General features: G+C 71.6%; 109 protein-coding genes, 1 tRNA gene and 1 pseudogene (2 of these 111 only partly in view). 64 read left to right on the forward strand and 47 right to left on the reverse strand.

The annotated features are described in order from the left end of the window. The 6 genes from purH to CLV43_RS12240 form a co-directional block, all read left to right on the forward strand. Positions 1-141 carry the 3' end of a bifunctional phosphoribosylaminoimidazolecarboxamide formyltransferase/IMP cyclohydrolase gene (gene purH, locus CLV43_RS12220; RefSeq protein WP_106187211.1) on the forward strand. Its footprint begins 1,443 nt before the window's first position, so 141 of the gene's 1,584 nt are visible here — the last part of the coding sequence; its start codon lies off the left edge, out of view; its stop codon occupies positions 139-141. A gap of 266 nt (positions 142-407) precedes the next feature. Continuing rightward, positions 408-1,079 (forward strand): hypothetical protein, encoded by a 672-nt coding sequence (locus CLV43_RS12225; protein ID WP_106187212.1) that lies wholly within the window; start codon positions 408-410, stop codon positions 1,077-1,079. A 142-nt stretch (positions 1,080-1,221) separates the two neighbouring features. Next, entirely contained in the window at positions 1,222-2,787 is a 1,566-nt protein-coding gene (locus CLV43_RS12230) for a DNA polymerase Y family protein (protein WP_106187213.1), read from the forward strand. After that, a complete protein-coding gene (locus CLV43_RS47755; protein WP_170155813.1) occupies positions 2,787-2,948 on the forward strand; it encodes a hypothetical protein in 162 nt (53 codons plus the stop codon). Before CLV43_RS12230 ends, CLV43_RS47755 begins: the two co-directional genes overlap by 1 nt. Further along, positions 2,948-6,247: an error-prone DNA polymerase gene (locus CLV43_RS12235; RefSeq protein WP_106187214.1), complete on the forward strand. Its 3,300-nt coding sequence runs from the start codon at positions 2,948-2,950 to the stop codon at positions 6,245-6,247. The genes CLV43_RS47755 and CLV43_RS12235 overlap by 1 nt, the downstream gene beginning before the upstream one ends. A 110-nt stretch (positions 6,248-6,357) precedes the next feature. Next, a complete protein-coding gene (locus CLV43_RS12240; protein ID WP_106187215.1) occupies positions 6,358-6,726 on the forward strand; it encodes a hypothetical protein in 369 nt (122 codons plus the stop codon). Here CLV43_RS12240 and CLV43_RS12245 read toward each other — a convergent pair. Then, positions 6,716-7,120, reverse strand: coding sequence for a winged helix-turn-helix transcriptional regulator (locus tag CLV43_RS12245; RefSeq protein ID WP_106187216.1), 405 nt, complete (start codon positions 7,118-7,120; stop codon positions 6,716-6,718). The two genes, CLV43_RS12240 and CLV43_RS12245, sit on opposite strands and share 11 nt — an antisense overlap. A gap of 79 nt (positions 7,121-7,199) precedes the next feature. Here CLV43_RS12245 and CLV43_RS12250 point away from each other — a divergent pair, with 79 nt between their 5' ends. Then, a complete protein-coding gene (locus tag CLV43_RS12250; RefSeq protein ID WP_106187217.1) occupies positions 7,200-8,021 on the forward strand; it encodes an NmrA family NAD(P)-binding protein in 822 nt (273 codons plus the stop codon). Between the two features lie 57 nt (positions 8,022-8,078). Here the strand turns inward: CLV43_RS12250 and CLV43_RS12255 are convergent, their stop codons facing one another. From CLV43_RS12255 to CLV43_RS12265, 3 genes are all read right to left on the reverse strand, one after another. Continuing rightward, complete coding sequence (locus CLV43_RS12255) at positions 8,079-9,791, reverse strand: ABC transporter ATP-binding protein (RefSeq protein ID WP_106187218.1); 1,713 nt, start codon at positions 9,789-9,791, stop codon at positions 8,079-8,081. Then, positions 9,788-11,473: an ABC transporter transmembrane domain-containing protein gene (locus CLV43_RS12260; RefSeq protein WP_106187219.1), complete on the reverse strand. Its 1,686-nt coding sequence runs from the start codon at positions 11,471-11,473 to the stop codon at positions 9,788-9,790. Before CLV43_RS12260 ends, CLV43_RS12255 begins: the two co-directional genes overlap by 4 nt. A gap of 78 nt (positions 11,474-11,551) precedes the next feature. Continuing rightward, positions 11,552-12,661 (reverse strand): FAD-dependent monooxygenase, encoded by a 1,110-nt coding sequence (locus tag CLV43_RS12265; RefSeq protein WP_106187220.1) that lies wholly within the window; start codon positions 12,659-12,661, stop codon positions 11,552-11,554. 98 nt (positions 12,662-12,759) lie between these two features. On the opposite strand from CLV43_RS12265, the gene CLV43_RS12270 reads away from it, so the two are divergent. Next, a complete protein-coding gene (locus tag CLV43_RS12270; protein ID WP_106187221.1) occupies positions 12,760-13,665 on the forward strand; it encodes a TetR/AcrR family transcriptional regulator in 906 nt (301 codons plus the stop codon). Here the strand turns inward: CLV43_RS12270 and CLV43_RS12275 are convergent. From CLV43_RS12275 to CLV43_RS12290, 4 genes are read right to left on the reverse strand one after another with little or no spacing between them, the layout of a single operon-like run. Beyond that, positions 13,662-14,222 carry a dihydrofolate reductase family protein gene (locus tag CLV43_RS12275; RefSeq protein WP_106187222.1) on the reverse strand — a complete coding sequence of 187 codons (561 nt, stop codon included), beginning with the start codon at positions 14,220-14,222 and terminating at the stop codon, positions 13,662-13,664. The genes CLV43_RS12270 and CLV43_RS12275 overlap by 4 nt on opposite strands. 7 nt (positions 14,223-14,229) lie before the next feature. Next, a complete protein-coding gene (locus tag CLV43_RS12280) occupies positions 14,230-14,523 on the reverse strand; it encodes a DUF3017 domain-containing protein (RefSeq protein ID WP_106187223.1) in 294 nt (97 codons plus the stop codon). A gap of 19 nt (positions 14,524-14,542) precedes the next feature. Beyond that, positions 14,543-15,400, reverse strand: a complete 858-nt coding sequence (locus CLV43_RS12285) for a bifunctional methylenetetrahydrofolate dehydrogenase/methenyltetrahydrofolate cyclohydrolase (protein WP_211304334.1) — start codon at positions 15,398-15,400, stop codon at positions 14,543-14,545. A gap of 16 nt (positions 15,401-15,416) precedes the next feature. Then, the gene (locus CLV43_RS12290) at positions 15,417-16,640 is read right to left on the reverse strand and encodes an MFS transporter (RefSeq protein ID WP_245886338.1); all 1,224 of its coding nucleotides are present in this window, start codon (positions 16,638-16,640) and stop codon (positions 15,417-15,419) included. Positions 16,641-16,759: 119 nt separating this feature from the next. Between CLV43_RS12290 and CLV43_RS12295 the strand changes: the two genes are divergently transcribed. From CLV43_RS12295 to CLV43_RS50025, 6 genes are all read left to right on the forward strand, one after another. Next, positions 16,760-17,269, forward strand: coding sequence for a YbaB/EbfC family nucleoid-associated protein (locus CLV43_RS12295; RefSeq protein ID WP_106187225.1), 510 nt, complete (start codon positions 16,760-16,762; stop codon positions 17,267-17,269). Then, entirely contained in the window at positions 17,266-17,583 is a 318-nt protein-coding gene (locus CLV43_RS12300) for a WXG100 family type VII secretion target (RefSeq protein ID WP_106187226.1), read from the forward strand. The genes CLV43_RS12295 and CLV43_RS12300 overlap by 4 nt, the downstream gene beginning before the upstream one ends. 10 nt (positions 17,584-17,593) lie before the next feature. Further along, positions 17,594-24,181 (forward strand): WXG100-like domain-containing protein, encoded by a 6,588-nt coding sequence (locus CLV43_RS12310; RefSeq protein ID WP_170155814.1) that lies wholly within the window; start codon positions 17,594-17,596, stop codon positions 24,179-24,181. After that, positions 24,144-24,620: a hypothetical protein gene (locus tag CLV43_RS12315; protein WP_106187229.1), complete on the forward strand. Its 477-nt coding sequence runs from the start codon at positions 24,144-24,146 to the stop codon at positions 24,618-24,620. The genes CLV43_RS12310 and CLV43_RS12315 overlap by 38 nt, the downstream gene beginning before the upstream one ends. Continuing rightward, positions 24,617-26,161 carry a TNT domain-containing protein gene (locus tag CLV43_RS12320; protein ID WP_106187230.1) on the forward strand — a complete coding sequence of 515 codons (1,545 nt, stop codon included), beginning with the start codon at positions 24,617-24,619 and terminating at the stop codon, positions 26,159-26,161. The genes CLV43_RS12315 and CLV43_RS12320 overlap by 4 nt, the downstream gene beginning before the upstream one ends. Before the next feature lie 111 nt (positions 26,162-26,272). Next, entirely contained in the window at positions 26,273-29,632 is a 3,360-nt protein-coding gene (locus CLV43_RS50025; RefSeq protein ID WP_106187231.1) for a TNT domain-containing protein, read from the forward strand. Positions 29,633-30,012: 380 nt separating this feature from the next. Here CLV43_RS50025 and CLV43_RS12330 read toward each other — a convergent pair whose 3' ends face one another. Next, positions 30,013-30,624, reverse strand: a complete 612-nt coding sequence (locus CLV43_RS12330; RefSeq protein WP_245886342.1) for a pentapeptide repeat-containing protein — start codon at positions 30,622-30,624, stop codon at positions 30,013-30,015. Between the two features lie 194 nt (positions 30,625-30,818). Between CLV43_RS12330 and CLV43_RS12335 the strand changes: the two genes are divergently transcribed. After that, the gene (locus CLV43_RS12335) at positions 30,819-31,808 is read left to right on the forward strand and encodes a malate dehydrogenase (RefSeq protein ID WP_106187232.1); all 990 of its coding nucleotides are present in this window, start codon (positions 30,819-30,821) and stop codon (positions 31,806-31,808) included. Positions 31,809-31,851: 43 nt separating this feature from the next. Here the strand turns inward: CLV43_RS12335 and CLV43_RS12340 are convergent, their stop codons facing one another. Continuing rightward, entirely contained in the window at positions 31,852-32,433 is a 582-nt protein-coding gene (locus CLV43_RS12340) for a TetR family transcriptional regulator (RefSeq protein WP_211304335.1), read from the reverse strand. 62 nt (positions 32,434-32,495) lie between these two features. Between CLV43_RS12340 and CLV43_RS49215 the strand changes: the two genes are divergently transcribed. Together CLV43_RS49215 and CLV43_RS12350 are read left to right on the forward strand one after the other, a co-directional pair. Further along, positions 32,496-33,440: a hypothetical protein gene (locus CLV43_RS49215; RefSeq protein WP_106187563.1), complete on the forward strand. Its 945-nt coding sequence runs from the start codon at positions 32,496-32,498 to the stop codon at positions 33,438-33,440. A gap of 38 nt (positions 33,441-33,478) precedes the next feature. Further along, the gene (locus CLV43_RS12350; RefSeq protein ID WP_245886345.1) at positions 33,479-34,291 is read left to right on the forward strand and encodes an inositol monophosphatase family protein; all 813 of its coding nucleotides are present in this window, start codon (positions 33,479-33,481) and stop codon (positions 34,289-34,291) included. 44 nt (positions 34,292-34,335) lie between these two features. On the opposite strand, the gene CLV43_RS12355 is transcribed toward CLV43_RS12350, so the two are convergent. The 6 genes from CLV43_RS12355 to CLV43_RS12380 form a co-directional block, all read right to left on the reverse strand. Continuing rightward, positions 34,336-34,527 carry a DUF1918 domain-containing protein gene (locus tag CLV43_RS12355; RefSeq protein WP_106187233.1) on the reverse strand — a complete coding sequence of 64 codons (192 nt, stop codon included), beginning with the start codon at positions 34,525-34,527 and terminating at the stop codon, positions 34,336-34,338. Positions 34,528-34,599: 72 nt separating this feature from the next. Further along, the gene (locus CLV43_RS12360) at positions 34,600-34,998 is read right to left on the reverse strand and encodes a bacteriophage spanin2 family protein (RefSeq protein ID WP_106187234.1); all 399 of its coding nucleotides are present in this window, start codon (positions 34,996-34,998) and stop codon (positions 34,600-34,602) included. A gap of 19 nt (positions 34,999-35,017) precedes the next feature. Beyond that, positions 35,018-36,022, reverse strand: a complete 1,005-nt coding sequence (locus CLV43_RS12365; RefSeq protein ID WP_106187235.1) for an ABC transporter ATP-binding protein — start codon at positions 36,020-36,022, stop codon at positions 35,018-35,020. After that, positions 36,019-36,816: an ABC transporter permease gene (locus tag CLV43_RS12370; protein ID WP_106187236.1), complete on the reverse strand. Its 798-nt coding sequence runs from the start codon at positions 36,814-36,816 to the stop codon at positions 36,019-36,021. Before CLV43_RS12370 ends, CLV43_RS12365 begins: the two co-directional genes overlap by 4 nt. Then, a complete protein-coding gene (locus tag CLV43_RS12375; protein WP_106187237.1) occupies positions 36,809-37,531 on the reverse strand; it encodes an ABC transporter permease in 723 nt (240 codons plus the stop codon). The genes CLV43_RS12370 and CLV43_RS12375 overlap by 8 nt, the downstream gene beginning before the upstream one ends. Before the next feature lie 742 nt (positions 37,532-38,273). Then, entirely contained in the window at positions 38,274-38,582 is a 309-nt protein-coding gene (locus CLV43_RS12380) for an ArsR/SmtB family transcription factor (RefSeq protein WP_245886349.1), read from the reverse strand. An 85-nt stretch (positions 38,583-38,667) separates the two neighbouring features. On the opposite strand from CLV43_RS12380, the gene CLV43_RS12385 reads away from it, so the two are divergent. Then, the gene (locus tag CLV43_RS12385) at positions 38,668-39,834 is read left to right on the forward strand and encodes an MFS transporter (protein WP_106187239.1); all 1,167 of its coding nucleotides are present in this window, start codon (positions 38,668-38,670) and stop codon (positions 39,832-39,834) included. Here CLV43_RS12385 and CLV43_RS12390 read toward each other — a convergent pair. From CLV43_RS12390 to CLV43_RS12405, 4 genes are all read right to left on the reverse strand, one after another. Further along, a complete protein-coding gene (locus tag CLV43_RS12390; RefSeq protein WP_106187240.1) occupies positions 39,823-41,229 on the reverse strand; it encodes a serine/threonine-protein kinase in 1,407 nt (468 codons plus the stop codon). The two genes, CLV43_RS12385 and CLV43_RS12390, sit on opposite strands and share 12 nt — an antisense overlap. A 9-nt stretch (positions 41,230-41,238) precedes the next feature. Further along, positions 41,239-41,808, reverse strand: a complete 570-nt coding sequence (locus tag CLV43_RS12395) for an HhH-GPD-type base excision DNA repair protein (RefSeq protein WP_106187241.1) — start codon at positions 41,806-41,808, stop codon at positions 41,239-41,241. Between the two features lie 117 nt (positions 41,809-41,925). Further along, entirely contained in the window at positions 41,926-42,255 is a 330-nt protein-coding gene (locus tag CLV43_RS12400; RefSeq protein ID WP_146174746.1) for a DUF6188 family protein, read from the reverse strand. Positions 42,256-42,334: 79 nt separating this feature from the next. Further along, on the reverse strand, positions 42,335-42,754 hold the full coding sequence (locus CLV43_RS12405; protein WP_106187243.1) for a hypothetical protein: 420 nt from the start codon (positions 42,752-42,754) through the stop codon (positions 42,335-42,337). Between the two features lie 212 nt (positions 42,755-42,966). On the opposite strand from CLV43_RS12405, the gene CLV43_RS12410 reads away from it, so the two are divergent. Beyond that, positions 42,967-43,656, forward strand: coding sequence for a DUF2625 family protein (locus tag CLV43_RS12410; protein WP_170155815.1), 690 nt, complete (start codon positions 42,967-42,969; stop codon positions 43,654-43,656). Here CLV43_RS12410 and CLV43_RS12415 read toward each other — a convergent pair. Further along, positions 43,632-44,762, reverse strand: a complete 1,131-nt coding sequence (locus CLV43_RS12415; protein WP_245886350.1) for a J domain-containing protein — start codon at positions 44,760-44,762, stop codon at positions 43,632-43,634. The genes CLV43_RS12410 and CLV43_RS12415 overlap by 25 nt on opposite strands. A 167-nt stretch (positions 44,763-44,929) precedes the next feature. Between CLV43_RS12415 and CLV43_RS12420 the strand changes: the two genes are divergently transcribed. The 4 genes and pseudogenes from CLV43_RS12420 to CLV43_RS12435 all read left to right on the forward strand — a co-directional run bounded on the left by CLV43_RS12420 (position 44,930) and on the right by CLV43_RS12435 (position 46,220). After that, positions 44,930-45,003 (forward strand) — tRNA-Ala (locus CLV43_RS12420). Between the two features lie 3 nt (positions 45,004-45,006). Then, a pseudogene (locus CLV43_RS12425) lies at positions 45,007-45,080 on the forward strand. A 479-nt stretch (positions 45,081-45,559) separates the two neighbouring features. Next, a complete protein-coding gene (locus CLV43_RS12430) occupies positions 45,560-45,919 on the forward strand; it encodes an MmcQ/YjbR family DNA-binding protein (protein WP_106187245.1) in 360 nt (119 codons plus the stop codon). Positions 45,920-45,959: 40 nt separating this feature from the next. Next, positions 45,960-46,220 (forward strand): Prokaryotic metallothionein, encoded by a 261-nt coding sequence (locus tag CLV43_RS12435; RefSeq protein ID WP_106187246.1) that lies wholly within the window; start codon positions 45,960-45,962, stop codon positions 46,218-46,220. Here CLV43_RS12435 and CLV43_RS12440 read toward each other — a convergent pair. Both CLV43_RS12440 and CLV43_RS12445 read right to left on the reverse strand, forming a co-directional pair. Beyond that, positions 46,217-46,705: a hypothetical protein gene (locus CLV43_RS12440; protein WP_106187247.1), complete on the reverse strand. Its 489-nt coding sequence runs from the start codon at positions 46,703-46,705 to the stop codon at positions 46,217-46,219. The two genes, CLV43_RS12435 and CLV43_RS12440, sit on opposite strands and share 4 nt — an antisense overlap. A 94-nt stretch (positions 46,706-46,799) precedes the next feature. After that, positions 46,800-47,606 carry a metal-dependent hydrolase gene (locus CLV43_RS12445; protein WP_106187248.1) on the reverse strand — a complete coding sequence of 269 codons (807 nt, stop codon included), beginning with the start codon at positions 47,604-47,606 and terminating at the stop codon, positions 46,800-46,802. Between the two features lie 213 nt (positions 47,607-47,819). On the opposite strand from CLV43_RS12445, the gene CLV43_RS12450 reads away from it, so the two are divergent. The 10 genes from CLV43_RS12450 to trpS all read left to right on the forward strand — a co-directional run bounded on the left by CLV43_RS12450 (position 47,820) and on the right by trpS (position 56,368). After that, complete coding sequence (locus CLV43_RS12450; protein WP_106187249.1) at positions 47,820-49,043, forward strand: NADP-dependent isocitrate dehydrogenase; 1,224 nt, start codon at positions 47,820-47,822, stop codon at positions 49,041-49,043. A gap of 133 nt (positions 49,044-49,176) precedes the next feature. Then, complete coding sequence (locus CLV43_RS47080; protein WP_146174748.1) at positions 49,177-49,566, forward strand: hypothetical protein; 390 nt, start codon at positions 49,177-49,179, stop codon at positions 49,564-49,566. A gap of 26 nt (positions 49,567-49,592) precedes the next feature. Beyond that, positions 49,593-50,147: a hypothetical protein gene (locus CLV43_RS12455; RefSeq protein ID WP_106187250.1), complete on the forward strand. Its 555-nt coding sequence runs from the start codon at positions 49,593-49,595 to the stop codon at positions 50,145-50,147. A 353-nt stretch (positions 50,148-50,500) separates the two neighbouring features. After that, positions 50,501-50,818: an SH3 domain-containing protein gene (locus CLV43_RS12460; protein ID WP_106187251.1), complete on the forward strand. Its 318-nt coding sequence runs from the start codon at positions 50,501-50,503 to the stop codon at positions 50,816-50,818. 16 nt (positions 50,819-50,834) lie between these two features. Further along, on the forward strand, positions 50,835-51,050 hold the full coding sequence (locus CLV43_RS12465; protein WP_106187252.1) for a hypothetical protein: 216 nt from the start codon (positions 50,835-50,837) through the stop codon (positions 51,048-51,050). Between the two features lie 9 nt (positions 51,051-51,059). Continuing rightward, entirely contained in the window at positions 51,060-51,857 is a 798-nt protein-coding gene (locus CLV43_RS12470) for an exodeoxyribonuclease III (RefSeq protein ID WP_106187253.1), read from the forward strand. A gap of 23 nt (positions 51,858-51,880) precedes the next feature. Beyond that, positions 51,881-52,270, forward strand: coding sequence for a metallophosphoesterase family protein (locus CLV43_RS12475; RefSeq protein ID WP_211304336.1), 390 nt, complete (start codon positions 51,881-51,883; stop codon positions 52,268-52,270). A gap of 35 nt (positions 52,271-52,305) precedes the next feature. Further along, positions 52,306-54,885 carry a bifunctional FO biosynthesis protein CofGH gene (locus tag CLV43_RS12480; protein WP_106187566.1) on the forward strand — a complete coding sequence of 860 codons (2,580 nt, stop codon included), beginning with the start codon at positions 52,306-52,308 and terminating at the stop codon, positions 54,883-54,885. Positions 54,886-55,081: 196 nt separating this feature from the next. Then, positions 55,082-55,324 carry a hypothetical protein gene (locus tag CLV43_RS12485; RefSeq protein ID WP_106187254.1) on the forward strand — a complete coding sequence of 81 codons (243 nt, stop codon included), beginning with the start codon at positions 55,082-55,084 and terminating at the stop codon, positions 55,322-55,324. A gap of 21 nt (positions 55,325-55,345) precedes the next feature. Beyond that, on the forward strand, positions 55,346-56,368 hold the full coding sequence (gene trpS, locus CLV43_RS12490; RefSeq protein ID WP_106187255.1) for a tryptophan--tRNA ligase: 1,023 nt from the start codon (positions 55,346-55,348) through the stop codon (positions 56,366-56,368). A gap of 590 nt (positions 56,369-56,958) precedes the next feature. On the opposite strand, the gene CLV43_RS12495 is transcribed toward trpS, so the two are convergent. Then, the gene (locus tag CLV43_RS12495; RefSeq protein ID WP_245886357.1) at positions 56,959-57,318 is read right to left on the reverse strand and encodes a YybH family protein; all 360 of its coding nucleotides are present in this window, start codon (positions 57,316-57,318) and stop codon (positions 56,959-56,961) included. A gap of 71 nt (positions 57,319-57,389) precedes the next feature. On the opposite strand from CLV43_RS12495, the gene CLV43_RS12500 reads away from it, so the two are divergent. Beyond that, a complete protein-coding gene (locus tag CLV43_RS12500) occupies positions 57,390-58,265 on the forward strand; it encodes a LysR family transcriptional regulator (RefSeq protein WP_106187257.1) in 876 nt (291 codons plus the stop codon). A 45-nt stretch (positions 58,266-58,310) separates the two neighbouring features. Then, on the forward strand, positions 58,311-59,330 hold the full coding sequence (gene yhjD / locus CLV43_RS12505; protein WP_106187258.1) for an inner membrane protein YhjD: 1,020 nt from the start codon (positions 58,311-58,313) through the stop codon (positions 59,328-59,330). On the opposite strand, the gene CLV43_RS12510 is transcribed toward yhjD, so the two are convergent. Next, positions 59,299-59,646: a hypothetical protein gene (locus tag CLV43_RS12510; protein WP_106187259.1), complete on the reverse strand. Its 348-nt coding sequence runs from the start codon at positions 59,644-59,646 to the stop codon at positions 59,299-59,301. The genes yhjD and CLV43_RS12510 overlap by 32 nt on opposite strands. A 4-nt stretch (positions 59,647-59,650) precedes the next feature. Beyond that, positions 59,651-59,902, reverse strand: a complete 252-nt coding sequence (locus CLV43_RS12515; RefSeq protein WP_106187260.1) for an SCO4848 family membrane protein — start codon at positions 59,900-59,902, stop codon at positions 59,651-59,653. Positions 59,903-59,962: 60 nt separating this feature from the next. Here CLV43_RS12515 and CLV43_RS12520 point away from each other — a divergent pair, with 60 nt between their 5' ends. Then, entirely contained in the window at positions 59,963-61,282 is a 1,320-nt protein-coding gene (locus CLV43_RS12520; RefSeq protein WP_245886361.1) for a D-alanyl-D-alanine carboxypeptidase family protein, read from the forward strand. A 104-nt stretch (positions 61,283-61,386) separates the two neighbouring features. On the opposite strand, the gene CLV43_RS12525 is transcribed toward CLV43_RS12520, so the two are convergent. After that, entirely contained in the window at positions 61,387-63,012 is a 1,626-nt protein-coding gene (locus CLV43_RS12525; protein ID WP_170155816.1) for a discoidin domain-containing protein, read from the reverse strand. Between the two features lie 128 nt (positions 63,013-63,140). Here CLV43_RS12525 and CLV43_RS12530 point away from each other — a divergent pair, with 128 nt between their 5' ends. Then, on the forward strand, positions 63,141-64,196 hold the full coding sequence (locus tag CLV43_RS12530) for a helix-turn-helix transcriptional regulator (RefSeq protein WP_146174750.1): 1,056 nt from the start codon (positions 63,141-63,143) through the stop codon (positions 64,194-64,196). A 163-nt stretch (positions 64,197-64,359) separates the two neighbouring features. Here the strand turns inward: CLV43_RS12530 and CLV43_RS12535 are convergent, their stop codons facing one another. Genes CLV43_RS12535 through sdhC form a run of 4 tightly spaced genes read right to left on the reverse strand, consistent with a single transcriptional unit; the run spans position 64,360 to position 67,759 of the window. Next, positions 64,360-65,151, reverse strand: a complete 792-nt coding sequence (locus CLV43_RS12535; protein WP_106187263.1) for a succinate dehydrogenase iron-sulfur subunit — start codon at positions 65,149-65,151, stop codon at positions 64,360-64,362. Further along, positions 65,151-66,902 carry a succinate dehydrogenase flavoprotein subunit gene (gene sdhA / locus CLV43_RS12540; RefSeq protein ID WP_106187264.1) on the reverse strand — a complete coding sequence of 584 codons (1,752 nt, stop codon included), beginning with the start codon at positions 66,900-66,902 and terminating at the stop codon, positions 65,151-65,153. Before sdhA ends, CLV43_RS12535 begins: the two co-directional genes overlap by 1 nt. A gap of 21 nt (positions 66,903-66,923) precedes the next feature. Then, positions 66,924-67,337 (reverse strand): succinate dehydrogenase hydrophobic membrane anchor subunit, encoded by a 414-nt coding sequence (locus tag CLV43_RS12545; RefSeq protein WP_106187265.1) that lies wholly within the window; start codon positions 67,335-67,337, stop codon positions 66,924-66,926. Next, entirely contained in the window at positions 67,337-67,759 is a 423-nt protein-coding gene (sdhC, locus tag CLV43_RS12550) for a succinate dehydrogenase, cytochrome b556 subunit (protein WP_106187266.1), read from the reverse strand. The genes CLV43_RS12545 and sdhC overlap by 1 nt, the downstream gene beginning before the upstream one ends. A gap of 597 nt (positions 67,760-68,356) precedes the next feature. Here sdhC and CLV43_RS12555 point away from each other — a divergent pair. The 7 genes from CLV43_RS12555 (at position 68,357) to CLV43_RS12585 (ending at position 76,968) form a co-directional block, all read left to right on the forward strand. Continuing rightward, positions 68,357-69,502 (forward strand): BMP family lipoprotein, encoded by a 1,146-nt coding sequence (locus CLV43_RS12555; RefSeq protein ID WP_106187267.1) that lies wholly within the window; start codon positions 68,357-68,359, stop codon positions 69,500-69,502. A 77-nt stretch (positions 69,503-69,579) separates the two neighbouring features. Continuing rightward, positions 69,580-71,202, forward strand: a complete 1,623-nt coding sequence (locus tag CLV43_RS12560) for an ABC transporter ATP-binding protein (RefSeq protein WP_106187268.1) — start codon at positions 69,580-69,582, stop codon at positions 71,200-71,202. After that, a complete protein-coding gene (locus tag CLV43_RS12565) occupies positions 71,202-72,284 on the forward strand; it encodes an ABC transporter permease (RefSeq protein WP_106187269.1) in 1,083 nt (360 codons plus the stop codon). The genes CLV43_RS12560 and CLV43_RS12565 overlap by 1 nt, the downstream gene beginning before the upstream one ends. After that, positions 72,281-73,534 carry an ABC transporter permease gene (locus CLV43_RS12570; RefSeq protein WP_245886363.1) on the forward strand — a complete coding sequence of 418 codons (1,254 nt, stop codon included), beginning with the start codon at positions 72,281-72,283 and terminating at the stop codon, positions 73,532-73,534. The genes CLV43_RS12565 and CLV43_RS12570 overlap by 4 nt, the downstream gene beginning before the upstream one ends. Further along, positions 73,527-73,916, forward strand: coding sequence for a cytidine deaminase (locus CLV43_RS12575; RefSeq protein ID WP_106187270.1), 390 nt, complete (start codon positions 73,527-73,529; stop codon positions 73,914-73,916). The genes CLV43_RS12570 and CLV43_RS12575 overlap by 8 nt, the downstream gene beginning before the upstream one ends. Before the next feature lie 2 nt (positions 73,917-73,918). After that, positions 73,919-75,187 carry a thymidine phosphorylase gene (locus CLV43_RS12580; protein WP_106187271.1) on the forward strand — a complete coding sequence of 423 codons (1,269 nt, stop codon included), beginning with the start codon at positions 73,919-73,921 and terminating at the stop codon, positions 75,185-75,187. A gap of 11 nt (positions 75,188-75,198) precedes the next feature. Then, positions 75,199-76,968: a tetratricopeptide repeat protein gene (locus CLV43_RS12585; RefSeq protein WP_106187272.1), complete on the forward strand. Its 1,770-nt coding sequence runs from the start codon at positions 75,199-75,201 to the stop codon at positions 76,966-76,968. A gap of 524 nt (positions 76,969-77,492) precedes the next feature. Here the strand turns inward: CLV43_RS12585 and CLV43_RS12590 are convergent. Beyond that, complete coding sequence (locus CLV43_RS12590) at positions 77,493-78,686, reverse strand: hypothetical protein (protein WP_425445750.1); 1,194 nt, start codon at positions 78,684-78,686, stop codon at positions 77,493-77,495. Between the two features lie 414 nt (positions 78,687-79,100). Here CLV43_RS12590 and CLV43_RS12595 point away from each other — a divergent pair, with 414 nt between their 5' ends. Continuing rightward, positions 79,101-80,186, forward strand: coding sequence for an adenosine deaminase (locus CLV43_RS12595; RefSeq protein ID WP_106187274.1), 1,086 nt, complete (start codon positions 79,101-79,103; stop codon positions 80,184-80,186). A gap of 59 nt (positions 80,187-80,245) precedes the next feature. On the opposite strand, the gene CLV43_RS12600 is transcribed toward CLV43_RS12595, so the two are convergent. The 3 genes from CLV43_RS12600 to CLV43_RS12610 are packed head-to-tail and all read right to left on the reverse strand — an operon-like array spanning position 80,246 to position 82,537. Beyond that, on the reverse strand, positions 80,246-81,457 hold the full coding sequence (locus CLV43_RS12600; protein WP_106187275.1) for a primosomal protein: 1,212 nt from the start codon (positions 81,455-81,457) through the stop codon (positions 80,246-80,248). A gap of 56 nt (positions 81,458-81,513) precedes the next feature. Continuing rightward, positions 81,514-82,146, reverse strand: a complete 633-nt coding sequence (locus tag CLV43_RS12605; RefSeq protein WP_106187276.1) for a YbaB/EbfC family nucleoid-associated protein — start codon at positions 82,144-82,146, stop codon at positions 81,514-81,516. 25 nt (positions 82,147-82,171) lie between these two features. Further along, a complete protein-coding gene (locus CLV43_RS12610) occupies positions 82,172-82,537 on the reverse strand; it encodes a hypothetical protein (protein ID WP_245886365.1) in 366 nt (121 codons plus the stop codon). Between the two features lie 54 nt (positions 82,538-82,591). Between CLV43_RS12610 and CLV43_RS12615 the strand changes: the two genes are divergently transcribed. Continuing rightward, a complete protein-coding gene (locus CLV43_RS12615; protein ID WP_106187277.1) occupies positions 82,592-82,921 on the forward strand; it encodes a YnfA family protein in 330 nt (109 codons plus the stop codon). On the opposite strand, the gene CLV43_RS12620 is transcribed toward CLV43_RS12615, so the two are convergent. Together CLV43_RS12620 and CLV43_RS12625 are read right to left on the reverse strand one after the other, a co-directional pair. Next, positions 82,922-84,130 carry a C40 family peptidase gene (locus tag CLV43_RS12620; protein WP_245886368.1) on the reverse strand — a complete coding sequence of 403 codons (1,209 nt, stop codon included), beginning with the start codon at positions 84,128-84,130 and terminating at the stop codon, positions 82,922-82,924. A gap of 17 nt (positions 84,131-84,147) precedes the next feature. Next, the gene (locus CLV43_RS12625) at positions 84,148-84,474 is read right to left on the reverse strand and encodes a hypothetical protein (protein ID WP_245886372.1); all 327 of its coding nucleotides are present in this window, start codon (positions 84,472-84,474) and stop codon (positions 84,148-84,150) included. A gap of 240 nt (positions 84,475-84,714) precedes the next feature. On the opposite strand from CLV43_RS12625, the gene CLV43_RS12630 reads away from it, so the two are divergent. The 3 genes from CLV43_RS12630 to CLV43_RS12640 all read left to right on the forward strand — a co-directional run bounded on the left by CLV43_RS12630 (position 84,715) and on the right by CLV43_RS12640 (position 86,457). Further along, the gene (locus tag CLV43_RS12630; RefSeq protein ID WP_170155817.1) at positions 84,715-85,224 is read left to right on the forward strand and encodes an SMI1/KNR4 family protein; all 510 of its coding nucleotides are present in this window, start codon (positions 84,715-84,717) and stop codon (positions 85,222-85,224) included. Between the two features lie 64 nt (positions 85,225-85,288). Further along, positions 85,289-85,879 carry a Panacea domain-containing protein gene (locus CLV43_RS12635; RefSeq protein WP_106187280.1) on the forward strand — a complete coding sequence of 197 codons (591 nt, stop codon included), beginning with the start codon at positions 85,289-85,291 and terminating at the stop codon, positions 85,877-85,879. After that, positions 85,876-86,457: a Fic/DOC family protein gene (locus CLV43_RS12640; RefSeq protein WP_106187281.1), complete on the forward strand. Its 582-nt coding sequence runs from the start codon at positions 85,876-85,878 to the stop codon at positions 86,455-86,457. The genes CLV43_RS12635 and CLV43_RS12640 overlap by 4 nt, the downstream gene beginning before the upstream one ends. 555 nt (positions 86,458-87,012) lie before the next feature. Here CLV43_RS12640 and CLV43_RS12645 read toward each other — a convergent pair. The 5 genes from CLV43_RS12645 to CLV43_RS12665 all read right to left on the reverse strand — a co-directional run bounded on the left by CLV43_RS12645 (position 87,013) and on the right by CLV43_RS12665 (position 92,162). Next, complete coding sequence (locus CLV43_RS12645) at positions 87,013-87,906, reverse strand: aldehyde dehydrogenase family protein (RefSeq protein ID WP_106187282.1); 894 nt, start codon at positions 87,904-87,906, stop codon at positions 87,013-87,015. Further along, positions 87,899-89,335, reverse strand: a complete 1,437-nt coding sequence (locus CLV43_RS12650) for an aldehyde dehydrogenase family protein (protein ID WP_106187283.1) — start codon at positions 89,333-89,335, stop codon at positions 87,899-87,901. Before CLV43_RS12650 ends, CLV43_RS12645 begins: the two co-directional genes overlap by 8 nt. Positions 89,336-89,340: 5 nt before the next feature. Beyond that, a complete protein-coding gene (deoC, locus tag CLV43_RS12655) occupies positions 89,341-90,315 on the reverse strand; it encodes a deoxyribose-phosphate aldolase (RefSeq protein ID WP_106187284.1) in 975 nt (324 codons plus the stop codon). Positions 90,316-90,481: 166 nt separating this feature from the next. Beyond that, complete coding sequence (locus CLV43_RS12660; protein WP_170155818.1) at positions 90,482-91,123, reverse strand: DUF1707 SHOCT-like domain-containing protein; 642 nt, start codon at positions 91,121-91,123, stop codon at positions 90,482-90,484. Positions 91,124-91,163: 40 nt separating this feature from the next. Beyond that, on the reverse strand, positions 91,164-92,162 hold the full coding sequence (locus CLV43_RS12665; protein ID WP_106187285.1) for a Gfo/Idh/MocA family protein: 999 nt from the start codon (positions 92,160-92,162) through the stop codon (positions 91,164-91,166). Between the two features lie 83 nt (positions 92,163-92,245). On the opposite strand from CLV43_RS12665, the gene upp reads away from it, so the two are divergent. Further along, the gene (gene upp, locus CLV43_RS12670; protein WP_106187286.1) at positions 92,246-92,869 is read left to right on the forward strand and encodes a uracil phosphoribosyltransferase; all 624 of its coding nucleotides are present in this window, start codon (positions 92,246-92,248) and stop codon (positions 92,867-92,869) included. A 117-nt stretch (positions 92,870-92,986) separates the two neighbouring features. Further along, positions 92,987-94,291, forward strand: a complete 1,305-nt coding sequence (locus tag CLV43_RS12675) for a glycoside hydrolase family 18 protein (protein ID WP_106187287.1) — start codon at positions 92,987-92,989, stop codon at positions 94,289-94,291. 62 nt (positions 94,292-94,353) lie between these two features. Here CLV43_RS12675 and CLV43_RS12680 read toward each other — a convergent pair whose 3' ends face one another. Continuing rightward, entirely contained in the window at positions 94,354-94,950 is a 597-nt protein-coding gene (locus tag CLV43_RS12680; RefSeq protein WP_106187288.1) for a TetR/AcrR family transcriptional regulator, read from the reverse strand. Between the two features lie 117 nt (positions 94,951-95,067). Here CLV43_RS12680 and CLV43_RS12685 point away from each other — a divergent pair, with 117 nt between their 5' ends. From CLV43_RS12685 to CLV43_RS12715, 7 genes are all read left to right on the forward strand, one after another. Then, entirely contained in the window at positions 95,068-95,274 is a 207-nt protein-coding gene (locus CLV43_RS12685; protein ID WP_106187289.1) for a ribbon-helix-helix domain-containing protein, read from the forward strand. Positions 95,275-95,314: 40 nt separating this feature from the next. Beyond that, a complete protein-coding gene (locus tag CLV43_RS12690; protein WP_106187290.1) occupies positions 95,315-95,698 on the forward strand; it encodes a type II toxin-antitoxin system death-on-curing family toxin in 384 nt (127 codons plus the stop codon). A 46-nt stretch (positions 95,699-95,744) separates the two neighbouring features. Beyond that, positions 95,745-96,134 (forward strand): MerR family transcriptional regulator, encoded by a 390-nt coding sequence (locus tag CLV43_RS12695; RefSeq protein WP_106187291.1) that lies wholly within the window; start codon positions 95,745-95,747, stop codon positions 96,132-96,134. Positions 96,135-96,261: 127 nt separating this feature from the next. Continuing rightward, entirely contained in the window at positions 96,262-97,227 is a 966-nt protein-coding gene (locus tag CLV43_RS12700; protein WP_106187292.1) for an aldo/keto reductase, read from the forward strand. Positions 97,228-97,244: 17 nt separating this feature from the next. Next, positions 97,245-98,231, forward strand: a complete 987-nt coding sequence (locus CLV43_RS12705; RefSeq protein ID WP_170155819.1) for an aldo/keto reductase — start codon at positions 97,245-97,247, stop codon at positions 98,229-98,231. Next, positions 98,228-99,409, forward strand: a complete 1,182-nt coding sequence (locus tag CLV43_RS12710; protein WP_106187294.1) for an SGNH/GDSL hydrolase family protein — start codon at positions 98,228-98,230, stop codon at positions 99,407-99,409. Before CLV43_RS12705 ends, CLV43_RS12710 begins: the two co-directional genes overlap by 4 nt. A 493-nt stretch (positions 99,410-99,902) precedes the next feature. Next, positions 99,903-100,232: a hypothetical protein gene (locus tag CLV43_RS12715; RefSeq protein ID WP_106187295.1), complete on the forward strand. Its 330-nt coding sequence runs from the start codon at positions 99,903-99,905 to the stop codon at positions 100,230-100,232. A gap of 21 nt (positions 100,233-100,253) precedes the next feature. Here CLV43_RS12715 and CLV43_RS12720 read toward each other — a convergent pair whose 3' ends face one another. The 3 genes from CLV43_RS12720 to CLV43_RS12730 are packed head-to-tail and all read right to left on the reverse strand — an operon-like array spanning position 100,254 to position 104,402. Further along, a complete protein-coding gene (locus CLV43_RS12720) occupies positions 100,254-101,876 on the reverse strand; it encodes a phospho-sugar mutase (RefSeq protein ID WP_106187296.1) in 1,623 nt (540 codons plus the stop codon). Next, positions 101,873-102,688: a purine-nucleoside phosphorylase gene (locus CLV43_RS12725; RefSeq protein ID WP_106187297.1), complete on the reverse strand. Its 816-nt coding sequence runs from the start codon at positions 102,686-102,688 to the stop codon at positions 101,873-101,875. The genes CLV43_RS12720 and CLV43_RS12725 overlap by 4 nt, the downstream gene beginning before the upstream one ends. A 19-nt stretch (positions 102,689-102,707) precedes the next feature. Further along, positions 102,708-104,402 (reverse strand): serine/threonine-protein kinase, encoded by a 1,695-nt coding sequence (locus CLV43_RS12730; RefSeq protein ID WP_106187298.1) that lies wholly within the window; start codon positions 104,400-104,402, stop codon positions 102,708-102,710. A 131-nt stretch (positions 104,403-104,533) separates the two neighbouring features. Between CLV43_RS12730 and CLV43_RS12735 the strand changes: the two genes are divergently transcribed. From CLV43_RS12735 to CLV43_RS12760, 6 genes are all read left to right on the forward strand, one after another. Beyond that, positions 104,534-106,354 (forward strand): methylmalonyl-CoA mutase family protein, encoded by a 1,821-nt coding sequence (locus CLV43_RS12735; protein ID WP_245886373.1) that lies wholly within the window; start codon positions 104,534-104,536, stop codon positions 106,352-106,354. Further along, positions 106,354-108,525 carry a methylmalonyl-CoA mutase gene (scpA, locus tag CLV43_RS12740; RefSeq protein WP_425445744.1) on the forward strand — a complete coding sequence of 724 codons (2,172 nt, stop codon included), beginning with the start codon at positions 106,354-106,356 and terminating at the stop codon, positions 108,523-108,525. Before CLV43_RS12735 ends, scpA begins: the two co-directional genes overlap by 1 nt. Continuing rightward, the gene (gene meaB, locus CLV43_RS12745; protein WP_106187301.1) at positions 108,518-109,504 is read left to right on the forward strand and encodes a methylmalonyl Co-A mutase-associated GTPase MeaB; all 987 of its coding nucleotides are present in this window, start codon (positions 108,518-108,520) and stop codon (positions 109,502-109,504) included. The genes scpA and meaB overlap by 8 nt, the downstream gene beginning before the upstream one ends. A 264-nt stretch (positions 109,505-109,768) precedes the next feature. Further along, positions 109,769-110,065 (forward strand): hypothetical protein, encoded by a 297-nt coding sequence (locus CLV43_RS12750; RefSeq protein WP_106187302.1) that lies wholly within the window; start codon positions 109,769-109,771, stop codon positions 110,063-110,065. A gap of 181 nt (positions 110,066-110,246) precedes the next feature. After that, positions 110,247-111,443: a M20 family metallopeptidase gene (locus tag CLV43_RS12755; RefSeq protein ID WP_106187303.1), complete on the forward strand. Its 1,197-nt coding sequence runs from the start codon at positions 110,247-110,249 to the stop codon at positions 111,441-111,443. After that, positions 111,440-112,708, forward strand: a complete 1,269-nt coding sequence (locus CLV43_RS12760) for an amidohydrolase (protein WP_106187304.1) — start codon at positions 111,440-111,442, stop codon at positions 112,706-112,708. The genes CLV43_RS12755 and CLV43_RS12760 overlap by 4 nt, the downstream gene beginning before the upstream one ends. Before the next feature lie 568 nt (positions 112,709-113,276). On the opposite strand, the gene glpD is transcribed toward CLV43_RS12760, so the two are convergent. Continuing rightward, a protein-coding gene (gene glpD / locus CLV43_RS12765; protein WP_106187572.1) for a glycerol-3-phosphate dehydrogenase crosses the window boundary here: on the reverse strand, positions 113,277-113,571 show its 3' portion. It continues 1,403 nt past the right edge of the window; 295 of the gene's 1,698 nt are visible here — the last part of the coding sequence; the start codon falls outside the window, past its right edge — the gene reads right to left on this strand; its stop codon occupies positions 113,277-113,279.

Genomic DNA, 113,571 nt, shown 5'->3' on the forward strand with positions numbered 1-113,571 from the left:
GGCCTCCAGGTGCTGCTCGACGCCGGTGTGCGCGCGGTCGTGCAGCCCGGTGGCTCGGTGCGCGACGCCGAGGTCATCGCGGCCGCCGAGGCGGCGGGCGTGACGGTGTACCTCACGGGTACGCGGCACTTCGCCCACTAGTCATCTCCACTGAGGGCGGGCCACCGGAAGACCGGTGGCCCGCCCTTTTCCGTGCGCCCACGAGGACTTCCGCGGCGGACCTCCCGGTGTTCCGCGTCACCCGGTGGGTCGTCGGCCATTGACATCGGGCCGGTCGGTCGCGTTAGGATCATCTCGTCATTCGAACATCTGTTCGATGACCAAGCCGCCGACTTCCCACGGCGGTCCGTGTTCAGGGGTGCGCACGGACGGTGGGAGGAGGCTGGGTGTCCAGGTCGGCAACGGCGATGTCGGTCGCGCTCGGGGTAGACGCGACCGGCGGGCTGACCACCCCGGCCGGCGGTCTCACGGGACGGGTCCTGCCGGTTCGCGGGGAACTGGCGGACCTGCTCCCGTGGGGTGGTTTGAGGCGCGGCAGCACGGTGTCGGTCCGCGGGTCGACGTCGTTGCTGCTGGCGCTGCTCGCCACCGCGACCGCCGAGGGGTGCTGGGCCGCCGTCGTCGGCGTGCCGCACCTCGGGGTCCTCGCGGCGGCCGAGCTCGGGGTGGCCGTCCACCGGCTGGCGCTGGTGCCGCGGCCGGGGAGCGACCCGGCCGTGGTCGAGCGGACGGTCGCCGCGCTGCTGGACGGCATCGACCTGGTGTCCGTCGGGGTCCCGGTGTCACCGCACGTCGCCCGGCGGCTGTCGGCGCGCGCCCGGTCCCGCAAGGCGGTGCTGCTGCCCTTCGGCGAGTGGCCGGGGGCGGACGTGGAGCTGCGGACCGGGGAGGGGCGGTGGTCCGGGCTCGGTTCCGGGCACGGGCTGCTGGCCGAACGCGAGGTCGTGGTGCACGCGGGTGGTCGCGGGGCGGCTTCCCGGCCGCGCCGGGGCGCGGTGCTGCTGCCCGCCGCGGGCGGGGGCGTGGGTCCAGCCGCGGGTCGGCCTTCCGGGCGGCCGGTCTCGGTGGTGGCGGGATGAGCCGGCGCGGTGGGTCGCCCGTGGATACGTCGTGGTGCCGGCGCAATGTTGCCGTTCCATCTGGGCAGATTCCGAGCCGTCACCTGGTTGTCCGCGTGTGGTGTTCGTGTGCACAAGGGGAATCGCGCGGTGGCCCGACGGGGTGGGTGGCGTGCGGACGTTGACGGTGTGGTGCCAGGACTGGCCCGTGGTGGCGGCGGTGGCCGCCGCCGGGCTGCCGGTCGCCGTGCCCGCGGCGATCGTGGTGGGCAACGAGGTCGTGCACTGCTCGGCCACCGCGCGCGCCGAAGGGGTGCGCCGGGGGCAGCGGAAGCGGGCGGCGCAAGGACGTTGTCCGGAGCTGGTGCTGTTCGAGGACGACCCGGAACGGGACGCGCGGGTGTTCGAGCCCGTCGCCGCCGCCGTGGAGGAGCTGGCGCCGGGGATCGAGGTCGTGCGACCGGGACTGGTCGCCCTGCCCGCGCAGGGGCCGGTCGGCTTCTTCGGCGGGGCCGAGGCCGCGGCCGAGCGGCTGGTCGACCACGTGGCCGCGGTGGCCGGGGTCGAGGCGCAGGTGGGGGTCGCCGACGGGCTGTTCGCGGCGACGCTGGCCGCGCACCGCGGGGTGATCGTGCCCGCGGGACGGGTGGTGGACTTCCTGGCACCGCTGGGGATCGCGGAGCTCGACCAGCCCGCCGAACGGCTCGCCGGGCGCGCGGAGCTGGTGGACCTGTTGCGGCGGTTGGGGTTGCGCACGCTCGGGGCGTTCGCGGCCGTGCCGGAACGGGACGTTGCCTCGCGGTTCGGCGGTCAGGCGGTGCTGGCGCACCGGCTGGCGCGCGGTGTCGAGGAGCGGGCGCACGGGCGGCGGCGGGTGCCGGTCGAGCTGTCCGTGACGCAGGAGCTGGACCCGCCGGTGGACCGGGTCGACGCGGCCGCGTTCGTGGCCAAGGGGCTGGCCGAGCGGCTGCACGCCGGGCTGGTGGCACGGGGTCTCGCCTGCACGCGGCTGGGGATCAGGGCGACGACCGAGAACGGCGAGGAGTTGTCGCGGGTGTGGCGGTGCGCGGATCCGCTCACGCCGCAGGGGATCTCGGACCGGGTGCGGTGGCAGCTCGACGGGTGGCTGACGACCACGCGCCTCACGTCCGGCATCGGCGTGCTGCGGCTGGACCCGGAGGAGGTCGTCGACGCCGCCGCGTTGCAGCTGGGACTGCTGGAGCAGGACCTGGGGGACGGGGCCGACCGGGCCGCGCGGGCGCTGGTGCACGTCCAGGGGCTGCTGGGGCCGGAGGCGGTCGTGACGCCGGTGCTCGGTGGCGGGCGGGGGCCCGCCGACCGGGTCAGGTTCGTGCCCTGGGGCGACGAACGGGCGCCCGCGGCGGATCCGGGGCAGCCGTGGCCGGGGCGGCTGCCCGCGCCGTCACCGGCGACCGTGCTCGTCGAACCGGCGCGGGTCGTCGTGCTCGACGAGGACGGGGCGGACGTCGGCGTGACCGGTCGGTACGAGCTGACCGCCCCGCCGCGGCGGGTGCTGGTCGACGGCAGGCCGGCGGAGGTTCGGGGGTGGGCTGGACCGTGGCCCGTCGACGAGCGCTGGTGGGACGCGGGAGCGGCCAACCGGGCGGCACGGCTGCAGGTGCTGACCGTGGCCGGAGATGGTGCGGAGCAAGCGTTCCTGCTGGTTCGCGTGGGCGGCCGGTGGGCGGTGGAAGGGGTGTACGACTGATGTCCGATGACTACCAGGGGATCGTGGACTGGCTGCGCGAGATGGGCGAGATCGACCAGCCGGGCCAGCAGGAGGCGCCCGCCTACCTGGCGTGGTTCGGGTGGACGCCGCCACCGGTGCTGATCCCGTTGCCGAGGCGGGCTCCCGACGAGCTGTTCTGATGGGGTGGAACAACCCGCCGGTCCGCTGGTCGGACCTCGAACGCGCGCTGTCGGGCAAGCCGCACAAGGGGGACGGCGGTGACAGCCCGGCGTGGACGCACCACCGCGACCGGTACGCCGCGCCGCCCGAGCTCGGGCTGCGCGTCGACGAGCTGGGCTCCACCCAGACCCGCACGCCGTACGCGGAGCTGCACACCCACTCCAACTTCAGCTTCCTGGACGGCGCGAGCCACCCGGAGGAGCTGGTGGAGGCGGCGCACCAGCTCGGGCTGGACGCCGTCGCGCTGACCGACCACGACGGCATGTACGGGGTGGTGCGGTTCGCCGAGGCGGCCAAGGAGCTCGGCGTGCGCACGGTGTTCGGCACGGAGCTGAGCGTCGGGCTCTCCGCGCCGCAGAACGGGATCCCGGACCCGGAGGGCGAGCACCTGCTGCTGCTCGCCCTCCGCGAGGACGGCTACTACGGGCTGTGCCGGACGATCACCAACGGCCAGCTCGCCGAGGGCGCCGAGAAGGGGCGGCCGGTCTACCGCCTCGACCAGGTCGTGGAGGACACCCGCGAGCACTGCGTGGTGCTCACCGGCTGCCGCAAGGGCGCGGTGCGCCGGGCGCTGGAACGGGAAGGGCCCGCGGCCGCGTTCGCGCGGCTGCGCGAGCTCGTCGACCTGTACAGCGGGGAACGCGTGTTCGTGGAGCTGACCGACCACGGTTTTCCCGGTGACAGCACCAGGAACGACCTCCTCGCGGGGATGGCGGCCGACCTCGGCCTGCCCACGGTCGCCACCAACGCCGTGCACTACGCGTCCCAGTCGCGCGGGCGGCTCGCCGCGGCGATGGCCGCCGTGCGTGCCCGGCGCGGCCTCGACGAGATGGCGGGCTGGCTGCCGCCCGCCGCGGCCGCGTGCATGCGGTCCGGCGACGAGATGGCGCGCCGGTTCGCCCGCTACCCCGGCGCCGTGCACCGGGCCGCGCTGCTGGGCCTGCAGTGCGCCTTCGACCTGCGGCTGGTCGCGCCCAAGCTGCCGCCGTTCGACGTTCCCCCCGGCCACACCGAGATCACCTACCTGCGCGAGCTGACCCGCGCGGGCGCGGCCGAGCGGTACTTCTCGGTCGGCGAGAACCCCAAGGCGTTCCAGCAGATCGAGCACGAGCTGCGGGTCATCGAGGAGCTGGGCTTCCCCGGCTACTTCCTGGTGGTGCACGACATCGTGCGGTTCTGCCGCGACAACGGGATCCTCTGCCAGGGCCGGGGTTCGGCGGCTAACTCCGCGGTCTGCTTCGCGCTCGGCATCACCAACGTCGACGCGGTGCGCTTCGAGCTCCTGTTCGAGCGCTTCCTCGCCCCCGCCCGCGACGGGCCGCCGGACATCGACCTGGACATCGAGTCCGACCGCCGCGAGGAGGCCATCCAGTACGTCTACACCAAGTACGGCAGGCGGCACGCCGCCCAGGTGGCGAACGTGATCAGCTACCGGGCCAAGTCCGCGGTGCGCGACATGGCGCGGGCGCTCGGCTACTCGCCGGGCCAGCAGGACGCGTGGAGCAAGGAGATCGACCGCTGGGGGCCGCTGCGCGACACCGTGGCCGACAGCGGGATCCCGTTGCCCGTGCTGGAGCTGGCCGCGCAGCTGGAGAACTTCCCGCGCCACCTGGGGATCCACTCCGGCGGCATGGTGATCTGCGACCGCCCGGTCAGCGAGGTGTGCCCGGTCGAACGCGGCCGGATGGCCAACCGCACCGTGCTCCAGTGGGACAAGGACGACTGCGCGTCGATCAACCTGGTCAAGTTCGACCTGCTCGGCCTGGGCATGCTGTCCGCGCTGCACTACGTGATCGACCTGGTGCGCGAGCACCACGGCGTCGACGTCGACATGGGCACGATCGACCTGACCGACGCGAACGTCTACGAGATGCTGCAACGGGCGGACTCCGTCGGCGTGTTCCAGGTGGAGAGCCGCGCCCAGATGGCCACGCTGCCGCGGCTCAAGCCGCGCGAGTTCTACGACCTGGTCGTCGAGGTCGCGCTGATCCGCCCCGGCCCGATCCAGGGCGGCTCGGTGCACCCGTACATCAGGCGGCGCAACGGGATCGAGAAGTGGGAGCACGACCACCCCAGGCTCGCGAACGCGCTGGAGCGCACCTACGGCGTGCCGCTGTTCCAGGAGCAGCTGATGCAGATCGCCGTGGACGTCGCCGACTTCACCCCGGCCGAGGCGGACGAGCTGCGCCGGGCCATGGGCGCCAAGCGCTCCACCCACCGGATGGAACGCCTGCGCGACCGGTTCTACGCGGGCTGCGCGAACCACGGCATCGACGAGGACCTGGCGGGCCGGATCTACGCGAAGCTGTTGGCGTTCGCCAACTTCGGCTTCCCCGAGAGCCACGCGCTGAGCTTCGCGCACCTGGTGTTCGTCAGCGCCTGGTTCAAGCTCTACTACCCGGCCGCGTTCTGCGCCGCCCTGCTGCGCGCCCAGCCGATGGGGTTCTACTCGCCGCAGTCCCTGGTCGCCGACGCCCGCAGGCACGGCGTCCGGGTGTTCGGCCCGGACGTGAACGCGAGCCTCCCGCACGCCACCCTCGAGCTCTCCGACGGCGCGCAGGCCGTCCGCGTCGGGCTCGCCGCCGTGCGCACCATCGGCCGGCCCGTCGCCGAGGCGCTGGTGGCCGAACGCGAGCGCGGCGGCCCGTTCCGCGACCTCCAGGACGTCGGCGCCCGCCTCCGGCTGACCACCCCGCAGGTCGAGGCGCTGGCGACCGCGGGCGCGTTCGGCTGCTTCGGCGTGGCCCGCCGCGAAGCCCTGTGGGCGGCCGGAGCCGTGGCCGCGATGCGCCCGGACCGCCTGCCCGGCACGGTGGTCGGCACGACCGCGCCCGCGTTGCCCGGCATGGACGAGATCGAGCTCGCGGTGGCCGACGTGTGGGCCACCGGCCTGTCCCCGGACAGCTTCCCGACCCAGTTCATCCGCGACCGCCTCACCGCGCTCGGCGCGCTGCCGACCGCCAGCCTGGCGGAAGTCCATCCTGGCAGCCGGATCCTGGTCGGCGGCGCGGTCACCCACCGCCAGCGCCCCGCGACGGCGGGCGGTGTCACGTTCCTCAACATCGAGGACGAGACCGGCATGGTCAACGTCGTGTGCAGCACCGGGCTGTGGGCGCGCTACCGCCGCGTCGCCCAGTCCAGCCCCGCCCTGCTCGTGCGCGGCACGGTCGAGGTCGCCGAGGGGGTGGTCAGCGTCCTCGCGGACCGGTTGCAGCACCTGGACCTGCGCATCCCGTCCCGGTCCCGCGACTTCCGCTGAGCCACGGCGGTTGTCCGCCCACGGGGTGATCCACCGGTCATCCCCCGGACCGACGTCCGACGAGCGCGGCCGCTCGTAGGTTTCCGCCACCAACAAGGAAGGCGGAGGACATGAACAAGGTCATCGTCGGTGCGGTCGCGGGACTGGTGCTGGTGGGCGGGGTCGGCACCGCGGCCGCCGTCACCGGCGGCTTCGGGTTGTTCGGCAACGACTACGAGCTCCAGGCAGAGGTGAACGGCGCCGGCAAGGCGGGGCAGATCTCCATCACCTGGCCCGGCGACGCCACCCCCACCGTCGCCGACAAGGACTTCGCCCTGCCGTGGACCCAGACCAGGCGCAAGAAGTCGGGCACGGTCACCGTCGAGGCCACCGGTGTCGCCGAGGGCACGACGTGCCGGATCGTCGACAAGGGCGTCGAGGTCGCGAAGTCCACCGCCGCCAACGGGAAGGTCGCGTGCACCGCGGTCGTCAAGGAGTAGCACCGCCTTCGGCGTCCCACTTCGCCCGTGCCTCGCCGACCGCGTCGCGGTGGTCCCGCGACCAGTCGGCGAGCGCGCGGACGGCACCGGCGAGGCTCTCGCCCATCGGGGTCAGCCGGTACTCCACCTGCGGTGGGACGGTCGGGTGCGCGGTGCGCTCGACCATCCCGTCGCGGCACAGCCTGCGGGTCGTGACGGTCAGCATCCGCTGCGAGATGCCGGGGATCGCGCGCTCCAGCTCGCGGAACCGCCGCACGCCCTTCGCCAGCTCGACGAGCACCAGCACGCTCCACCTGTCGCCGATCCGGTCGAGCACCTCCCGGATCCCGCAGTCGTCGTCACCGCACGGACCCCCGTGGACCTGGGGGGTTACCCCGGTGTGCGCCACCGACATGTAAGTGCCTCCTTACGAGCGACGGCCGCGCCGGACACGCTGACCTGGTCCCAGAACAGAACCACAGCAGGGGTGTCCGATGATCCTGGTTACCGGTGCTTCCGGCGCGCTCGGCGGTCTCGTCCTCGACCGGCTCGCCGGTCACGACGTCGTGGCGGGCTCCCGCACCCCCGTCGGCGACACCGCGCGGCTGGTCGACTTCGACCGGCCCGAGACGCTCGCCACCGCGTTCGACGGCGTCGACGTCCTGGTGTTCGTCTCGGCCGGGTACGCCGACGACGACGTCGTGCTCGCCCGGCACGGCGCGGTGGTCGACGCGGCCACCGGGGCGGGTGTCCGGCACGTCGTCTACACCAGCCTGGTCGGGTCCGGTGACGGGCTCGGCATCGCGCTGGCGCACCGGTGGACCGAGGCCCGGCTGGCGGCCGCGCCGTTCGCGGTCACGGTGCTGCGCAACGGTTTGTACGCCGAGATCCCCGCCTCGCTCGCCGTGGCCGCCGCGGAGTCCGGTGTGCTCGAAGTGCCGTGGGGCGAAGGCAGGTTGTCCGTCGTGGCCCGCGAAGACCTCGCCGACGTGACGGCGAAGGTCGCGCTCAGCAGCGCGGACCACGTCGGGCGTTGCTACGAGCTGGAAGGTGTCACGGCGGTCGGCGGGCAGGACGTCGCCGACGCGCTGACCGGTGCGCTGGGCCGTCCCATCACCTACCGCCCGGCCCCGCTGGGCAGCCTGTGGCAGCTGCCCCAGCCGCCCTTCCAGGTCGCCCACACCGTGTCGCTGTGCTCCAACGTCAACGCGGGCAGGCTCGACCTCCGCCCCGGCGACCTGCCCGCCCTGCTGGACGCGCCGCCGCGCTCGGCTCTGGACCTGATCACCGCGGCCGCCCGTCCGCCCCTGGGGTGAGCGGGCGGTCATCCCGCCGGCTGACGCTCGACGAGCTTGCCGCGGCGCCGGAAACCCCTAGACGCCCTGCCAGGACCTCCACAGCGCCGCGTAGACCCCGTGCGCCGCGACCAGCTCGTCGTGGCTCGCCAGCTCGATGATCCGGCCGCCGTCGATCACCGCCACCCGGTCGGCGTCGTGCGCCGTCCGCAGCCGGTGCGCGATCGCGATCACCGTGCGCCCCGCCAGCACCGCCGCCATCGCCCGCTCCGCGTGCCGGGCCGTGGTGGGGTCCAGCAGGGCGGTCGCCTCGTCCAGCACCACGGTGTGCGGGTCCGCGAGCACCACCCGCGCCAACGCCAGCTGCTGCGCCTGCGCCGGGTCCAGCGACCGGTCGTCCACCTCGCGGTCCAGGTCGTCGGCCCACCGAGCGTCCACAGTGGACAGGGCGGCGCGCATGGCGTCGTCGTCGGCGTGCGGCGCGGCCATCGACAGGTTGTCCCGCACCGTGCCCAGGAACACGTGGTGCTCCTGGGTCACCAGCACCACCCGGCGGCGCAGCTCGTCGGGCGCCAGCTCGGCCACCGGCACGCCGCCTACCTCCACCCGGCCCAGCCGGGGCGCGTCGACACCGGCCAGCAGCCTGCCCAGCGTGGACTTCCCGGCACCGGACGGCCCCACGATCGCCAGCCGCTCACCGGTGCGCACGACCAGGTCGACGTCCACCAGCACGTCGTGGCCCTCGCGGTAGGCGTAGTGCACACCGGAGACGACCAGCCGGTCGTCGACGGGCACGTCGGTCCGGGTGGGACCGGGCACGACGGCCGCCCCGACCCCCTCGATCCGCGCCAGCGCCGCACCGCCGGTCTGCAGCTGGTCGGCCCACTGGAACAGCCGGTCGAACGGTTCGTGCAGCTGCCACATGTACAGCGTCGCGGAGATCACCGCCCCCAGGCTCACCACGTCGTGCGCGTGCAGCCACCCGCCTGCGAGCAGCATCGCGGTGACGGGCAGCGCGTGGGAGACGTCGAGGACGGGGAACCAGGCGTTGCGCAGCGCCAGCGTGCGGGTCTTGGTCGCGAAGCCGATGGTGATCCGCTCGTCGCCGCCGGTGATCCGCCGCCGTTGCAGGCCGAGCGCCTCCACGGTCCGCGCGCCCTGCGCCGTGGCGGCCAGGTGCTCGGCCTGCTCGGAGTTCGCCCGCGCCTCGGCCAGGTAGGCGTCGCGCGCCCGGCGCAGGTACCAGCGGGTGCTCAGCCACAGGACCGGCGAGGCCACCAGCCCGCACAGCCCGAGCAGCGGGTGCAGGACGAACACCGCGCCGAACAGGAAACCCGCCTGCAGCACCGAGATGAACACCTCGGGCAGGCCGTCGCGCAGCGTGGTGCCGACCGTCGACACGTCGGACGAGCTGCGGGTCATCAGGTCGCCGGTGCCCGCCCGTTCGACCACGGCCGTGGGCAGCGCCAGCGCGCGGTCGACGACCTGTTCGCGCAACGAGGACAGCGCCCGCTCGCCGAACCGGTGCCCGGCGTAGCGGGCGGACCGGATCAGCAGCAGCTGCGCCAGCCCGAACCCGACGATCCCCAGCGCGAGCGCGTCCACAGTGGACACCGGGGCGCCGTCGCGGACCTCGTTGACGATCCGGCCGAGCAGCCACGGCGCCCCGAGCCCGGCCGCGGCCGCCAGGCAGTTGAGCAGCACCGCGACCACGACCGCCCGGCCGTCCGCGCGGACCAGCCGCAGGGCGGCGCGCCGGGTCCCGGCCGCGTCGGCGACCGGCAGCCTCACCGGAACACCAGCCCGTGGTAGCCGGGGTCCGCCAGCAGCTCCGGATGGGTGCCGGTCGCCACGACCCGGCCGTCGACCAGGTAGGCCACCTCGTCGGCCTGGTCGAGCAGCAGCGGGGACGTGCTGGTCACCACGGTCGTCCGCCCGCGCCGGGCCGCGCGCACGCGGGCCGCGATGAGCGCCTCGGTGTGCGCGTCGACCGCCGAGGTCGGCTCGACCAGCAGCAGCACGTCGGGGTCGGCGAGCAGCGCGCGCACCAGCCGCAGCCGTTGCCGCTGGCCGCCGGACAATGTCCGCCCCTGCTCCTGCACCACGGACTCCAGCCCGTCCGGCACGGCGTCCGCCGCGGCCGCGGTGTGCACGGCGGCGGCGATGGCCTCGTCGTCGGGGTCCTCCCGGTTGGCCACGGCCTCCCGCAGCGCGCCCGCGAACAGGTGGGCGTCGTTGTCCGCCACCAGGATCCGGCGGCGCACCTCGTCGATCCCCATGGCGGTCAACGGCACCGATCCCCACGTGGTCGCCGAGTCCACGTACCGGCCGAGCCGGTCGACCACCTCGACGGCGTCGGCGGGCCTGGCGGCCGCGACGACGAGCATCCGCCCGGCGGGCACGACCAGCCCGGAGTCCGGGTCGTGCAGGTCGGCGGGGCCGGTCGGGCCGGGCGTGCGCGGACCGTCCTCGGTGACGTCGGGCTCCAGCACCAGCAGCCGCACCACCCGCCGGGCCGCGACCAGGCCGCGGCCGATGTCGGTGGCGCCCTCGATGAGGAAGTACACCGGCGTGATCAGCACCGCCACGTACCCGTACACGGCGATCATCCCGCCGACCGTGATCGAGCCGGTCGCGGCCATCCGCGCGGCCAGCCAGGTGACCGCCGCGAGGAACACCGACGGCAGCCCGACGCCCACCGCCTGGATCCAGCTCGTCACCGCCCCGACCCGGTACCCCTGCGCCTGCAACGCCCGCGACGCCGCGCGGTACCGCCCCGCGAACGCCTCCTTGCCGCCGATCCCGCACAGCACCCGCAGGCCGGACACGATGTCGCCCGCGCGGGCGGTGACCGCCGCCTGCTCGACGCGGTAGCCGGTCTCGGTGGCCTGCAACCGGTTCAGCAGCGGGACGAGCAGCCCCATCATCAGCGGCACGCCGACCAGCACCACGGCCGCCAGCGTCGGCGAGACCCCCAGCAGCAGCACGGCGACCGCGAAGAACCCGACCACCGAGCCGACACCCGGTCCGGTGGCCGTCATCACGCGCATGACGTGCGCGATGTCCGTGCCGCCGATGTTCACCACCTCGCCCGCCGACACCCGGCGCGGCAGCGCGGCCCCCAGCCGCACCGCCTGGCGGACCACCACCTGGATGGTCCGGTAGGCGGCGTCGATGCGGATGAACGACATCACCCGGTGCCGCAGCATGCCCAGGACCGCGTTCACCACGGCGATCCCCAGCAGCGCCGACGACCACCGGACCAGCGCGCCGGTGTCGCCCGCCCGCAGCCCGTCGTCGATGGCGCGGGAGATGACCAGCGGCGGCAACGTGAGCAGCACCATCCACGTGGTGCTGACCAGGACGCCGACCGCCACCCGGCCGCGTTGGGACACCACCAGCCACCACAGGAAGCGCGCCGGGCCGCGCGCGTCCGGTGTGCCGGGGTCGTCGTAGGGCAGGCGCGGGCGCATGCGTCCCAAGCTAGCGGGGCGACCACGACGGCCAGGGTCCGTTGCCCGGCGCGGACGATCGCCCGCGGCGAACGGCCGTCAGTAGACCGGCAGCACCAGCGCGCCCGCCGCGGCGGCGATGTCGTCGTGGCTCGGCCTGCCCTCGGGATCGGCCGACGCCAGCGCCTGGTTGCGCTCGACGTAGTCGCGGATGGTGCTCTCGCAGCGCGCGAACGCGGTCCGGTGATCGCCCCCGGCCGCCTTCAGCTCACCGGCCAGCACGTACGCGCCGACCAGCGCCGTGCTGGTGCCCTGCCCGGACAGCGGCGACCCGCAGTAGCCCGCGTCGCCGACCAGCGCCACCCGCCCGTGCGACCAGCGCTCCATCCGGACCTGGCTCATCGAGTCGAAGTAGAAGTCCGGCGCCTCCCACATGGCCTCGACCAGCCGCGGCGTCTCCCAGCCGTCACCGGCGAACGCGTCCGCGACCAGCTTCCGCTGCTGGTCGAGGTCGCGGTGGTCGTAGTCCAGCGGCGGCGACTCGAAGCCCAGCACCGCGCGCGCCTCGGTGTTGCGGCGCGCGCTGTACACACCCGCCATCCGGCCCTCGTTGCGGTGGAACACCTGCCAGTGGTCGAGACCGAGGTGGTTGGCCGTGCTGAACACCGACAGGTACACGCCGAGGTGGCGCAGGTAGCGGTCCTCCGGCCCGAACACCAGCGACCGCACGGTCGAGTGCAGCCCGTCCGCGCCGACCACCAGCTCGAACTCCCGCCGCGGCCCGCTCGCGAAGGTGACGTCCACCCGGTGCTCGTCCTGGTCCAGCGCGACGACCGAGTCGCCGAACACGGTCTCGACCGCGGTCCCGTTGCGCCGCAGGAAGATCGCGGTCAGGTCGTCGCGCAGCACCTCCACGTCGGGGCTGCCGGTGAGCCCGCCGGTGAGCGTCTCCTCCGTGGTGCGCACCAGTTCCACGCCGTCACCGTCCACGAACGACATCCCCCGCATGCCCGTCGCCGCCGCGCGGACCTCGGCCAGCAGACCCATCCGCTCCACCACCTCCAGCGCCACCCCGCGGACGTCGACCGCCTGCCCGCCGGGTCGTGGCGCGGGGGCGCGTTCCACGACCGTCGGTGTGTGGCCGTGCCGGTGCAGCCAGTACGCCAGTGCCGGGCCCGCCACGCCCGCGCCCGAGATCAGAACCTTCATCGCCAGCCCCGTCCTGTCGTCCAAGTACGATGTACACGGTGGCAGAACGCTTTCCCGCCAGGGGAAATCCGGGCTTCTGCACTAGTACAGGGGGAGCGATGCCCGAGGACCCGCCGTACCTCCGGATCGTGGCGGAGCTCAGGCGTCGCATCGAGTCCGGCGAGCTCACGCCGGGCGCGAGGGTGCCGTCGGTGCGCCGGGTCGCCGCCGAGTGGGACGTCGCACTGGCCACGGCCACCAAGGCGCTGGCCGTCCTCAGCCAGGAGGGCCTGGTCCGGGCGGTCCCCAGGGTCGGCACGGTCGTCGCCACCCCCGCGCCCGCCCGCAGGTCCGCCCCGCGCCGCGACCCGTCCGTGCACCTCACCCGCGACCTCGTGGTCCGCGCCGCCATCGACATCGCCGACGCCCAGGGCTTCGCCGCCCTGTCGATGCGCGCGGTCGCCGTCGAGCTGGGCGTGCCGACGATGTCCCTCTACCGGCACGTCCGCGGCCGCGCCGAGCTGGCGATGCTGATGGCGGACACCGTGTTCGGCGAGCACCGGCTGCCCGCCGTGCCCCCGCCGACGTGGCGCGCGCAGCTGGAGCTGAGCGCCCGCATGCAGTGGGCCGCCTACCGGCAGCACCCCTGGCTGCCCCGGCTGATCCCGATCACCAGGCCCCACCCCACGCGGAACCTGATGCCGTACGTGGAGTGGGCGCTGCGCGCGGTCGACGGCCACGGCCAGGACACGACCACCATGCTCCACGCGCACATCACGCTGTTCGGCTACGTGCGCGGCACGGCCGTCGACATCGAGACCGAGGCGCAGGCCGAGTTCGACACCGGCCTGTCAGCCGAGCAGTGGATGGACGCCAACGAGGCGGGCTTCAGCGCGGTCCTCGACTCCGGCTCGTTCCCGGTGTTCGCCCGCGTGTCGAGCGAGGAGTTCGCGTTCGACCTCGACGCCCTGTTCGAGTTCGGCCTCCAGCGCCTGCTCGACGGGTTCGCGGTGCTGTTCCGCTAGTCCCTGTCGAAGGCCGTCACGACCACGCCGCTCTTGAACACCCGCGGCGCCTCCGGCGTGAACCGGTGCGCCGGGAACTCGCCGTCGAACAGCGGGATCCCGCGGCCCAGGACGATCGGGTTGACCTTGAGCACCAGCCGGTCGATCTCCGGCAGCAGCGCGGCGGCGAGCTTCCCGCCGCCGCACAGCCAGATGCCCAGCCCGTCCTCGGCCTTCAGCTCGCGGACCTTGCCCAGCACGTCACCGGAGATCACCTCGACCTCCGCGGGCGTCCCCGTCGCGGTCGTCGACACCACGTACTGCCGCAGGTGCGGGTACGGGCTCGGCCCGCCGCCGGGCACCTCGTAGGTCGCCCGTCCCATCAGGACGGTGTCGAAGTTCCTGTTGGGAGGGTCGATGCCGAGCATCCGCCTGCCCGCACCGGGCAGCGTGTCCGGGTACTCCTCGAAGATCATCTCGATGTGGTCGCCCTCCACCGGGAAGACGTCGAACGTGCCGTCGGCGGCCGCGATGAAGCCGTCCAGCGACACCGCCACGTAGTAGGTCAGGTTCCGCATGTCCGCCCTACCTGCTGAAGGGGCCGCCGGTGATGGTCATCGCCACCACGATCACGGCCACGCCGAGTCCCGAGTAGAGCAGTGCGTCGACCCCGCGGCCGCGGATCGCGATCAGGCCCGCCTGCTCGTCGGTCACCAGCACCCGCAGCAGCGCCGCGAGCAGCAGCGCGATGCCGATCAGCACCACGCCCTGCCGCCAGTGGTACTGCACGATCCGCACGAGGCCCAGCAGGGTCACCCCGAGCACCAGCGCGAACGGCAGGTGCTGACCCGCCGTCGACCGCCAGCGCTGCTCCGGCATCAGTTCCACCGCTCCCGCCCTACGCCGTCTTGAGCGAGCGCTCGGCGGCTTCGACCGTGTTGGCCAGCAGCATCGCAATGGTCATGGGGCCCGCGCCACCCGGAATGGGGGCCAGGAACCCGGCGACCTCGGCCACGTCCGGGTGCACGTCGCCGACGAGGCCGGCCTCGGTGCGGGTGATGCCGACGTCGACCACGGCCGCGCCGGGCTTGACCATGTCGGCGGTGATGAGGCCGGGGCTGCCCGCGCCCGCGATCACGATGTCCGCGCGGCGCACCTCGGCGGCCAGGTCCTTCGTGCCGGTGTGGCACAGGGTGACGGTCGCGTTCTCGGTGCGGCGGGTCAGCAGCAGGCCGATCGGGCGGCCCACGGTCACGCCGCGGCCGACCACGGTCACGTTCGCGCCCGCGATCGGCACGTCGAAGCGGCGCAGCAGCTCCACGACACCGCGCGGGGTGGCGGGCAGGGGAGCGGTCTCGCCCAGCACGAGCTTGCCGAGGTTGGTCGGGTGCAGCCCGTCGCCGTCCTTGGCCGGGTCGACGCGCTCCAGGATGGCGTTGGCGTCGAGGTGCTTGGGCAGCGGCAGCTGCACGATGTAGGCGGTGCACGCCGGGTCCGCGTTCAGCTCGTCGATGACGGCCTCGAGCTCGGCCTGCGTGGTCCCGGCGGGCAGGTCGCGGCGGATCGACGTGATGCCGACCTTCGCGCACGCGGTGTGCTTCCCCTTCACGTAGGAGTGGGAGCCGGGGTCGTCGCCGACCAGCACGGTCGCCAGCCCCGGCGTCACCCCCTGCCCGACCAGCGCGGTGACCCGCTCGCGCAGGTCTTCGAAGATCGCGTCTCGGGTGGCCCTGCCATTGAGGATCGTCGCCGTCACGGGCCCCATCCTCGCATCACGTGCTGGTCTTGGGCTCGGCGACCTCGGCCGCGGCCGCGCGCACGCGGGTCGCCAGGACCGTGCCCACCAGCGCCACCGCCGTCGCCGACACGGCGGCCGCCGAGGGGCCGATGTGGTCGAGCAGCCACCCCGCCGTGGGCAGCGCCGCCGCCGCGCCCGCGGTGCTGGCCATCGACATCCAGCCGAACGCCTCCGCCTTGCGGCCGTCCGGGGCGAGGTCGCCGATCCGCGCGTTGTTCGCGGCGATCGCGGGGGCGATGGCCAGGCCGCCGAGCACCAGCACCGCGCCGATCAGCCACGGCGACGACGGGGTCGTCACGGGCGGCAGCACCGGGATCAGCGCGGCCATGCCGACCGTCAGCATGACCATCCGCAGCGGGAAGTTGGCCCGGCCGCGGAACCCGCCGACGACCAGCCCGCCCAGCACCGACCCGACACCCCACACGGCCGTCAGCACACCCGCCATCGCGGGCCGCCCGAGGTCGCGGGCCCAGGCGATGATCAGCATGTCCACGGTCACCAGCGGCATCACCACGCAGACCGCCGCGACCAGCGTGAGCACCAGGCCGCCGTCCTTGAGCAGCGACCGGCCGCTGTGCGGGCTCGTCATCGGCACCGGTTCGTCCAGCCCGGCCCGGCGCAGCGCGAGCAGGAACCCGAACGTGCCCGCCACGGCCAGCACCCCGCACACCCAGATCGCGGTGCGCGGGCTGGCGAACGCCACCAGCGACGCGGCCATCATCGGCCCGACGATGTACATGAACTCCTGCAGCGACGCCTCCACCGTGTACACGGCCTGCTGCACCGGTCCCGTCGCCAGCCGCGGGTAGCTCGCCCTGGTCAGCTGGGTCACCGGCGGCGTGCACAGGCCCGTGAGGAACGCGACGACCACGGCCACCGGCCACCCGCCCGCGGGCAGGACCGTCGGCAGCAGCCCGAGCAGCGCGATGCCCACCCCGTAGAGGCCGCCCGCCACCGCCAGCAGCCTGCTCGCGGGCGCCCGGTCCGCCGCCCGGCCGCGCACCGGGCCCGCCACGCCCAGCCCGAGCGTCAGCGCGCCACCGACCACACCGGCCAGCCCGTAGGACCCGGTCCACCCCGCCATCAGGAAGGACAGCGCCAGCGGCGTGCCCGTCATGTGCACCCGCCCCACCATCGACCAGATCAGCACGGAGACGAGGTGGGGGACTCCGGCCAGTTGGCGGTAGGGGCGCAGCACAGCCCTACTCTGCCGGGAGCACCCCCGAAGTGGTGCCGACTTTTTCTGGACACCGGCGGGAACCCGACGCCCTCCTTTAGCGTCAGGACCCAAAGACGACGTGAGCGAGGGGAACGGCTGTGACCGATCCGAGTGGACGCAGGGCGGAGCTGGAGGCGCGCAACGCCGCCATGCGCGAGCAGGTGGACTCGCTCATGTCCGAGCTGCACCGCAAGACGGCCGAGATGCGCGAGGCGCAGGCGAAGGCGGTGGCGATCACCGCGAGCGCCACCTCCCAGGACGGCAGCGTCACGGCGCGGGTGGACTCCTCCGGCGCGCTGACGTCGCTGGAGTTCTCGCCGAACGCCTTCGAGCGCTCGACGCCGGACAAGCTCGCGCGCGTGGCGACCGAGACGGTCATCGCGGCCATCGCGAAGTCCCGCACCGAGCTCAACGAGGTCCTCGCCGACGCCCAGCAGGGCTCCAGCATCGACCTGTCGGAGATGCTCCCCGGCGTCCCGTCGCTGGCGGACCTGATCCCACCGGTCCCACCGGTACCGCAGCCCGCGTCGCAGGCGCCGCGGCGTCCCGCGCGACCGGCGGATGACGACGAAGAGGGCGGCAGCGTCATGGACAGGGGTGGCTGGTGACCGGCGGCGGCTTCGAGGTAGACGTCCAGGGGCTCCGCCAGGGCGGGACCCAGTTCAGCTCCGCGGCGGACGCGCTCGACGGCGTGTTCCGCACGCTCGACTCGGCGCTCAGCGGCGAAGGCCAGTGCTGGGGCGGCGACGAGTCCGGCCAGACCTTCGCCAAGGACTACGTGCCGAACGCGAAGGCCACGGCGGACGCGTTCAAGAACCTGACCACGGCGCTCGGCGACATCCGCACGGGCATCGACCAGTCCGCCGACGCGTACGAGGGCTCCGACCAGGGCAACTCCGCGGGCATTTCCAAGACTTACTGAGGGGCACCGGGTGGGCATCGAAATCCCGAGCGAGGTCACCTGGCTCTTCCCGATCGTGGTCGGGCAGAGCTGGCCGGAGGGCGACGAGACCGCCCTGCGCCGGATGGCCGACGCGTACCGAGCGGCGGCCGAGGGCGTGCAGGGCGTCATCGACCAGGGCAACGGCGCGGCGAGCACCGTCGTCGGCAGCCAGGTCGGCGCCTCCGCGGAGGCGTTCAAGGAGTACTGGAAGAAGTTCTCCGACGGCGACGAGTCCTACCTGCCCAAGCTCAAGAAGATCTGCGAGCAGCTCGCGGAGAGCTGCGACGGCACCGCGCTCGAGGTCGAGTACACCAAGCTGTCGATCATCGCCTCGCTGATCGCGCTGGCCATCGAGATCGCCGCGCTGATCGCCGCCGCGTTCGCCACGTTCGGCACGGCGTCGGCGGGCATCCCGATCGCCCAGCAGGCCACCCGGCTCATCGTCCAGTTCACGTTCCGCCAGCTGATCATCGCGATCCTCAAGGAGGTCGCGATCTCGGTGGGCATCGACGCGGCCATCCAGGGCATCCAGATGCTCAGCGGCGAGCGCAAGGACTGGGACTGGGGCAAGACCGGCCAGGCGGCCGTCAGCGGCGCCGTGTCCGGGCTCGTCGGCGGTCTGTCCGGCGGCGTGAAGTTCACCGGTGGCGGCATGGCGGGCCAGGTCGCCGTCGGCGCCACCCGCGGCGCGGTCGAGGGCGCGGTCAGCTCCGTCGGCACGTCCGTGGCGATGGGCCAGGACATCAGCGCCAAGGACGTGCTGCTCGGCGCGACGTCCGGCGCGGTGTCCGGCGGCATCGGCGGAGCCAAGGAGGGCTTCACCGTCGAGGCGCCGCACGTGACCCCCGGCGGTCCCGGCGGCGGCCCGCCCGACCTCGGCCCCAACAACGGCGGCGGCCCGCCGGACCTCGGTCCCAACGGCAACGGCGCCGGTCCCGGCACTGGTCCGGGCAGCGCTCCTGGCAGTGGTCCCGGTGCTGGTCCCGGCAGTGGGCCCGGCAGTGGTCCGGCGCCCACGTCGCCCTCGGTGTCCCCGTCGACCGGCGGCTCGCCCGACGCCCCGACGCCGACCCGTCCGCACACCGACACCACGAACGCCGCGGCGGTCGCGGCACCTCCCGCCCCGACCCCGCACGTGCCCTCCACCAGCGGCGCGAGCCCCGACCGCGCCCCCGCGGGCGGCCCGGCCCCCACGATGGCGCCCACCGGTTTCTCCGGTGGCTCGGCACCCAGCGGCGGCGGCTCCCCGTCCTCGTCCGCGGGCGGCTCGACCCCGTCCACCGTCACCAGCAGGCTCGGCGCCCCGACCGCCCCGGCGGGCGGCTCGTCCAGCGCACCCAGCGGCGGCTCGCACAGCACCTCCGGCTCCAGCCCCGCCCACAGCACTTCCGGCAGCAGCACTTCCGGCGGCAGCTCACCCAGCGCCACCGGTGGCCCGACACCCGGCACGCACAGCACTCCGGGCGGCAGCACCCCCGGCTCCACGCCCGGTGGCAGCACTCCGGGTGGGTCTGCTCCGGGTGGGACCAACGGCAGCGGCTCGCACAGCGCTCCCAGCGGTTCGACCCCGGCGGGTTCGGCTCCCGGTGGTTCGGTGCCCGGTGGCGCGCACAGCGCTCCTGGCGGCTCGACTCCCGGCGGTTCCGCTCCGGCGGGTTCGCACAGCGCTCCTGCCGGCTCAGCTCCGGCAGGCGCACACAGCCAGACCCCTGGCGGGGCACCGGTCTCCGGTGGTCCGGCCGGTGCGCACGCGCCGGGCGGCTCCCCGGTCGCGGGCGGTGTGCCCGCGGGCGCCCACGCGGGCTCCACCCCCGGCGGTTCGGCGCCCGGCGGTTCGAGCGCTCCCGGCGCCCACGCCGCCGGTTCCACTCCCGGCGGCCCGGCTGCCACCCCCGGTGGGTTCGGCTCGACGCCGGGTGGTGCCCACAGCACTCCCGGTTCGACTCCCGGTGGGTCCGGCGGTTCGCACAGCACCCCCGGCTCGACGCCGGGTGGCGCGCACTCGTCGGCGGGCGGTCCGAGCACGACTCCCGGTGGGTTCAGCTCGCCGGGCTCCACGCCCGGCGGTTCGCACAGCACTCCGGGCTCCACTCCCGGTGGCACCCACAGCACGCCTGGTTCGACTCCTGGTGGGTCCGGCTCGCCGGGTTCGACTCCTGGTGGCACTCACAGCACGCCTGGTTCGACTCCTGGTGGTGCTCACAGCACTCCCGGCTCGACGCCTGGCGGCACTCACAGCACGCCCGGTGGTCCGGCTTCCGAGAGCCACGCGCCCGCTGCTTCGCACCTGGTGGGTGGGGCTCCCACCCCGAGCTTCGCCCCCGCGCCGGGTGGTTCGGCGCCCAGTGGTGTCCACGCCGCTCCCACCGGTGGTCCGGCGGCCGGTCACCCGGCCGAGCACGCGCCGTCCCAGTCGCCGTCGGGCCAGCCCGCCGGTCAGCCCGCAGGCGGGTTCATGCCGCCGCCCGCCGGTGGCGCGCCGCAGGGCGGGGCACCGCAGGCCGGTGGTCCGGCGGGTGGACGTGGTCCGGCGATGTCCGGTGGCCTGTTCGAGCCGACCCCCGCCCAGTCCACGACCCGGCCCGCGCACAGCGCCGACACCGTCGGCGCGAGCTCGGCGACGTCCGCGCCGCCCGCGTTCCACGACGCGGTCCCGACGCACACCACCCCGGAGCCCCGCGCCACGCCGTCGGCGCAGCCCGGCGGCTTCGGCCCCCAGCAGCCCGGTTTCGGCCCCCAGCCCGGCGGTGCCGCCCCGCAGCACGCGGCACCCCAGCAGGCAGGCCCGGCGAGCCCGGCGCACACCCGCCCCGACCAGGCCCCGATGGCCCGCAACACCCCGTCGGACGCCCCCGCGCGCCCCTCGGAGACCAGCCCCGGCCGCACCCCGGAACCCCGCCCCTCCGGCATCCCGGACGCCCGCACCCCCGGATCTCCCGACGGCCGCACCCCCGGCTCCCCGGACAGCCGGACGCCGGGTTCTCCCGACGGCCGCACTCCGGGCAGCCCCGACGGCAGGACCCCTGGCTCACCGGACGGCCGCACCCCCGGCAGCCCCGACGGCCGTACCCCCGGCACGCCGGACGGCAGGACTCCCGGCGCGCCCGACGCCCGCACCCCGTCGCACGAGGCACCCCAGCCCCGCGCCGACGCGGCACCGCAGCACCCGACCCCGGACGCCACCCCGCCGCACACCCCGAACCCCGACGGCAGCTCGCCGGTCTCCAGCCACCAGTGGCCCCAGGAGATGCCGCCCGCGAGCCGGGGCGCGGACCCCGACCCGACCCCGGCGGGCCCCACCGCGGACCCGGCCGTCGACCCGCACAAGAACGGCTGGGGCAACCCGGCGGGTGTCGTCCCCGGCTTCTCCGAGGACGGCCCGTACATCCCGGTGCACGAGAGCACCGGGCCCGGCGACCGCGAGGTCGGCACGTACGACCAGCGGGTCGCGTCGATCGTGGAGCCGACCTACCAGCCCTACGGCCCGCACGGGTCGTTCGACGAGTTCATGCGGCACCACACCACCGACGGCACGGTCAACGGTCCGGTCGACTGGCCGCCGAACCAGGGCGCGGTGGGCGCGCGCGTGGTCGTGGAGCTGCCCGCGGGCACGGTCCTCGACCGGTTCGGCAGCCCGCAGGGCGACTTCCTGTCGCCGTTGCGGCCGGACGGTCAGCCCTACGGCTACGGCGAGCGCGCGATCCTGCCGGACAGCATGGGCAAGGGCTACCACGTCTACGTGCTCGACAAGCCGATGATGGTCGAGCTGGCCACCGTGGCCCCCGCGTTCGACCAGCCCGGCGGCGCGCGCCAGCTCCAGCCGGTGTTCGACCCGAGCCTGGCCGACGCCAGCGGCCGGGTGAACCTGGACAGCCTGCGCGACAACGGCGTGCTGCACGAGGTGCCCGCCCCGCCGCCGGACGGCCGGGTCCTGCCGCCGGACTTCGGCACCCACGCCGCCGACGGCACGGTCCTCAAGCCCGGCACGGCGACCGTCGCGGACGCCCAGTCCGGCGCGTTCGCCGACCACACCCCGGCCCACGACCCGACCACGTCCACCGACCCGACAGCAACGCACGACCCGACGGCCACCGACCCGGCCGCACCGCACGACCCGACCACGGACCCGACCACCGGCTCCGACCCGACGGCGACCCACGACACCACCCCGCCGGTCGCGGGCGGTCCGGTCCCGCTCGGCGACGTGTCCCCGCGCGTCGACCAGGCGATCCGGGGCAGCCAGCCCACCCCCGCGGGTGTCGCGCTGCACAGCGACCCGCGGTTGCAGGAGCTGTCCTCGCGCATCCCCGCCAGCGGCGACCACGCCGTGCTGGACGTGCACACCGCCGGTGACGGCGTCCGGATCGGCGACACGCACTACACCCGCGCCGAGCTGGTCGAGCTGATCAACAACCACCCGGACCTCGCGGGCAGGCCGATCATGTTCGTCGGCTGCGACGCGGGGGCGGGTGGCGAGAACAGCCTGGCCGCGCACGTGGCCCGCGAAACCGGTCAGCAGGTGATCGCGCCGGACAGCCTGGCCTGGTCCGACGGCAACGGCAACGTCTACTCCAGCGCGCCGGACGCCTCCGGCCACCCCCGGATCCCACCGGACGGCGGCTGGCACGCGTTCGAGCCGGACGGCACGAGCACGCCGGTCGGCGAGAACGGCCTGCCGCCCGGCCACACGCCCACCGGCGACCTGGCCGACACGATCGACTCGGCGCACCGCGGCGACACCGACCGGTCGACCCAGCCGCAGGTCCAGACCCCGTGGACCGAGCCGACCACGTCCTACGAGCAGACCGTGCGGATGCGCGAGGGCCAGTCGCTGTTCGACGGCCGCGAGCTGCCGCTGGACACGAGCATCCGCGTCCTCGACGAGAACGGCCAGCTCCGCTCGACCGTGCACGTCGACGCCGAGGGCGCCGTCAGCGTGGACGCCATCGCGCCGAACACCCGCGACGGCGTGAACCCGGAGATCGCCCACCCGCACCCGGACGCGAACTACCGCGTGCAGGTCGGCAACCACAACGACGTCTTCGTCGCCGGCGAGGACGGCACGCCGCTCCAGCAGACGGACCGGGTCCGCATCGGCGGCCAGACGGTCGAGGTCGACCGGCCCGTCACGATCACCGAGCCGCCCGCGCCCGCCAACGGCGAGCGCACGATCGGCCGCGGCGACCCGTTGGCGCCGAGGCCGGGCGAGGCGTTCACCGCGCGCACCGACCTGCCCCCGAACACCCGGTTCGACGTGACCGACACCGAGGGCAACCACCGCGGCACCGTGCAGACCGACGGGAACGGCAGGCCGCAGTGGGTCGCCACGCCCGAGCGGCTGGGCGACGCCCCGAACCCCGAGCTGGTCAGCCCGGTCCCCGGCGCGAACTACAACGTCGACCGCGGCCCGCTGTTCCAGGAGTTCTCCACCGACGCGCAGGGCCGTCCCGAGCCGGGTGTGACCTACGAGCGGCCGGTGGCGCAGCACCAGGTCGAGGTCACGGACCTGCCGCAGAACCGGCCGCTCACCGAGCACGACGGGCAGCCGCTGGCCTCGGACACCGAGTACGTCGTGATGGACGGCGACCGGGTGCGCGGCCGGGTGTTCGTCGACGACACGGGCCTCAACCACGTCGAGACCGAGTCCGGCCAGCGCGGTCGCACCAACAGCGAGCTGGCGCGCGCGCCGGAGGGCGCGGACATCACCACCGACGGGTACTACGGCACGGACGCGGCGAAGACGCCCGACTGGCCCGCGCCCGCCAACGGCGAGGTCCGGCTCACCCAGACCACCGTCGTGGACGCCGAGGGCAACAAGGTCAAGGTCGTGCGGGTCGAGGGCGACACCTCCGGGTGGACCCCGGAGCAGCGCGCGGCCGTCGAACGGCCGTTCGCCCAGAACGACCCGTTCGTCACCCGCGACCTGCCGCCGGGCACCCGGTTCGTGCTCACCGACGAGCGCGGCCCGTACAGCACGTTCCAGAGCGGTGACGACGGCGCGGTCTCGCACGTGCACACCCCGCTGCCGTTCAGCGCCGAGCTGAACAACCCGCGCCCGGTGACCGTGTACGACGTGGACAGCGGCCGCTGGAAGTTCCTGACCGACGACCGGGCCAACACGATCGCGACGACCGGTGTCCCGGAGTACGGCGGCGGTACGGAGCTGCGCCGCGACACCCAGGCGCAGACCGACGCGGGCGCGCTCGCGGGCAAGCTGCCGGACAACCGGAACATCGCCGACGGCGGCCACCACCAGGGCAAGGAGTCCGGTGGTCCCGGTGAGCTGGCCAACGTCTCCAGCCAGCAGCGCGACCAGAACATGGGTGGCCGCGAGCGGCCCGCGTTCGTGCGCGAGGAGACCTGGTATCAAATGGAGCGGGACCGCGCCGAGCTGGTGGCGAACTCCGGCGGCACGATCGAGCTGGTGGACACCTTCGCGCTGCGCGAACCCGGACAGGACCACCCGCACACTTACCAGACCCGGTGGCGCGAGACACTGCCGGACGGTCGCTTCAAGATCCATGTCAGGAGCTATCCGAATGACCACAACGCAGCCCTCTGGCCGTCCGACTTCTGAGCCGGACGACCGCGGGGAAGAGCTGATGCAGCGGATCGGCGCCATGCTGCTCGAGGTGGCACCCGAGGGGTGGCGTCGGATCGACCTGCTGGTGAAGCTCAACGTCAAGGTGCACGACTTCGAGCTGGCCGTGTACCTGGAGGACGGCGGGACCGCGGAGGTGGTCCCGTGGGAGGGGATCACCAAGCTGTTCGCCGAGCTGCGGCAGCTGGGGTACGTCGCGGGCCGGGGCACGTGGTTCGCCGCGCGCCTCACGCTGGACGCGCCCGGTCGGCTGGACATCTCCTACAACATGGACCACGACCCGCTGTGGGAGCCGCCGATCCCGGCCGAGTTCTGGGCGCGCGACCTGGAGGTCTTCCCCCGCGACGACGCGTTCATCCCGGACTGGCTGCGCGCGCGGCTCGACGAAGCAGGCGACGAGGAGCAGAAGGCATGACGACCACGCAGCCACGGCTGACGCCCGAGGACCAGAACGCGTTGCTCGGGTCGGTCACCACCCTGCTCATCCACCGCCTGCCCGGCGACTGGAGCCAGCTGTTCCTGGACTTCCGGGCGCTCGGCAGCACGGTCGAGGCCCCGGTCTCGGTGCTCAACATCTACGGCCAGTCGGTCGAGTGGAAGCTGCCGGACGAGGCGCTGCCGTTCTTCCTGGAGCTGCGCGCGGGCATGTACCGCGAGGGGATGGGCACCTGGTTCTCGGCGCGCTTCCACCTCGCGCACCCGAACGTGTACTCGGTCGAGTACAACCGGACCGAGGAGCCCCGGTGGACGCACCGGCCCGCGGAGAAGTACTTCCAGGAGGAGCTGGAGCGGTTCCCGCGCGCCGAGGCCGAGATCCCGGACTGGGTGCGGTCGGCGGGCCGGACGGCGGACCACGGCCTGTACGAGGCCCCGGTGTTCGACGGCAGCGACGAGCAGGGCAGGCCCATCGCCCCGCGCCCCGCCGTGCACCCGCAGGACCGCGAGGACGTGCTGAAGTACCTGGAGGGCGCGCCGGTCGTGCTGGCCGCCCGAGGGTTCGGCGAGGACCTGCTCCAGCCGGGGGCCGAGCCGGACGTGCCGCTGACGTTCCACACCGACGGCGTGTGGGTGTGGTCGGGCGCCGTGGCGCACTACTTCCGCAAGCACCACGTGAACCCGGTGCCGCAGCTCGTGCAGCACATCCACGACAACGGCTACGCCGTGCCCGCGGTCGACGCGGAGGCCCAGCAGGCCGCCACGCGGGTCGCCACCGGTGCCGCCGAGTCGCTGCCGCTGCCGGAGTACCGGCCCCGTGAGATCGCCGACCACGACCGGACGTCGCTGGAGCAGCTCCGGGCCCGCCTGGAGCACTTCGGCGTCTCGCCCGCGGAGTACGGGATCGTCGAGCCGAAGGTGGACGCCCTCGTGATCGAGCCCGCGCCGGGCACCGAGAGCGGGTGGCAGATCCAGTTCTGGGACGAGAACCGGGGCCCGACGGGCAGGCCGTCGGTGTTCCCCAACGCGGCCGCCGCGGCCAAGACGCTGCTCGGCACCCTGCTCTGGTCGCCGGAGCGCGACGCGGCACGGGCCCAGCCCGCCGCGCAGGCACCCGCGGCCGCACCAGCCACGACGCCGGTGCAGCCCGTGCCGGTGGCCGACATCCAGCCGATGCCCGACGAGCCGCCGTTGTCGCTGCTGCGCGACCGGGTGCCGGTCGTGCTGCCGCCGGGTGCGGAGGTCGACCGGTTCGGCGACGAGAACGGCAACCTCGCCTTCGCGGCCAGGACCATGTTCGGCAACCGCTCGCTCCCGCCGGACTGGCTCAACCGCCGCTACCACGTCTACCGCGTGCAGCGGCCGATCCCGGCGATCGGCGGGATCGCGGTCCCGTGGTTCGGCCAGCCGGGCGGCGGAACCGGGTACTTCCTGGTCACGTCGGTGCGCGACCTCCTGGCGGACGGCAGCCTCGTCGAGGTGGCCGAGGCGACGACGACCCCGCCGGCGCCCCAGGTGTAGTTCGGTTTTCCCGCGCGCTCCGATCGGGTTATGGTCGGGCCCGGTGTGGTGCTCTGATCGGCCCAGCAGGGGGTCGTTCCGGTACGCGGAGTCGCGGGGGAAGATGTTGGTGTGTCCGAGCCGAAGCCGTTGAACCCGACAGAGCAGGACGCTCTGGTCAAGCAGATCGGGCTGACCCTGATGCGCGCCGCCCCGGAGGGCTGGCAGCACGTCGTCGCCGACTACCGCGCGACCGGTCGCTACTTCGAGCTGTCCGCCGAGGTGCGGATGGCCGACGGGAGCGCGCAGGGGTGGGCGCCTCCGCAGGAGGTGCCCGCGCTGTTCGCGCGCCTGCGCGCCGGCATGCACCGCGAAGGCCGCGGCAGCTGGTCGAACGCCCGCTACCAGCTCGACCACCCGGCCAGCTACAACCTGGACTTCGACCGGACCGAGCCCAAGTGGCAGACACCGCCGCCACCGCAGGCCTACGTCGACGAGATGCGGTTCTTCCCGCGCGCCGACGAGAACATCCCGGACTGGCTGCGCAAGTGGCTGCCGTCCGGGCAGGCGCCCGCGGCACCCGTGGTCCCGGCACCGCCCCGCGGCTTCCGGACCGCCCGCGTGTTCGACGGCGCCGGGCCGGACGGCCGCCCGTCGGTCAACCGCCCGCCGGTGTCCGACCACGAGCGCGACCTGCTGCTGGGCTACCTCGACGGAGCGCCGGTCGCCGTGGTGGGCCGCGGCGGCTTCGACGCCGACGTGCTCGACCCGGACGCTCCCGCGGTCGTCCCGATCGCCTTCCAGACCGACGGCCACTGGATCTGGCCCGCCGCGGTCGGCTACTACCTGCGCGCCTACGGCATCCCGCCGGAGTCCGAGCTGGTGGAACGGGCCCGTGCGGCCGAGTTCCACCCGCCGGAGGTCCCGGAGGACGCGCGGGTCGGCGCCGCGGCGAACCTCGGCGCCCCCACGGCTCCGCGCGGCACGGCGCTGCCGAAGCCCGCGGTGGCCACCCCGCCCCCGGCGCCCGAACCGCAGGTGCCGGAAGCGACGACGTTCCTGGACACCCGCGCCCCCGAGGCCCGCTACGACGCGGACGCGACGCTCGCCGCGCCGCTGCCCGTGCTCGAGGGCGACCCGGAGCCCGAGGCGCACACCGAGCCCGAGGCCGCACCGGCCGCCGAGCCGGAGCCGTCCTCCTTCCGGACCGACGACGACTTCTTCCCGGAGCCGGGCGCGTCCTCGGCGCAGTCCACCGCCGACTTCTACCCGGAGTCCGCTGGCAAGTCCGAGTCCGTCTTCCAGCCCGCCGCGGACTTCCGCCCGTCGGCCGAGTCGGCGTCGGACTTCTACAACGACTCGGGCGCGCGCCCGGAGTCGTCGTTCCGGACCGAGGAGCCCTTCTTCCCGGAGACGGGCTCGTCGTCCGGGTCTTCCTCGTCCGCGTCGGAGCAGTCCGCGTCGGACTTCTACGCCGAGGCCGCGGCCAAGACCGACGCCGGGTTCAAGCCCGCCGCGGACTTCTTCCCGGAGAAGGCGGCGGAGCCCGAGACCAGGTCCGAGCCGGAGCACGACTTCCGCGAGCAGCCGCCGACGGTGTTCCAGCCGAAGCCGGACTTCGACGCGGAGCCGGACTTCCAGGCCGTGCACACCGACCCGGAGCCCGAACCCGAGCCGGTCGAGGACGCCGAGCCGGAGCTGCTGCGCGCCGACCCCGGCCCCGAGTTCCAGCCCGCCGACGACTTCGACGCCCAGCCGGTGTTCCGGCACGACCCGGAGCACACCGGCTTCCGCGCCGAGCCGGAGGCGACTTTCCGTGCTGAGCCGGAGGCGACCTTCCGCACGGAGCCGGAGGCGACCTTCCGTGCCGAGCCGGAGACGTCTTTCCGTGCCGAGCCGGAGGCGGTCGAGGAGCCGACCGGCGACCACGAGCCCGACCCGGCGTTGAAGCCGGAGGACCAGCTGGTCGAGCCGAGGCCGGAGCCCATGCCGGTCGACGAGCCCGACACCTCGAACGTGGAGGACACCGCGACCCTGGTCGACCTCGTCGACCTGCGTCCCGCGGCCGTCGAGCCCGAGGAGGCGCCGGAGTTCGACCAGCGGCAGTTCGACGCCGCCCAGGACGGCCCGCCCTACCGCGTGCAGTTCGACTTCGACGAACCGACGCCGCAGCGCGACGACCGGTACCGCCGCGACTCCTACGTCGACGGCATGGACCTGTTCGCGCCCAACCGGTACGAGAGCGCCGGGGTCGAGCAGGAAACGGCCGCTTGGAGTCCGTTCGGCTCAACGAACGAACCGCTCGACGACGCATTGCCGGTGGAGCCGAAACCGGAGCCGCTCCCGGTCGAAGAACCGGTCGTGGAACAACCAGCGCTCGTCGAGGCGGATCTCGTCGACGTCGTGCCGAAGTTCGGGGTCGAGGCCGACCCGAGGCATGCGGACGTCACCACCCGCTTCGAGGTGGACCAGCAAACCCAGTTCGACATCGAACCGGTCGCCGAACCGGTTCCGGTCGAGCCCGAGGTGCCGAGGCAGGTCACGCCCGAGGAGGAGCGCGAGCTGTCCGGTGTCCGCCGCGCGCTCGACGACCTCGACGTGCCGCCCGCCGCCTACCGCATCGGCGAACCCGCCGACCGCACCTGGGGCTTGCGCACCGAGGGCAACAGCTGGGTCGTCGCCTGGCACGACCACGGCCCGAAGAACCCGTCGCACTTCGACCGGCTCGAGGACGCCGCCGCCTACATGATCGGCAAGCTCGTCCTCACCGGCCGCCGAGCCCCGCGCAGGCAGCCACCGCCACCCCAGCAGCCCATGCCCCACATGCGCCCTCCGCAGGGCCCGCCGCCGGGCACCAACGGCTTCCGCGACGACCGCCGCCCCGCCATGCCCCAACGGCCTCCGGAGGCCGTTCAGGTAGCCCCGCTACCCCGCCCGGAACCCCCACGCCCCGAACCGCTCCCACGCGTGGACCCCCCACGCCCCGAGCCCCTCCCGCGCGTCGAACAACCCCGCCCCGAACCCCTCCCCAGGATCGACCCCCCACGCCCCGAACCCCTCACCACCCAGCCTGTCCGCGCCGAATCCCCTCAACGCACCGAGGCCCAGCGCAGCGAGGCCGAGGCAGGCGGAAAACGCGGCTGGCCGATCAAGCCCATGAACGGCGAACCCCCGCTCACCCTCTTCCGCCACAAGAAGATGATCGAACTCCCCGCCGGCTTCGAGGTGGACCGCTTCGGCGAACCCGCGGGCAACCTCGTCTACGCCGCGGGCACCCCCTTCGAAGAACGCTCCCTGGTCCCTTCCTGGATCAACCGCCCCTACCGCGTCTACCGCCTACGCCGCACCGTAGAAGTCCTCACCGGCGTAGCAGTCCCGTGGTTCGAACAACCAGGCGGCGGCACCGCCTACCTCCTCCCCAACTCCATCGAGGACATGGTCGCCGACGGCGCCCTGATCGAGGTCTCCCACCAGGAAGCCCAAAACCACTAACACCCACACCAACACCAACGCCCCCGCACCCACTCCGGGTACGGGGGCGTTGCCACGCAACACAAAGCGCCCGCCCACCAAGTCCAACGCGCAGCGAGGATGCCTTCCCTGTCCGACGGCGCAGCCGAGGATCCGTCGTTGGGCGAAGCCCGCCAGCACGCATCCGGCGCGGAGCGCCTGGGGCCTTGTCGGACGAAGTCCGATGCCTGAGTCAGGCGAAGCCTGATGCTGGCGAAGCCAGATCCCCTCCCGCCCCCGATAAACAGCGCCCTCCTGATTGATCTTGGTTTGTCAAGACAGCCCTATCGTCTTGACAAACCAAGATCAATCATTGGAACAATCGCGCGCCGGGGGCAGGGCTTCGCTCCTCCCCCCACCCCCTACTCCCCACCCATCTCCTCAACCACCAACCCATGCGCCGCCGCAAAAGCCACCGCCATGGCCAGATCCACCCTCGCCCCAGCCACCTTCGCCTGCACCCACCCGTTCGCGTCCACCCGCGCCCCCCTCAAATCCGCCCCACCCAGATCCGCCCCCAACAGCCGCGCCCCCACCAGATCCGTCCCCCGCAAATCCACATCCCTCAAATCCGCGTCGCTGAGGTTCGCCTCCCGCATCCTCAGCCCCCGCAGATCCGTCTTCCGCAGGTTCACCCCCGCCAGCGACGCCAACGTGAGATCCGTCTCCTGGAAGGCGATCGGCCTCATCACGCAGGCCGTGAACGAAGACCCCAGCAGGCTGCACGAGGAGAAGGTCGACCCCGCCAGCACCGCCCGGTCGAACACGCACGACCGGAACGCCGTCGCCGTGTGCCGCGACTCCCCGAGGTCCGTCCGCGCGAAGGTGCAGTTCGTGAACGTGCACCCCTTGGTCACCAGTCCGCGCATGTCCGCTTCGCTGAAGTCGCAGCGCTCGAACGACCGCCGTTCCCACTTCTCCTGGAACAGGACCGCGTCGGCGTAGTCCTCGCCGAAGATCACCTCGTCGCCCACGCCGACCACCTAACCACCTGAGAGGCTGCTCACCGCACCGGCGGTCGCCATCCGCCTGTTGGTAACCTGCGCGAGTCGGGCGAAAACGCCCGGTGCGCGGTCCCGGTGCAGAGACCGCCGCTGACAGGTCTGTCCTGCCTAGTGGTCGTGCCACCCGAGGACTCCGCCCCCTGGACCGTCATTCGGGAAGGCTCATGACCCGCACGCCCGTGAACGTCACCGTCACCGGTGCGGCCGGCCAGATCGGCTACGCACTGCTGTTCCGCATCGCCTCCGGCCACCTGCTGGGCGCGGACACCCCGGTTCGCCTGCGCCTGCTGGAGATCCCGCAGGCCGTGAAGGCCGCCGAGGGCACCGCCATGGAGCTCGACGACTGCGCGTTCCCGCTGCTGGCCGGCATCGACATCACCGACGACGCGAAGACCGCGTTCGACGGCGTCAACGTCGCCCTCCTCGTCGGTGCCCGCCCGCGCAGCAAGGGCATGGAGCGCGGCGACCTGCTGTCCGCGAACGGCGGCATCTTCAAGCCGCAGGGCGAGGCCATCAACGCCGGTGCCGCCGACGACGTCCGCGTCCTGGTGGTCGGCAACCCGGCCAACACGAACGCCCTCATCGCGCAGCAGCACGCCCCGGACGTCCCGGCGGAGCGCTTCACCGCGATGACCCGCCTCGACCACAACCGGGCGCTCGCGCAGCTGTCGAAGAAGCTCGACGTGTCGGTCACCGACATCAAGAAGCTGACGATCTGGGGCAACCACTCCGCCACCCAGTACCCGGACCTGTTCCACGCCGAGGTGAACGGCACCACCGCCGCCGCGGCCGTGAACGACCAGGAGTGGCTGGAGGGGACGTTCATCCCGACCGTCGCCAAGCGCGGTGCCGCGATCATCGAGGCGCGGGGCCTGTCCTCGGCGGCGTCGGCGGCCAACGCTGCGCTCGACCACGTGCACACGTGGGTCAACGGCACCCCCGAGGGTGACTGGACCTCCGCCGCGGTCGTGTCCGACGGCTCCTACGGCGTGCCGGAGGGCCTGATCTCCTCGTTCCCGGTCACCGCCAAGGGCGGCCGCTACGAGATCGTCCAGGGCCTGGAGATCGACGACTTCTCCCGCGCCCGCATCGACGCCTCGGTCGCCGAGCTCGTCGAGGAGCGCGACGCGGTGAAGGCCCTCGGTCTGATCTGATCCACGCTTTCCCGGAGGGGGGCGGCCCGTGCGGCCGCCCCCCTCAGCGCGTCCGGAGCCCGTCCAGCACCCGGTCGTAGGCCCGTTCGGCCAGGTCGGCGACGGCCGCGCGGATGTCCGCCGGGGTCTCGCCCGCGAGCACCCGGCGGCGGATCTCGTCGTGCAGGGCCCGGTCGACGCCCGCCAGCACGGCGGCCGTGACCCGCGGCATCGGGTCGTCGACCAGCGCCTCCGCCAGGGCTTCCTCGGCGAGCTCGCCGATGTGCCGCAGCCTGGCCTGGAGCGCGGGGCTCGCGTCGACCACCGCCCAGAACCCGGTCGCCGCGTCCGCCAGCGCGAGCGTCGGCTCGTCGCGCCGCAGCTCGGCCAGGAACGCCTCGCGCACTCCGTCGACTCCACCGGCCCGCACGGCCGCCGCCAGCCGGTCGACCACGGCGTCCTGCCGGTCGAAGAACAGGTCCTCCTTGGTGGGGAAGTAGTTGAACACGGTGTTGACCGACACCCGTGCCGCCGCGGCGACCTCGGCCACCGTCACGGCGTCGAAGCCGCGTTCGGCGAACAGGCCCGTCGCGATGTCGCTGAGCGCCGCCCGTGTCGCGGCCTTCTTCTCTTCCCGGAGTCCCACGCCAGGAATCTTAACCCACCTCAAATTTGGTGTGACCCCAAAAATACCCTATGGTCGCCGCCATGACCCTCACCTTCGGCATCTACGCGGGCGGTCGCATCGGCGTGGACGACGGTTCCCCTCCCGAGGACGCGGAGCGGACGCGGACCGCCCTCGACCGGCTGCACGGCGACCGCCCGTTCCTCGTCCGCTGCTACTCGCACTACAGCGACGCCTCACCCGGCCTGGTCCAGGCCCCGCCCCGGCCCGAGCTGCACGTGACCGACCTGCGCCGCCTCGACCTCGTGGTGTGCTTCCGGGAGCCGGGCGACGACCTCACCGGCTGGCTGGAGCACCTCAGGGCGCAGCTGCGGCGGCATGGCACGCGGCTGGCCTCGCTCCAGGTCACCGAGGAGGCGAACCACGCCGGTCCGGGTGGCGACGGCGAGTTCCCCGCGGTGCGCCGCGCGCTGGTCGAGGGCGTCGTGGCCGCCCGGCGCGAGGCGGACGCGCTCGGCCTGGACGTGCGGATCGGCTGCAACTCCACCGCGGTCTTCGACCCCGAGCAGGAGTTCTGGACCGACCTCGGCCGCCGCGGCGGGCCGGGGTTCGTCGACGCCCTGGACTACGTCGGCCTCGACTTCTTCCCCGGCGTGTTCAGCCCGATCCCCGAGGAGCGGTTCGCCGAGACCGTCGCCGGGGTGCTGACGGCGTTCCGCGAGCGGAGCCTCACGGCGGCGGGCATCCCCGCGTCCGTGCCCATGCGGGTCACCGAGCACGGCTGGGGCACGGGCCCCGACCGCTCGGAGGCCCGCCAGGCGGAGGTGCTCGACACCGCCGTCCGGACCGTCGCGGCCGCGGCGCAGTCGCTCAACATCACCGCGTACGAGTACTTCGCGCTCCGCGACGACGACAGCCGCCACCCCGAACCACTGCACCGGCTGGGCCTGCTGAACGACGACTACACGCCCAAGGCCGCCTTCGAGACCTACCGGCGGCTCATCGCCGAGCTCGGGTCGCCGCACTAGCGTGCGTGGGGTCCAGTCCTCGTGAACGGAGACGCCACTTGCGCATCACCTGGCCCGTGCCGGTACCGGAACTGCCCGCCGACGTGCACCCCGCGCTCGCCGCCACCGCCCGTGCCGCCTCGGCGGCCTACGGCGCGGCACGGCTCGCGCACCCACGGCTGGAGCTGCGCGAGGAGGTCGCCGACGGCGCGGACGGCACGCCGACCATGCGCGTGGACGCGCTCGTGGAGGGCGCCATCGCGGAGGCGGCCGCGCGGCACCACGCCAACCTCCTGTCCGAGGAGGCGGGGTTCGTCGACAACGGCTCCGACGTGACCCTGGTGATCGACCCGGTGGACGGGTCGGCGAACGCGGCGCTCGGCGTGCCGCTGTCGTGCTTCGCGGGTGTGGTGGTCGTCGACGGCACGCCGACCGAGGCGCTGACGGTGTGGTTCGACACCGGCCGCTCGTGGTGGGCGCGCGCCGGCGAACCGACGCCCTACCGGACGACGGGTCGCACGGCGCTGGACGGCGCCTCGGTGTGCCTGATGCGGCCCAAGCGGGGCACCGAGGACGCGTGGCACCGCATCGCGAACCGGGCCGACCGGATCCGCGTGCTGTGCACGACGTGCCTGGAGACGGCCCTCGTCGCTGAGGGTTCCGTCGACGCCTTCATCGATCCGGGGTCGGACACCCACCGGATCATGGACCTGGCCGCGGCGCTGGTCACCGTGCCCGCCGCGGGTGGAGTTCTGGTCGACCTGCACGGCAGGCCGTTCACCTTCGACCACGACCTCACGAGGCGCTGGTCCGGCGTCGCTGCCGCCACTCCCCAGCTGGCCGAGGCGTTGATCGAGGCCGCGTTGGCCTGAGGGCCGGGTGCTGTCGCCAAGGCGGGGGAGCCTTGGCGACAGGCTCAGCTCTCCGAACGCGGTTCGACGAGGCAGTCCGGACCCGGGTACACCAGGCCTTCATGCCCGTCCACGAAGCGAATCAGGTACGGGGGAGCACCTTCACGGCCGCGGACCTCGAGGATTTCGCCCAAGCGCTCCTCGACACCCACGACACGACTGTGAACGTGCAGCCTGTCGCCTACTAGTGCCTGCATTGTTATTCGCACCTCCGATGCCACCAGAGTAGGACGCCGGGGCGGAGCGCAACAGGCCACCAAGAGTGGGTTTCAGCTCGCGCAGGCGGAGTTCAGGGCGTTGAGCTTGTCGAGCTTCTGCTGCAACCAGGTCGCCGCGGACGTCGGGTCGAGGTCGCTGAGGGTGACGCTGCTCAGCTGGGTCGACGCGTCGGTGAGCGCCTGCTTCAGCGTCGTGTCACCGGCCTGCTCGGCCAGCTTCGTCATCTCCTCGGCCTTCTTGTGGGCGTCGTCCACGGCGGCCTGCGGGTTGCTCAGGTCCGGCGTGAAACCCATCAGCTTCACCGCGTCGATGCAGAGCTGGACCTTGTTCGCCGCGTTGCCGACCGAGTTCGCCGCGTTCGTCGCCTCGTTGACGGCGTCGCAGCCCGAGGCGGCTCCCGCCAGCCCGAGCGCGAGCACAATGGTGGCCACCGACCGAGAACCGCGCATGGGGACTCCAGTTTCGTCTTCATCGACTGTCGTGCGGAACTCCGACATTACCGACACTCCGGTCGGCGTGGCGCCGCGCGTACAACGTCCTGACAACGTCGTCGATCTCGGGCTCCACCACGGACAGGTCGTGCACCTCCGCGCGGGCGGCCACCGCGGCGATCAGCGCGGCCGCCGTCGTGACGTCCCGGCGGAACGCCAGGTGCTGCCGCCTGCCGCCCAGCTCCGTCCGCACGGACACCACTCCGGGCAGGTCCGCCAGCGGCTCCACGGCGACGTCGAGGTCCACGACCAGGACCCGTTCGGGGCTCACCTCGGCGCTCAGGTCGGCCAGCGGGCCGTCCGCGAGGACGGTCCCGTGGTCGATCACCACGAGCCGCGGGCACAGGCGCTGGATGTCGTCGAGGTCGTGCGTGGTGAGCAGCAACGTGGTGCCGCGCCTGGTGTTCAGCTCGGCCAGGAACTCGCGCAGCCGCTCCTTGGACTCCAGGTCCAGCCCGATCGTGGGCTCGTCCAGCACCAGCAGGTCCGGCGCGTGCAGCAGGGCGGCGGTGACCTCGCCGCGCATCCGCTGCCCGAGCGAGAGCTGCCGCACCGGCGTGGTCAGGAACGGGCCCAGCTCCAGCAGGTCGGCGCACTCCGCGAGCCGCTTGGCGAAGTCCGGTCCGGACACCCGGTAGATCGCCTTGAGCAGCTCGAAGCTGTCGGCCAGCGGCAGGTCCCACCACAGCTGGCTGCGCTGCCCGAACACCACCCCGATCCGCCGGGCCAGCTCCTTGCGCTGCCGCGACGGGTCGACCCCGGACACCCGCACGGTCCCCGACGTGGGCACCAGGATGCCGGTCAGCATCTTGATGGTCGTCGACTTGCCCGCCCCGTTCGGCCCGACGTACCCGACGGCCTCACCGGCCGCCACGTCGAAGCTCACCCCGTCGACCGCGGCCACCGTGCGGTGCGCCCGCCGCAGGAACCCGGCCTTCTCGCTGATCCGGAACTCCCGGCGCAGGTCGCGCACCTCGATCATGACCCAGTCCCCCGGTAGTGCCGCACGGCTGTCTTCCACACCAGCCCGGCCAGCCCCGCGACGAGCACGGCGACCACCGGTCCCACCCACCCCAGCCAGCCCGGACCGCCGAGCGGGTCGGGCTTGTCCAGCAGGGCCAGCGCCGGGTAGTACGCGACGAACGCGCCCGGCACCACGAACGCCATCAGCCTGCGCAGCCAGCCCGAGTACACGCTGATCGGGTACGACGTGAACGTGTTGCTGCCGTACGTCACGGTGTTCGCCAGCTCCTGCCCGTCCACCAGCCAGAAGCACACGGAGCAGGCGACGACCCAGATCCCGCTGAAGATCACCGACCCGGCCACGGGCGTCACGACCAGCAGCCCGACCGACCAGGGCGTCCACACGACGTCGTTGTGCGGCAGCGCGTAGCCCAGCACCACCAGCCCGGTGAACACCCGTCCGATCCGCTTCAGCGGCAGGTCCGACACCATGACCTGCGGCAACGTCCCCAACGGCCGGAGCAGCAGCACGTCGAAGGTGCCCTCGCGGATGTAGGCGGGCAGCGCGTTCAGCTGCCCGGCGAACAGGTCCGACAGCCCGAACGCGGTGCTCGCCAGCGCGTACACCAGCAGCACCTCGTCGACGGAGAACCCGCCGAGCGCGGTGACCCGGTTGAACAGCACCAGGATCACCACCACCTCCCCGCCCTGCGCGACGGCCTGCGCCAGGCAGTCCAGCAGGAACGAGGCCCGGTACGACAGCTGCCCGCGCAGCCGGGCGTGCAGGATCCTCGGGTAGATCGCCTCAGCCACCCTGCACCACGACCTTCCGCACGGCCCGCGCCAGCACGACCTTGCCCACCCCGAACAGCGCCGCCGCCCAGAACACCTGGTGCCCCACGACCAGCCACAGCGACCCGTGGCCGATGAACACGTCGATCGGACTCTGCATGATCGCCGGCATCGGCGTGAACCACAACGCGAACCGCGCCCACTCGGGGAAGAAGTCCAACGGCACGTTCAACCCGCACAGGATCCCGGTCCCCACCCCGTGCAACGCCACCACGCCCCGGTTGTCCAGCAGCCAGAACGTGGACGCGTTGACCAGGAACCGCATCCCGAAGCTCACCAGCACGGCCAGCACCGCGCTCACCACGAACACCGGCCACCGCTCCGGCGCGGGCCACCGGAACGGGAACAGCAGCGCCCCGACCACCACCGGCGGCACCAACCGCGTCACCGCGCAGTACGCCGCCCTCCCCAGGTCCTCGGCCAGCAACGCCGTCTGCAGGTCCCACGGCCGGTACAGGTCCACCACCACGTCACCGCTGCGGATCCGGTTCGCCAACGCCGAATCCCCCCACAACACCACGAACGCCAACAACCCCTGCCCGAGCCACACGTACGTCACCGTGGCCGCCACGTCGTACCCGGCGATCCGCCCACTCGCCGTAGACCCCAACGCCGCCAACAACACGGCCACCCTCAACAACCCGAACACCACGTTCGTCGCCGTACCCGCGACCATCGCCTGCCGGTAAGTCGAATACCTCCGAAACCCAGCCACCACGAGCCGGAGATGACTACTAGCCCACACACGCACGGTGATCCACGCTACGGACCGTGGCAAGCGATTTTCCACCACAACACCAACAACACCAACAACACCGGCCTGCGAAAGCCGCTGGTAAGCAACGCGCCAACCAACGTCCAACCCGCGAAAGCCGCTGGTAAGCAACGCGCCAACCAACGTCCGGCCCGCGCAAGCCGCTGGTACGCAACGAAAAGCACGCAACCGTGGTCGATTTTACTTGGGGTTTTTGGGCCTAAAATTGGTCGGCGGGCAGGCTCTACCACCTGCCCTTTTTCGCCCGACGAGGCCCAAAAAGAGGGGCCCCAAGTCAAATCGACCACACCACCGCGGGTCGTAACCCCCACCCAGCCACGGACCAGGCGAACTCGCTACGCCTCGACATCCACACACAACCCACCGAGCCACCCAGGTACGGGACTCGCTACGCCTCGACAACCACGCACAACCCACCGAGCCACTCAGGTACAGGACTCGCTGCGCATCGGCGGAACCACGCACAAACCCACCGAGCCACCCACGCTCGTGACTCGCTACGCCTCCGAACCACGCACAACCCCACCGAGCCACCCCACGCACGGGACTCGCTACGCCTCGGAACCCCCTGGCAGCCCCAGACCACCGAACCGCCCCACACACGACTCCCCGCGCATCAGCCCCACCCGGCACCCCCCACCCATCACCGCCGCGCCGACAGCACCCCGTCCAACAACCCCGGGTACAGCTTGTCCAAATCCTCCCGCCGCAACGTGCTGATCCGCGACGTCCCCTCCGCCCGCACCCACACCACTCCCGCCTCCCGCAGCGTCCGGATGTGGTGGGTCCGCGTCGACTTGCTGATCGGCAGTTCGATGCACCCGCACGCGATCCCCGTCTCGGACTCCGCCAGTGCCCGCACGATCGTCAGCCGCACCGGGTCGGCCAGCGCCTGGAGGACGGCCTCGATGCGGATCTCGTCGGGCTCGGGGTGCGGGAGGGCGTGGTCCATGTCTCCCATCGTACGATATCCGTCGTAGTTCGATGAAAGTCGTAGTACGGTTGCCGTCGAACCAATGACCGATGCTGGGAGTCCGATGTCCGCGCGCACCTACCTGCTCGCCGCCGGCGCCTTCACCGTGGGCACGAGCGGTTACATCCTGTCCGGCCTGCTGCCCGCGGTGAGCCGGGAGCTGGACGTCTCGCTGTCCACCGCGGGGCAGCTGCTCACCGTCTTCGCGCTGTCCTACGCCGTCGCGGCCCCCGCCCTCGCCGCCCTCACCGGCCGCTGGGACCGGCGCAAGCTGCTGGTCGCGGCGCTGCTCGTCTCGGCACTCGGCAACGTCCTGTCCGCCCTCGCCCCGAACTACCCGCTGCTGCTCGTCGCACGGGTCGTCAGCGCCCTCGGCGCCGCCGCCTACACGCCCGCCGCGACGCTGGTCGCGACCGCGTTGACCACGCCGGAGCACCGGGGCCGCGCGGTCGCCACGGTGTTCGGCGGGCTCACGTTCTCGCTGATCGTCGGGGTCCCGGCGGGCAGCCTGCTCGGCGGGTCGCTCGGCTACCAGGGCGTGTTCGCCGCCGTCGGCGTGGCGTCGCTGGTCGCCGCGGGCGTGGTCCGGCTGGGTGTGCCGCAGGTCGCCGCGCCGCCCGTGGTCAGCCTGCGCGAGCGCTTCGCCGCCGCCGCCGACCGCCGCGTCGTGCCCGTGCTCGCGATGACCGTGCTGGCCTGCCTGGCCGCGTTCAGCGTGTTCACCTACATCTCGCCGCTGCTGGCCGCCACGGCGGGCGTGCACGGCACGGTGATCTCGCTGCTGCTGTTCGCCTACGGCGTCGGCGGCGCGATCGGCAACTCGCTGGGCGGCAGGCTCACCGACCGCTTCGGCAGCCGCCGCCTGCTGTTCGTCGTCTTCGCCGTCTTCACGGCCGTCCTCGTCACGCTGCCGCTGACCGCCACGACCACCGCCACCGCGGGCGTCGCGCTGTTCGTGTGGGGCCTGTTCACCTGGTCGGTCAACCCGCCCATCCAGAACTGGCTGATCGAGCTCGCGCCGACCAACAGCGGCCTGCTGCTGTCCCTCAACGCCTCCGCCATCTACCTCGGCGTCGGCATCTCCGGCCTGTTCGGCGGGCTCGTCATCGACACCGTCGGCATCACGCTGCTCCCGCCCATCGCGGGCGCGCTGGCGCTGGTCGCGTTCGGCCTGCTGGTCCACGCGAACCGCAGGTCGCGCGCGCCGGAGCCCGTGCTGCTAGCCGCCTGAGCCGAACGCGCTGGTCGTCGTCTCGCCGCCCTCGGACGGCGAGGCGAGGCAGTGGAAGTAGTTGCGCTCGTCGTCCTCGAAGCCGATCGCGACGATCTGCCAGGTCGACGTGTCGACGTTCGGCCGGGTGTTCGCCGTCATCGCCTCCTTGGTGCAGATCCCGACGACCTCGGGGGACGCCGCGAGCTCGTCGGGGCCGACCTTGGGGATCTTGCCGGACAGCCAGCCGCCCGCGAACGCCTCCCAGTAGTGCTCCTGCGAGCAGTCGCTGATGCGCCGCGCGGTGGCGGCCTGGCCGCCGATGCTGACGGTCCCGCGGTAGCAGGACGCCTCCTCGACGCAGAACCCCGTCGCGCACGCCTTCAGGTACGGCGGCGGCGCCTTGGTCTCGTCCACCTTCGGCGGGGCGCTCGTGCTGCTGCCCGGACCCGTGGCCGTGGTGGTGCCGCCGTCGCGGGAGAGCGCCCACCACACGCCGCCGCCGACCAGCAGCACCGCGACGACCGCGGCCACGACCGCCACCGCCCGCTTCTTCCTGGCGGGCGGTGGCGGGGCGACGGGCGCGTAGGCGACCGGCTGCGGTGGGGGAGACGTGGGGACCGCGCCGCGCAGCTCGTCGCGCAGCCGGGCCGCCGTCGGCGTCCGCGCCGACACGTCGGGGTGCAGGGCGCGGGCGAGCGCGTTGTGGAAGTCCTCCGGCACACCGGGCACCGGCGGCACCGGGCGGCGCAGCACCTCGCCGAGGTGGTCGAACGACTCGATCGGCCACGGCACCGGCCGCGGCGGCTTGCCCGCCAGCAGGTCGTACAGCGTCGCGGCCAGCGCGTACACGTCACCCGCCACCGTCGGCGCCGCCATCGCGAACGCCTCGGGCGGCGCGTAGCTCGGGCTCAGGGCGTCGCGCGTGACCGTGCTGTCGCCCGCCGCGTCCAGCAGCGCCGCCAACCCGAAGTCCGCCAGCTTCGCCGTGCCGTACCGGTCGACCAGGATGTTCGCGGGCTTGATGTCCCGGTGCAGCACGCCTTCCGCGTGCGCCGCGGCCAGCGCGTCGGCCAGCGCCACCCCCAGCTGCCGCACCTGTTCGGAGGGCAGCGGGCCGTTCTTCTTCAGCACGTCGTGCAACGACCCGCCGGTGCACAGCTCCATCACGATGTACGGCATGCCCTGCGGCGTGATGTTCGCGTCGTGCACCGCCACCACGTTCGGGTGCCCCGACAACCGCGCCGCCGCGTGCGCCTCCCGCAGGAACCGCCGCCGGTCCCGTTCACCGGCCAGCACCCGGTTGTCGATCTTCACCGCGACATCGCGCCCGAGCTGCTCCTGGTGAGCCCGGTAGACGGTCGCGAACCCGCCTTGCCCCAACGGTTGCAGGTTGGTCAGACCCGGAATGTGCACGCGCAGACCTTACGTCTTCCGCGCCGCCGCCTTGGCCGCCTTCTTGAACTCCCTCACCTCACCCAGCGACACGGCGTCCACCACGTCCGCCACACTCCGCCGCGCCCCCACCTCCCCGTAAGCGCCAGCGGCCTCCCTCCACCCCTCCGGCTCCACCCCCATCTGCTTCCCCAGCAACGCCAGGAAGATCTTCGCCTTCTGCTCCCCGAACCCCGGCAACCCCTTCAACCGCCCCAACACCGCCTCCCCGTCCCCCTCCTCCCAGATCTTCCGCACGTCCCCGTCGTACCGCTCCACCACGAACCGCGCCAACTCCAACACCCGCTTCGCCATCGCCCCAGGGAACCGGTGGATCGCCGGCGGCTTCGACGCCACCGCCACGAACACACCCTCATCCGTCTCCGCAACCCGCCCCGGCTCGAAGTACCCAAGCCGCTCCAACAACACCCTCGGCCCCTTGAAGGCCTTCTCCATGGGTATCTGTTGATCGAGCAACATGCCGGTCAGCAGCGCGAACGGATCACTCGCAAGCAACTCATCCGACGCCGGATCCTGCGCCAGGCAGAGGGTTCTGGTCATAGGGGGAGGATCTCACGGGGCTTCGGTGATCTGCCTGGTCGAGGTGGGTACTGGGGCCGCGGGACCAGGGGGTGAGGGGCCTGGCCGGGTGCTGGGTTCGACCGGTTCGTGGACGCGCTAGAGCTCCACGATGCTCCACGACTCGAAGTCGCCTTCGGGCCGGGCGGAGAGGGACCAGCCGTCGGCGAAGCGGAGGGTGAGGGATTCGTCGTCGGTGACGTCGATGGAGGTCACCGTCTTCATGAACAGGCCGAGGACGGGGGAGAGGGTGCCGGGTTCGCCGGGTTTGATCTCGTGGGTGGCGCCGGTGCCGTTGCAGAGCTCGAAGGGGACTTCCACGACGAGCTCGGCGCTGAGTCGTGGGTGCTCGACCAGCGTGAGGCGGACCTGGTGGTCGAACGCCGTCCGCCAGACCTGCGTCCCGACCAACTCGTGATGCGACTGCATGGGTGTAACGCTCCGAACTGACTAGTGGGCCCGTTGGCAATGTAAGGCCGGGGCCACCGCGATTACGAGGCCGGGACGGTTACAGCTCGTCGTCCAGCCACGAGATGTGGGGGCGGTCGCCGTCGGGGGTCTCCCGGCGGGACAGCCCGTAGCTCTCGTTGGGGAACACCGCGAACGGGAGCGGCAGGCGGAGGGCGAGCACCTCCATGCCCGGGTAGAGCGGCCGCGTCTCCTCGACGACGGTGTAGTCGACCTCGACGGGGTCGGGCACGGCCAGTTCCACGAGCTCCTCGGACTCGCTGCGCGCCGCGCGGGTGGGGGTGACGCGGACCGCGCCCGGCCGGGTGGGCTCCCAGTCGAACGCGGTGAACTCGGTGAGCCCCGGCCTCGACCACTCGCACCAGCCGGTGCCGTCGGCCCGGAGGACGAGCTCCTCGTCCTCCATGGCGCTGTGGTAGCCGTATTCGATGCTCCATCGGCCCACCAGGTCGGCGCTCATGGCGCCAAACTACAGAGGTGGCTGATCGACTTGTCGACTCGAGGTCGATCACGATCGGGCGCACAATGCCTGCTCAGAGGCCTGTGAACAGCGTTCGCCCGGAACGTCGCAAACGTTACGTGTTCTTCCCCACGGTTACGTCCGGTAGAAGTTCGGAAGCTCGGACCCCCGGAACGGGTGATTGGAGGCCCGGAGTAGGTGAGAATAGGCGGGTGAGCGCACCACGTCCGGTCGAGGAGCTCGTCGATGTCGACCGTCCCGCATGGCCCTGGGTGCAAGGCCTGATCGCGAAGTCCGAGCTGTCGGTGGAGGTCCTGCCGGTCGGCCCGGAGTCGGCGCAGCGCACGCTGCACCGCCTCCAGGTGACCGCTGGCTCCGCCCTCGGCGCGATCGCCCTGCACACCGGCGGTCTGATCATCGACAACTGGGTCCGCCTGCTCGGTGGCGGCGGGGCACTGCCCGCCCTCGGCGAGTACGAGGAGGTGGGCAAGATGACCGTCGGCTACGACCTGCTCGGCGGTCGTTTCGCACTCAACGGCACCGCCTTGGACGGCCCGCCCGGCGGGCTCTGGTACTGGGCTCCGGACACGCTGGAGTGGGAGAGCATCGACTCGACCTACAGCGGCATGCTGGAGTGGTTCCTCGGCGGCGCGCTGACCAAGTTCTACGCCGACTGCTACTGGCCGGACTGGCGTTCCGAGGCCGTGCGCGCGGCACCGTGGGAGGGCATCACGCTCTTCCCGCCGCCGTTCACCAAGGAGGGCACGAAGGCCGACCAGGTGCGGCGCAAGATCGTCGACATGAGCCTGCTGCTCGACCTCTACGTCGACACCGCGCGCCAGCTCGCGGGCAAGGGCCCGGACGACCTGGTCGCGGTTCAGGCACCCGCCGCGCGGGCCTGAGCGACCACCTGGTCCAGCACGAGGCGCAGGGCGTCCCGGTCGACCGTCGTGGGGTCCTCGGCGAACCACTCGCCGATGTCCTCCACGAACTGGTCGGGGGTCATCGGGACGACCACCTGCCCCTCGGCCTCGTCGGTGGTGATCTCGCCCGCCCGGCTGGGGTAGATCAGCAGCGCGCACCGGACCTCGAAGTCCGGCAACGCCCGCTGGTAGGCCGCCATGCCCTCGGGCAGCATCGTGCCGCCGCCCCGGAACGGGTGGCCGTTGCGCCAGAGCGTGCCGTCGTCGTCCGAGCCGTAGTGGCCGGGCAGCCACGACTTCGACTCGACCAGCACCAGCCGCCGCCCGCACATCACGGCGTGGTCGATGTCGGCGAACACCGACCCCGGCCACGCCAGCCCGTGGAAGATCCGCGCGCCCGGCAGCCTGGTCAGGTAGGCGCGCAGCACCTCCGCGCTGAGCCGTTCGCACAGCCGCTCGTCCGGTTCGCCGTAGACGACGCCGGTGTCGTAGCGGCCCGCGAACACCCGGTCGTCCCGCATCGTCCGCAGGTACTTGCGGACCAGCTTGAACGCCGCCGTCGCGGCCGCGGCCACCAGCGGCAGCCACACGACGAGCAGCAGCAGCGAGAACCCGAGCGTCACCACCGGCAGCAACAGCAGCAGCCACCCGCCGACCGCGGCCAGCGCGGGCGCGTGACCGGGGCCGCTGGTCGGCACGTACCGAACCCGCTGGGTCAGGTCGACGAGGTGCCACCACGGGATGTCGCCGATGTCCACGACCGGTTTCGGCGGCACGAACGACGGGTCGTCGCCGAAGTTCCGCAGCCGCCCCGTGCGCCCGGCCCTGCGCGAACGGGTGGACGTGCCGGTCCGCAGCGCCACCGCGCCCGAGGAGCCCGCGCGGTCGTAGTGGAACCGCAGCACCGGGTCCTGGAGCGTCTCGTACGCCTCCTGCAGCGTCCGGAACCCGTCCCCGCTGCCACCGGCGTCGGGGTGCATGACCTTGGCGAGCGCGCGGTACGCGGACTTGATCTCCCTGGTGGACGCACTGCGCCCGACACCGAGCACCTCGTAGTAGTCGACCGCGCGCACGAAACCGCCCATCGTCAGTGACCCCGCCGCGCAGACCCTATTGTGTGGCACCGAACCCGACCAACGAGGCCACCGGAGTTGATCACCCGGCCCGCTGACGGTCACCCGGTGCTGCCCGCGATTGCTCCGATGGGCTTGATCTGCGGACGCTCCTACTCCCAACCACTAAGCTGGTGGCTGAGTCCGGTAGCGCAGTGGTTGTCGCGTCCCCCTCGCGGGGGGGAGGACGCCGGTTCGAATCCGGCCCGGCTCACGGGGACCTGTAGCGCAGTGGTTGTCGCGCCCTCTGCTACCAGAGGGAGGACGCCGGTTCGAGTCCGGCCTGGTCCGTGTTCGTCGGGGCGATGCCCCCGCAAGCCCACCCGGCGGTCCCCGGCCGGTGGGCCTTCGCCCGTGTGCCCGCCTTCGTCGGCCTCGACAGCGCTGGACCGCGTTCGTGCGCACCACGTCGACCCGATGACGGCCCCGGTTGACGATCGCCGGAAGAACCACGGTGAAACCGGCTCATCCACGTGGACCTTCCCGGTTCGCCGGACGAACGGGTGTCGGCCATTGACTCAGTGGTCTAGTCCACTTAACTTGAGGGTGTCCGACTGGTCACGCTCCGAACACCCCGACGACTCCGGCCGGTCGTCGGTACCGGGACGCGGACCAGCACCTCGACGACGACCTCTTCCGGAAGTCCTCCGGTGGTGAGCTGGTCACGGCGGTCGGGACGACGCCGGTCGACCAGGGTGCGCTGACCACCCACCCACCCTGCAAGGGTCGGTGGTCAGCGCACCGCTCGCCGGTGCGCCAGGATTCACCCCATGGGGACCGACCCGCTCGACCGGTTGCGCCCGTTGTGCCTGGCGCTGCCGGAGACCAGCGAACGGCTCAGCCACGGCGAGCCCGCCTGGTTCGTGCGCGGCAGGAAGAGCTTCGCCAGCTACGCGAACCAGCACCACGACGACCGCGTCGGCTTCTGGTGCGCGGCACCGCCCGGCGTGCAGGAGCTGCTCGTCGACAGCGACCCCGAGCACTACTTCCGGCCGCCCTACGTGGGCCACCGCGGCTGGCTCGGCGTCTACCTCGACGTCCCGGTCGACTGGGACGTCGTCGGCGACCTCGTGGAGGACGCTTACCGCGCCGTGGCGCCGAAGAAGCTCGTCGCGGAGCTCGACACCTGAAAAGTTGCGGGGTCACCGGACCTGCCCCAGGCTCCCCGCCATGGCGACCTGCGATGTCTGCGGAAACGACTACTGGATGGCCTTCGAGGTGCACACCGTGAGCGGTGGTGTGCACACCTTCGACAGCTTCGAGTGCGCGATCCAGCGCCTCGCACCCCGGTGCGAGCACTGCGACTGCCGCATCCTCGGCCACGGCGTCGAGGTCGAGGGCCGGTTCTTCTGCTGCGCCCACTGCGCCCGCGAGGGCGCGAGCGGCCTCGGCGCGGAGATCCGCGACACCGTGGGAGCCCACCCCGGCTAGAAGGCGCAGACCAGCACCAGCTTCCCGTGCCGGAACGACGGCTGGAGGTCGCCGCGCGCGTCGACGCTCTTGACGCCGTGCGGCAGGACCTCGTCGATCGCGCTGAACGCGATCACGTCGGACACCCCGTGGCGGCCGCGCAGCGCACGCTGGCCGGGGAACCGCAGCGCGCGGCCCTCGACGCGGTCGCGGTGGGCGATGGCGGCGCGCAGGGCACCGCGCCGCAGCGCCTCCGGACCGGCCAGCCGTTGCAGCGACCCGTTGTGCACGGCCACCCCGTAGCCGCGTTCGACCAGCGTGGAGACGGTGTTCTCCGACGGCGGCTCGGCCAGCCGGAACGACATCGCGTGGTGCCCGTCGACCTCGTGCGCGCACACGACGCGCGCGGCGTAGAGCAGCGCGGCGTGCAGCTGGAGCGCCGTGGTGTCGACGTCGTGCGGTGTCCGGTGGTCCGCGTCCAGACCCAGCCAGGTGCTGCCCTGCACTGGCGCCTCCTCGGCAAGGGGTGTTGGCCGTGGAGGTTAGTCCGATCGGGTGATATCGGGGTAGCCGCCGAATGGCTGGTCGGTGAACGCCTGCTCAGACGGGCAGCAGGTCGAACCCGCCGAGGAACGGCAGGACGCCCGCGTTCTGCAGCGCGGCGGCCGAGAGCCACACCGACAGCACGGTGATGATCGGCCCGACGACGGCCATCTCGACCGTGCCGCCGGTCTTCATCCGCATCACCTTCGGCGGCGCGACGTTGAACCACGTCTTGCCGCCCAGCGGGATCGGCCACAGCATCGGGCAGCCCTGCTCGGTGATCGCGTCGCCGAGGTAGTGCGCCACGCAGCCGATGCCGACCGCGACCCCGCACGCCGCCGCGCTGGCCGCGGTCCGCTCGGTCCACGACAGGCAGAGCCAGGTGATCCCGGCGGACGCCGCGGTGATCAGCAGCGAGTCCTGCTTGGGGTGCCAGTCGTTCATGATCCCGCGCACCGCGAGGCCCGCGAACACGAACATCAGCAGCGGCAGCACCCACTTCTGGCTGGTCTGCACGATGGCCGTGGTGCCGACCGTGGCGAACAGCGCGAACACCAGCGTGTGCGTGAGCCCGCGGTGGCCGCCGGTGCGCTTGGAGTCGCGCTTGGTGCGGGTGGTCCGGTAGACGAACGCGCTGACCGCGCTCACGCCCCCGGAGATGCCCTCGGTGAGCGGGCCGAACGTCCGCGACACGGTCGAGCCGGGGTGGTCGAGGTCGGGCAGCAGCGCCGCGCCGGTCGCCAGCACGGCGCCCACGACCCACCCCTGCGGGTGGAGCTGTCCGATGGGGTGGTTCGCCGCGAGGGCGGTGACGGCGGACCAGGCCAGGAGCCCGCTCATGGCGTGGGTCGGTCCCGTGGACAACTCTGCTTCCCCCCAAGATCACTCTTTCGGGGAAGCGTAGGTGATCACCGGAACCTACCGGTCAGTTCCGCGCGTTCGAGCGGCCCATGGCAGGCTCGCGGGGATCGGACGTCGGTTGCATCACGGTGACACGACGTTCACGGCGCTTTAGCAGTACGCTTGTACCGCTTGCGCGGGTCGCGAGTAGGAACTCGAAGGGAGCAGTCCGCAAACATGGGCAAGATCAAGGTGCAGGGCACGGTCGTCGAACTCGACGGCGACGAGATGACCCGGATCATCTGGCAGTTCATCAAGGACAAGCTGATCCACCCGTACCTGGACGTCAACCTCGAGTACTACGACCTGGGCATCGAGCACCGGGACGCGACCGACGACCAGGTCACGATCGACGCCGCCAACGCCATCAAGAAGCACGGCGTCGGCGTCAAGTGCGCGACGATCACGCCCGACGAGGCGCGCGTCGAGGAGTTCGGCCTGAAGAAGATGTGGGTCTCGCCCAACGGCACGATCCGCAACATCCTCGGCGGCGTCGTCTTCCGCGAGCCCATCATCATCTCGAACATCCCGCGCCTGGTGCCGGGCTGGACCAAGCCGATCATCATCGGCCGCCACGCCCACGGCGACCAGTACAAGGCGACCAACTTCAAGGTCCCCGGCGCCGGTGAGCTCACCATCACCTTCCAGCCCGCGGACGGCTCCGAGCCGATCCAGCACGTCGTCGCCAACTACGGCGAGGACGGCGGCGTGGCGATGGGCATGTACAACTTCAACAAGTCCATCGAGGACTTCGCGCGCGCCTCGTTCGCCTACGGCCTGCAGCGCAACTACCCCGTCTACATGTCGACCAAGAACACCATCCTCAAGGCGTACGACGGCGCCTTCAAGGACATCTTCCAGAAGATCTTCGACGAGGAGTTCAAGGCGGAGTTCGACGCCAAGGGCCTCACCTACGAGCACCGCCTGATCGACGACATGGTCGCCGCCGCGATGAAGTGGGAGGGCGGCTACGTCTGGGCGTGCAAGAACTACGACGGCGACGTCCAGTCCGACACCGTCGCGCAGGGCTTCGGCTCCCTGGGCCTCATGACCTCGGTCCTGATGACCCCGGACGGCAAGACCGTCGAGGCCGAGGCCGCCCACGGCACCGTCACCCGGCACTACCGCCAGCACCAGGCGGGCAAGCCCACCTCCACGAACCCGATCGCGTCGATCTACGCGTGGACCGGTGGCCTGAAGCACCGCGGCAAGCTGGACGGCACCCCCGAGGTCACCAAGTTCGCGGAGACCCTGGAGCAGGTCGTCGTCGAGACGGTCGAGAGCGGCCGCATGACCAAGGACCTCGCGGCCCTGGTCGGCCCGGACCAGGACTGGCAGACGACCGAGGACTTCCTCGCGACCCTGGACGAGAACCTGCAGAAGAAGATGGCTTCCTTCTGACCTGAGTTCCCGAGGAGGGCCCGACCGGTTTCCGGTCGGGCCCTCCGGCGTTTCCGGGTCCCTTCGGCGTTTCCACTTCGGGTGATGACCGATTATCTTCTATCGAATTCGTCACATGTGCTAGATTGCAATCATGGCAGACGGTCCTTTTCGGGAAGCAGCCAGGCGGATCGCCATCGGTGGGAAGGACTACATCTCCATGTCCGTGCTGAGCGATCGCGCTCGGTCGCACGGCTGGTGGAGGAACGTCGTCGAGTACGGGCCCTGGCGAGGTCCTGGCGAGACTCGTGTCGGCCCACCGACGCCCGAAGCGGTTCACGGCATCGCCAAGTTGTTCGGGACCACGCCAGGGCGGGTGAGCGAGATGATCGCCGCGGACTGGTACGGAGTGGAGAAGAACTCCGAGTTCTCCGCCAGGGTCAAGAAGCTCGCTCCCAACATCGATCTGCTGGACGATGCGGACGCCGAACTGGTGGAACAGCTGATCCGGAGGCTCCTCGCGAATCGGGAATCCGCGGGATGAGCCGAGCTTGCAGGTGCGTTGCCCACGTGGACGAGACCGGCGTGCGGTTGGCCGACGGGAATCGTCTCTACGGCATGGCCGCGGTTCTGACCGACGACCTGGTCCATTCCGAGATCACGACTCAACTCCGTTCGCTGGTACTGCCGGGGAAGAGGTTCCTCCACCACTACGACGAGACGCTCGACAGGCGGTTGATGATCGCGAAGTCGATTGCGGGCCTCCCGCTTGTAGGTGCGTTGCTCATGATGAGGACTACGACCGACGCCGGTCAGGAGGAGGCGCGGAAGCGCCTGTTGAACGTGTTGTTGCCGAGGTTGCAGCACGGTGAGCAGGTCGGCCAAGTGGTGATCGAGTCCAGGTCGGGGTCGGACAAGCACGACCGCCGTACGCGTGACCGCTTGCGGAGGTCGCGGACCATCACCGATCTCCGCGTCGACCACGTGCAGAAGGCTTCCGAGCCTTTGGTGTGGTTGCCGGACTTCGTCGCGGGCGCGTACTTCGCGGCTCATTACCACGGCCAGCCGGAACCGTGGTCGATCATCGAGAGCGGCCACTTGGTGGAAGTGATCACGGTCCTCTGAAACGCGAAACCCGGAGTCCCACGACAACGCGGGCGCATCCGGGCTCACTTCCGACCGTGTCCGCAGACCGGTGGCAGGTTTCAACCGTACCGTTGCGGGTTGACGCTGGTCAACACGACATCGATCCCCAGGTTGTTTGACACCGGATTGCCGGCGTTGCAGAGCAGGGCCGCCATTCGTCCCGACGAGTTCTTGTCGAGGCTGTCGTGGGTGGCCGGACGGGCGGCACCGCGCTGGGTAGTGGGCCTCACCCGTTGGGTTCGCCTGCGGAGTGGTTGCGCGCACCGACCGTCCACATCGGCCTCCGAGTCGCTATACCTGCTGGTGGGTGTACTGATCGGGGAGGGACGGGGATGTTCGGGATTCCGACGCGGGGACTGATCGTGATCGGTGTGCTGGTGGGGGCCGGGGTGATGTACGCGGCCAACGGGGGCAAGCCGATGGGGTCGGCGGACGCCTCGACGATCTGCCGGATGACGGTGACGGCGGACGTGCTGAACGTGCGGTCGGGGCCCGCGGACACGCAGCCGATCGTGTCGACGATGCAGCGCGACGCCGTGACGCGGGCCGAGCGGAAGGTGGAGAACGGGTACCGGATGCTGGACACGGGGCGGTGGGTGAACGAGGAGTTCGTGGCGCCGACCTCGGACAGCGAGTGCAAGGCGACCTGATGGTCTGATGTAGGGCATGTTCTCCAAGTGGTTCCGCGGTCCGGCGGATCTGACGTCCTGCGCGTGCGAGCCCGAGTGGCCGGGGCTGGTGACCGAGATCGAGGGTGAGCGCATCGCGGTGGTGCCCGCCGAGGCGTCGAGCGTGCTGGTCGGCATGCTGGGGCTGGTCGCGCGGTGCTCCGGGTGTTCGGCGCGCTACCCGTACGGTTTCCACACGGCGGCGCGCGGATAGGCTTCGCGGGTGCTGACCGTGTCGACCGTGAACGTCAACGGCCTGCGTGCCGCCGCGAAGAAGGGCTACCTCGAGTGGCTCGCCGCGACCGAGGCGGACGTCGTCTGCCTCCAGGAGGTCCGCGCCGAGCCGGGGCAGCTGGACCCCGAGGTGCGCGAGCCCGACGGGTGGCACGTGGTGCACGCGCACTCGGAGGTCAAGGGGCGCAGCGGCGTCTCGCTGCTGAGCCGGGTGGCGCCGGACGCCGTGCGGATCGGTTTCGGCGTCGCGGAGTTCGACCTGAGCGGCCGGTACGTGGAGATCGAGCTGCCCGGCGTCGTGGTGGCCAGCCTGTACCTGCCCAGCGGCGACGTCGGCACGCCCCGCCAGGACGAGAAGGAGCGGTTCATGGCCGCGTTCCTGCCGTACCTGGTGGAGCTGCGCGAGAAGTCGGCCGCCGACGGCCGCGAGGTCGTGGTCTGCGGCGACTGGAACATCGCGCACCGCGAGGCCGACCTGAAGAACTGGAAGACCAACCAGAAGTCCTCCGGCTTCCTGCCCGAGGAGCGCGCCTGGATGGACCAGGTCTTCGAGTCCGGCTACGTCGACGTCGTGCGCGAGCTGAACCCCGGCGTCACCGGCCCGTACACCTGGTGGTCCTACCGCGGGAAGGCGTTCGACGTCGACTCCGGCTGGCGGATCGACTACCAGATCAGCACGGCGGGGTTGGCCGGGCGGGCGGTGTCGGCGGTCGTCGAGCGCGCCGCCACGTACGCCGAACGCTGGTCCGACCACGCGCCGGTGACGGTCCGGTACGACGTGCCCTAGTCCAGGTCCGCGGAGGGCTCTGTGTGGACGCGATCATCTCCGTGCTGGGCACCCTGGCGGAAGCCCTGAGGCCTGGGCGCCGGCTCCACGTCGTCGCCTGGGTCAACGCCATCACCGCGCACGGCCACGCGACGCCGGAGCGGGCGTTCTGGGAGATCAACACGGCGGCGCACGTCGACTACCCGCAACACGCACGGGTGATCGAGATCGCGGACAACGGGGACGGCACGCTGTCGCTGTTCACCACGCTCGTCGACGCCGACGCGCCTTGCGAGACGGCCTACGACGACTTCTCCGCGTCCGGACTCGCTTCCCTGGGGCGGGAGTTCGCGTTCAACGACCGCTACGCCGACGCCGCCAAACTGGGCTCCCCCGGCGACCGGAACGCGGAGTTGTTGCTGGCCACGCGCTGAACGACACGAGTGCGCCATCTCACTTGATCACGGAGATGGAATTTCCACCGCCTACTGTCGTTGACGTGGCAGTGGACATCTCCCTCAACGCGCCTGAGCCCGTGCCGAGCCCGAGTGCGCTGCGGCGGGCGCTGCGCCGTGCCAACGACGGTGTCGCGCTCGACGTGACCGAGGCCGCCGTGCTGCTGCACGCGCGCGGTGACGACCTCGAAGAGCTGTTCGGCGCCGCGGGCCGGGTGCGCGACGCGCACCTGCGCGCGGAGGGCCGCGAGGGGGTCGTGACCTACAGCCGGTCGGTGTTCATCCCGCTGACCAGGCTGTGCCGCGACCGCTGCCACTACTGCACGTTCGCCACCGTGCCGCACAAGCTGCCCGCCGCGTTCCTGGAGCGCGACGAGGTGCTGGAGATCGCCCGCAAGGGCGCGGCGGCGGGGTGCAAGGAGGCGCTGTTCACGCTCGGTGACCGGCCGGAGGAGCGCTGGCCCGCGGCGCAGGAGTGGTTGGACGCGCGCGGCTACTCGTCGACGCTGGACTACGTGCGGGCGTGCGCCATCGCGGTGCTGGAGGAGACCGGCCTGCTGCCGCACCTCAACCCCGGCGTGCTGAGCTGGGAGGAGCTGCAGCGGCTCAAGCCCGTCGCGTCCAGCATGGGGATGATGCTGGAGACCACGGCCACGCGGCTGTGGAGCGAGAAGGGCGGGCCGCACTACGGCAGCCCGGACAAGGAGCCCGCGGTCCGGCTGCGGGTGCTGACCGACGCGGGCCGGGTGAACGTGCCGTTCACCACCGGCATCCTGATCGGCATCGGCGAGACGATCACCGAGCGCGCCGAGTCGCTGATGGCGATCCGCGGGATCGCGCAGCAGTACGGGCACATCCAGGAAGTGATCATCCAGAACTTCCGCGCGAAGCCGGACACGGCGATGCGCGGCATGCCCGACGCCGACCTGCACGAGCTGGCCGCGACCATCGCGGTCGCCCGCCTGCTGATGCCGTCGACCACGAGCGTCCAGGCGCCGCCGAACCTCGTCGGCGACGAGTTCCCGATGATGCTGCGCGCCGGCGTCGACGACTGGGGCGGCGTCTCGCCGATCACCCCCGACCACGTGAACCCGGAACGCCCCTGGCCGCACATCGACGACCTCGTCGAGCGCACCAGGGCCGGTGGCTACGAGCTGCGCGAACGCCTCAACGTCTACCCGCGGTACGTGCGGGCGATGGCGGGCCAGTGGATCGACAGCAGGCTGACCGGGCACGTCGCCGCGTTGGCGCAGGCCGACGGGCTCGCAAACGCTTCCGCGGAGGTCGTCGGGCGGGAGTGGCAGGAGCCGGACGGCGGTGTCGACACCTACGGCCGCGCGGACCTGAACACCTCCATCGACACCGAGGGGCGCACCGAGGACCGCCGCGGCGACTTCGAGACCGTCTACGGCGACTGGGCGTCCCTGACCGTCCCCAAGGCCGTTTCCCGGCTGCCTGCGGCCGGCGGGGCAGGCGATCGGATGGAGACGGAGGTTCTCCGCGCTCTTCGCCTGGCCGCCGACAACCCGGCGGGCATCCTCGACGACACCGACGCCGCCATGGCGCTGCTGACGGCCGACGGCGACGCGCTGGAGACCATGACCCGCCTCGCCGACGAGCTGCGCGCGAGCGTGGTCGGCGACGACGTGACCTACGTGGTCAACCGCAACATCAACTTCTCCAACGTCTGCTACGTCGGCTGCCGGTTCTGCGCGTTCGCCCAGCGCGAGCGGGACGCGGACGCGTTCCGGCTGTCGACCGACGAGGTCGTGGACCGCGCGCAGGAGGCGTGGGACGCGGGCGCCACCGAGGTCTGCATGCAGGGCGGCATCGACCCGAAGCTGCCGGTCACCTACTACGCCGACGTCGTGCGGGCGATCAAGAAGCGGCTGCCCGGCATGCACGTCCACGCGTTCAGCCCGATGGAGATCGTCAGCGCGGCCGCCAAGGCGGGCGTCAGCGTCCGCGAGTGGCTCCAGGAGCTCAAGGACGCGGGCCTGGACACGATCCCCGGCACGGCCGCCGAGATCCTCGACGACGACGTCCGCTGGGTCCTGACCAAGGGCAAGCTGCCGACCGCGACCTGGCTCGAGGTCGTCGGCACCGCGCACGAGGTGGGCATCCGGTCGTCGTCCACGATGATGTACGGCCACGTGGACCACCCCGGCCACTGGCTCGGCCACTTCCGCACCCTCGCGGCCCTCCAGGACCGCACCGGCGGGCTCACCGAGTTCGTCGGCCTGCCCTTCGTGCACCGCAACGCGCCGATCTACCTGGCCGGTGTCGCCCGTCCCGGCCCGACCCGCCGCGACAACCGCGCGGTGCACGCGTTCGCCCGCCTCGCGCTGCACGGCCGGGTCGACAACGTGCAGGTCTCGTGGGTGAAGCTCGGCGACGAGGGCACCGCCGATGTGCTCCGCGGCGGGGCCAACGACCTGGGCGGGACGCTCATGGAGGAGACCATCAGCCGCATGGCCGGCTCCGAGCACGGGTCCGCGCGCACGGTCCGCCAACTGGAGGCCACGGCTGCTCTCGCGGGCCGTCCGGCGCGCCAGCGGACTACGACATATGGCCGAGTCGAAACTGTGAGGTAGGCCCCACTCGTGGAGCGCGAACCGGCCGCCCGCTAACCTTCGGCCGGTCGCGTTCCACCGGAGCGGCCGATGACCATCGCACAGCTCCGGGTCCGTCGCGACATCCAGGCCACAGAGTTCACCCGAAGCGGTGACGGCTGTCTTCTGAGGAGGATCGGCAGTGCGCGGTCGCAGTGCGGCACTGAGTCTGGTTGTTGTGAGCACGACGGTCCTGCTGCCGGGGGTCGCCTCGGCCGCTGACGGCAGCGTCGTGGAGAGCGCCTTCGACGGCGCGCTGGCGGGCCCCGTGGGCCTCGGCGCGGTCGCCGTGGGCGTCATCGGTCTGGTCACCGGCTTCCTGCGCCGCCGCAAGGGCGTCGCCGTGTCCGAGCAGAACCAGCGGGTCGTCCCGCCCGCCGCGGACGTGCCGACAACCGCACCGGCCACCACCCAGGTCTGAGCACCCGGCACAATCAGCACCGTGTCGACCGAGAGCGCAGCACCCGCCAGCCGTCCCCGAGCCCTGTCCGGCATCCAGCCGACCGCGGGCTCGTTCCACCTCGGGAACTACCTGGGCGCGGTGCGGCAGTGGGTCGCGCTGCAGGAGACGCACGACGCGTTCTACTGCGTGGTGGACCTGCACGCGATCACCGTGGAGCAGGACCCGAAGACGTTGCGGCAGAACACCAGGGTGTCCGCGGCCCAGCTGCTCGCACTGGGCATCGACCCGGACCGCTCCACGCTGTTCGTGCAGAGCCACGTCCCCGAGCACGCGCAGCTGGGCTGGGTCATGCAGTGCCTCACCGGCTTCGGCGAAGCCGGGCGGATGACCCAGTTCAAGGACAAGTCCGCCCGCCAGACCGCCGACCACGTCGGCGTCGGGCTGTTCACCTACCCGATCCTCCAGGCCGCGGACATCCTGCTGTACCAGGCGCACCACGTGCCGGTCGGCGAGGACCAGCGCCAGCACCTGGAGCTGACCCGCGACCTCGCCCAGCGCTTCAACACCCGCTACGGCAAGACGTTCCGGGTGCCCGAGGTCTACATCGTCAAGGACACCGCCAAGATCTACGACCTCCAGGACCCCACCGCGAAGATGAGCAAGTCCGTGCCCGCGGGCGTGGTCGAACTGCTGGAAGACCCCAAGCGGTCCGCCAAGAAGATCCGGTCCGCGGTGACGGACACGGGGCGGGAGGTCGTGTTCGACGCGGCCGGGAAGCCGGGGGTGAGCAACCTGCTGACGATCTACTCCGCGTTGACGGGGGAGAGCATCGCTTCTTTGGAGGCCGCGTACTCGGGGAAGGGGTACGGGGACCTGAAGAAGGACCTGGGGGAGGTGTTCACGGAGTTCGTGACGCCGTTCCAGGTGAAGGTGCGGGAGTACCTGGATGACCCGGGGGAGCTGGACAAGGTGCTGGCTCGGGGGGCGGAGAGGGCTCGGGAAGTGGCGGCGGGGACTTTGCGGCGGGCTTATGAGCGGATTGGGTTTTTGGCGCCTGCTTAGGGGGCGTGGGGGGGGGGCTGCGGTGGGGTGGTCGTGGCTGGGGGCTGTGGCTGGGTGGGGTGTGTTCGTCCTGGGGTGGATGGGTGTGGGGTTGAGGGCGGGTTTTGTCGGACCCGCTGAGTAGCGTTTGTGTCGGGGGGTTCTGGGGAGCTGCCCTGTTTGGTGTGCCGTTTTGTGGGTGGGGTGGGGTTACCCCGAGTCGCCGAGTGTTCTATGCCCACCACCGCTTGTCAAGACGATAGTGCTGTCTTGACAAGCGGTGGTGGGCATAGAGAGGGCTTCTCGTCGGGGTGCCGGGGGGGATGGGTTCGTCAGGCATCAGGCTGCGCCTGACAGGGCATCGGCTGGCGCCGACAAGGCCCCAGGCGCTCCGCGCCGGTTGGGTGTTGGCGGGCTGCGCCCGTCTGGGGATCCTCGGCTGCGCCGTTGGACGAGGCATCCGCGCTGCGCGTCGGACAAGGTGGGCGGGTGCTCCGTGTCGGATGGGGTGTCGGCTGCGTCCGGTGGGATCCCTGATTTGTTGCCTGGCAAAGCATTCTTGCTGCGCGTCGGGCAGTGGCGTTGCTGTGTCGGGGTGGGGTTGGTTCTTTTTAGCTTGGTGGTGGGGTGAATTCTGGTTGGTCGAGTAGGCGTAGCCAGCTGCCGTCGGGTTGGCGTCTGACTACCTGGGCGCGGGCGCCGGTGCCGTCGGTTGGTGGGGTGGAGGTGAGGGCGATGTCGTCTGCGATCAGGGTTGGTAGTGGTGGTTCCGGGGTGAAGTGGGGGTTGTGGGAGAGGACCTTCGTCCAGAGGGCCTGGATGGCTTGGCGGCCGGTGGTGTGGGAGCCCGGTGGGTAGGCCATGACGGCGTTCTCCTCGTAGAGGGCGGCTACGCCTGCGGCGTCGCCGGCGTTCGAGCGTTCTACGAACAGGCGGGTGAGGTCTTCTGGGGTCATTGCTTTTTCGGTCACGTTTTCCAGAGTCGTCTGCTTGGGGTTAGAAGTCCAACAGATGGTTGTGCTGGGAACTAGAATTTTCAGTTATGGAACTGAGGCAGCTGGAGTACTTCGTCGCGGTGGCGGAGGAGCGGAACTTCACGCGGGCGGCTGAGCGGGTGCACATCAGCCAGTCGGGGGTGAGTGCGCAGATTCGGCAGTTGGAGCGGGAGCTCGGGGCGGAGCTGTTCGACCGGTCGGGGCGGACGGCGGTGTTGACGGTGGCGGGCAAGGCGGCGTTGGAGCATGCGCGGGGGGCGTTGGCGGCTGCGGGTGCGGTGGGGCGGGTCGTGGGGGAGGTGAGTGACCTGGTGCGGGGGGAGCTGGTGGTGGGGATGGTGGTCGGGTGTGCGGTGACGCCGTTGTTCGAAGGGGTGGCGCGGTTCCACCGGGCGCATCCGGGGGTGGGGTTGTCGTTGGTGGAGGACGGGTCGGACCGGTTGGTGGAAGGGGTGCGGGACGGGACGGCGGATGTGGCGCTGGTGGGGGTGGCGGCTAATCCGGAAGGGCTGGAGGCGTTGACGGTGGTGGGTGAGAGGTTGGTGGTGGGGGTGCCGCGCGGGCATCCGTTGGAGCTGGCGGGGGAGTCGGTTCGGTTGGGGGACCTGGTGGAGCACCCGGTGGTGTGCATGCCGCCGGGGACGGGGCTGCGGACGGTGTTCGACGGGGCGTGTGCGGCGCGGGGGGTGGAGGCGGTGGTGGCGTTGCAGGCGAGTGCGGCGGACGCGATCGTGGACCTGGCCGTGCGGGGGATGGGGGTGGCGGTGCTGAGCGAGTCGATGGTGGCGCACTACGCGGACCGGTTGACAGCCGTGGTGATCGAGGACGTCCAGGAGCTAGCGCTGCTGTCGCTGGTGTGGCGGGAGCGGAAGAGTCCTGCGTTGCGGGAGCTGCTCGTGCACCTGCGGGCGGCGTTCGCCTAGTCGCGCCGAAGTGCGGGGAGCCGTCGCGCTGGGTAACGTCCATCCGTGGCGGAAAGCGAATCGAAGCTCGACAAACTCCGACGTGAGCACGCGTGGCTGGACCACATCGTGCGCGCGGCCGACAGGTACACCCAGAGTTACGGCTCGCACTACGCCGCCGCCGTGACGTACTTCAGCGTGCTGTCGCTGGTGCCGATCCTGATGATCGCGTTCGCCGTCGCCGGCATCGTGCTGTCCTCGCAGCCGGACCTGCTGGACCAGCTGAAGGCGAGCATCGCGGACGCGGTGCCGGGAGCGCTGGGCGACACGATCAACAAGGTCGTGAACCAGGCGATCGACTCCAAGGGGACGGTCGGCATCCTGGGTCTGCTCGGCGCCGCCTACTCCGGCCTCGGCTGGATGGGGAACCTGCGGGACGCGCTGACCGCGCAGTGGGGCCACCCGAAGGCGGATCTGCCGTTCCTGAAGACGTACCTGAAGGACTTCCTGGCGCTGCTGGGCCTCGGTGCGGCGCTGATCGTGTCGTTCGGCCTGACGGCGGCGGGCTCCGGGTTCGCGAACCTGCTGCTGCGGCTGGTCGGCCTGGACGGCGTCGGGTGGGCCGAGGCGCTGCTGAAGGTCGGCACGATCGTGCTGGCGCTGGCGGCGAACTGGCTGGTGTTCCTGTGGGTGCTGGCGAAGCTGCCGCGCGACCCGGTCACGTGGCGCAGCGCCTTCCGCGGCGCGCTGGCCGCGTCGATCGGCTTCGAGATCCTCAAGCAGGTCGCCACGATCTACCTGTCCAGCGTCACCAGCTCACCGGCGGGCGCGGCGTTCGGCCCGGTCATCGGTGTGCTGGTGTTCGCGAACCTGGTGGCGCAGTTCCTGCTGTTCATCACGGCCTGGACGGCGACGGCGCGGGACAACCTGCCCAAGGAGCCGGTTCCCGCGCCGCCGCCCGCGCTCATCAGGCCGCTCGTCCAGGTGCGCTCCGGCCCCACGCCCCGCGCCGCGGCCGGGCTCGTCGGCGCGGGACTGCTGGCCGGGTTGGCGTTCAGGTCCAGAAAACCGCGACTCCCACGTTGAGCACGACCAGTCCGGCCAACGCCCGCGGTGCCCACGACGGTGCCGCGGGCTTGCGCACGTAGACGAACGCCAGACCCAGGATCACCACGAGCACGAGCAGCTTCACGCCGATCTTGACGTGGTTGTAGTCCTTGTCGGTGAGCGGGGACAGCGCGACGAGCGCCAACCCGGTCAGCAGCTGCAGAGCGCCGCCGTGCAGCCAGCCTTTGTTCAGCGGCGCGTCGGACCCCGCGCGGAGCTGCAGGAAGAACATCGCGACGAGCATGCCCATGCCGAGCAGGTGCAGGAACACCAGCAACAGGCGCACGAATTCCACGGAACTAGTCTCCAGACGTGGTGGTGGAGGGTTGCTTGCGCAGGGCCAGCAGACCGCGCAGGCCCAGCACGCCGATGGCGGTGCCGAACGTGAGCGACGCCACGACCAGCACCAGGTGCACGGTGAAGAACGCGGTGGCGCCGTCGTGCCAGGAACGGGGGTCCTTCCAGATGTTGCGCAGGAAGGTCGGCCAGATCACCCACGACCACACCCCGAAGGCGACCAGGAACAGCGACATCGCACGGGTGAGCTTCACCCGAGCAGTATCCGACGTGGTGGGTGCGCGTCGCTCGACCGGGGTGGATAGCCTGGTCGGGTGCCTTCCACCGTTCGACGGCCCGTCATAGCCCTGGTTCTGACCGCGTGCACGCTGATGGCCACCGCGGCACTGGCCGCGCCGACCGGCACCGCGCAGTCCGCTCGGACGCAGGCGTCACCGTGCGACAACCGGCTCAGCCCACCGCCACCGGTGGACACGTCGGAGCAGGTCCCGGACGGCACGAAGCCGCCGAGCCCGCTGCCGGTGCCGGAGACGCCCGTCGGCGGCGACCGCCTCGCGGAGTGCGGTCTGGTGCTGCCGCCGAACGCCAAACCGCTGCCCGACGACCTGACCGCAGCGAGCTGGGTGCTGGCGGACATGGACAGCGGCGCGGTGCTCGCCTCGTTCGACCCGCACGGCAGGCAGCGGCCCGCGTCGGTGATGAAGGTGCTGCTGGCCATGGTGGTGGCCAAGGAGCTGCCGCTGGACACGACCGTCGTCGCGACCCAGGAGGACCTGGACCAGGAGTGCTCCTGCATCGGCCTGCGCAACGGCGGCGAGTACACCGTCGAGCAGCTCATGCAGGCCCTGCTGATGGCGTCGGGCAACGACGTGGCGCACGCGCTCGCGCGCAGGCTGGGCGGTGTGCCCAGCGCGGTCCGCAAGATGAACGCGCTGGCCGCTGAGCTGGGCGCCCTCGACACCCGTGCGATCACCCCGTCCGGCCTGGACGCTCCCGGCACGAGCACCTCCGCCTACGACGTGGCGGTGATCTTCCGCGCGGCGATGAAGTACCCGGAGTTCGCCAAGGCGATCCAGACCCCGCAGATCAGCTTCCCCGCGCCCGGCGGCCGGGGGACGGTGCCGGTGGTCAACGACAACCAGCTGCTCGGGTCGTACGAGGGGCTGCTGGGCGGGCGCACCGGGTTCACCGACGACGCCCTGCACACCTACGTGGGCGCCGCGGAGCGCAACGGCAAGCGGCTGGTGGTCGCGCTGCTGCGCGGGCAGCAGCAGCCGGTGCCGATCACCGACCAGGCCGTGGCCCTGCTCGACTACGGGTTCGCGCTCCAGGGGAGCGACAACGTCGGCAAGCTGGTCGACGGGGCGCCCCAGACCAAGAAGAAGCCGACCGAGGCGAAGCCGACGGAGACCAGCGCTCCGGGTGTGCCGAACGGCAACGCGTCCACCAAGGCGCAGGGGAACAAGTCCGCGATGGAGGCGGCGTTCGGCAACGTCGGGCTGCCGATCACGGTCGTCGCGGGCATCGGTGTCCTGCTGGGCCTGCTGATGTACCTGCGCGGCCGCCGCGCCAAGGCCGCGCGCGCCCGGCGCGACGCCGAGCAGCAGGAGAAGCTGGCGAAGCTCGGCCTGTAGGTCCTTGCGGCGCAAGCGATCCGCGACACGGGGAAGCCCCCACCCGGAACTGTCCGGGTGGGGGCTTCCTGGTGTCGGCGACGGGATGGCGGGAGCCACCCCGGTCAGGTCGCGTAGACCTCCAGCTCGTTCACCCGCACGAAGCCCGGTTGGTTGGTGGGCCCGCTGCGCGCCAGCACCCGGACCAGCCGGGTCGAGCGGGAGTCGAACGTCACGGTGGCGCTGGGGCTGGTGTTGCCCCGCACCGAGGCCACGGTCAGGTACGTCACCCCGTTCCACACCTGGACGTCGAAGTCGCGGATCGGGTAGCTCGCGGTCGTGTAGACCACCGCCCGCCGCACGGTCTTGGTGACCCCGAAGTCGACCTGCACCCACTCGGGTGTGGTGGGCGGGAAGGTGCCCGCGGCGTTGGCCCAGCTGTAGGCCGCGCCGAGGGTGGTGTCGCGCTTGCAGTCGTTCACCCTGGACGCCGAGTACCCGGTGTAGGTGCTGGACGCGGAGGCCGTGGACCCGCAGGCGAGGTTGTCGTTGCCGGTCCCGCCCTCACCGCCCTGGGTGCACACGTTCATCTCGACGGACCCGGTGCTGTACAGCGTGCTGGTGGGCTCGTCGAACATGACCACGACGTTGCCCGCGTCGTCGTCCCGCGCCGACCACTTGACGTTCACGCCGAGGTCCACGCCGTAGATCGGGATCTTCACGCTGAAGGTGATCTCCGGTCCGCCGTCCTCCTCGAACCACTGGTAGGCCAGCACGTCACCCCACGCCGCCCGGTCCCACGTCGTCACGAACAGGTCCGAGCTCTGCCAGGACTCGATGTTCTTCTTCTTGACGCTGGGGAACACGATCTTGCGCATGGTCGCCCCGGCCGAGGTGATCACCAGCGCGCGCATCTCGCGCTTGCCCTCGAAGAGGCCGCCGAACGACCTCTTGTCCTTGAGCCGCCACCGCTGGAGGTACTCCTGGCCCTTGTTGTTGCGCACACCGGTCGGGTTGCACGTCACGCCGGCGGCGGACACCTCGTCGATCGGCTTGGCGTACAGCGTGGGCACGCTGCTGGTGCCCCCGCCCCCGTTGTCCGGGGCGGGCTCGGCCGCCGACAGCACCCACACCTCCTGCGTGGCCGCGACCGCCTCGGTGACCGGCGCCGTCGTGTTCACCACCTGCCCGGAGGCGTTGAGCACGTAGCCCGCGGTGCTCTCCGCGCTCTCGTCGGCGGGCGCCACGGCGACCACGACGGTGCTGCCGGTCGGCAGGCCCTCGTCCAGGTTGGGGATGTAGATCTGCGGGAAGTAGGTGTAGCCGTTGATGATCCCCAACGAGGGCAGCGCGTTCTTGAACGCGACCCACTTCGGGTCGGAGGTGTTGACGATCCCGGACTCCTCGGCCTCCTGCCACACGGTCAGCAGCATGGCGTCGGTGTCGCCGCCGGTCTGCCTGGAGGCGATGTTGCGCACCAGCGCCCTGATCTGGCTGTCGGCCGCGATCCCGAGCACCGGGGCGACGAGCGCCTGCATCCGTTGCGAGATCAGGATGTCGTCGTTGGTGGGTGCGACGGAGTTGGTCGTAGGCGCGGACTTGGCCGTCGGCGCCGACTGGGACGATGGGGTGGCGGAGTCCTTCTCCGGTGCGGCGGCGGATGCCTGGCCGGTGATGGCGGAGCACAGGAGCAGCGCGCTGACCAGCGCCGCCACCCCTCTGCGGCCGGGCATGCGGGATGAGTGCTTCATCGGTTCCCTTCGCAGGATGAGTAAGCGCTTTCCGCCTTGTGCGGCAAGCGCTCGCGGAGCGCGGGAGTCGCTCCGGGCAGGGGGATCTCCGCTGTCGCGGAGGGGTGCGCGGTCAGTACGCTTCAGGCGTGGTCGCGCGGCGGGATGTGGAACGCAGGACGTTGGGGGAGCTGGACGAGGTGCTCCGCTCCAGGCCTCCGGCGGAGGACCTGTTCCGGGAGAGCGGACTCGTGCTGGCGGCGGCGCTCGGGTTCGACGCGGTGTGCTGGCACCTCAACGACCCGGTCACCGGGCTGGTGAGCACGGTGCAGTCCGACGAGCTGGACCTGCGCGGGTTCGAGCTGGCCATCGAGCTGGCGACGGCGTTCGACGACGTGACGACGTTCGACAAGATCCGCGGGTCCGGCGAGCTCGCGGACACGATCAGCCGGGCCACCGGCGGCAGGCCGCAGGTCAGCGTCAGGTACCGGGAGCAGCTGCGGCCGCTGGGCTACGGCGACGAGATGCGGGCGAACTTCGACGCGCAGGGCGGCATGTGGGGCTGCGCGGCGTTCATGCGGGACGGGGGTCGCGGCTACTTCCGGCCGGAGGAGCTGCGGCTGGCCCGCGTCGTCTCCCGGCGCATCGGGGTGGCGCTGCGGGACCTGCACGTGCCCGACGAACGGCTCGACGCGCGGCACATCGCCCTGCCCGCGGTGGCGGTGCTGGGGCCGGACAACGCGCTGGTGGCCGCCGACGAGGCGGCCGAGGCCGTGATCGCCGACCTGACCGCGGGCGCCACCGTGCGCGGTGCGCCCGCGCCGTTCCGCGTGATCGCCCACCGGGCCCGCCAGGGGCTGCCCGCCAAGACCAGGGTCCGCACCGGCGCGGGTACCTGGCTGGTGGCCCACGCCTCGCTGCTGGAGCGGCGCGCCGACGGCCCGGTCGCGGTGGTCGTCGCCGAGGCCACGCCGTCCGAGCTGGTCCCGGTGGTGCTGGTGTCCTACGGGCTGACCACCAGGGAGCAGGAGGTCGCGCTGCACGCGGTGCGCGGCAGCACCACCGCCGAGATCGCCCGTTTGCTGGGCATGGCACCGGTCACCGTGCAGGACCACCTGAAGTCCATCTTCGACAAGACCGGCACCCGCAGCCGCCGCGAGCTCGTCGCGCACCTCGTCGTCGCCAACCTCGCCGAGCACCGGTAACCGCATGTCCCGCCCCCGAGAAGAGCCGTTATGTGAGTTCGGCTCAACTTAACGAGGGGGTCGTGCGGGTCGATATCCCAACATTCTGGGGGGTGTCCGGTACGCCTCGGGAACGACGAGGCCCCCGCCCGGAACGTCCGGACGGGGGCCTCGTCGTCAGCGGTCAGACGCGCTTGAACAGCAGCGCGCGCTTGACCTCCTGGATCGCCTTGGTCACCTGGATGCCGCGGGGGCAGGCGTCGGTGCAGTTGAAGGTCGTGCGGCAGCGCCACACGCCCTCCTTGTCGCTGAGGATGTCGAGCCGCTCCTCGGCGCCCTCGTCGCGGCTGTCGAAGATGAACCGGTGCGCGTTGACGATCGCGGCGGGCCCGAAGTAGGAGCCGTCGGTCCAGTACACCGGGCACGAGGTCGTGCAGCAGGCGCACAGGATGCACTTGGTGGTGTCGTCGAAGCGCTCGCGGTCGGCCGCGGACTGCAGCCGTTCGCGGGTCGGCTCGGGGCTGTAGTTGATGAGGTACGGCTGGACCGCGCGGAACGCCTCGAAGAACGGTTCCATGTCGACCAGCAGGTCCTTGTGCACCGGCAGGCCCTTGATGGGCTCGATGGTGATCGTCGTCGGCTTGCCGCCCGCGGACAGCAGGTCCTTCAGCAGCACCTTGCACGCCAGGCGGTTCACGCCGTTGATGCGCATCGCGTCCGAGCCGCAGATGCCGTGCGCGCAGGACCGGCGGAACGTCAGCGTGCCGTCCAGGTACCACTTCACGTAGTGCAGCAGGTTCAGCACGCGGTCCGACGGCAGGGCCGGGATCTCGAAGGAGTCCCAGCGCGGCTCGTCGTCGAACTCCGTGTTGAACCGGCGGATCTTGACGGTCACCGTGATGGCGCCCTCGGGGACCGGCGGCTCCGAGCCCTTCGAGCCCGAGGAGGAAGTCTGTTCAGCAGTAGAGGCGGTCATCAGTACTTGCGCTCCATCGGCTGGTACCGGGTAAAGGTCACGGGCTTGTAGTCAAGCCGGATGTCGGCGCTGAGCGCCTCGCCCTGCTTGTAGTACATGCTGTGGCGCATGAAGTTCGTGTCGTCGCGGGTCGGGTAGTCCTCGCGGGCGTGACCGCCGCGCGACTCCTTCCGCGCCAGCGCGCCCACGACCAGCACCTCGGCCAGCTCCAGCAGGAAGCCCAGCTCGACGGCCTCGAGCAGGTCCGTGTTGAACCGCTTGCCCTTGTCCTGCACGGTGATCCGCGCGTAGCGCTCCTTGAGCGCCTGCACGTCGTGCAGCGCCTGCTTCAACGTGTCCTCGGTGCGGTACACCGAAGCGTTGGCGTCCATGGTGGCCTGCAACGCGATCCGGATGTCCGCGACCCGCTCGTGGCCGTGCTCGGACAGCACCAGCGCCACCTGGGCCTCGACCACGGCGGCCGGGTTCTCCGGCAGGTCGACGTGGTCGTGCGCCAGCGCGTACTCGGCGGCGGCGATGCCCGCGCGGCGGCCGAACACGTTGATGTCCAGCAGGGAGTTCGTGCCCAGGCGGTTCGCGCCGTGCACCGAGACGCACGCGCACTCGCCCGCCGCGTACAGGCCGGGGACGACGTGGTCGTTGTCCCGCAGCACTTCCCCGTGGACGTTGGTCGGGATGCCGCCCATGGCGTAGTGCGCCGTCGGGTACACCGGGACCGGCTCGGTCACCGGGTCGACCGCGAGGTAGGTGCGGGCGAACTCGGTGATGTCGGGGAGCTTCGTCTCCAGCACCTCGGCGCCCAGGTGCGTGCAGTCCAGCAGCACGTAGTCCTTGTTCGGACCGGCGCCGCGTCCCTCGAGGACCTCCAGCGCCATCGAGCGGGCGACGATGTCGCGCGGCGCCAGGTCCTTGATGGTCGGCGCGTACCGCTCCATGAACCGCTCGCCGTCGGCGTTGCGCAGGATCGCGCCCTCGCCGCGGGCGCCCTCGGTGAGCAGGATCCCCAGGCCCGCCAGGCCGGTCGGGTGGAACTGGTAGAACTCCATGTCCTCCAGCGGCAGGCCCTTGCGGAACACGATGCCCATGCCGTCGCCGGTCAGGGTGTGCGCGTTCGAGGTGGTCTTGAAGACCTTGCCGAAGCCGCCGGTCGCGAAGATGACGGACTTGGCGTGGAACACGTGGATCTCGCCGGTCGCGAGCTCGTAGGCCACCGCGCCGGTGCACACCGGGCCGTCGGCCGTCTCGGTCATGCAGATGTCGAGCACGTAGAACTCGTTGAAGAACTCGATGCCGTGCTTGACGCAGTTCTGGTACAGCGTCTGGAGGATCATGTGACCGGTGCGGTCGGCCGCGTAGCAGGCCCGGCGCACGGCGGCCTCGCCGTGGTTGCGGGTGTGCCCGCCGAAGCGCCGCTGGTCGATCTTGCCCTCGGGCGTCCGGTTGAACGGCAGGCCCATCTTCTCCAGGTCGAGGACCGCGTCGATGGCCTCCTTCGCCATGATCTCGGCGGCGTCCTGGTCGACCAGGTAGTCACCGCCCTTGATCGTGTCGAAGGTGTGCCACTCCCAGTTGTCCTCCTCGACGTTGGCCAGCGCGGCGCACATGCCGCCCTGCGCCGCGCCGGTGTGCGACCGGGTCGGGTACAGCTTCGTCAGCACCGCGGTGCGGGCTCGCTGACCGGACTCGATCGCCGCGCGCATACCCGCGCCACCCGCACCGATGATCACTACGTCGTACTTGTGGAACTGCATTTCACGTTCTCCCGCAGCGGTTCAGTCGGTGATGTTCGGGTCGAAGGTGAAGATCACGAACGTGCCGAGGGAGATGATCAACACCATCGAGACGTAGAGGAGGATCTTCAGCCAGAACCGGGTGGCGTCCTTGCGGGCGTAGTCGTTGATCACCGTGCGGAGGCCGTTGCCGCCGTGGATCTGGGCCAGCCACAGCATCGCCAGGTCCCACATCTGCCAGAACGGCGACGCCCAGCGGCCGGCGACGAAGCCGAAGTTGATGCGGTGCACGCCGCCGTCGAGGATGTTCATGATGAACAGGTGGCCGAGCACCAGCACCACGAGCGCCATGCCCGAGATGCGCATGAACAGCCAGCTGTAGAGCTCGAAGTTGCTGCGGCGGGCGGCGGGCCTGCGCGGCGCGCGGGGCTTGGCCAGGCCGAGTGCGTTCGTCATCACTTGCCCCCGAACAGGTCGGACAGCGTCCGCTCGAGCATGAAGTAGGCGCCGGGCACCATCACGACGACCCACACGGCCAGCGTGGTCCAGAGCATGGCGCGCTGGAAGCGCGGGCCCTTCTCCCAGAAGTCGACCAGCATGATCCGGATGCCGTTGAGCGCGTGGAACAGCACCGCGCCGACGAGCCCGAGCTCCATCAGGTTGACGACCGGGTTCTTGTAGACCTCGATCACGCTGTCGTACGTCTGCGGCGACACGCGCACGAGCGCGGTGTCGATCACGTGGGCGAAGAGGAAGAAGAAGGTCAGGACGCCGGTGATGCGATGGGCGACCCAAGACCACATGCCCAGATCGCCGCGGTACAGCGTGCCGCCCCCTCGGGAGGTGCCCTCCCGCTCGGTCGCGGTGGTACTGGCCATGCGCTGCGGCCTCCAACGTCGGTGGTGGACTGGTCCCTAGTGCGGCGATCGCGATTTCCCGCCGGGCTAGTGCTCAACTATTGAGGAGGACCTTGACCATCGGATGCTAGACCCGCGCACACGAACAGACCCAACGGCCGGACCCGCTCTGTGATCGATGGAACACGCAGTCGTTCTTCTGGGTGACCTGGATCGATCCGCCGGGTCGCGCACGTCACGAAAGGGTCTCCGCCGGCCCCTCGGACGGGAGGAGGGCCGGAGCCCCGCCAGGCCCCGACCCTCCCAAGTGGCGTGTGCACCCGCCACCGGACACACGCACGGCGGTCCGTCCGGGTTCGCCGGGATTTCCACAGATGACAATCCGGAAATCGCCCCGACCCCCGTTCCGGACACCTCCCGGCCACACCCCGACACCGGCGCGTCACGTCGAGTGGCGAACGATGTCGATCGCATCAACGATTAGGTCACGTGCGAGCCGGTGTACGTCCGATGGCCGTTACCAGGGGGTACGGTTCGCCACTCGGAAGGCCCGACGGCGTCGTTGTCGGGAATGTCTGCTCAGTGAGCAGGGAGGGAGACGTAGCCGTGCGTCGTCGTATGCGGGGCATCGCGGTTGCCGCGATCGCGCTGACCAGCGTCATGTCGATGGCAGCGTGTGCCAAGGACTCTGGCGGCACCAGCAACAACGCGGGGTCCAGCGGGACCGCCGCGAGTGGCTGCAAGCTGGCCGACAAGCCTCCGGCCGCCGCCGCGAGCAGCAGCACGGCCGGTGACGGCACCAAGGTGGACGGCAGCGCCCTCAAGGTCGGCCTGGCCTACGACATCGGTGGCCGTGGCGACGCGTCGTTCAACGACTCCGCCGCCGCCGGTCTGGACAAGGCCAAGACGGACCTGGGCCTCAAGGCCGACGCCGTCAAGGAGCTGACCGCGGCCCCGAACGAGGCCGAGGACGCCAAGCAGACCCGTCTGCGCCAGCTCGCGACCGAGGGCTACAACCCGATCGTGGCCGTGGGCTTCGCCTACGCCGAGTCGCTGAAGGTCGTCGCGCCGCAGTTCCCGGACGTCAAGTTCGCGATCGTGGACGGTGCCGTGGACGGCGCCACCAACGTGACCCCGCTGGTGTTCGCGGAGGAGCAGGGCTCGTTCCTCGTCGGCGTCATCGCCGCCTACCAGAGCAAGGCCTGCCACGTCGGCTTCGTCGGCGGTGTGGACATCCCGCTGATCCAGAAGTTCGAGGCGGGCTACGCGCAGGGCGCGAAGGCCGCGGCTCCGGACATCAAGCTCGAGAAGAAGTACCTCACCCCGGCCGGTGACTTCACCGGGTTCCAGGACCCGGCCAAGGGCCAGGTCGTGGGCCAGGGCCAGGTCGAGGCGGGTGCCGACGTGCTCTACCAGGCCGCGGGCGCCTCGGGCAAGGGCGTCTTCGCCGCCGCCAAGGCAGGCAACGCCAAGGCCATCGGTGTCGACTCCGACCAGTACAACCAGCCCACGGTCGCCGAGTCCAAGGACGTGATCGTCTCGTCCATGCTCAAGCGCGTCGACGTGGCGGTGTTCGACTTCGTCAAGGCCGTCGCGAAGAACGACCTGGCGAGCCTGCCGAAGGTGTTCGACCTCAAGGTCGACGGTGTCGGCTACGCCACCTCCGGTGGCAAGATCGACGCCGACCTGGCCGCCGTCCTCGAGGGCTACAAGGCCCAGATCATCGCGGGCAAGATCACGGTCTCGGACAAGCCGAGCAGCTGACGTCAGACTGCCGGTCGTGCTGGGCCCCGCGAGCGCGTCTCGTGGGGCCCAGCACGTCGTAATGGGAGTTTTCAACGATGAGCAGTTCCACCTCCGCCGACCTGCCAGCGGCCATCGGTGACCCCGAGGGCCCGCCCGCCGTCGTGCTGTCCGGCATCACCAAGCGCTTTCCGGGCGTCGTCGCCAACAGCGACGTCCACCTGAGCGTTCGGGTCGGCGAAGTCCACGCCCTGTGCGGTGAGAACGGCGCGGGCAAGTCCACCCTGATGAAGATCCTCTACGGGATGCAGCAACCCGACGAGGGCACCATCGACGTGGCGGGCGAACGCGTCCACTTCAGAACCCCAGCCGACGCGATCAAGGTCGGGATCGGCATGGTGCACCAGCACTTCATGCTCGCCGACAACCTGACCGTGCAGGAGAACGTCGTGCTCGGCGCCGAGGCGCTGCACGGCATCGGCGGCAAGGCGCGCAAGCGGATCCTGGAGCTCGCGGGCAGAACCGGCCTCAGCGTCGACCCCGGCGTGCTGGTGGAACGGCTCGGCGTCGCGGACCGGCAGCGCGTGGAGATCCTCAAGGTGCTCTACCGGGGCGCCAAGGTGATCATCCTCGACGAGCCGACCGCGGTGCTCGTGCCGCAGGAGGTGGACGAGCTGTTCGCCACCCTGCGCGGCATGCAGGAGCAGGGCTTCACGTTCCTGTTCATCTCGCACAAGCTCGACGAGGTGCGCGCGATCGCCGACTCCGTGACGGTCATCCGGCGCGGCACCACGGTCGGCACCGCCGACCCGAAGGCGGTCAGCTCCCGGCAGCTCGCCGAGATGATGGTCGGCAGCGAGCTGCCCAGCCCGGAGACCAGGGAGTCCACCGTCACCGACCGCGAGGTGCTCCGCGTCGAGGGCCTCGCGCTCGTGGCGCAGGAGGGCACCCGCCCGGTGCTCGACGGCATCGACCTGGTCGTCCGCTCCGGCGAGGTCGTCGGCATCGCGGGCGTCGAGGGCAACGGCCAGACCGAGCTCGTCGAGACGATCATGGGCATGCGCCGGGCGTCGGCCGGGCACGTGGTGCTCGTCGACGCCGAGGGCAACGCCAAGGACCTCGTCAAGCTCGGCACGCTCGCCCGGCGCGAGGCGGGCATCGGGTACGTCCCCGAGGACCGCCACCGCCAGGGCCTGCTGCTCACCCAACCGCTGTGGGCCAACAGGATCCTGGGCTACCAGACCCGCAGGCCCACCGCGAAGGGCGCCTGGCTCGACATCGCGGGCGCCAAGCAGGACACCCAGCGCATCGTCGAGGAGTTCGACGTCCGCACACCGGGCATCGACGTGGCCGCGGCCGCGCTGTCCGGCGGCAACCAGCAGAAGCTGGTCGTCGGCCGCGAGCTGTCCGGCGACCCGGTGCTGCTCATCGCGTCGCACCCGACCCGCGGCGTGGACGTCGGCGCGCAGGCGCTGATCTGGGACGAGATCAAGCGCGCGCGGGCCGCGGGCCTGGCCGTGCTGCTGATCTCGGCCGACCTGGACGAGCTGATCGGCCTGTCCGACACCATCAAGGTCATGCTCCGCGGCAGGCTCGTCGCCGACGCGGACCCCAACACCGTCACGCCGGAGGACCTGGGCAGCGCGATGACAGGCGCCGGCAGCACCAGCGACGCGGTGGCCGCGCTGGACACCCCCGTCGACGAGGAAGGCGAGCGCTGATGGGCAAGCTGCGCGGCAACCTGCTCCCGCCCGCCCTGGCGATCCTGTTCTCCGCACTGCTCTGCGGCATCGCGCTGGTCGTCTCCGGGGCGAACCCCCTGAGGGCGTTCGGCGCGATGGTGTCGCAGGTCGGCGAGGGCACGACCGCGGTGGACATCGTCAACAGCACCGGCGTGTACTACATCGCCGCGCTCGCGGTGGCGATCGGGTTCCAGATGAACCTCTTCAACATCGGCGTCGAGGGCCAGTACCGGGTCGCGGCGGTCGTCGCCGCGGTGTTCGGCGGCTCGGTCGCCCTCCCGCCGGGCATCCACGCGCTGGCGATCATCCTGGTCGCCGCCGTCACGGGCGCGCTGTGGGCCGCGATCCCGGCGATCCTCAAGGTGACGCGGGGCGTCAACGAGGTCATCTCCACGATCATGATGAACGGCCTGGCGCTCGGCCTGGCCGCGTACCTGATCCGCGCCGACGTGTTCGGCGAGCTGCGGGGCAACAACATCCGCACCCCGGAGATCCCCTCGTCCGGCTGGGTCCCCGGCATCCCGCTCGGCTCGTCCGGCACGGTCTTCGGCCTGGTGTTCCTGGCCGCGGCGCTGGGCATCGGCTACTGGGTGATGATGAACCGCACCCGCTTCGGCTTCGAGCTGCGGGCCTCGGGCGAGTCGTCCACCGCGGCCGCGGCGGGCGGTGTGAGCGCCAAGAAGATGATCCTGGTCGCGATGCTGCTCTCCGGCGCGATCGCGGGCCTGGTCTCCATGCCGGAGATCCTCGGCCGCGACCACACCTACAACCTGAACTTCCCGGCGGGCATCGGGTTCTCCGGCATCGCCGTCGCGCTGCTCGGCCGCAACCACCCCGGTGGCATCGCGCTGGGCGCGCTGCTGTGGGCGTTCCTGGACAAGTCGGGGCTCGCGTTGGACAACGTGGGCGTGTCGAGGGAGATCGTGACGATCATGCAGGGTGCGATCGTGCTGTCCGTCGTGGTCGCCTACGAGGTCGTCCGCCGCTACGAGCTGGCCGCCGAACAACGGCGGGTCGGCCGACAGCTCGGCACCGTCGAGCCCGTGGGAGGTGCCGCGTGACCGCGTTGGCCGAAGCTCCGCTGACGGTCGTCCCGCCGCAGCGCAAGCGCAAGATCCCCGGTTGGGCGCTCGGCATGATCGGCGTCGCGGGCGCCATCGCGCTGCTGTCCACCACGTCGTACCTGACCGGTGTGCCGCAGCTGACGTCCACCGGCACCATCCAGACCGCCGTCCGGCTCGCGCTGCCGATCCTGCTCGCGGGTCTCGGCGGCCTGTGGGCGGAACGCGCGGGCGTGGTCAACATCGGCCTCGAAGGCATGATGATCATGGGCACGTGGGGTGCGGCCTGGGCCGGCTACCAGTGGGGCCCGTGGGCCGCGCTGATCGCCGCCGCCGTGTTCGGCGCGCTCGGCGGCCTGCTGCACGCGATCGCGACGGTCACGTTCGGCGTCAACCACATCGTCTCCGGTGTGGCGATCAACCTGCTGGGCGCCGGTCTCACCAAGTACCTGTCGACGCTGCTGTTCTTCCCGATCTCGCACAACCCGCGCGAGTCCCCGGCGGTGCCGAAGTTCGACACCTACTCGGCGGGCGGGCTCTCCGACTGGCTCGGGTCGCTGGAGGCCGACCAGCGGGTGGGCATCTCCGACGTCGCGGGCATCCTGCGCGGCCTGGTCACCGGTGTGTCGCCGCTGACGATGCTGGCCGTGGTGTTCGTGGTCGGCAGCTACCTCGTGCTGTGGCGCACCAGGTTCGGCCTGCGGCTGCGCTCGTGCGGCGAGAACCCGACGGCCGCGGAGTCGCTCGGCGTCAACGTGTACCTCTACAAGTACGCCGCCGTCGTGATGTCCGGCGCGCTCGCGGGCGTGGGTGGCGCGGCGCTCGTGCTCAACCCCGGCAACCCCGGCTACCTGGAGGGCCAGACCAACGGCCGCGGCTTCATCGGCCTCGCGGCCATGATCTTCGGCAACTGGCGTCCCGGCGGCCTGCTCGGCGGCGCGGCGCTGTTCGGCTACGCCGACGGCCTGCAGCTGCGCAGCGGCGGCAAGACGTTCCTCGCCCTGATCTACGGCGCGGTGCTGCTGCTCGCGGTCCTCGTGGTCTGGCAGCTGGTCCGCCGCCGCTGGTTCGCCGCGGCCACCGGCATCGTCGCCGCGGGCCTGCTCTACGGCGTCTACTACTCCGTCGACGAGGTGCCGAGCGAGCTCACCGCGTACGCCCCGCACCTGGTGACGCTCGTCGTGCTGGCCGTCGCGTCGCAACGGCTGCGGATGCCCGCGGCCGACGGTGTGGTGTACCGCCGTGGTTGAGGTGGACTGGGCCGCCCTGCGCGACCGTGCCGTCGAGGCCGCGCGGAACGCCTACTGCCCCTACTCGGGTCTGCAGGTCGGCTCGGCCGCGTTGTGCGACGACGGCCGGATCGTGGTGGGCTGCAACGTGGAGAACGCCGCCTACGGCGTCGCTCTCTGCGCGGAGTGCACGATGGCCGGTCAGCTCCGGCTGACCGGCGGCGGCAGGTTCGTCGCCGTCGCGTGCCGCAGCGGGACGGGTGACCTGCTGATGCCGTGCGGTCGGTGCCGCCAGGTGCTCTACGAGCTCGGCGGCGCGGACTGCCTCGTGGACACCCCGCGGGGCGTGCTGCCGATGAGCGACGTGCTGCCCGACGCGTTCGGACCGGAGGACCTGCCGTGACCATGAGCGCCGTGGACGTCATCAGGGCCAAGCGCGACGGCCACCGGCTCACCGACGAGCAGATCGACTGGGTCGTCGACGCCTACACCCGCGGGGCGGTCGCCGACGAGCAGATGTCCGCGCTCGCCATGGCGATCTTCCTCAACGGCATGGAGTCGGCCGAGACCGCCCGCTGGACCCGCGCGATGGTGCTGTCCGGCGACCGGCTCTCGCTCGACGTGGACCGGCCGACCGTGGACAAGCACTCGACCGGCGGCGTGGGCGACAAGATCACCCTGCCGCTGGCCCCGCTGGTGGCGGCCTGCGGGGCCGCCGTCCCGCAGCTGTCCGGCCGCGGGCTCGGCCACACCGGCGGCACGCTGGACAAGCTGGAGTCCATCCCCGGCTGGCGGGCCCGGCTGTCGCTGGACGAGATCATGGCCCAGCTGTCGTCGGTCGGGGCCGTGGTGTGCGCCGCGACCGAGGGCCTGGCCCCCGCCGACCGCAAGCTGTACGCGCTGCGCGACGTCACCTCCACGGTCGAGGCCGTGCCGCTGATCGCCAGCTCGATCATGAGCAAGAAGATCGCCGAGGGTGCCGAGGCGCTCGTCCTGGACGTGAAGGTCGGCTCCGGCGCGTTCATGAAGACGCTGCCGCAGGCCCGCGAGCTGGCCGCGGCACTGGTTTCCATCGGTGTCGACCACGGGTTGCGGATCAGTGCCATGCTGACCGACATGTCCGTTCCGCTCGGGGTGGCCGTCGGCAACGCCGTCGAGGTCGCCGAGTCCGTCGACGTGCTGCGCGGGGGAGGCCCGGCCGACGTGGTCGAGCTGACCGTGGCGCTGGCCCGCGAGATGCTGTCCCTGGCCGGGATCGACACCGACCCGGCCGAGGTGCTGGCCTCCGGCAAGGCCTACGAGACGTGGGAGCGGATGATCCGCGCCCAGGGCGGCGACCCCGACGCGCCGCTGCCCGTCGGCGGGCACAAGCACGTGGTCACCGCGCCCGAGGACGGGGTGCTGGCGACGCTGGACGCCTACGCCGTCGGCGTCGCGGCGTGGCGGCTGGGTGCCGGTAGGGCCCGCAAGGAGGACCCGGTGCAGGCGGGCGCGGGCGTCCTCTGCCTGGCCAAGCCCGGCGACCGCGTGGAGGCCGGGCAGCCGCTGCTGGAGCTGCGCACCGACACCCCGGACGCCGTCCCGTACGCCCTGGAGGCGTTGGCGGGCGGGTACACCGTCGCCGACTCCGCCGTGACCCCTGGACCCCTGGTGATCGACACCATCCGAGGCTGAACGTGGTCCCCATGAGCACCGAACTGCGCCGTGCCCGCACGGCGTTCCTGAGCGGCTGCGTCGTCCTCGTCCTGGGTGCCGCGGTCGCGGTGTTCGCGGCGGTCGACAAGGCCGTCGCGCTCCCCGTCGGCGCGGTCCCGGTCGCCCTGCTGTTCATGGTGGTCGGGGTGCTGGCCGCCGTGTACGGCAAGCGCGCGGAGTGGGCGGAGAAGAAGGCGAAGGCGGAGCGCGAGTGGCGCACCGCCATCGGACCCCTGCTGCGCCAGTGGCCGCTGCCCGCGGTGCGGCTGACGTCCGATGTGGACTTCGGCGCGACCAGGACCCGGCACACCGAGGGCGCCAACCCGTACGTGCCCCGCGCCGCGGACCGGCCGCTGCGGTACGCGTTGGGGGCGCGGCGGTTCGTGCTGCTGCGCGGGGAGTCCAAGGCGGGCAAGTCGCGGACGCTGGCCGAGGCGGTGCGGCACGCGCACCCCGAGGCCGAGATGGTGCTGCCGCGCGACGCGAAGGCGGTCGCCGAGCTGTCCCGGCTGGAGCCCGCGTTGCCGTTGGGGGACAACGCCGTCGTGCTGCTGGACGACCTGTCGTCGGCGGACCTGGAGCAGCTGACGTCGGCCGTGCTGGACTTCTGGGCCGAACGGGCCGTCCTGGTGGGCACCATCACCACGGCCCGGTTCGAGTCGGTGCTGCGGACGGGTGCCGAGGTCGGGGTGGCCGCACGGGCCGCGCTGGCACGGGCGACCGTGGTGGACCTGCCGTTCGAGCTGTCCGAAGCGGAGCTCGCGGCCGCGCACGAGGACTACCCCGACGAGATCGGGCTGACGGACCGCTCCAGCATCGGCGAGGTGCTGGTGGGCGGTGAGGAGCTGGTCCGCAAGCTGCGCGCCGGACGCCGCGACAGCCCGGCCGGGCAAGCCGTCGCCCGTGCCGCTGTGGACGTGCGGCGGGCCGGGCTGCGACGGCCGGTGACCCCCGCCGAGCTGACCCACCTGTTCCCCAAGTACCTGGAGAGGATCACGGTCGGCGTCGACCCGTCACCGGACCTGTTCGCGGCCGGGATGCTCTGGGCCAGCGCCCCGGTGGCCTCGCAGGTGGCGCTGGTGCGGCGGGTCGGAGCCGGGGTGGAGGCGCTCGACTACGTCGTCGAGGCCGAAGCCGACGCCGAGATGCCCGACTTCCTCGTACCCGACCTCCTGGCGATCACCGGGCCCGCCGACGCGTACGGGATCGCCGACGCGGCCTACGCGGCGGGCAAGGTCGACCTGGCGCGGCAGGGGTTCCGCCGGGCCATGGAGGACCCGGAGTCGTTGGCGGCCGCCGCGTTCTCGCTCGGAGTGGTGCTGGCGGGGTCGGACGACGGAGCCGGGGCGGAACGGGCCTACGGGCAAGCCGTGGAAGCCGGGCACTCGACGTACGCGTACATGGCCCAGGTGAACCTGGGGTTCCTGCTGCTCAACCGCGGGGAGGTCGAAGAGGCGCGGACCGCCTTCCAGGCCGCCGCGGACTCGCGCCCGCTGGAGAGGGGGCCGCGGGCGAGAGTGGGGCTGGGAGAAGTGCTGATGGTGGGGGAGGAGTACGGGGAGGCGGAGAAGCTGTTCCGGCAGGTGCTGGGGACGGAGGATCCGTTCAACCGGGCTATGGCGTTGCACGGGTTGGGGAGGGCTTTGGCGGCGCAGGGGGATGTGGAGGGGGCTCGGGAGGTTTATCGGCGGGCTGTGGATTGTGGGCATCCGGAGATCGCTGCTTGGGCTCGGGGGGCTTTGGGGGAGGGTGGGGTGTGAGGTTTGGGGCCTGCCCGTGGGTGGAGCCTGGTTCTTGTTTGGTTGGTGTCGCTCGCGGCGAGGTCTGGCCCTGTGTTTGTTCCTGGGTTCCTATCCCCGCTAAGCCTGGCCCTGGTTCCGTCGTCCCCACCCCTGGTGAAGCCCGGCCCCCGGCGCGCGATTGTCTCAATGCCTTGCCCATGTTTGTCAAGACGATAAAGCCATCTTGACAAACATGGGCAAGGCAGGAGGGCGCTGTGTATCGGGGGCGGGAGGGGATCTGGCTTCGCCAGCATCAGGCTGCGCCTGACCAGGCATCGGGCTCCGCCCGACCGGGCATCAGGCTTCGCCTGACAGGGCATCCTCGCTGCGCGTCGGACAAGGCCCCAGGCGCTCCGCGCCGGATGCGCGCTGGCGGGCTTCGCCCAATGCGGGTTGGTTGGTCGGTTGGCTTGCTTGGGTGGGTACCTGTTCTTTGTTGTTGCTGATGGCGAAGGGCCCGTCTCCTTGGGGAGGCGGGCCCTTCGTTGTGGTTGTGCTTGCGGTCAGGCGCCTTCGGCGGCCATCTCGTCGTCGTCCATGTGCTCCTTGCCCGGAGGCTTGGGGCCGTTCTTGCGGGTGCGGCGCTGCGGGCGGGGCAGGGCGGTGGGGGGTGGGGGTGGGGTGGGGCTGCCGCCGCCGAGGATGAGTTCGGCGAAGGTGGCCATGGCCTCGTCGAGCTGGCCGCCGATGCGGAGCTCGGACTCCTGGTTGCTCTTGCGGACCAAGGAGGTGAGGGACTCGACGTCGGGGCGGGCGGCGATGGTGTCGCCGACCTTGACCATGCCCTGCTCGACGACACCGGACAGCTCGCCGAGGCGGGCGGTGAAGTCGTCCTCGACGGCGTCGAGGCGGTTGGTCATGGTGTCGAGGCGGGAGGTGACCTGCTCGAGGCGCTGCGCGAGGGCCTCGAGGCGGTCGGTGGCGTCGACTTGGTCGCGGGTCTCCTCGAGAGCGGTGTGGAGCGCCTCGCGGGCCTCGTCGAGCTTGCCGTGGACCGTGTTGCGCGTGTCCGCGAGGGACGAGTGCAGCGAGTCCTTGGTCTCCGTGAGCGAGGCGTGCAGGCCGTCGCGGGTGGAGTTGAGGTTGTCGCGGGTCTCGTCCAGGCGGCCGTGGAGGGCGGACGCGGAGTCGGTGAGCGACTTCTGCAGGCCCTCGCGGGTGCCGTCGAGGTGCTCGTGCACGCCCTCGTCGACCTCGTCGAGACGGCCGCGCAGGGAAGCCTCAAGGGCTTCGATGCGCTCGCGCAGCGGGCCGGTCACGAGACCGGGCAGCTGCTCGGTCTTGCCGTCCTGCTTGTCGAGGTGGCCGTCGAGGTCGTCGATCCGCTTGTGGATGTGGGAGAGCTTGTCCTCAAGCCCGTCCATCCGGCCCGCGACGCCCTCGAAGCGGCCCGCGACACCGTCGAGACGGCCGTCGAGCTGCGCGAACGGCTTGGCGAGCTTGTCGACGAGACCGTCGACGGCCCGGCTGATGCCCTGGACGGCGGTGTCCTGCGCCTCCAGCTTGGACAGCGCCTCGTCCAGCCGCTCGGCCAGCACGCTGACCTCGGTCCGGTCGGGCAGCTCGGACAGACGCTTGCGAACGGAACCCAGCGACTCGAGCGGAGACATCCGCGCGTGGATCTCGTCCAGAGCATCGAAGATCTGCTGCTGTTCGCTCTCACGGATCTCCGCGGCGCGCGTGAGCATGTTGCGCATCCGGTCGAAGGACATCGTGGAGCTGGTGTTCTCGGTCACGGCTGAATGCCTTCGTCCAGGGGAGGGGGAGACTTCCGGGAGCCTATCCAGGTTGGGGGTCGAGTTTGTACCACCCCCCGCCGCGGATCGCCCGGTTCCAGCGGGTGACTACTCCATTGGAGTTAACGCATCCGACACTACTCGGGAGTAGTCAGCGGCGGCTAGACCACCCCTGCACGCGTTTCGCGCCCGTGTGAGTGACTAAAGCCCGATTCCCGATCGCGGACGGTAGCGCATCACGAGTGCGCAACGTCTTGGGGGCACACGACCGGGTTGAATCCCCGGAACTTGCTAACGCGAGATTCGATCATAACGGAGTCAAGATCGTTTGAACGGCCGGTCGCACGGCGTGTCGCCAGGTATAACGTGTCCGCCATGTCGACAACCCCCTCCCCGGAGGCCATCCGCAGCGCGCCCAAGGTGCTGCTGCACGACCACCTCGACGGTGGCCTCCGCCCCCAGACGGTGATCGAGCTCGCCGAGGCGTCCGGCCACCCCGGACTCCCGACCACGGACGCCGCGCAGCTCGGCGACTGGTTCCGCGAGAACGCCGACTCGGGCTCGCTGGTCCGCTACCTCGAGGGCTTCGCGCACACCTGCGGCGTCATGCAGGACGAGGCCGCGCTGGTCCGCGTCGCCGCGGAGGCCGCCGAGGACCTGGCCGCCGACGGCGTGGTGTACGCCGAGATCCGCTACGCCCCCGAGCTGTTCACCGAGCGCGGGCTCGGGCTGGAGCAGATCGTCGAGGCGATCCAGGAGGGCTTCCGGCAGGGCGAGCGCAACGCCGCCGCGGCCGGGAAGAAGATCCGGGTCGGCACGCTGCTGTGCGCCATGCGCCAGAACGACGGCTGGCTGCCCTACGCCGAGCTGGCCGTGAAGTACCGCGACGCGGGTGTGGTCGGCTTCGACATCGCCGGTCCCGAGGCCGGCTTCGAGCCCACCCGAGGCCTGGAGGCGTTCGAGTACCTGCGCAAGGAGAACGCGCACTTCACCATCCACGCGGGCGAGGCCGCGGGCGTGGAGTCGGTGTGGGAGGCCGTGCAGCTCTGCGGCGCCGAGCGCCTGGGCCACGGCGTGCGGATCGTCGAGGACATCAAGTTCGACGGCGACGACGCCGAGCTGGGCCGGGTCGCGAGCTACGTGCGGGACCGGCGCATCGCGCTGGAGGTCGCGCCCACGTCGAACCTGCACACGGGCATCGCGAAGACGATCGCCGAGCACCCGTTCGACAAGCTGTACAAGGCGGGCCTGCGGGTCACCGTGAACACGGACAACCGGCTGATGAGCCAGTGCACCGCGACCGGCGAGAACGCCGCGCTGGTGGAGGCCTTCGGCTACGGCTGGGACGACCTGGAGACGTTCGCGGTCAACGCGATGAAGTCCGCCTTCATCCCGTTCGCCGAGCGCAACGCGATCATCAACGACGTCATCGTGCCCGGCTACGCGGCCCTCAAGGCCTAGTCCCCGACACGGAGAAGGGCCCCGCCGAACGTTCGGCGGGGCCCTTCTCCGTGTCGGGGCTAGTGGATGTTCAGCCGGTCCTCGAACGCGGCGGACAGCGAGCGCCACGCCGTGACCTCGGCCTCGAACGGCGCACCCGGAGCGAGCCGCGTGGGGTCGGGCTTGAGGACGTAGGAGACCAGCCAGCCGAGGCTCTCCGACTTGTTCAGCGCGAGCTTCACGCTGTCGTCGTGGGCCCACTCGGCGGCGTCCTCGAACAGCTCCACCGCGAGGTCGAGCTGGGTCGGGTCGACCGAGTCGGGGCCGTCGGCGATGTCCTCGTCCAGGCCGGTGAGGACGTAGACGTTGTCCGGGTCGACGTCGACCTCCAGGTCGCCGCCGGTCGCCTTGACGACGATCTCGGCGAACGTCGACACCTCGGCGAGGTCGTTGTCCTCGGCCTCGACGAGGAAGCGGGACAGCGCCCTGGGCGAGGTGAAGGCGTCGATGCGGCCCTTGCGGCCGAGGAAGACGGGCTGGTCGTCGAGGTAGCAGCGGAGCGTGTAGTACTCGCCCTGGCCGGTGATGACCTTGATCGGGTCGATGCCGACCTCGGCCCAGAAGCCGGTGGGCTCGACGTCGTCGTCCTCGTCGGCGTCGTCGTCCTCCGCCTCGGCGGCGGCCTGCGCCTCCTGGAGGATCGCGAGCTCCTTCTGGGCGCCCGCGAGCACGTTCTCGTCGACGTCCGGCGTCGTCACCACCGAGTCGATGGCGTCCAGGACGTCGTCCCACTTCTCGGCGATGACCTCGGACAGCTCGGTCCACAGCGCGGTGCCCTCGCGGCCGCTGAACGGCAGCGTGCCCTGCGGCAGCAGCGCGAAGCCCGCCGCGGAGTCGAGCACCTCGTGCACCTTCTCCAGGTCGCACACGTCGGCGAGCGAGCGCACGATCGCGACGACGTCGGCCAGCTCGCCGATCACCCAGGTGTCGGGGTCGTCGGCGACCAGCTCGGGGACGCCGACCAGGTCGAACTGGTGGTTCTCGTCGGGGGAGAGGTCGCCGACCGACAGGGCGGGGACCGAGGACCACGCCGGGTGGTCGGCGAGGTCGTGCTCCTCGACCTTGCGGACGAACGCGGCGAGGTGCGCGGCGTCGGGGAAGGCGTAGAGGTCCTCCTCGTGCCCGAGGAACGCCTCCCACTCCTCACCCTCTTCACGCCACCGGGGCGCCCACAGCGTGACCAGGTCCCCCTGGGTCAGCCCCAGTTCGATAGGGACGATGTCCTGCGCCATCAGACCTCCAGGTCACGCGATGCCGTGCGGATGCGCGACAAAGACTACGGGGTGGATCAACGTCCGGACCCGCCGGTGCCGAACGGGTCCGCGAAGTAGGCGTCCTCATCGTCGTCCACCGGTGGGCGGGGCCCACGGGCGGGCCTCGCGGGTGGTGGCGGCGTTGGTGCGAACGGCCGAACGGCGGGCGGCTCCTGGGCCTCCGGCTCGGGTGGGGCCTGGATGGTCGCGCCGTAGGACGGCTGGTCGTCGACCTGGAACGCGGGCTGGAACGCCGGTTGCACGCCGACGTGGTGCGGGGCTCTGGTGTGCTGCGGCGGCGCGGGGGTCTGCGGCTGCGGGGCGTGCGCGGCGGCGTCGGCGGCGGCCCGGAACGGCGGCGGCCCGGCGAAGCCCTCGAAGGCGATGGCCATGCTGTCTCCCAACGACTTCGCCAGCTCGTTGTACCCGCGCTGCACGGCCGCGTCGGTGGCCAGCCGCGCCGTCTCGACCACGAGGCGGCCCAGCGCGTCCGGGCCGTGCGAGAGCGCGGCGGGGTGCAGCCGCAGCCCGACCAGCTCACCGGTCGCGGTGGCCGTCACGAGCGCGAGGCCGGTCGGGTGCTCGACCGTGCCGGTGGAGTGCGCCAGCACCTCCGCCAGCCGTTCGCTCGCCTGCCTGCGCTGCTCGGCCTGGTCCAGCTCGTTCACCGGAGACCTCCTCCCGTCGGTGTGCTCATCGCGGGTACCGGTCCGGGCTGAAGCCGAGCTCGGTGAGACCGGCGGCGGTACCGGGGTCGACGACGCGCTGGAGCGACTGGTGCAGGCGCGCGCCCGCGTCGCGGCTCGCGCGCCCGGCGACGCGGACGATCTCGGCGGCGAGCGCGTCCGGCCCCATCCGCAGGGCGGCCGGGCTGATCCTGATCTCGGTCGGCGGGGCGCCGGGCGGCGTGACGACGGTGACGGCGCGGTCCGGGGAGGACGCGTGGCCGAACACGGGACCGCCGCGGGTGAGGTGGTCGGTGACCCGCCGCTCGGTCTCGGTCACCCGCTGGTTCGCGCGGTCGATCTCCGCGCCCACCTGGTCGTCCGGATCACTCACGTGCCCACCCCCTTTCGGTCAGTCTGCCGGAACCGGGACCGTTACGTTGGTCGCATGGTCGTGCTGCGGTCGGTTCTGCTGTTCGGGCTCGCGGCCGTCGCCGAGATCGGCGGCGCCTGGCTGGTGTGGCAGGGCGTCCGCGAGCACCGCGGCTGGCTGTGGATCGGTGCCGGGGTGGTCGCGCTCGGCCTGTACGGGTTCGTCGCCACCCTCCAGCCGGACGCGGACTTCGGCCGGATCCTCGCCGCGTACGGCGGGGTGTTCGTCGCCGGGTCGCTGGCCTGGGGCGCGCTCGTCGACGGGTACCGGCCGGACCGGTGGGACGTGACCGGCACCCTCGTCTGCCTCGTCGGCGTCGCGCTGATCATGTACGCCCCGCGCTGATCAACCGGTCGGCCGGTAGAAGCCCATGAAGGCCATGCCGCTGTTGGTCGTGCGCAGGTTGCCGACCTGGACCGGGTCGCCCGCCTCGACGATCTGGCCGTTGCCGATGACCATCGCCACGTGCCCGCTCCACACCACGAGGTCGCCGGGCAGCAGCTGGTCCGGGGGCACCGAGGCGCCCATCGCCTGCGACGACGCGGGCCGCGGCAGGTCGAACCCCGCGCCCGCGTAGGCCCACTGGGTCAGGCCGCTGCAGTCGGTGCCCTGCGGCGGGTTCGCCCCGCCCCACACGTACGGCGTGCCGAGCGCGGACAGCGCGTTGCGGACGGCCTGGGCGGCCTGCTCGTTCGGCGCCTCGGCGCTGCTGCCGTCGGGCAGGTTCACGCCGACGCCGGAGCCGGGCTGGGGCGGGATGGCGACCGGCAGGTGCGGTCCGACGGGTCCTCCGCCGCCACCACCGCCTCCGCCCCCTCCTCCTCCACCGCCGCCGCCTCCACCGGTGCTCCCGCCACCGCCGCCGGTGCTCCCGCCGCCGGACCCGTTGCCGGTGGACGGCGGGGCGGCCGGGGCACTGCCCTGGTCGGTGCTCGCGCTGGACGTGGAGGTCGTGCCCTCGCCGCTCTTCTCGATGCCGATCGGGTCGCCGAGCGCCTTCAGCGCGCCGAGATCGGGATGTTCGAGCCCGTTGAGCTGCGCCACGGCCGCGGTCAGCTGGTCGCGCACCTTCTGCAGCTCGGCGGCGGACTTGCCCTCGTACTCGTGGGCCTTACCGGAGACCATCGCGGCCACCGCGAGCGAGGCGCCCGCCCCGCCGAACACCCCGGCGCCGACGGCCGCGGCCAACCGGGGCGTGGCCCAGCCGATGAACTCGTCGATGAGGCCCTGGATCGCCGTGCGGCCGGTCGTCACGGCCGTGACGGCGCTGGTGGTCGCGGTCTGCGCGGTCGTGCAGTTGCGCGCCATCAGCTGCATGCCGCCCGACAGCGCGGCGACCCGCGACTGGAACGTGGTGGCCTTGTCGCCGTACCAGGTGCCGAGCACCGCGTTGGCGGCACCGGTGTGCCTGCCGTCGATGTCGGCCAGCGCCGTGCCCGCCTTGGTGAACGCGTCACCCGCCCGCGTCGCGCCACCGGTGTCGCCTTCGAGCTTGGCGAGGTGGTCCCGCATCGGCTGGACCAGTGAGGAGATGAAACCCGCGACGTCGACCACGAAACCGTTCCCCCGACTCAGACCTGGTAGCTGCGCTTGATGTCGTCCTTGGCCTGCGACTGCTGCTCGGTGTACGCCCCACCGGCGTCCGAGACGGCCTTCGCGAACCCGGACAGCCCGGCCGCCGCGGCCGCGACGCCGTCGAGCTGGGCCTTCGCGGCCTGCTGGAACGCGGCCGTCAGCCCGACCTCCGCGCCGAGCTTCCCGAAGGCGTCCGCGGGCAGCGAGTCGACGCCCGCGAGCGTGGACGTGCCCACCTCGCCGACCTCGGCCGCCAGCCCCGTGGCCGTGCTGCCGAACGACGCCAGCGCGTCCGTGTCGACGCCGAAGCTCTGCTCCACCACCGCGGTACCCCCTCTTGTTCCCACTTGTTGGACTGCCGCGCCCCCGTGGGCGTTCCCCCGACCCGTCAGGGAAATCGTGCACCATCCGCCGCCGCCCGGTGTGGGCTTTGGACCAGCATGTTCGTCCCGATCGTGCCCCGATGGGCGGTACCATGCCCGGCGGCGCCACTCGATCATGGACGAGTGGGTGTTCTCGTGCACTGGAAACGAATAGTGGACTGGCTCGGAGAGCACGCCCCGGTGACCGGATCCGAGTTGCGCACTGCCGAGGACCCGGCCGCGGTGCTGGCGCTTTCGAAGGAAACCGGACTCGTGCCCCCGGAGGAGCTCCGGACGTGGTGGTCGGTGTGCGGCGGGACGGCCAACCTGGCGTTCGCCGAGGTGCTGCCCCCGTTCTACACGCCGATCGGGCCGAGCGACTCGCTGCGCTCCTGGCGGCTCAAACGCGGCTTCTGGCCGCCCGAACTCGACTCCGAGGCGGGCACGCCGACCACCGGGTTTCACCCGATGTGGTTGCCGATCGCGTTCGACGGCTGCGGCGACGCCCTGGCCGTCGACCTCCGTCCCGGAGTGCTGTCGGGGTGCGTCGTCGAGTGGGACCGCGAGTGCCACGAGATGGTGAAACCGGAGTGGACGTCGGTCACCGAGATGCTCGACCAGGTCGCCACGGCGTTGGAGCAGCGCAGCAGGCTGGGCCACTGCGAACCCCTGGTCACGCACGACGGGAGGCTGGACTGGCGCACCGGCTGACCCCTTGTTCCGGTATGATGGGGTTAGCTGAAACCGCAGGTCAGCGCGCATCCGGGGAGGTGGCATGGCGGACGTCCACGACGTGGCCGCCGCACTGCTGGCCGCCACCGGCCCCTCTTCGCCGATGAAGCTGCAGAAGCTCCTCTACTACAGCCAGGCCTGGCACCTCGCCGGTCACGGCACGGCGCTGTTCGACGCGCCCATCGAGGCGTGGCGGCACGGCCCCGTGGTGCCCGAGGTCTACCGGCGGCACGCGGGCCGCAACCAGGTGCACTCCTGGCAGGAGGGCGACCCGGACGGGCTGGCGGCCACCGAACGCGCGGTGGTGCGCTCGGTCGTCGAGCGGTACGGCGGTTTCAGCAGGCACGAGCTCAGCGAGATGGCCCACCACGAGCACCCCTGGCGCTCGGCCCGCGGCGACCTCCCCGACACCGCCCCCGGCAACACCCCCATCCCGCACGAGGTCATGCGCCGCTACTTCCGCGGCCTCACCAGCGACCCGGAGACCGCGGTCGCGGAGGCACGGGCGTCGGTGGGCATCGAAGGCCTCCAGGTCTCCGAAGCCGCCGTCTCGGCCGCGCACGCGGTCGCGCGCGGTGAGGTCGGAGCGGACGAGGCCGTGGCGCGGCGGATCGAGGCACTGCTCCGATCGTGACCGCCGAGGATCCCTACGTCGATCCCGGCTCGAACGTGCTGACCAACAAGCTCGGTGTGACCGACGCGGCGGTGTTGCGGCAGATCGAGTCCGAAGTGACGTTCCTGCGCGACGCGCAACTCAAGACCACCACCCTGCCCGGCCGCTACGACCTGGGTCATCTGCGCGCCTTCCACCGCCACCTCTTCGCCGACATCTACCCCTGGGCGGGCGAGCTCCGCCGCGCCGACCTGACCAGAACCGCCACCTTCGCCCACTGGGCCCACATCGAGTCCTACGGCACGCAGGTGTTCGCACAACTCCACGAGGAAAAACTCCTGTCCACTCTGGACGCGGACCAGTTCCTCGACCGCTTCACCCACTTCTACGCCGAGATCAACGCCCTCCACCCCTTCCGCGAAGGCAACGGCCGCACCCAACGCGCCTTCTTCAGACAACTGGCCCTGGCCGCCGCCCACCGCCTCGACTTCACCCGCCTGGACCCCACGGAGTACAACGAGGCCTGCCGAATCAGCATGAGCGGCAGCGCAACACCACTACGCACCCTCTTCGCCACAGCACTGGTGCTAGAGGAATAGAGCCGGCCGAGCAGCCGGAAACAGGGGTCCCCGATCGTGAAAGACCCCCCGATGCACACGCTACGGCCGGGGTACGACATTTTCGGAACAACAACACCAGCCAGAGCCGACCCGCCGATCGCGCACAGGACCAAGCCAACCCGACCCGAGCCAACCCGACCCGCCGATTGAGCACGGACCCGAGCAGCAACTCAGCCACCAAGCACGAACCCGGGCGCGCTCGTCCGCCGTGCGGCCGACTTGACTTGGGGTTTTTGGGCTTAAACTTGCGGCGGCGGGCAGGCTCTACCACCTGCCCTTTTTCGCCCGACGAAGCCCAAAAAAGGGGCCCCAAGTCAAGTCGGCCGCACCCGGAGACGGCTGCAGCGATACCCGGTTTCGAGCGATCAGCCACCCAAACCCGACGCCGAACCCAGGGTCCCCCGCCCGTGAGAACCCCCCGACGCACACACTACGACCGGGGTACGACAATTTCCGGATTCCACCGCACCACCTACAGCCGCACCACTCACGGCCACAGCGATACCCCGCTTAGAACCCGGCATCCCCCGCCAATCACACCCCCATCGGATGCCACACCGTCTTCGTCTCCAAATAAGCCCTCAACCGCCCAATATCCGGCTCCCGACCAAAATCCTCCCCACCCCGAACCCTCAACACCCTCTTCACGGTCCCCGCCGCCGCCCTCTCCAAATCCCCCCGAATCGCCTCGGGCGCCCCCGTCAGATCCAGCGCGTTCACATCCGCGTGCGACGCCAACCACGGCGCGATCTCCGCCGTCCGCCCGGTCAGCAGGTTCACCACCCCGCCCGGCAGGTCCGACGTGGCCAGGACCTCGGAGAGCGTGATCGCGGGCAGTGGTCGGTCCTGGCTGGTGACGACCACGGCGGTGTTGCCGGACGCGATCACCGGTGCGACCACGCTGATGAGGCCCAGCAGCGACGACTGCTGCGGTGCCAGCACGGCCACGACGCCGGTCGGTTCCGGTGTCGAGAAGGAGAAGTAGGGGCCTGCCACGGGGTTGGAGCTGCCGAGGACGGCGGCGATCTTGTCCGTCCAGCCCGCGTACCAGACCCAGCGGTCGATGGCGGTGTCCACCAGCGCCTGGGCCTTCTTCGCGCCCACGCCCTCGGCGGCCGACACCTCGGCGGCGAACTGCTCGCGGCGGCCCTCCAGCACCTCGGCCACCCGGTAGAGCACCTGCCCGCGGTTGTACGCCGTCGCACCCGACCAGCCCGCGAAGGCCTTGCGGGCGGCGGAGACCGCGTCGCGGGCGTCCTTGCGGGAACCCTGGGCGGCGTTCGCGAGGAACGCGCCCTTGGAGTCGGTCACGGGGTAGCTGCGGGCCGACTCGGACCGGGGGAACTTGCCCCCGATGTAGAGCTTGTAGGTCTTGGCCACGGGGATGCGGGTCTCGGTCTTGCCGAGGGAGATCCGGTTCTCAGACATCGAGGTACGCCTCCAGTCCGGCCCGGCCACCTTCGCGACCGAAGCCCGACTCCTGGTAGCCGCCGAACGGGGCGGTGGGGTCGAAGCGGTTGAACGTGTTGGCCCACACCACACCGGCGCGCATCTTCTGCGCGGCCCACAGGATGCGGGAGCCCTTGTCGGTCCAGATGCCCGCGGACAGCCCGTAGGGCGTGTTGTTCGCCTTCGCCACGGCCTCGTCCGGCGTGCGGAACGTGAGCACGGACAGGACCGGGCCGAAGATCTCCTCGCGGGCGATGCGCATCGCCTGCGACACCCCGGAGAACACCGTGGGCGCGAAGTAGAAACCCTTGTCCGGCAACGGGCACGAGCTCGTCCAGCGCTCGGCGCCCTCGGCCTCGCCCGCGGCCGTCAGCTCCTGGATCCTCGTCAGCTGCTCGCGCGAGTTGATCGCGCCGACGTCGGTGTTCTTGTCCAGCGGGTCGCCCACGCGCAGCGTCGACACCCGGACCCGCAGCTTCTCCAGGAACTCCTCGGCGATCGACTCCTGCAGCAGCAGCCGCGAACCGGCGCAGCACACGTGGCCCTGGTTGAAGAAGATGCCGTTCACGATGCCCTCGACGGCCTGGTCGATCGGCGCGTCGTCGAACACGATGTTCGCCGCCTTGCCACCCAGTTCGAGGGTGAGCTTCTTACCGGTGCCCGCCAGTTGGCGCTGGATCAGCTTGCCGACCTCGGTGCTGCCGGTGAACGCGATCTTGTCCACGTCCGCGTGCTCGACCAGCGCGGCACCGATGTCACCGGCGCCCGGCAGGATGTTCACCACACCCGGCGGCAGGTCGGCCTGCTGGATGATCTCGGCCAGCACCAACGCGGTCAGCGGCGTCGTCTCAGCGGGCTTGAGCACCACCGTGTTGCCGGTCGCCAGCGCGGGCGCGATCTTCCACGCCGCCATCAGCAGCGGGAAGTTCCACGGGATCACCTGGCCCGCCACGCCCAGCGGCCTCGGGTCCGGCCCGTACCCCGCGTAGGGCAGCTTGTCCGCCCAGCCCGCGTGGTAGAAGAAGTGCGCCGCGGCCGTCGGGACGTCGACGTCGCGCGACTCCTTGATGGGCTTGCCGTTGTCGAGGCTCTCCAGCACGGCCAGCTCGCGCGACCGCTCCTGGATCAACCGCGCGATGCGGTAGATGTACTTGGCGCGCTCGGTGCCCGCCATCCTGCCCCACACGCGGTCGTACGCGCGGCGCGCGGCCTTGACCGCGGTGTCCACATCGGACGGTGACGCCGTGCTGACCTCGGCGAGGACCTCCTCGGTGCCGGGGTTGATCGTCTTGAGCGGTTCGCCCGACCCCTCGACGAACTTGCCGTCCACGAACATCTTGTAGGAGGGCTTGAGGTTCGCGATGTCCCGCGACTCGGGGGCGGGAGCGTATTCCCAGAGCTGGCTCATCTTGTTCAGTCCACCGTCACGTAGTCGGGGCCGCTGTAGTGGCCGTCCAACTGGGTCCGCCGCTGCATCAGCAGGTCGTTGAGCAGGGTCGAGGCGCCGAAGCGGAACAGGTCCGCGGTCAGCCACTCCGGCCCCGCCACCTCGTGCACCGCCACCAGGTACTTGATCGCGTCCTTGGTGCTCCGGATGCCGCCCGCGGGCTTCACGCCGCGCAGCTCGCCGGTCAGGTCCCGCCAGTCGCGCACGGCCTGGAGCATCACGTGCGTCACCGGCAGCGTCGCCGCGGGCGACACCTTGCCGGTGCTGGTCTTGATGAAGTCGCCGCCCGCCAGCAGCGCCAGCCACGACGCGCGCCGCACGTTGTCGTAGGTCGCGAGCTCGCCGGTCTCCAGGATGACCTTGAGGTGCGCGTCCCCGCAGGCCTCCTTCACCTGCTTGATCTCGTCGAACACCGCGCCGTAGTCGCCGGACAGGAACGCGCCGCGGTCGATCACCATGTCGATCTCGTCCGCGCCCTGCTCGACCGCGTGGCGCGTGTCGGCGAGCTTCACCGGCATGATCGACCGGCCGGACGGGAACGCCGTCGCCACGCTGGCGACGTGCACGCCGGTGCCCTCGAGCCCGGCCTTGGCCGTCGCCACCATGTCCGGGTAGACGCAGACCGCGGCCACCCTCGGCACGTCGGGGCGGTCCGGGTCCGGCCGCCGCGCCTTCGCCGCCAGCGACCGCACCTTGCCCGCTGTGTCCGCGCCCTCCAGCGTGGTCAGGTCCACCATGGAGATCGCGGTGTCGATGGCCCACATCTTCGCGGCCTTCTTGATGCTGCGGGTGGCCAGACCGGCCGCCCGCTGTTCCACGCCGACCTGGTCGACACCGGGCAGGCCGTGCAGGAACCGGCGCAGCGAAGCGTCGTCCCGGACGGCATCGGCAAGGGCCGGAGGCAGTGGTGCCAACGGCGACGTTGACGGAGCGGCAGCCATGGACCCCACTCTAAGCGGAATGGCACGCCCGTCCCAAGCGAGCCGGTTTCCGCAGCTCAGGAGAGCTGCGACACACGGTCGGCGGCGGTTCGCCACGTGCCTTCGGCACCCCGAAGCCCGACCGCCGCGCAAGCCGCCGTTCCACCCGCGGGGAAACGCCCGGCCGTCACCCCTCCAGCTGGTCGCGGTCCTTGTTCTTGATCTTCTTCCTCTTCGGCCGCTTCACGTCGACACCCGCCATCAGGGCGAGGCCGTTGATGCGGACGACGGGGCCGCCGGGGATGGTCGGGGTGCTGTCGGTGCGGTCGTCGAAGGCGCCCATGAAGCCGACGCCGCCGACCTCCACGGTCACGTCCTCGGGGACGATGATGTCGACGCCGCCCCAGAACGCGAACACGTTGATGGTCGTGACGGCCTCGGCGAACCGGGCCTTGGTGAGGTCGAGCGTGACACCGCCCATGATCGCGATCGCGCTGTGCGTGGCGGGGACGACCCAGTGGCCCTTGCGGTCGCAGCCCGACCAGAAGGCGAACGAGACGGTGGAGCCGGGGACGCCGCCGATCCGGTCGAGCGCGGCCGACTGCGGCGCGACGGCGGGCAGCGTCGAGGGGACGCCGAGGTCGGCGGTGATCGGGACGAGGTCGCCGTAGGTCTTCGACGAGTACGTGGCGCCGAGCCGCTCGTCCAGCTCGTGCAGGTCCAGCCTGCCGTCGGCGTGCGCCTTGTGCAGGACCTGGGCCACGCGTTCGCGGTCGGCGTCCGACGCGCGCATCTGAATGGGGTCGTTGGGGACCAGCTCGTCGCTCACGCCGCCGAGTCTAGGAGCCCGAACCGGTCCCTGTCCGCACTTACGCCGTGCTCGGCAGCCTGACCGGCAACCCCGCGGCGCGGTAGACGGCGTCGATGAGGGCCATGTTCGCCACGGCGTCGGCGGGCGTCGTCGGGAACGGCTTGCCGTGCAGCACGGCGTCGGTGAACGCGTCGAGCTGGAACGCGTAGGTCGACCGCTTGGTGAACCGCTCCACCCGCTTGTTGTCCTTGGCGCGCACCGAAAGCCGGTGGGCGAGCTGCGGGCCGAGCGGGTTGAACACGCGCATCTCGCCGTCCGTGCCGACGGCCTTGGCCGACAGCCGCAGCAGCGAGCCGAACGACCACAGGGACGCGCTGACCGTCCCGGTGTGGCCGGACGGGAACCGCAGCTGGGCGGTCATCGCGCGGTCGACGCCGGCACCGTGCAGCAGGGCTTGCGCCGACCGCACCTCCGGTTCCTCGCCACCGAGCAGCCGCGCGATGTGCGCGGAGTAGGAGCCCGCGTCCATCATCGCGCCGCCCGCGAGGCGCAGGTCGTAGCGGATGTCGGAGAACACGGGCAGCGGGAAGCAGATGTGCGCCTCGACGTGCCGCAGCTCGCCGAGCTCCCCGCTCTCCACCACCTCGCGCATCCGCGCCGCCAACGGGTGGTACCGGTAGTGGAACGCCTCCATCACCACGAGCCCGCTCGCGGCCGCCGCCTCGGCGACCCGCGCGGCCTCCTCGGCGTTCGCCGTGAACGGCTTCTCGCACAGCACGTGCTTCCCGGCCGCCAGCGCCGCCAGCGTCCACTTCCCGTGCAGCCCGTTGGGCAGCGGGTTGTAGACGGCGTCGACCGCGGGGTCCTCCAGCAGCGCCTCGTAGCCGTCGTGGACCCGCCCGATCCCGTGCTTGTCCGCGAACGCCCGCGCCTTGTCCGCCGACCGCGCGGCCACCGCGGCCACCACCGCCGCCGACGAGGTCCGCGCGGGCTTGATCACCGACATGGGCGCGATCGTGGACGCGCCGAGCACACCGATCCGAACGTGGTCCGCCATGGCGTCGATCGTAGGGGCGCCGGGGCGCGTCGAGTGCGCTCATCCGTCGTGCGGAGGGGTTGCGGCGGTTACTGTTCCCACCCATGGACGTGCTTGTTGTCGACCACCCGCTGGCCAGGGCCCGGCTCACCACGATGCGCGACGCGCGCACGGACAACGCGGCGTTCCGGGCCGCGGTCCAGGAGCTGACGGTGATGCTCGTGTACGAGGCGATGCGCGGCGCGCCGCTGGCCGAGGAGCGGGTGCACACGCCGGTGGCGCGGACGGTGGGGCACCGGTTGGCGAACCCGCCGCTGCTGGTGCCGGTGCTGCGGGCCGGGCTGGGCATGGCGGACCAGGCGCACAAGCTGATCCCGGACGCGCAGATGGGCTTCGTGGGCCTGGCGCGCGACGAGGAGACGCTGCAGCCGACGCCGTACATGGAGTCGCTGCCGACGGACCTGGCCGGGCGGCCGGTGCTGGTGCTGGACCCGATGCTGGCGACCGGTGGGTCGATGGCGTACACGATCAAGCTGCTCACCGACCGCGGAGCGACGGACGTGACGGCGATCTGCGCGCTGGCGGCGCCGGAGGGCGTGAAGTTCCTGGAGGACTCGGGGCTGCCGGTGCGGCTGGTGACGGCGAGCATCGACGAGCGGCTGAACGACTCCGGGTTCATCGTCCCCGGCCTCGGCGACGCGGGCGACCGGCTCTACGGGGCCGTCTGAGGCGTTCCCGGCGCGGCGGCGGTGCGGATTGCGCCGTTCGGTCGTAGAAGTGGTCTAGACCTTGGTCTTAACGTGGTCTGGACCACAGGCCGTCACCGCCGCCTTGCTAGGAGCAGCATGTCGAGTAGTAGATGGGGGCTGTCCGTCCTCCTGGTCGGAGCCCTCGCCACGTCGCTCGCGCCCTCGGCGAACGCCGACGTCGAGGCGAACGGGTACGGCCACGGCCACGGCGACGCGAAGCGGACCGTGGGGTACTACACCCAGTGGAGCGGCTACGGCCGCAACTTCCTGGTGAACGACCTGGTCAAGAACGGCACGGCCGGGAAGCTCACCCACCTGAACTACGCGTTCGGGTTCCTCGACGAGACCGGCAAGTGCTACAGCGCCGACCCGTGGGCCGACTACCAGCGGCCGTTCACCGCCGAGCAGAGCGTCGACGGCGTCGCGGACGTCGCGGGGCAGGCCCTCTCCGGGAACCTGAACCAGCTCAAGGAGCTCAAGGCCAGGTTCCCGCAGCTGCGGGTCAACATCTCCCTCGGCGGCTGGACCGGCTCGAAGTACTTCTCCAACGCCGCCCTCACGCCCGCGTCGCGCGCGGCCAGCGTGAAGTCATGCCTCGACCTGTGGATCAAGGGCGACCTCGGCGGCGCGCCCGGCGCGGCGGCGGGCCTGTTCGACGGCATCGACCTCGACTGGGAGTGGCCGTCGAGCGAGGGCAACGCGGGCAACGTCGTGCGCCCCGAGGACAAGGTCAACTTCACCGCGCTGGTCGCCGAGTACCGCAAGCAGCTCGACCGGCTCGGCCGGTCCACGCGCAAGAGCTACGACCTGACGGCGTTCCTCCCGGCCGACCCGGTGCAGCTCGACCGCGGGGTCGAGACCCGCAAGGTGTTCCGCAACCTCACGTTCGCGACCCTGCAGGGCTACGACTACCACGGCGCCTGGGAGGCCGTGACGAACCAGCAGTCGTCGATCAGGACGCCCAAGGGCGACCCGTCGGCCTCGAAGTTCAGCTCCCAGGTCACCGTGGACGCCTACCTCACCAGGGGCGCGCCGCGGAACAAGGTCGTGCTGGGCGTGCCGTTCTACAGCCGCGGCTGGACCGGCGTGACCAACGCGGACAACGGCCTGTTCCAGACCTCGACGGGCCCCGCTCCGGGCACCTACGAGGCGGGCATCGAGGACTACAAGACCCTCAAGGGGCAGCTGGCGAAGTTCAAGGTCTACCGCGACCCGAAGGCGGGCCACGCCTGGCTGTTCGACGGCACGACCTACTGGACGTGGGACGACGCCGTGGAGATCAGGCGCAAGGCGCGCTACGTCTCCGACCGCGATCTTGGCGGCGCGATGGTCTGGTCGCTCGACGGCGACACCGCCGACGGCGAGCTGATCACCGCGCTGCGGAGCGGACTGTCCGGATAGGGCAGTTCGAAGAAGGGGTCCGGGGAGGTTTCGCGGCGGCCGCCTCCCCGGACCCCGCTTCGTCAGCGCTTGCGCCAGCCGTCGGCGGTGGCGCGCACGGCCCGCTCGAACACCGGCGCGATCTCCAGTCCGGGAGGCAGGATGCCGTGCAGCTCCAGGCCCACCAGGCCGTGGCAGATGCTCCACAGCGCCAGACCGATCACCTCGGGGCCCTCGTCGCCCACGAACTGGCCGTTGTCGATGGCCCGCTGGACCGTCTTGACCACGGGCACGAACGTGCCGGAGGCCGCGATGTACGTCTCGGTCGTCGGCATGAAGTCCGGTACGACCTTGCTGAACATCACCACGTAGAACTGGCGGTCCTCCAGCGCGCTGTCCCGGTAGGTCAGCGCGATCTGGATCAGGTCCTCCACCGGGTCGTCCGTCTCCGGGACGGTGGCCAGGCGTTGTCCGAACCGGCGGAAGCCCTCGTCGTACAGGGCGTCGAGCAGCGCGGGCTTCCCACCGAAGAGCGAGTAGACCGCGGTGGTCGAGGTGTTGACGTCCGCGGCCAGCCGGCGCAAGCTCAACGCACTGGGTCCTTCGCTGGACAGCAGTTCGCCCGCGCGGTTCAGCAGCCGCACGCGGAGCGCGTCATCGTGAGTCTTGGGTCGAGGCACGGGTACATCGTATCGTAACATTGTTATAAAACGAATCCCGCACTTCCGACTACCAGAAACCGGTCCGGCTAGCAGAAATCCTGGTGTCTTGGATATCGGATTGGTACCGTCGGCGGAATGGCAATGACCCTGCGTCTGAACGACGAGGAGAGTCGGCGGCTCGCGGAACTCGCGAGCTCCGAGGGCCGGACCAAGCAGGACGTGGTGAGGCTCGCATTGGCAGAGCGGTGGGCCCAACTGCACAAGGATGAGCAGCTGGGAGAGGTTCTGGAGCGGGTGCTGCCCAAGTACCGCGGCCTGCTCGACCGTCTCGGTTCCGCCTGATCCGCGCGGAACTGTCGTACCCCTGTGGTCCACTGACAATGTGATCAACTACCTGGATGCCGGTGATCTGCTGGTGCTCGCCACCGCGGTGACCGGTGGCGATCTCGTGGTGCGCGATCTCGGCCTGCTCGACTCCGCAGCTCACAGGCCGCGTGCCACCGTCCTGGGCGTCGAGGCCTACGACACCATCTGGCTGAAGGCCGCCTCCCTGCTGGACTCGATCGTGCGCACCCGCCCGCTGGTCGAGGGCAACTGGCGGCTGGCCTGGGTCGCCGTCGTGGCGTTCTGCGACATCAACGGCTGGTGGGTGGAGGCCGACGAGGAGGACGCGCTCAACCTCGTGCGCTCGCTCGGCCGCGAGGAGACCGACGTCTTCGGCATGGCCAGCAGGCTCGAGGCGTGGGCCGTGCCCAAGCCCTCGTGACGCCGGGGCTTGACCTGGAGTGCGCTCCAGCTCCTACGGTCGTGGTGTGACTCATTCGATCGCCCAGGCAGCCGAACACAGCGGGTTGTCGATCGACACCCTCCGCTACTACGAACGCATCGGCCTGGTCGACCCGCCCGCACGCGACTCGGGCGGGCGGCGCACCTACTCGGACGCGGACCTGGACTGGCTGGTCTTCCTCACCAGGCTCCGCACCACCGGGATGCCGATCAAGATGATGCGCGAGTACGCGCAGCTCCAGCACGTCGGCCCGGTGACCAGGGGCGCGCGCCAGCAGATCCTGCTCGACCACCGCGCCTCCGTGCGCGAGCGCATCGCCGAGCTGGAGTCGTGCCTCGGCGTGCTCGACCACAAGATCGACCTCTACGCGGGGCTCATGGCCGACGAGCAGACCGCCAGGGGTGCCACCGCGTGACGGCGCCGAGCCGGTCGGCTCGACTCGCGCCGTCGTCGCGGTGCGGCCATGGTGGAGGTGCGGCGACGTCCGCCCGTCGCCCGGCCGCGCCCGCCGCACATCCGATCGACCTTGGGGGACGAGACCGATGACCACCCGCTTCCTGGGCCCGCTCGAGGTGGGCCCGCAGGGGCTGGGCTGCATGGGGATGAGCCAGTCCTACGGCAAGGGCGACGACGTCGAGTCGATCGCCACGATCCACCGGGCCCTTGAGCTCGGCGTGACGCTCCTCGACACCGCCGACATGTACGGCTCCGGCGCGAACGAGGAGCTGGTCGGCAGGGCCGTCGCCGACCGGCGCGACCAGGTCGTGCTGGCCACGAAGTTCGGCTTCACCAGGATGCCCGACCGGCCGGTCCGGGGTGACGCGGAGTACGTCCGGCAGGCGTGCGACGCCTCGTTGAGGCGGCTCGGCGTCGACCACGTGGACCTCTACTACCAGCACCGCGTCGACCCGGATGTGCCGATCGAGGAGACCGTCGGGGCGATGGCGGAGCTGGTCGGGCAGGGCAAGGTGCGCCACCTCGGGCTGTCCGAGGCCGGTGCCGCCACGATCCGCCGCGCGCACGCCGTGCACCCGATCGCGGCCCTGCAGAGCGAGTGGTCGCTCTGGACCCGCGACGTCGAGCCCGAGATCGCGCCGACGTGCGTCGAGCTGGGCATCGGCATCGTCCCGTTCTCGCCGCTCGGCCGCGGTCTGCTGACCGGTGCCGTGACCTCCCTCGACGACCTCGCCGAGGACGACATGAGGCGCGGGCTGCCCCGTTTCGAGCAGGCCAACCTCGCCCGCAACATGGCGGGCGTGGCCGCGCTGCGGGCGCTGGCCGAGGACCGCGGCGTGACCGCGGGCCAGCTCGCGCTCGCCTGGGTGCAGCACCGCGGGTCGACCGTGGTGCCGATTCCCGGCACCAAGCGCAGGAGGTACCTGGAGGAGAACGTCGCCGCGGCCTCGTTGGAGCTGACCGCCGACGACCTCGCCGCCATCGACGCCGCCGTTCCGGCCGCCGCGGGTGACCGCGCCACGGCCGCCATGCTCCGCCTCGCCAACCACTGACACGGGGGATGACACTGATGAAAACCCGTTCTCTCGGCCCGATCGAGGTCGGCTCCCAGGGCCTCGGCTGCATGGGCATGAGCGCCTTCTACGGCGCCGACCGCGACGACGCCGAGTCGATCGCCACGATCCACCGCGCGCTCGAGCTCGGCGTCACGATGCTCGACACTTCCGACGCCTACGGGCCGCACACCAACGAGGAGCTGGTCGGCCGGGCCATCGCCGACCGCCGCGACCGGGTCGTGCTGGCCACCAAGTTCGGCATCGCCGAGCGCGACGCCGACGGCCACGCCCGCATCCGCGGTGACGCCGACTACGTCCGCTCGGCCGCCGAGGACTCGCTCAAGCGGCTCGGCGTCGACCACGTGGACCTCTACTACCAGCACCGCGTCGACCGGACCGTGCCGATCGAGGAGACCGTCGGCGCCATGGCCGAGCTGGTGGAGCAGGGCAAGGTCCGCCACCTCGGCCTGTCCGAGGCCAGTGCCGACAACATCCGCCGCGCGCACGCCGTGCACCCGATCACGGCCGTCCAGTTCGAGTGGTCGCTGTGGTCGCGCGAGATCGAGGTCGAGATCGTCCCGACGGCCCGTGAGCTGGGGATCGGCGTCGTCGCGTACTCGCCGCTCGGCCGCGGGTTCCTGACCGGCAGCATCAGGTCGACCGACGACCTCGCGCCCACCGACTTCCGCCGCATCGCCCAGCCCCGGTTCACCGGCGAGAACCTGGAGCGCAACCAGGCGATCGTCGAGTCGCTGCGGGCCGTCGCCGCGCAGCACGACGTGACGCCTGGCCAGATCGCGTTGGCGTGGGTGCAGCACCGTGGCTCCGACGTGGTGCCGATCCCCGGCACCAAGCGGCGCAAGTACCTGGAGGAGAACGTCGCCGCGGCCTTGCTGGAGCTCACGCCCGAACAGCTCGCCACCATCGAGGCCGCTGTTCCCGCCGACGCCGTGGCGGGTGAGCGGTACTCGGAGGGCAGCATGAAGTCGATCGACCGATGAGGCGCCTCGCGATCGGCCTCGCCGCGGTCCTGCTGCTGTCCGGCGGCACGTCGGGCGCCCGTCCGCCCGCCGTGCCGGACGGCTGGGTCGGCACCTGGGGCGGTGCGGCCGCCGCCGGTGTCGGCAACGGGTACGTCGACTACTCGATCCGCAACATCGTCCACACCAGCGTCGGCGGCTCCGCCGTCCGCGTCCGCCTCTCCAACCGCTTCAGCCCCCAACCCGTCCTCATGGGCCACGTGTCCGTCGCCGTCTCGGCGCGCGCCGGCTACCCGGAGGCCGTCGCGGGCACCATGCGCGAGCTCACCTTCGGCGGCAGCCCCACCGTCACCATCCCCGCCGGCGCGGAAATCCTCAGCGACCAGGTCTCCCTCCGCGTCCCCCGCGACGCCGACCTCCTCGTCACCACCTACACCCCGGCCCCGTCCGGCCCCGTCACCTACCACGGCCTCGCCACCCAGACGTCGTTCTTCACCCGCGACGGCGACTTCGCCCTGGAGACGTCCGGCGCGAGCTACGACGAGCAGACCACCGCCTGGCACTACATCACCGCCGTCGACGTCCGCGGCTCCAACGCCGCGGGCACGGTCGTCGCCTTCGGCGACTCGATCACCGACGGCGCGGGAGCCACCTCCGGCGCCAACAAGCGCTGGCCCGACCTCCTCGCCGACCGCCTGGCAGGCCGCCTCGGCGTCGTCAACTCCGGCATCTCCGGCAACCGCCTGCTGCTGGACGGCGGCGGCGCAGGCGTCAACGCCCTGGCGCGGTTCGACCACGACGTCCTCGCGGAGACCGGCGTCCGCTCGGTCATCCTGCTGGAGGGCATCAACGACATCCAGCAGTCCCCGCACCAAACCGACCCGGCACCCCTCATCACCGCCTACCGCCAGTTCACCACCCAGGCCCACTCCCACGGCATCAAGGTCCTCGGCGCCACCGTCCTCCCCTTCAAGGGCTGGCTCATCTACGACCCGACCCTCGAAGCCACCCGCCAGGCCCTCAACGACTTCATCCGCACAAGCGGCACCTTCGACGCCGTCATCGACTTCGACAAAGCCATCCAAGACCCGAACGACCCCCTCACCATGCGCCCCGACTACGACAGCGGCGACCACCTCCACCCCAACGACGCCGGCTACCAGGCCATGGCCAACGCCGTAAACCTGAACAAGCTCTAACCCAAGCCACCTACCTACCTACCTACCTACCCACCCACCCCACCCCGTCGGGCGCAGCCCGCCAGCGCGCATCCGGCGCGGAGCGCCTGGGGCCTCGTCGGCGCCAGCCGATGCCCTGTCCGCCGCGAGGCGCGGATGCCTTGTCCAAGGGCGAAGCCGAGGATGCCCCGTCCGACGGCGAAGCCGAGGATGCCTGGTCAGGCGCAGCCTGATAGCTGGCGAAGCCAGATCCCCTCCCGCCCCCGATAAACAGCGCCCTCCTGATTGATCTTGGTTTGTCAAGACAGCTCTATCGTCTTGACAAACCAAGATCAATCATTGGAACAATCGCGCGCCGGGGGCAGGGCTTCGCGGGGGGTGGGTCCCCGAAACGCGCACAAGGGCCGGGCTCCCCCACCCCCGACCACACCCCCAAGTGGTGGATGATCAGAACGCGGGCCGTGGAACCACTCAGGCCCGTGCGCGTCCTAGTAAGCACACACAGGAGGGGGTCATGGACACTTCAATCATGAGGTCCAGCAGCAGGAGCAAGCGCATCACCTGGGGTGGCGGCCTGTCGGTCAGCCTTGGTCTGATCGGGTTGCCGCTGGTGTTCATGGGCGTGTGGCCCACGGTCGACCACAGCCCGTGGGACACCAACACGATGATCCTGGCCGCGGGTGTCTTCCTCTGCACGGTGAGCTACATCTCCGGGCGCATCGCGGTCGCCGCGGTGACCGAGGAGCGCCGCCAGCCGATCGCCCCGCCCACGAGGCGTCCTTACGTGGTGGCGGGTGTGTCGCTGGCGGTCGCGATCCTCTGCCTGGTGTTCGCGCTCAACTGACCCCTGCCCGCGCGGTGGCTTTCAGCCGAGCAGGGTCTCGACCTGCGTCCTGAGCTCCGCGAGACGTGCCGCGGCCCGGTCGCGGGCGGGTGCGACCCCGTCCGCGACCGGTTCGACCACTTCGAGGTACGCCTTGAGCTTGGGTTCGGTGCCCGACGGTCGGACGACGACGCGCACGCCGTCCCGCGTCAGCCGCAGCACGTCCGCCTCGGGCAGCAGGTCCTCGTAGGCGAAGCCGTCCGGTGGGTTCTGCCGCAGCCTGGCCATCAGGGCGTCGATGCGGCTCAGGTCGGTGAACCTGAGCGACACCTGGTCGGTGAGGTGCACGCCGTGCTCGACCGACAGCTGGTCGAGGGCGTCGAGCAGGGTCCGGCCGGAGGCCTTGAGGGTGGCGGCGAGGTCGCAGGCGACGACGGCGGCGGAGATGCCGTCCTTGTCCGTCACGGCGTCCGGGTCCACGCAGTGCCCGAGCGCTTCCTCGTAGGCGTAGACGAGGCCTTCGCCCGCGCGCACCAGCCACTTGAAGCCGGTCAGGGTCTCGGCGTACCGGGCGCCCTGCGCCTTGGCGATCTCGCCGAGCAGCGACGACGACACGATCGTGGTCGCCACCAACGGGTCCGGGTGCGCGGAGCGGTCCACTGTGGACAGCACGAGCGAGCCGAGGAGCACGCCGGTCTCGTCGCCGCGCAGCATCCGCCAGGTGCCGTCGGGCTGCCGCACGCCGAGAGCGCACCGGTCGGCGTCGGGGTCCAGCGCGACGGCCAGGTCGGCGTTCTCCCGCGCGGCCATGGCGAGCAGCTCGTCCGCCGCGCCCGGCTCCTCCGGGTTCGGGAACGCCACGGTGGGGAAGTCCGGGTCCGGCACGGCCTGCGACCGGACCACCCGCACGTCGGTGAAACCCGCGCGCCGCAACGCCTCCACGGCGGTCTGGCCGCCGACGCCGTGCATCGGGGTCAGCACCACGCGCAGGTCGCGGGCGGTGCCCTTCGGCAGCGACGACACGCGTTCCAGGTACTCGTCGACCTCGGCGTCGGTGACCGGCAGCCAGTCCGCCGACGTCTCCACCGACACCGCGGCGGGCACCCGTGCCACGGCGGCCTCGATCTCGCGGTCCGCGGGCGGCACGATCTGCCCGCCGCCGGACAGGTACAGCTTGTAGCCGTTGTCCGCGGGCGGGTTGTGCGACGCGGTGATCTGCACGCCCGCGACCGCGCCGTGCTTGCGCACCAGGAAGGCCAACACTGGCGTGGGCAGCGGGCGGGGCAGCACGCGCACGGTGAAGCCCGCCGCCGCGAGCACTCCGGCCGCGGCCCGGCAGAAGTCCTCCGAACCGTGCCGGGCATCGCGGCCGACGAACACGGTGCCGGTGTGCCCGCCCGCGCGCAGCCAGTCCGCCAGCCCGGCGGTGGTGCGGGTGACGACGGCGCGGTTCATCCCGTTGGGGCCCGCCCGGACCGGGCCGCGCAGGCCCGCGGTGCCGAACGTGAGCGGCCCGGCCATGCGGTCGGCCAGCTCCTCCGCCGCGCCGGGGGCGCCACCCATCGCCCGTGCGAGGACGCCCTGCAGCTCGGCACGCGCGGCGGGGTCGGGGTCGTCGGCGATCCAGCGGAACGCGGCGTCGCGCAGGGCCGGGGTCAGGCTCATGCCCTGGTCACCAGCTCCCGGAGCAGCGCGCCCATGCGGGACGCGGCGGCGGCGCCCGCCTCCAGCACCTCGAGGTGGTCGAGCGGCTCACCGGTGATGCCCGCCGCGAGGTTCGTCACCAGCGACAGGCCGAAGACCTCCACGCCCTCCGCGCGGGCCGCGATGGCCTCCAGCACGGTCGACATGCCCACCAGGTCCGCGCCCATCGTGCGCAGCATCCTGATCTCCGCGGGCGTCTCGAAGTGCGGGCCCGGCAGGCCCGCGTAGACGCCCTCCTCCAACGACGGGTCGATCTCCTGGGCGATGGCCCGCAGCCGGGGCGAGTACAGGTCGGTCAGGTCCACGAACCGCGCGCCCACCAGCGGCGACGACGCGGTCAGGTTCAGGTGGTCGCTGATCAGCACGGGCTGGCCGACGGCCATGCCCTGGCGCAGGCCGCCCGCGGCGTTGGTCAGCACGACCGTGCGCGCGCCCGCGGCGGCGATGGTGCGCACGCCGTGCACGACCTTCGCGATGCCCTTGCCCTCGTACCCGTGCGTGCGGCCCAGCATGACCAGCACGTTCTTGTCGCCCACCGGCACCGAGCGGATCGTGCCGCCGTGGCCGACGGCGGTCGGCGCGTCGAAGCCCGGCAGGTCGCCGAACGGCACCTCCGCCGAGGGCTCGCCGATCAGGTCGGCGGCGGGCCGCCAACCCGACCCGAGCACAACGGCGACGTCGTGCTCGGCCACTCCGGTGCGGTTCGCCAGCTCCTCCGCGGCCCGGCAGGCCTGCGGGTCCGGAGCGGTCTTGTCGTCGTTTGTCCCGGTCACCGCGTGAGCGTAACCGCGGTCAGCCCACCACGGAGAACGTGCTCGCGATGGTGTCGAAGAGCCGGACGCGGCCGGTCTCCTCCTGGTCGGTGGGGAACACCACCTCGACCACCCACAGGTCGTCGCCGTGCGGCACGATCCGCGAGAACCGCGACCGCCGCAGGTCCGCGCCCGGTTTCGGGTAGGTCTCGGTCAGCGGGATGGCCGACTCGACCGTGCGGTAGCTGAACTGGACCGCCTCGACGTCGTAGTCGTTGCCGGGCACCTCGGGCAGGCCCTGGCTGAGCTCGGAGAAGTAGTGCTCCTCGGGCCAGTGCGACCGCACGAGCCTGAGGTAGTTGCCGATCCGGTACTTCGGGTAGTAGCCGCCGAACCGCTGCACGGCCACCTCGTACAGCCCGTTCGGGGCGATCAGGTGGGTGACGGTGCTGGGGGGCAGCTCGTCGTTCTGGCGCTGCTCGACGTAGGTGGTCCAGTCCGGGGCGACGCTGATGGTGAACCGGGCGCCCTGGTCGCCGTTCGCGGCGGCCGCCGAGGCCGTGCGCGGCACCAGCTCCTGGGACTCCCCGATGCCGGGCACGTTCGGCGTGCTCTGCTGCGCGGGCGGGAGCAGCGACGCGCCCGCGACGTACCTGGTCAGGACGAACCCGCCCGCGGTGGCCGTGGCGAAGACCAGCACCGTGACCAGGACGAGCAGCGCGGTCACGGCGGGCTCGCGCCGGGGCTCCACGACCCGCGTCGGCTGCCGGGACACCTGGAACGGCAGCGGGCCGGGGTCGGAGGCCAGCGGGGTGTCCGACGGGATCACCGGCTTCGGCTTCACGACCGGCGCCCGCACGGTGATCCGCAGGTCGCGGGTCACCTCGTTGGACGGGAACAGCTCCAGTCCGGGCTCGGCCAGCAGCGGCCGGACCAGCCTGCGCACCTCGGTCAGCGACATCCGCGCGTCGGGCCGCTTCACCATCAGGCCCGCGATGACCGGGGCCAGCTCCTCCGCGTCGACCGGCGGGGGCACCTCGTGGTGGACGACCGCGTTGATCGTGCGCAGCACGTTCGTGCCGTCGTAGGGCGGGGTGCCGGACATGGCCGCCCACAGCGTGGCGCCGAGGCCCCACAGGTCGGCGGCCGTGGTCAGGGGCGCGCCGGAGGCCACCTCGGGCGCGATGTAGGAGGGGGTGCCGAGCATGATGCCGCGGCTGGTCATCGTCGCGTCGGCGACGTTGCGGGCGATGCCGAAGTCGGTGAGCTTGATCCGCCCGTCGTCGGAGATCAGCACGTTGCCCGGCTTCACGTCGCGGTGCACGATGCCCGCCCGGTGCGCCGACTCCAGCGCCGCCGCCACCGCGTCCGCCACGGCCGCGCCCTGCTCCAGGGTCAGCGGTCCGCGCTGCCGGATCAGGTCGGCCAGGCTGGAGGACGGCACCAGCTCCATGACCACGTAGGGGTCGCCGTCGAGCTGCACGACGTCGTAGAGCGTCACCAGGTTGGGGTGGGAGAGGCGGGCGACCGAGCGCGCCTCGCGCATGGTCCGCTCGCGCAGCACCTCCGCCTCGGCGTCGGTCGTGCCGGGCGGGCGCAGCACCTCCTTGACCGCGACGTCACGGCGCAGGACCTCGTCGTGGGCCGCCCACACGATCCCCATGGAGCCGCGGCCGAGCACGTGGTGCAGCCGGTAGCGCTCCCCGATCAAGCGCGCTGTCCGCTCGTTCTCCACGGCGCCATTCTGCACAATTAGGGGTTCTTTAGGGGCCGGGGCCACCCTGGGCGCGTGGGAGGCTTACTGCATCGTTCACGGCGGTGAACCTCACATAGCCGCCCCACTCCTTGTCGGTGACACTTCGGAGCATGATGGAACCGTCCGGCGATTTGGCTCTGGCCGCCGAGTTCCCGACGCCTGATCGGGAACGCTGGCGGGAACTGGTCGACGGGGTCCTGAGGAAATCGGGCGCCCCGTTCGAGTCCCTGGTCTCCACCACCTACGACGGCATCTCCATCAGTCCTCTCTACACCGCGGAGGACGTCTCGCCGCCCAGCGGTTTCCCCGGTGTGGCGCCGTTCGTGCGCGGGGGAAGTCCCCACGGCGCGGTGGACGGCGGCTGGCTCGTCCGCCAGCTGCACGCGCACCCCGACCCGGCGGTCGCCAAGCACGCGGTGATGGGCGACCTGCTCAACGGCGTCGGCTCGCTGTGGCTCAAGGTCGGCTCGGCGGGCGTGCCCGCGGCCGCGCTGGACGACGTGCTCGCGGACGTCTACCTCGACCTCGCCCCCGTGGTGGTCGACGGCGGCGCCGAGTTCGCCGAGGCCGGTCGCGCGATGCTGAAGGTCTTCGACGAGCGGCCGCTGCTGCCCAGCGAGGTGCGCGGCAACCTCGGCGCGGACCCGGTCGGCGTGCTCGCGCGCTCCGGCGGCGAGGCCGACTTCCCGGCCCTGCTCGACCTGGTCACGCGGTCCCGCAGGCTGTTCCCGGAGCTGCGCACGGTCGTCGTCGACGGCCTGCCGTTCCACCAGGCGGGTGGCTCGGACGCCCAGGAGCTGGGCGCGTCGCTCGCGGCGGGCGTGGCCTACCTGCGGGCGCTCACCGACGCCGGGCTGACCGTCGCGGAGGCGGCCGGGCAGCTGGAGTTCCGCTACGCCGCGAGCGCCGACCAGTTCCTCACCATCGCGAAGTTCCGCGCGGCCCGGCGGCTCTGGTCGCGGGTCACCGAGGTCGCGGGCTCGACGACGCCGCAGCTCCAGCACGCGGTCACGTCCACGGCCATGATGACCAGGCGCGACCCGTGGGTGAACATGCTGCGCACCACGATCGCGTGCTTCGGCGCCGGTCTGGGTGGTGCGGACGCGGTGACCGTGCTGCCGTTCGACGCGGCCATCGGGCTCCCGGACGACTTCGCCCGGCGGATCGCGCGCAACACCCAGTCCGTGCTCCTGGAGGAGTCGCGGCTCGCCGGTGTGATCGACCCGGCGGGCGGCTCCTGGTACGTGGAGCGGCTGACCGACGAGCTCGCGCGGGCCGCGTGGGCGTGGTTCCAGGAGATCGAGCGCGCGGGCGGCGTCGTGGCGGGCCTGCGGTCCGGGTTCGTCGCCGACCGGCTGGCGCGGACGTGGGCGGCGCGCGAGGCGAACCTGGCCGACCGCACCGACGCGCTCACCGGCGTGAGCGAGTTCCCGAACCTGGCCGAGAAACCGGTGGAGCGCCCGCCCGCGCCCGCCGACCCGACCGGCGGCCTGCCGGTCATCCGGTACGCGCAGGCCTACGAGGCGCTGCGCGACCGCTCGGACGCGCACCTGGCCGCGCACGGTCGGCGGCCCACCGTCTTCCTCGCCACGCTCGGCCCGGTCGCCGCGCACACCGCGCGGGCGTCGTTCGCGGCGAACCTGTTCCAGGCGGGCGGGATCGACACGCCCAACGCCGGTCCCACGAGGACGGTGCAGGACGTGGTCGACGGGTTCCGCGCGAGCGGGGCCGCGATCGCGTGCCTGTGCGGCAGCGAGAAGAGCTACGGCGAGCTGGCCGTGCCGGTGGCGGAGGCGTTGCGCGCCGCCGGTGCCGAGCGGATCCTGCTGGCGGGCAAGGAGTCCCCGGCGGAGGTCGACGAGCTCGTGTTCACCGGGTGTCCGGCACTGGACGTCCTCGACCACACCTTCGCGGCCCTGGAGGTGGCGTGATGATCCCGGACTTCGCCGACGTCCCGCTCGGCGACCCCGCCGAGTCCACGGTGGACAACTGGCAGCGGGCGCTGCACGAGACCACGGGCAAGGGCGCCGACGCGCTCATGTGGGAGACGCCGGAGGGCATCGGCGTGAAGCCGGTGTACTCCGCCGCGGACACCGAGGGCCTCGACTTCCTGGCCACCTACCCCGGCATCGCGCCGTACCTGCGCGGGCCGTACCCGACGATGTACGTCAACCAGCCGTGGACGATCCGGCAGTACGCCGGGTTCTCCACCGCCGAGGAGTCCAACGCCTTCTACCGCCGCAACCTCGCGGCGGGCCAGAAGGGCCTGTCGGTCGCGTTCGACCTGGCGACCCACCGCGGCTACGACTCCGACCACCCGCGCGTCGCCGGTGACGTCGGCATGGCGGGCGTGGCGATCGACTCGATCTACGACATGCGGCAGCTCTTCGACGGCATCCCGCTGGACAAGATGAGCGTGTCCATGACGATGAACGGCGCCGTGCTGCCGGTGCTGGCGCTCTACGTGGTCGCGGCCGAGGAGCAGGGGGTGGCGCCGGAGCAGCTGGCCGGGACCATCCAGAACGACATCCTCAAGGAGTTCATGGTCCGCAACACCTACATCTACCCGCCCGCGCAGTCGATGCGGATCATCTCGGACATCTTCTCCTTCACCTCGCGGAAGATGCCGAAGTACAACTCGATCTCCATCTCCGGCTACCACATGCAGGAGGCCGGGGCGACCGCCGACCTGGAGCTGGCCTACACGCTGGCCGACGGCGTCGAGTACCTGCGGGCCGGTCGCGCGGCGGGCCTGGACATCGACGCGTTCGCGCCGCGGCTGTCGTTCTTCTGGGCCGTGGGCATGAACTTCTTCATGGAGGTCGCGAAGCTCCGCGCCGCCCGGCTGCTGTGGGCGAAGCTGGTGAAGGGCTTCGACCCCAAGTCACCGAAGTCGCTGTCGCTGCGCACGCACTGCCAGACGTCGGGGTGGTCGCTGACCGCTCAGGACGTCTTCAACAACGTCACCCGCACCTGCGTCGAGGCGATGGCCGCGACCCAGGGGCACACGCAGTCGCTGCACACCAACGCGCTGGACGAGGCGCTGGCGCTGCCGACGGACTTCTCCGCGCGGATCGCCCGCAACACCCAGCTGTTCCTCCAGCAGGAGTCGGGCACCACGCGGGTGATCGACCCGTGGGGCGGCAGCGCGTTCGTGGAACGGCTCACCAACGACCTGGCGCACCGCGCGTGGGGGCACATCACCGAGGTCGAGGCCGCGGGCGGCATGGCCAAGGCGATCGAGGCGGGCATCCCCAAGCTGCGCATCGAGGAGGCCGCGGCCCGCACCCAGGCGCGGATCGACTCCGGCCGCCAGCCGGTGATCGGCGTGAACAAGTACCAGGTCGAGTTCGACGAGAAGATCGACGTGCTCAAGGTCGACAACGCGGGCGTGCGCACCCAGCAGCTGGAGAAGCTGCGGCGGCTGCGCGAGGAGCGCGACAGCGGGGCCGTCGAGTCCGCGCTGGAGGCGTTGACCAAGGCGGCCTCGGGCGAGGGGAACCTGTTCGCGCTCGCGATCGACGCGGCGCGGGCGAAGGCCACCGTCGGCGAGATCTCCGAGGCGCTGGGGAAGGTCTGGGGCCGCCACTCGGCGCAGATCCGGACCATCTCCGGGGTGTACCGGGAGGAGTCCGGCGCGGTGTCCAACGTGGACGCGACCCGAGCGGTCGTCGAGGAGTTCGCCGAGGCGGAGGGCCGCCGTCCCCGCATCCTGGTGGCGAAGATGGGCCAGGACGGGCACGACCGCGGCCAGAAGGTGATCGCTACCGCGTTCGCCGACCTCGGCTTCGACGTGGACGTCGGACCGCTGTTCCAGACGCCCGGCGAGGTGGCGCGGCAGGCCGTGGAGGCCGACGTGCACGTGGTCGGCGTGTCGTCGCTGGCCGCCGGGCACCTCACGCTGGTGCCCGCGCTGCGCGACGAGCTGGCGGAGCTGGGCCGCGACGACATCATGATCGTGGTCGGCGGCGTGATCCCGCCGCAGGACTTCGACGCGCTGCGCGAGGCGGGCGCGGCGGCGATCTTCCCGCCCGGCACGGTCGTCGCCGACGCGGCGGGGGACCTGCTGGGCAGGCTGGCCGCCCAGCTCGGCCATGCCTAGGGCGGTCGACGTCGGCGAGTACGCGAAGGGCGTGCTGGCCGGGAACCGGGGCACGCTGGCGCGCGCGATCACGCTGGTCGAGTCCACCAGGGCCGACCACCGCGCGTGGGCGCAGGAGCTGCTCGTCGAGCTGCTGCCGCACGCGGGCGGCGCGCACCGGGTCGGCATCACCGGCGTGCCCGGTGTCGGCAAGTCGACGTTCATCGACGCGCTGGGCACCAAGCTGACCGGCGAGGGGCACCGGGTGGCCGTGCTGGCCGTCGACCCGTCGTCGACCCGCACCGGCGGCAGCATCCTCGGCGACAAGACCAGGATGGCCAGGCTGGCGGTCGACCCCGCCGCCTACATCCGGCCGTCGCCGACCTCGGGCACGCTAGGCGGCGTGGCGCAGGCGACCAGGGAGACCATCGTCCTGGTCGAGGCCGCGGGCTACGACGTCGTGCTGGTCGAGACGGTCGGCGTCGGGCAGTCCGAGGTGGCCGTCGCGAACATGACGGACTGCTCGCTGTTCCTCACCCTCGCCCGCACCGGCGACCAGCTCCAGGGCATCAAGAAGGGCGTGCTGGAGCTGGCCGACGTGATCGCGGTCAACAAGGCCGACGGCGAGCACGAGCTGGAGGCCAGGAAGGCCGCGCGCGAGCTGGCCGGGGCGCTGCGGCTGCTCCGACCGCCCGGCGCGCTGTGGCACCCGCCCGTCCTCACGTGCAGCGCGCTGACCGGCGCCGGCATGGACGACGTGTGGGCGCAGATCGGCAAGCACCACGCCGCCCTCACCGGGGCGGGGGAGCTGGCCGAGCGGCGCAGGCGCCAGCAGGTGGACTGGACGTGGGCGATGGTGCGGGACCAGCTGCTCGGGCGGTTGCGCGCCCACCCGGACGTGCGGACGCTGGCGCCGGAGCTGGAGCGGCAGGTTCGGGAAGGCGAACTCACCGCGACCCTCGCGGCCGAACGCATCCTCAAGGCGTTCACGACCGGGTGATGCCACAGTGGTCCACCACTCGATCGGTCGCGGTGTGTTCCTTGATCGCGAAGCGGGCACCCCCTATCGGGGTACCCGGGTGCTCGACTCGCGGGCCATTGGGGACGCCTATGTACCCGTGGCCGTTTTCGGGGCTCCTAAGTGGTGAGAGGAGGCGATACTCGGGGTGAAGGGGATACCGGTCCGGGTGACCACTGACAGTGGTAACCGGGACGCGCGGTGACTAACCTGGTGACCATGCGGCGATTGGTGTCCAGTGCGTGCGTGGCTCTCCTGTTCGCGCTGGCCGGTGCGTTCACGCTGGTGGCGCCCGCGGGAGCCGCGGTGAGCCCGGCCGTGCACCACGGGGTGCACGTCTTCGCGCAGCAGACGGAGACGGTCGACCCGACGAACACGGGACCAGACCTCAACCCGCCGCAGGAGAACCGCTCGATCGGGGCCGACACCAAGAAGAAGCTCTGGATCGGCGGCATCGCGGTACTGCTCTTCGCGCTCGTCTACTGGCGCAACAAGCGCCGGTACAACAAGTGGCGCAAGGCGCGCAAGGCCGCCGCCGGCTGACCCGAAGCGTTCCATCTGCTGGGAATCGGCATCCGGTATACGGTCGTCCGGTAGGAATCGCGAGGCAGTGATCGGTCAGGCCGAACCCTCGGCCGCCGTTTGGCGCAGCGTCGCGACCGGCCGTCGTTGATCACCGGAAGGGCACTTCGGCCCGCCGGGACGTGATGCAGGATGGACGCAAATGAGTACCGAATTCAAGATCAGCACACGCTCATCCGTGGAGCGGTACTCGACGGTGCTCACCGACCTCTCGCGCAGCATCCACGCCGAGCCCGAGATCGCCTTCCAGGAGCACCGCAGCGCCGAGAAGGTGGCGACGCTGCTGGCTGGCGAGGGCTTCGAGGTCGAACGCGGCGTCGCGGACCTGGACACGGCGTTCACCGCGACCTACGGCTCCGGTGAGCTCGTCCTCGGCCTGTGCGCCGAGTACGACGCGCTCCCCGAGATCGGCCACGCCTGCGGCCACAACGTGATCGCGGCCTCCAGCGCGGGCGCGGCACTGGCGCTGCGCGACCTGGCCGACGAGCTCGGCATCACGGTCAAGGTGATCGGCACGCCCGCCGAGGAGGTGGGCGGCGGCAAGGTGCTCATGCTGGAGCGCGGCGTGTTCGACGACGTGGCGTTCTCGATGATGGTGCACCCCGCCCCGTACGAGGCCATCGCGGCCCGGTCGCTGGCGATCACCGACGTGGAGGTCCACTACACCGGCCGGTCCTCGCACGCCGCCGCGGCGCCGCACCTCGGCGTCAACGCGGCGGACGCGATCACGGTGGCCCAGGTCGCGATCGGCCTGGTCCGCCAGCACCTGGAACCCGGCCAGATGGTCAGCGGCATCGTCCTCAACGGCGGCACGGTGCCCAACATCGTGCCCGCGCGGACGTCGGCGATGTTCGACCTGCGCGCCGAGAACCTCGAATCACTGCAGCGCCTCGAGAACCGAATCGGGGACTGCTTCCACGCCGGGGCCCTGGCCACCGGCTGCACCCATGAGGTCGTCAAGGTCTCGCCGATCTACGCCGAGCTCACCCCGGACCAGTGGCTCGCGGACGCCTACCGGCAGGCCGCGGTCGCACTGGGGAGGCGTCCGCTCAGTCCCGAACGGGAACTGCGGGAGAAGATCGGCAGCACCGACATGGGCAACGTCACCCGCGTGCTGCCCGCCATCCACCCGACCATCGCCATCGACTGCGGAGACGCGGTGAACCACCAAATCGAGTTCGCGACCGCCTGCGCGTCGGCTTCCGCCGACCAGGCGGTGCTCGAAGGAGCACTGGCCATGGCCTGGACGACCATTACCGCGGCCACGGATCCGGACCAGCGCGCGAGGCTGCTCGCCGCCGCTGCCGACCGTGCCGCCCCTCTCGGAGGTACGGCATGACCGTCCTGGATTCGCGGACCGACCTGTCACGGGAGGAGTCCGAAGTGCTGTTGACCCGGCAGGGGGTGAGCATTGCCCCTGTGGATGATCCCGGCGAGGGGCGTGGTCCCTCTTGGCTCGACGACTGGCTGACCGCGAACGCGGCCGAGGTCGTCGCCTGGCGCAGGCACCTCCACGCGAACCCGGAGCTGTCCCGCAAGGAGTACGCCACGACCGAGCTCATCGCCGGGCTGCTGCGCTCCGTCGGGCTCAAGCCCAGGACCCTGCCCGGTGGCACCGGGCTCGTCTGCGACATCGGCAGCGGCCCGCGCTGCGTGGCGCTGCGCGCGGACATGGACGCGTTGCCGTTGCAGGAGAACACCGGGCTGCCCTTCGCCTCCACTGTGGACGGCGCCTCGCACGCCTGTGGACACGACGCGCACACGACCGTGCTGCTCGGCGCGGCCCTGGCGCTGGCGTCGGCCACCGAGCTGCCCGGCCGGGTCCGGCTGATCTTCCAGCCCGCCGAGGAGGTCATGCCGGGCGGTGCGCTGGACGTGCTCGCCGCGGGCGGCCTCGACGGCGTGGAGCGGATCTTCGGGCTGCACTGCGACCCCCGGCTGGAAGTGGGCCGGGTGGGGACCCGCGTGGGTGCCATCACGTCGGCCAGCGACCTGCTGGAGCTGCGCCTGACCTCGCCCGGTGGCCACACCTCCCGTCCGCACCTCACCGCGGACCTGGTCAACGCCCTGGGCACGGTGATCACGGGCCTGCCGTCGTTCCTGTCCCGCAGGGTGGACCCGCGTTCGGGCACCGTCCTGGTGTGGGGTGCCGTGCACGCGGGCGAAGCCGCGAACGCGGTGCCGCAGGACGGGGTGCTGCGCGGGACGTTGCGGACCGGCGACCGGGAGATCTGGGCCGAGCTGGAACCGCTGGTGAAGGAACTGGTGGGAGCGCTGCTGGCACCCACCGGGGTCGGGTTCGACCTGCACCACCGCCGGGGGGTGCCGCCGGTGGTGAACGAGCGGGACTCGACGCTGCTGATGAGGGCGGGGATCGAGGCTGCGCTGGGGGAGGACGCGCTGGCCGGGACGGAGCAGTCCTCCGGTGGGGAGGACTTCGGGTGGTACCTGGAGCACGTGCCGGGGTCGTTCGCGCGGCTCGGGGTGTGGGACGGGGTGAGCAAGCAGAAGGACCTGCACCAGCCGACGTTCGACCTGGACGAGAGGGCGTTGCTGGTGGGGGTGCGGGTGATGGTTCACACGGCTTTGGCGGCTTTGGCTTGATGTGGGGGTGGGGGGCGTCCTGTCGCCTGTGGTGAGGCCGGTTTGTTGCCCTATCACTGTGTCGGGCTTTGGTCGTCTTGCGGTGTGAGGCCGGCTTCTGGCCTTTCCCCTCGGTGAGTCCGGCTCTTTGCCCTCTCGTCCCGTGAGTCCGGCTTGTGGTCCTCCCACCCGTGGGAAGCCCGGCCCCCGGCGCGCGATTGTCTCAATGCTTGATCTTGCTTGTCAAGACGATGAAGCTGTCTTGACAAGCAAGATCAAGCAGGAGGGCGCTGTGGATCGGGGGCAGAGGGGAGGTCTGGCTTCGCCAGCATCAGGCTGCGCCTGACCAGGCATCCTCGGCTTCGCCGTCGGACAAAGCATCCTCGGCTTCGCCGTCGGACGGGGCATCCGCGCTTCGCGGCGGACAGGGCATCCTGGCTGCGCTGCGGACAAGGCCCCAGGCGCTTCGCGCCGGATGCGCGCTGGCGGGCTGCGCCCGTCGGGGTGTTGTGCTCGATTTTGTTGGGTTTGTTGCTGCCCCGCACCTAGGCTTTGGTTTGGGTGCGGGGCGGTGGTGTGTCTGTCTTGGTTATGAGACCGGTTCGATTAGTTGGGGCCTGGCTTCTGGGGCGGCGGAGCGGACGCCGTCTGCGGCTTGGTCGCTTGGTTGGGTTTGGGATTCGCGTTCGGCTTCCACGCGGGCGATGTAGACCTCGACCTCGCGTTTGATCTGCTCCTCGTCCCAGCCGTGGACGGTGGCGATGAGTCTGGCGACGGCTTCGGCGCTGTCGACGCCGCGGTGGGGGTACTCGATGGAGATGCGGGTGCGCCTGGTGAGGACGTCCTCCAGGTGGAGTGCGCCCTCGTGGCTGACGGCGTAGAGG

This window comes from Umezawaea tangerina (assembly GCF_003002815.1).
Classification (GTDB): domain Bacteria; phylum Actinomycetota; class Actinomycetes; order Mycobacteriales; family Pseudonocardiaceae; genus Umezawaea; species Umezawaea tangerina.

Excerpts from the sequence above, each read along its gene's own strand:
- CLV43_RS12225 (WP_106187212.1), top strand. The coding sequence starts at position 408 with ATGTCGGTCGCGCTCGGGGTAGACGCGACCGGCGGGCTGACCACCCCG.
- CLV43_RS47755 (WP_170155813.1), top strand. The coding sequence starts at position 2,787 with ATGTCCGATGACTACCAGGGGATCGTGGACTGGCTGCGCGAGATGGGC.
- CLV43_RS12235 (WP_106187214.1), top strand. The coding sequence starts at position 2,948 with ATGGGGTGGAACAACCCGCCGGTCCGCTGGTCGGACCTCGAACGCGCG.
- CLV43_RS12240 (WP_106187215.1), top strand. The coding sequence starts at position 6,358 with ATGAACAAGGTCATCGTCGGTGCGGTCGCGGGACTGGTGCTGGTGGGC.
- CLV43_RS12245 (WP_106187216.1), bottom strand. The coding sequence starts at position 7,120 with ATGTCGGTGGCGCACACCGGGGTAACCCCCCAGGTCCACGGGGGTCCG.
- CLV43_RS12250 (WP_106187217.1), top strand. The coding sequence starts at position 7,200 with ATGATCCTGGTTACCGGTGCTTCCGGCGCGCTCGGCGGTCTCGTCCTC.
- CLV43_RS12260 (WP_106187219.1), bottom strand. The coding sequence starts at position 11,473 with ATGCGCCCGCGCCTGCCCTACGACGACCCCGGCACACCGGACGCGCGC.
- CLV43_RS12265 (WP_106187220.1), bottom strand. The coding sequence starts at position 12,661 with ATGAAGGTTCTGATCTCGGGCGCGGGCGTGGCGGGCCCGGCACTGGCG.
- CLV43_RS12270 (WP_106187221.1), top strand. The coding sequence starts at position 12,760 with ATGCCCGAGGACCCGCCGTACCTCCGGATCGTGGCGGAGCTCAGGCGT.
- CLV43_RS12275 (WP_106187222.1), bottom strand. The coding sequence starts at position 14,222 with ATGCGGAACCTGACCTACTACGTGGCGGTGTCGCTGGACGGCTTCATC.
- CLV43_RS12280 (WP_106187223.1), bottom strand. The coding sequence starts at position 14,523 with ATGCCGGAGCAGCGCTGGCGGTCGACGGCGGGTCAGCACCTGCCGTTC.
- CLV43_RS12315 (WP_106187229.1), top strand. The coding sequence starts at position 24,144 with ATGACCACAACGCAGCCCTCTGGCCGTCCGACTTCTGAGCCGGACGAC.
- CLV43_RS12320 (WP_106187230.1), top strand. The coding sequence starts at position 24,617 with ATGACGACCACGCAGCCACGGCTGACGCCCGAGGACCAGAACGCGTTG.
- CLV43_RS12335 (WP_106187232.1), top strand. The coding sequence starts at position 30,819 with ATGACCCGCACGCCCGTGAACGTCACCGTCACCGGTGCGGCCGGCCAG.
- CLV43_RS49215 (WP_106187563.1), top strand. The coding sequence starts at position 32,496 with ATGACCCTCACCTTCGGCATCTACGCGGGCGGTCGCATCGGCGTGGAC.
- CLV43_RS12355 (WP_106187233.1), bottom strand. The coding sequence starts at position 34,527 with ATGCAGGCACTAGTAGGCGACAGGCTGCACGTTCACAGTCGTGTCGTG.
- CLV43_RS12360 (WP_106187234.1), bottom strand. The coding sequence starts at position 34,998 with ATGCGCGGTTCTCGGTCGGTGGCCACCATTGTGCTCGCGCTCGGGCTG.
- CLV43_RS12365 (WP_106187235.1), bottom strand. The coding sequence starts at position 36,022 with ATGATCGAGGTGCGCGACCTGCGCCGGGAGTTCCGGATCAGCGAGAAG.
- CLV43_RS12375 (WP_106187237.1), bottom strand. The coding sequence starts at position 37,531 with ATGGTCGCGGGTACGGCGACGAACGTGGTGTTCGGGTTGTTGAGGGTG.
- CLV43_RS12380 (WP_245886349.1), bottom strand. The coding sequence starts at position 38,582 with ATGGACCACGCCCTCCCGCACCCCGAGCCCGACGAGATCCGCATCGAG.
- CLV43_RS12385 (WP_106187239.1), top strand. The coding sequence starts at position 38,668 with ATGTCCGCGCGCACCTACCTGCTCGCCGCCGGCGCCTTCACCGTGGGC.
- CLV43_RS12395 (WP_106187241.1), bottom strand. The coding sequence starts at position 41,808 with ATGACCAGAACCCTCTGCCTGGCGCAGGATCCGGCGTCGGATGAGTTG.
- CLV43_RS12400 (WP_146174746.1), bottom strand. The coding sequence starts at position 42,255 with ATGCAGTCGCATCACGAGTTGGTCGGGACGCAGGTCTGGCGGACGGCG.
- CLV43_RS12405 (WP_106187243.1), bottom strand. The coding sequence starts at position 42,754 with ATGAGCGCCGACCTGGTGGGCCGATGGAGCATCGAATACGGCTACCAC.
- CLV43_RS12415 (WP_245886350.1), bottom strand. The coding sequence starts at position 44,762 with ATGGGCGGTTTCGTGCGCGCGGTCGACTACTACGAGGTGCTCGGTGTC.
- CLV43_RS12430 (WP_106187245.1), top strand. The coding sequence starts at position 45,560 with ATGGGGACCGACCCGCTCGACCGGTTGCGCCCGTTGTGCCTGGCGCTG.
- CLV43_RS12435 (WP_106187246.1), top strand. The coding sequence starts at position 45,960 with ATGGCGACCTGCGATGTCTGCGGAAACGACTACTGGATGGCCTTCGAG.
- CLV43_RS12450 (WP_106187249.1), top strand. The coding sequence starts at position 47,820 with ATGGGCAAGATCAAGGTGCAGGGCACGGTCGTCGAACTCGACGGCGAC.
- CLV43_RS47080 (WP_146174748.1), top strand. The coding sequence starts at position 49,177 with ATGGCAGACGGTCCTTTTCGGGAAGCAGCCAGGCGGATCGCCATCGGT.
- CLV43_RS12460 (WP_106187251.1), top strand. The coding sequence starts at position 50,501 with ATGTTCGGGATTCCGACGCGGGGACTGATCGTGATCGGTGTGCTGGTG.
- CLV43_RS12465 (WP_106187252.1), top strand. The coding sequence starts at position 50,835 with ATGTTCTCCAAGTGGTTCCGCGGTCCGGCGGATCTGACGTCCTGCGCG.
- CLV43_RS12480 (WP_106187566.1), top strand. The coding sequence starts at position 52,306 with ATGGAATTTCCACCGCCTACTGTCGTTGACGTGGCAGTGGACATCTCC.
- CLV43_RS12500 (WP_106187257.1), top strand. The coding sequence starts at position 57,390 with ATGGAACTGAGGCAGCTGGAGTACTTCGTCGCGGTGGCGGAGGAGCGG.
- CLV43_RS12525 (WP_170155816.1), bottom strand. The coding sequence starts at position 63,012 with ATGAAGCACTCATCCCGCATGCCCGGCCGCAGAGGGGTGGCGGCGCTG.
- CLV43_RS12535 (WP_106187263.1), bottom strand. The coding sequence starts at position 65,151 with ATGACCGCCTCTACTGCTGAACAGACTTCCTCCTCGGGCTCGAAGGGC.
- sdhA (WP_106187264.1), bottom strand. The coding sequence starts at position 66,902 with ATGCAGTTCCACAAGTACGACGTAGTGATCATCGGTGCGGGTGGCGCG.
- CLV43_RS12545 (WP_106187265.1), bottom strand. The coding sequence starts at position 67,337 with ATGACGAACGCACTCGGCCTGGCCAAGCCCCGCGCGCCGCGCAGGCCC.
- sdhC (WP_106187266.1), bottom strand. The coding sequence starts at position 67,759 with ATGGCCAGTACCACCGCGACCGAGCGGGAGGGCACCTCCCGAGGGGGC.
- CLV43_RS12555 (WP_106187267.1), top strand. The coding sequence starts at position 68,357 with ATGCGGGGCATCGCGGTTGCCGCGATCGCGCTGACCAGCGTCATGTCG.
- CLV43_RS12560 (WP_106187268.1), top strand. The coding sequence starts at position 69,580 with ATGAGCAGTTCCACCTCCGCCGACCTGCCAGCGGCCATCGGTGACCCC.
- CLV43_RS12565 (WP_106187269.1), top strand. The coding sequence starts at position 71,202 with ATGGGCAAGCTGCGCGGCAACCTGCTCCCGCCCGCCCTGGCGATCCTG.
- CLV43_RS12580 (WP_106187271.1), top strand. The coding sequence starts at position 73,919 with ATGAGCGCCGTGGACGTCATCAGGGCCAAGCGCGACGGCCACCGGCTC.
- CLV43_RS12585 (WP_106187272.1), top strand. The coding sequence starts at position 75,199 with ATGAGCACCGAACTGCGCCGTGCCCGCACGGCGTTCCTGAGCGGCTGC.
- CLV43_RS12590 (WP_425445750.1), bottom strand. The coding sequence starts at position 78,686 with ATGCGCAACATGCTCACGCGCGCCGCGGAGATCCGTGAGAGCGAACAG.
- CLV43_RS12595 (WP_106187274.1), top strand. The coding sequence starts at position 79,101 with ATGTCGACAACCCCCTCCCCGGAGGCCATCCGCAGCGCGCCCAAGGTG.
- CLV43_RS12600 (WP_106187275.1), bottom strand. The coding sequence starts at position 81,457 with ATGGCGCAGGACATCGTCCCTATCGAACTGGGGCTGACCCAGGGGGAC.
- CLV43_RS12615 (WP_106187277.1), top strand. The coding sequence starts at position 82,592 with ATGGTCGTGCTGCGGTCGGTTCTGCTGTTCGGGCTCGCGGCCGTCGCC.
- CLV43_RS12635 (WP_106187280.1), top strand. The coding sequence starts at position 85,289 with ATGGCGGACGTCCACGACGTGGCCGCCGCACTGCTGGCCGCCACCGGC.
- CLV43_RS12645 (WP_106187282.1), bottom strand. The coding sequence starts at position 87,906 with ATGTCTGAGAACCGGATCTCCCTCGGCAAGACCGAGACCCGCATCCCC.
- CLV43_RS12650 (WP_106187283.1), bottom strand. The coding sequence starts at position 89,335 with ATGAGCCAGCTCTGGGAATACGCTCCCGCCCCCGAGTCGCGGGACATC.
- deoC (WP_106187284.1), bottom strand. The coding sequence starts at position 90,315 with ATGGCTGCCGCTCCGTCAACGTCGCCGTTGGCACCACTGCCTCCGGCC.
- CLV43_RS12665 (WP_106187285.1), bottom strand. The coding sequence starts at position 92,162 with ATGGCGGACCACGTTCGGATCGGTGTGCTCGGCGCGTCCACGATCGCG.
- upp (WP_106187286.1), top strand. The coding sequence starts at position 92,246 with ATGGACGTGCTTGTTGTCGACCACCCGCTGGCCAGGGCCCGGCTCACC.
- CLV43_RS12675 (WP_106187287.1), top strand. The coding sequence starts at position 92,987 with ATGTCGAGTAGTAGATGGGGGCTGTCCGTCCTCCTGGTCGGAGCCCTC.
- CLV43_RS12685 (WP_106187289.1), top strand. The coding sequence starts at position 95,068 with ATGGCAATGACCCTGCGTCTGAACGACGAGGAGAGTCGGCGGCTCGCG.
- CLV43_RS12700 (WP_106187292.1), top strand. The coding sequence starts at position 96,262 with ATGACCACCCGCTTCCTGGGCCCGCTCGAGGTGGGCCCGCAGGGGCTG.
- CLV43_RS12705 (WP_170155819.1), top strand. The coding sequence starts at position 97,245 with ATGAAAACCCGTTCTCTCGGCCCGATCGAGGTCGGCTCCCAGGGCCTC.
- CLV43_RS12710 (WP_106187294.1), top strand. The coding sequence starts at position 98,228 with ATGAGGCGCCTCGCGATCGGCCTCGCCGCGGTCCTGCTGCTGTCCGGC.
- CLV43_RS12715 (WP_106187295.1), top strand. The coding sequence starts at position 99,903 with ATGGACACTTCAATCATGAGGTCCAGCAGCAGGAGCAAGCGCATCACC.
- CLV43_RS12720 (WP_106187296.1), bottom strand. The coding sequence starts at position 101,876 with ATGAGCCTGACCCCGGCCCTGCGCGACGCCGCGTTCCGCTGGATCGCC.
- CLV43_RS12735 (WP_245886373.1), top strand. The coding sequence starts at position 104,534 with ATGATGGAACCGTCCGGCGATTTGGCTCTGGCCGCCGAGTTCCCGACG.
- scpA (WP_425445744.1), top strand. The coding sequence starts at position 106,354 with ATGATCCCGGACTTCGCCGACGTCCCGCTCGGCGACCCCGCCGAGTCC.
- meaB (WP_106187301.1), top strand. The coding sequence starts at position 108,518 with ATGCCTAGGGCGGTCGACGTCGGCGAGTACGCGAAGGGCGTGCTGGCC.
- CLV43_RS12755 (WP_106187303.1), top strand. The coding sequence starts at position 110,247 with ATGAGTACCGAATTCAAGATCAGCACACGCTCATCCGTGGAGCGGTAC.
- CLV43_RS12760 (WP_106187304.1), top strand. The coding sequence starts at position 111,440 with ATGACCGTCCTGGATTCGCGGACCGACCTGTCACGGGAGGAGTCCGAA.